We start from the raw sequence: 113398 nt of genomic DNA, 5'->3' as shown, positions 1-113398 counted from the left end.
GGTTCGCATTCCGGCTGCTGCGGCATCTGGGTGTCGGGTCCGGAAGACCTCAACTCGCCGGCCGAGTGGAAGTGGGGCTACAACCGCATGACCACCGTCAAGGGTCTGTTCACCGCCGGCGACGGCGTGGGCGCCTCGGGCCACAAGTTCTCGTCGGGTTCGCATGCCGAAGGCCGCATCTGCGGCAAGTCGATGGTCAAGTGGGTCCGCGACAATGCCGGCTTCAAGCCGTCGTTGAAGGGTGACATCAAGGCCATCACCGAAGAGATCTACAAGCCGGTCCGCACCTATATCGAGCACAAGGACAAGACCACGGCCGAGGACGTCAACCCGCACTACATCCTGCCGCGTTACCTGCAGATGCGCCTGCAGAAGCTGATGGATGAGTACGTGGCCGGCACCTCGACCTACTACACCACCAACAAGGTGATGCTGGAAACCGGTCTGCACCTTCTGACCATGCTGAAGGAAGACAGCCAGAAGATGCGTGCCAAGGACCTGCACGAACTGATGCGCGCCTGGGAAAACTACCACCGCATCGTCGCGGCGGAAGCCCACCTGCGTCACATCATGTTCCGTGAAGAGACCCGTTATCCGGGCTTCTTCTACCGGGCCGACTTCCCGAAGCTGGACGAAGCCAACTGGAAGTGCTTCGTCAATTCGAAGATCGATCCGGCTACCGGCGAGTGGAGCCTGCGCAAGGTCGCCCACACGGATATGGTGGAAAAGCACTACGCGGGCCAGGGCCACTGAGGCCTGAAGCTCACCGTTGATAAGACGGGGGGGCGCCGGGCTTCCGGCGCCCCCTTTGTCTTGACTAACCCAGGATCCCCGGATCAAATCCGGGCATGACGAGAAACAAACAATTCCGTCATTGCCGGGCGTGACCCGGCAATCCAGAACCGCCCAAATCAAAATCAAAAACCGAACAGGGAAACGCCCCCCCCCATGACCAACAATCCCCGCACTTCCGAAGACGACGAACTCGACGAGATGGACATCGAGGCCAGCCGTCTGGCCGCCAGCTCGCGCGACGAACAGGTCGAGATGTACGCTTCGTTCCCGGTCCAGCCGGTCAAACTGACCGCCGATGATTCCTTCAGCTTCAGCTGCCACAAGGGCGTGTCGTGCTGGAACCGCTGCTGCCAGGGCGCCGACATCACCCTGACCCCCAATTGTATCCTGCGCCTGTCCAAGCATCTGGGCATCCGCCCGACCGAGTTTCTGCTGACCTACACCCTGCCCGACCTCCACCCCAAGGCCGACCTGCCGGTCGCCAAGCTGAAGATGGGCGACGATGGACGCGGCGCCTGCGCCTTCTCGACGCCGGACGGCTGCTCGGTCTATGAAAGCCGCCCCGCCACCTGCCGCTATTACCCGCTGGGCATGGTGTCGATGAAGATGAAGGACATGGAGGGCAAGGAAGACTTTTTCTTCCTGGTCAAGGAAGACCATTGCCAGGGCCATTGCGAGAGCAAGACCCAGAATGTCGGCCAGTTCCGCACCGAACAAGGCGTCGAGGAGTTCGACCGCGTCAATCGCGGCTGGATCGATATCTTGATGAAGATGGCGTCGTGGAAAGTGATGGGCGGCCCCGGCGGCAAGGCTCCGACGGCCCAGCTGAAGAAGATGTTCTTCATGGCCACCACCGACGTCGATAGCTTCCGCCGCTTCGTGCTGGGAACCAAGTTCCTGGAATCCTACGACGTCGCGCCGGAAGCGGTGGAACTGATCAAGACCAGCGACGACGCGCTTTTACAGTTGGCCTTCGACTGGATGAAGAACGTTCTGTTCAACGAGCCGACCATCCTGCTGAAAGAACAGGTGCTGCAACAAGCCATCGCCAAGGCCAGGACCGATTTGGGGGCGTCTTAGGCTGATTGGACCAAATGGGGGTGGTTCCCGACGGAACCATCCCCATTTTCTTGTCATGAACCCACCCCCGCCCCTTCTTCTCGGCGCCGCCCTGGTCGCGGTCCTGGTGGTCCTGGCCATCGGCATCCTGGGCTTCGCCAAGGGTGGCCCTTGGTACCTGCGTCACGCCAACCGGCTGATGAATTTGCGGGTGGCGGCCCAGGCGCTGGCGGTGATCTTGCTGGGACTGGCGATCTGGTTCAGCCGGCCCTGACCGTTTGCAGGAACGAATCGACCTCGTGGCGCAGGCCGGCCGCCGGCCGGGCCAGATCGTCGGCCGCCCAGATCACCCGCACCGCCGAGCCGCAATAACGCACCGCCGACCGGGTCACCGTCACCACGCCGTCGGACACGATGCGCGATTCGCTCGCCACCTCCTCGACGCAGCGCTCGATCTTGCCGGTGACCATGGCCTGATGTTCGGCCGCCTGGGCGACCTCGCGGGCGATCTGGTCCATCCGCCGCACCGTGTCACCGACATCGCCGATGGCCGCCACGGTGTCGCCGGTGGCTGCCTGGATGGCGCTGAGCCGGTCGGCGATCTCGCGGGTGGCATCCGAGGTCTGCACCGCCAATTGCTTGACCTCGCCGGCCACCACCGCGAAGTTGCGCCCGGATTCGCCGGCCCGCTGGGCCTCGATGGCGGCGTTCAGGGCCAGCATGTTGGTGCGCTGGGCGATGTCGCCGATCAGCCCGACCACCCGGTCGATATCGCTGGCCAGGCCGGCCAGGCCCTCCACCTGGCGGGTGGCGCGCCCCAAATCCTCGACCGCCTCGCGGGCGACGCCCGACGACGACGCTGCGCGCTGGCGGATGGTCGCCACGCTGGCCGCCAATTCCTCGGTGGCTCGCGCCACCGATGCGACGCTGTGACGCGAACGCTCGGCCGCCTCGGCCACCGCCAGCGAGCCGCTCCCCTGCCCGTCGCCGCCGCCCTGGGCCATGCGCTGGGCGATATCCTTGATGGCCACCGCCTGGGTGCCGACGCCGTCGGCCACCGACTTGACCGCGTGCTCGAACCGGTCGGCCAACACATGCTGGCGGTCGCGGGCGGCGGCCTCGGCCTGGCGGCGCACCTCGTCTTGCTGCTCGCGCAGCGAGACCATGGCGACGGCATTGTCCTTGAACACCGCCACCGCCTTGGCCATGTCGCCGATCTCGTCCTTGCGCTCGATGCCGGGCACCGCCACCCGGTGATCGCCGCCGGCCAGGCGCTTCATCGCCCGCTCGATCTGCTTCAACGGCCGGGTGACGCTTTGCGCCAGCACCAGCACCGCCAGCACGAACAAACCCACCGCCGCCACGCCGATGATCGCCACCAGCCGGGTGGTGCCGGCGCGCTGGCCTTCCTGCTCGGTGATGGCCGCCGACATGCCGTCGCGGGCGTTCAGGAACACCGATTGCAGGATCGGCTGCAACGCCTGGAAGCGGCGCCGCAGCGCCTCGATCTCGGCGGCCTGGGCCAGGGCGATTTCGGCGAAGGCCTGCATGTCGGCGCTGTACTGGTTCATCAGCGTGCGCAATTCGCCCCGCGTCGAGGCCGGCAAGGCCGAGGCATCCAGCTCGAAATCGAATTGGGCGGCATATTTGCGATGCTGGCCCAGATAGGCCTGGCCGCCGTACAGCATGAAGTTCTTCTCGGCCAGGCGCAGATGCAGCATGGTCGGCATCAGGGGGCCGGCATTGGGCCACATCCGCAATTCATCCTCGACCGCCTTGACCGAATCGGCCAACTGCCCCTTCAGACCGCTGGAATCGGTCAGGCCCAGGGTGCGGGTCAGCGTCTCGACCTTGGCGAAGCCGGCCGACAGCGCCGCGAAGCCCTCTTTCAGCTCGCCCACCGCCAGCGTCAGGCCGTCGGTCGCGGTGCGCTGGCTCATCAGCGCCAAAGCCTGGTCGATCAGCTGGGAATCCTTGGCGAAGGCGGCGGCATGATCGGGCTTGAGCTCGCGCAGGAAGGCTTCCTGGTGGTTGTGCAAGGCGGCGGCGCGGGCGCGGACATCGCCGGCCAGGTCGTTCAACTGGCGATAGCCGTCCTGGCGCACCAGAGCGGCATCGACATGGCGCTCGCCGGCCCAATAGGTGCCGCCGACAGCAACAGCCACAACTGCCGCCAACACCGCCAGCAAGCCCAGCCGCGCCCCGATCGGCAGCCGGTCCAGGCCGCCCAGGCGGCCGGGCAGAGCGATCGGCAGACGGGGCCAGGACAGGCGGGGAATTTGGGACAGGGCGGCGACGGCTTCACGCATGGATGACCTCGGGCTTGGTCGGGGGGGATGCGCCGACCATAGCGACCGCCGATGTCCGAACCGTGACCGGGGGGTGACGGTTGGATGAAACCTGTGCGTGGCGGTTTCACCAAATCTTCAAGATGGCGGGCCTATGATGTGCCTTGAAAGCGCCATGAAGGCGTCCGCGAAAGGCCATGAAGGAGGGCCACTCTGACGCCAGTTTCACCGGCTGTTGAGGAGAGTGCGATGTCCTACCCCTTGTTCGATTCCGGCTTCACCCTGTGGGCGGCCGATTTGGACGCCCGCCTGATGGAGCGCTTCGGCGCCACCGCGCGGCTGCTGGGGGTGAAAAGCCGCCTGCTGCTGGACGCCTATTACGGCGGCGATTCGATTTCGGCGACCCTGGCCCGTATCGGCGAGACCATCGAGGGTTTGCGGCGGGGTTAACGGACAATCCCGCCCTGGCGCCAGGTCCTGGCCAAGGTGCCGTCACGTTCCAGCCTGGCCAGCAATCCATCCAGAATCTTCACATCGATGGGCCCAAGGCGGCGCACCAGCGCCCGGTGGCGATAGACCTGATCAAAGCGGTCAGACACCAGCAGCTTTTCCCGCGCCTCGGGGACCTTGGACAGATAGGCCCACAGATAGGAATCGGTGACCACCGCCAGATCGGCGCGGTCGGCCAGCACCATGTCGATGCTGGATTTGTGGTTGGCCACCAGCTTCATGCCCCAGTCGCGGGCCAGACGCTCGGGATCGGCGTTGAAATCGGCGAACCCGTAATGATAGCCCAGGATGCCGACCAGCCGCTTACCGGTCAGACTGGCGAAGAAATCCTGCCCGCGCCCGGGTCGGGCCTGGGCGACGAACACCTCGCCGCCTTGCAGGAATTCGGCGGTGAAATCGACCGCGGCCTGGCGCTGGGTCCATTCCCAATCCGGGCTTTCGAAGAACATGACGTCGAAGCGGGCATCCGCCAGATCGGCGTAACGGCGCCGGGCCGCCACCGGCACGAAGCGGAATTCATAGGCCGTTTGCGCCGCGTTCAGGGCGGCGATCACATCGTGGACCAGACCCTTGCCGTCCGCCTCGACGAATGGGGGAAATTCATAGCCCCCAACCTTTACCAGTTGCGCCGCAGGCGCGCCGTCCGCCGCCATCATTCCCAGCAGCATCGCGACAAGCGCCCAAACAGCCCTCATTTCCTGGCTTCCCTCGGTTGTACCTGTGCATATCAACACATGTTCGTCCGGCTTTCCACTCTCGGCTGTTGCCTGACCCCATACCAGTGCCGTACCTTTGGGGGAAGTATCAAACTCCGGTCAAGGAGACGAGTCAGTGCCGCATCGAGGGCGGGGTCCGTTGCCCTGGCTCGCCATCGCCCTGGTCGCCAATGTCTCGGCCATCGGCGGTGCCGCGATCTATCTCAACAGCCGCGTCGTCGGGCACGAGGACCTGACCGCCCTGGCCCTGGTTTCGGTGACCGGCGCGGTCTTGATGTTCGCGCTGGCCTGGAAGATCGTCGATTTCCAGGTGTTCCGCCTGATCCGCCGCATGGCCGCCGACGTGCGCGCCATCGCCCATGGCAGCACCCGCCAGGGCGTCGATCTCGACCGCTACGCCCTGATGCTGCCGCTGCCCGAGGCGATCAACCAGATGGCCGCAAAGCTGGTGCAGACCCGCCAGGAGCTGGATACCGGCCTGGGCACCGCCACCGCCAAGGCCGAGGAAAATTCCGCCCGCCTGGCCGCCATCTTGAACGACCTGCATGAAGGGGTGCTGGTGTGCAACCAGCGCCATCAGGTGGTTCTTTACAACTCGGTGGCGATGGAGATGCTGTCGCAGGCCGGCCAGTTGGGCCTGGGCCGCTCGCTGTTCGAGGCGATCGCCCGCGAGCCGGTGGTCCATATGCACGAAGTGCTGCTGCACCGGCCGGAGCTGGGCGGCAAGGGCACGCCGTTCCTGGCCGGCTCGGTCGATGGCCACATGCTGCTGCAGGCCCGCATGACCCTGATCCGCTCGGCCGACGGCGATGCCGGCGGCTATGTCGTCACCCTGGTCGATGCCGGCCCCCAGGTCGCCGCCCTGGCCAGCCGCGACGTGCTGCTGCGCGAGATCACCGAGGGCCTGGAATCGCCCTTGATCCGCCTGCGCGTCGCTGCCAGCAACCAGACCATCGTCGAGCGCGAGGCGGCCAACATCGAGCGCGCCATCAAGAAGGTCACCGACGGCTATCAGCGCGCCCTGTCGGGCTGGTGGCCGATGACCGACGTCCATTCCGCCGACTTCTTCGCCTTCGTCGCCAAGGGCGTCGAGAGCGAAGGCCTGAAGGTCACGGTGACCGGACTGCCGGTATGGCTGCATGCCGATTCCCACTCTCTGGCGCTGGCCGTCGACAGCCTGATCCGCCAGATGGCCGAACGCATGGGCCTGGCCGAGATCGACCTGGCCGCCGGCGCCGACGACGATTCCGCCTGGATCGAGATCGGCTGGCCGGGTGCCACCGCCGCCAAGCCGGCGCTGGACGGCTGGCTGGCCAAGGGCCTGACCCAATTGGCCGGCATGACCGTCAAGGACGTCCTGGCCCACCATGCCGGCCACAGTATCGGCCAGGAACACCGCCAGGGCCGGTCGTGGCTGCGCCTGCCGATGCGCAAGGGCGTCGAGGTCCATTTCCAGCCCAAGGCGCAATTGCCGACCCGGCCGGAATTCTATGATTTGTCGCTGTTGGATGGGGTGCGCGACATCGGCGAGATGGGCCGGTTGCCATTGAAGAGCCTGACCTTCATCGTCTTCGACACCGAGACCACCGGCCTGCAGCCCAGCCAGGGCGACCAGATCGTCCAGATCGGCGCCGTCCGCGTCGTCAACGGCCGCATCCTGTCGGGCGAAAGCTTCAACCGCATCGTCAATCCCGGCCGCCAGATCCCGCCGGAAAGCATCAAGTTCCACGGCATCACCGACGACATGGTGATCGACAAGCCACCGCTTTCGGTGGTGCTGCCGCAATTCAAGGCCTTCGCCGCCGATTCGGTGCTGGTCGCCCACAACGCCGCCTTCGACCTGAAGTTCCTGCGCATGAACGAACGCCAGTTCGGGGTGCGTTTCGACAATCCGGTGCTGGACACCATGATGCTGTCCAACTATCTGGACGGCCCCGAGAACGGCCATTCGCTGGACGCCATCTGCGACCGCTTCGGCATCGAGATCACCGACCGCCACACCGCGCTGGGCGACGCCATCGTCACCGCCGCCGTGTTGCTGAAGCAGATCGACATGCTGGAGATGCGCGGCATCACCACCCTGGATCAGGTGGTGCGCGAACTGGATCTGAAGATGGTCCTGCATCAACGCCAGCAGGCGTTATAGGCGCGCGGTTCTGCGCAAAGCTGCCCGTCCCGGGCTACTTATGGACCGCGGGGCCACGGGAGCATGCCCCCACCCCCGCGCAATCAGCTTTTGGGTGCCGGCGCCGTCCGCCAGGTGCCCTTGCCCGCCAGCTTGGCGTCGTACATGGCGTGATCAGCGCGCTGGAGCACCGCCTCGACGTCCTCGACCTGATCGGCACCGCCAAACAGGGCGATGCCCACCGAGACGCCGATCAACGCCTGCCCTTGCGCCAGCTCGAACGGCTCGTGCACCAGGCCCACCACCTTCTCGGCCACATGCTCGGCGGCGTCGGCGCTTCGGATGTCCGACAGCAACAGCGCGAACTCGTCACCGCCAAGCCGGGCCAGCACGTCGCTTTCGCGCAACACCGCCGACAGCCGCATCGCCACCTGGCGAAGCAACTGGTCTCCGGCCTCGTGGCCAAGGCCGTCATTGACCGCCTTGAACCCGTCCAAATCCAGATACATCAGGGCGCCGGCCCGGTCGTTGCGCCGCGCCGCAGCCAAATCCCGCCGCACATTGTCGAAAAAAGCGCGGCGGTTGGGCAGACCGGTCAAGGGATCGGTGGTCGCCAACTGGTTCAGCCGCTCCAACGCCTCCTGGCGACGCTGTGTCTCGATGGCGAACTTCTCAAGCACCGCGTTGTAGAACCGTGCCATCGGGGCAGCCTCGGATTCGGGCTCGACCGCCACCTTGCGCGAAAAATCGCCCGAGCGCGCCTGCCAATCCATCTGGGTGATCAGGTCCAGGACCGACGAGGTGGCGTCATGTTCGGCGACGTTCAACCCCATGCGCTCCTGCTCGGCCGTCACCCGGAATGGAATAAAGCGGTCGAGCAGTTTGAACGTCAGCCAGCAAAAGGGCATCACGAACGCACCGACGGCGACGATACCCAACACCTGGATGCCCAACTGGCTCCAGCGGTCGCCGGCCGGCAGCAGGGCCGGATCGACGAACAGAGCCAGGGCCACGGTGCCCCAGATGCCGGCGAACAGGTGCGCGGGCACCACGCCCATGACGTCGTCGATTTCCAGGATGGCCATGGCCCAAATACCCATGACGGCGATCACCCCGGCCACCAGACCGATGACCAGGGCATCGACCTCGCCGATCAGGTTGCAACTGGCGCAGATGCCCACCAGCCCGGCGACGACGCCATTGATGATTCCGTCCACAGACGGATGGCCATAGACCCGCCAGCTCAAGGCCAGTCCGGCCAGACCGCCGGCGGCACCGGCCAACGCCGTGTTGGCGACGATCAGCGGCACCTCGCGATTCAGCGCCAGGGTCGAGCCGCCGTTGAAACCAAAAAAACCGATCCACAGCAGAAACACACCCAGAACCGACATGGGCAGATTGTGGCCTTCAATGCGGCGGCCATCGGACCCAAAGCGGCCCAGGCGGGGCCCGATCACCAGCACCGCCGCCAGCGACACCCAACCGCCGACGCTGTGCACCACCGTCGAGCCGGCGAAATCCAGGAAACCCATTTTGCCCAACCAGCCGCCCGGGGCACCGGCGGCGACGCCGTTCCAGATCCAGTGGCCGACCACCGGATAGATCAGGCCGGCAGTGATGACGGTCACCATAACGTAGCCAGAGAAGCGCATGCGCTCGGACACCGCCCCGGAAATAATGGTCGCCGCCGTGCCGCAAAACATCAGCTGGAAGATGAAGAAGGTGATGTCGGCGGGCGAAAGAGCCTCGTAGCGAATGGGAACCACCGGCCCGGTCCACCCCCCCAGGCTGGGGCCGAACATCAGCTGATAACCGAACACGGTGAACAGCACCGCCGATAGGCAGAAATCCACCAGATTCTTCACCGCGACATTGATGGAATTCTTGGCGCGGACAAATCCGCTTTCCAGGCAGGTGAACCCCGCCTGCATCAGCGCGACCAGGAAACTGGCCATCAGGACCCAGGCCACATGGGGCGAAAGGGCGTCGATCGGGTCCATGCGAACTCCGCTCTGCTTAATACTAAGTCAGTATGGCTATATGATTAATTTTTAATCAACCCGCTATTTCCACCCCGGATCGATGACGGCGCGGCTTTTGCGGTCTTCGGCCAGCTTGCGGACATGGGCCAGGTTGCGGGCGGCCACCTGGGCCGGGCCCTTGGCGCCATAGGCCTGGAACACCTCCAGCGCACCCGCCAGCACCACTTCCGCCTCGGCCAGATGGGTGCCGCCGCCGCCATGGCGGTCCAGCAGGAACAAGGCCGATCCCAGGGTATTGGCGGTCGAGGCCCAGGCCAGCGGCGTGCGCTCGCGGGTGCGGACCTCCAGGACGGTGTGGCAGGTATCGACCGCCCGCTTCAACACGTCGGGATTCTTCATCTGGTCGCCATAGACCTCAAGCACCTGCGCGATGGTGTTCATGACATCGGACCAGCGCTGCGGCGCCTCGTGGCGGGTATGCACCTGCAAGGCGGCCTGCAGGACGTTCAAGGCTTCGCGCAGCAGGTCGCTGTCGCCGGTCAACAGGTCCAGGCGGTAAAGCGCCACCCCCATCCGGGTCTGCACCGCCGCCCATTCCTGCGGCATGGTGGCCCGGTTCAGGCTTTCCGAGGCGACGCGCCAATGCTTGACCGCCTCTTCCAGATGGGCGCGGGCGTCTTCCTTCGACTTCTCGGCCCAGGTGGTCAGCACGGCGGCCAGATGCTTGTTGATCAGGCCGGCTTCCCAACCGGGATCGGTGCGGGCCAGCCGCTTTTCGGCGGCACGATAGGCATCGACCGATTTCTTGAACCATTCGCCCGATTGCGAGGGCACCACCACCTGGGCGCAGGCGGCACACAGATGGCCGAATACCAACTGCACGGTGCGCTGCTGGTTCATGGCCAGGGCGACCGGCGGCTTGGCCGCCAGCGGTTCCAGCACGGTGACGGCCGGCGGCAGCAAACGGCGGATGGCGGCGCGCTGGACCTCGGTCGCCGGGTCGGCGGCAGCCAGGCAGGCGGCGTACAACAGATTCGATTGCGGCTCACCCAGGTTCATCGGCAGGTCGATGCGGGTGGTCGGACCGAATGCCCCGGCCTTTTCCTCGTCGGGCAGGTTGGCGCCCACCAGCCGCAGGCGATAGCCTTCCTTCAACACCTCGCCCCACACCAGCAGGTCGGCGGCCTCGTCGGCGACGGCATGGCGGGCGTTGGTGACCAGGCCGGCGACCTGGACCGGATCGTCCAGGCTGTCCAACTGGAACGGCCGGGGCAGCGGCTTGACCTTCAGGGCCGGGCGGGAATCCAGCATCTTGAACAAGGCCAGCGAGGCGGCGCCATCGGCGCTGTCGCCCACCATCGCCGCCACCAGCACGGTATAGACCGGCGGCTCGGCCGCCGGCTCGATGGGGTGAAGCGCCTGCGGCCCGTCGGCCGGCTTGGGTTGCAGCATCTTGGCCACCGCGCCCAGCAGGCGGGCCAAACCGCCCGGTTGGCCGTGGTCGTCCTTGGCCGGATCGGGCACCGGCACGGGAACCCTGGCAGGCAGGTTCCGGGCCGTTCTGTCCAATGGGCGCTTGAAGCGGTCGCGGGGATCGTCGGATGTGCTCATCAACTCGTCAGGGCGCGCGGGCGTGACCGTCAGTGGTCATGCGGTTTACAAGGCCCGCGCCCCCAGATCAACCCCCGCCCTGCATCAGGCGTTAAGGGCGGCGACCGGGGACCGGCGCAGGCCATGCTTGGGGAAGGCTACCAGCATGCGCGTACCTTGGTCCATCTCGGACTCGATCCAGATGCGCCCGTCATGATGGTCGACGATCTTGCGGCAGATGGCCAGGCCGATGCCGGTACCCTCGACCTGACGGCTTGCCGCCAAGCGCTGGAAGATGCGAAAGGCCCGCTCGTGGTCGCAAGCCGCGATACCGACACCATTGTCTTCTACCCACACCACCCATTCCTGGCCATCGTCGCGCCAACCGACCGCCACCTCGGGTACACGCTCGGGGTGGCGGTATTTCAAGGCGTTGCCGATCAGGTTCTGGAACAGGCGCATCAGTTCCATTCGGTTGCCGTCAACGTCCGGAAGGTCGTCCGCCACATTCAACCGGCCGCCGCAATCGGCCAGGGTGACCGACAGATTGTGGCGGACGTCCTCGATCACCTCGGCCAACGCCACGGTGTCGCGCGACTGGTCGTGGCCGACCCGCGAATAGTCCAGCAGGTCCAGGATCAGCGCGTCCATGCGCTTGGCGCCATCGACGGCATAGCCGATGAATTCCCGTTCGTCGTCGCCCAACCGGTCGTCCAGGCGCTTCCTGATCAGTGCCAGATAGGACGACACCATGCGCAAGGGCTGGCGCAGATCGTGGCTGGTGACATAGGCGAACTGTTCCAGTTCGGCATGGGACCGGCGCAGATCCTCTTCCAGGCGTTTGCGGTCGCTGATGTCGTGGAAGGCGACGACGGCGCCGATGGTGATGCCCTCGACCACCAGGGGCGAGCTGACATACTCCACCGCGATCTGCCGGCCCGAGGCCTTGCGGAAGGTTTCGTTGGAAACGCGCCTGGTCTCGCTGTCGACCAGGGTGCGACGGATGGCGCACAAATCGCCGTCGCAGGACGAACCGTCGCTCAACCGGTGCCCCAGAACGTCGCCGGCAGGCTGCCCCATCAACTCGCCCGATTGCGACCAGCCCAGGATCTGCACGGCGGCGCGGTTGGCGAACATCACCCGGACCTCGTCGTCGATGCCGATCACCCCCTCGGCGGTGGTTTCCAGCATCATCCGCAAGCGGGCGGCGTTGGCGCGCAACTCGGCTTCGACGTGAAGACGTTCGGCATCTTGTTGACGGCGGCCGCCCCGACCCTTCCTACCCCGGTGAAGGCCGACCCAGAAAGCCGACACGACAGTCCCGGCCGCGACCCACAGATCGACGGCAACGGTTTCCAAACCCATCCATGAACTCCTGCGGCCGCCCCAACAGCCTATCGCCTAACCTGGACAGGATAAGTCATTTGGAAAACTAAACTCCAGATGTTGGACGTATGGGCTTCCATATGGACAGGTATTAGGGTCGCGGCCACAGGCTGGCGGGCAAACCCAGCTTCCACAAGGCAAAGGCCGCCGCCGCCGCCCCCAGGGTCAGCAACAGGTAAAGCCCCCACGGACGGCGCCGTTCGGCGAAGGGGTCGGCCAGCGAGCGCTCGGCCCCGGCCGGCAGGTGGGCGACCTGGGTCAGCGACCCGCCGAACGGGATGTTGATGGTGGCGCGCGCGTTGACCGCCCAGCCGGTGGCATCCAGAATCGGGGCCAGGCTGCGCTGGCGCAGCTTCATATAGGCGATCACCATGCTGGGGCCGGAAACGAGCAGCACCAGACCGAACAGGGCCAGCGGCATCTGCCACCATGGCAGGCGCAGAAAGCCGGTGATCACCGAGGCGATGGCGGTGCCGATGGCACCGACCGCCAGACCGATGGCGGCGAAGATGCCGGCGAAACGGCCGACATCGAACGGCGCCTCGGCCGGCTTGGGCGGCGGCGCCTTGCCCGACGCCGCCGCGCCGATGGCCTGGGCCTGCATCTGCGCCTCCGAGGCTCGGGCGCGGGCGGCGGCCATCTTCTCGACCTGCGCGCCGACGAAGCGGCCCAATTGCTTATAGGGCGACCAGAAGGCCTGGCGCATGCTGATCGGGTGTTCGACGATGCGCACGATGGTCGCGTCCCAGTCATGGCCCTTGCGGTCGTAGAACACGCCGTTGCGCCCGACCATCAACTGGTCCGACTCGCCCGAGGTGAAGCCGGCCATCACCGTCATCTTCTCGTTGGTGCCGCGACGCTGGCACTCGCAATAGACCAGATAGATCCGGCTCAGCGTCGCCAGCGCGGCATGGCGGGTGACGTCATCGACGCGGACGCACAGTTCGGCCGAACGGCTGTCCAGGAACAAGGTGCCGGCCTGGAAGATCGCCTTGCGCTTGCGGGTATAGAAGTCGCGGAAGCTGACGAAATTGTTGACCAGCCGGTAAAGGTGCAGCCTTAAGACCACCAGCTTCTCGACGGCGTCGATGGCGGCGGCCTCGGCCTCCAGGGCCTTGTCCTGGGCGATCAGCGATTCCAGCAAGGCCTTGCCGGTGCAGCCCTTCAGGGCCAGCACCCGGGTATTGCCCAATTGCTCGACCCGGGTCGCCGGCTTGGCCGCCCGCCAGGCGGCATGGTCGGCGAAGCGTTCCTTGATGTCGGTCCATTCGGCCTCGGTCAGGTGGGTGCGCGCCCCCAGAAGCGGCGTCACCACCCGATCGGCGAAGCTGCGCACCGCGCCCACCCAGGCCGGGTTCAGACCGTCGCCCAACGGCAGCGCCGCCCCGGCCGACAAGGCGGCCAGCGGCAAGGGTGCGAGCAGGGCGACGGCATCGGCGGTGTTCAGGCCGGTCAGCGGCGCGAAGGTCTCGGCCGCCGGGTTGACCGATTGGGCCGCGCCATCGCTATAGGCGGCCAAATTGCAGCGCAGGAAGAAGCCGTCGATCTTGTCGCGCACCGCTTCCAACGCCTCGCCGGCGGCGGCGCTGTCGTCGCCCAGCCCGGCCAGGGCGGCGGCGCCGCCTTGGTCCAGCCAGGTCGCCAAGGCCTCGATCTCGCCATAGAAGGAATCGACCATCGGCTGGTCGATGCCGGTGGCCCCCGAACGGTCGGGCACGCCGCCCAGGCAGGTGACGATGTCGGCGATCAAGGCCTTGGTCTCGGCATCCTCGGCCGCCTCGGGCGGGATCACGCCGTCGCCGTTGAACTGGGTCTGGGCGAAGATGCGGCCGGTATCCTGGGTGTCGGCCAGGGCGATGGTGTCGGCACCGGCCTTGCCCAGGTTCGACAGGATGCGCCGGGCCGAGGCCAGTACCCGCGCCCCCTCGGGTGAGGTTTCGTCGATGGCGGCCAGCGCCAGCTCGTCGCCGGGACGGACCAGTTCTTCCGGGTCCTTCAGCACCGATTTCAGCCAGGCCACCGCGTCCAGGATCTCGGCGGCGCGGATGCGGCCGTCCTTGTCGCTGTCCAGGATCGCCAGCGCCTTGGCATCGAACTCGATCCCGGCGGCCGGACAGGCCAGGGCCACCCACAATTTCTGATCCAGCCGGTCCAGGGCCAAGAGGTCGGCGCCGCTATCGATGCGGACCTGATCGAAACCGCCGGCCCGGAAAAATCGCCAGGTATGGGACGATGTCGCGCTGGTCATGATTCCCCCTCCCGCAAGCGTGATGCAACCGAGGCTACACCCGGCAACGACGTCCGTCCATCCGCCGCAATTGGATAGTTACTTTCCATCGATGGAAACAATGTTTTTACCCTTCCACCGCCCCAGCCATGCACCACACGCAATGCAGCAACGTTCGGCGCGCAGGATAGAGCCAATCACCGCCCCGATTTGCTGCGCCGCACCCACCCGAACGAGTTGGCACGGCTTTTGCGGATGGTGAAGCAGGCAACCGAGAACCGGAATCATGGCCTGCTCTCCCCGGAATTCCCATTCACGGATTTCGGGGGCAGGACACGAGACGAGCCCTGGAGAGGTGGGGAAGACCGATGTACGACGACAGCGACCTGAAAACCGAAACCGATATCGAGACCCGCTTCGGCGTGTCGCGCCGCGACTTCATGAAGTTCTGCGCCGCGATGGCCGCCACCATGGGTCTGCCCAAGGGGGCCGATGCCCAGATCGCCGCCGCCATCACCAAGAAGGAACGTCCTTCGGTGATCTGGCTGCACCATCAGGAATGCACCGGCTGCACCGAATCGTTGCTGCGCTCGGAACATCCGACGCTGGACAAGCTGATCCTCGACATCATCTCGCTGGACTACCACGAGACGGTGTTCGCCGCCGCCGGCCACCAGGCCGAGGCCGCCCGCAAGGCCGCCATGGCCAAGAACAAGGGCAAGTACCTGCTGGTGGTGGAAGGCGCCATCCCGATGAAGGATGGCGGCATCTATTGCAAGATCGGCGGCCAGACCTCGTTCGAGCTGACCAAGGAATGCGCCGCCGACGCCGCCGCCGTGGTGGCCATCGGCTCGTGCGCCTCGTGGGGCGGCATGCCCTCGACGCCGCCCAATCCGACCGGCTCGACCGGCGTGGCGGAAGCGCTGGGTCGCAAGGACATCGTCACCATCCCGGGCTGCCCGCCCAATCCCTATAACTTCCTGGCCACCGTCGTCCACTTCCTGACCTTCGGCAAGCTGCCGGCGCTCGACGACAAGGGCCGCCCGACCTTCGCCTATGGCCGCCTGATCCACGACAATTGCGAACGCCGCGCCCATTTCGACGCCGGCCGCTTCGCGCTGGAATTCGGCGATCCCGGCCACAAGAAGGGCTATTGCCTGTACAAGCTGGGCTGCAAGGGCCCGGAAACCTATGCCAACTGCCCGTCGATCCTGTTCAACGACGTCGGCACCGGCTCGTGGCCGGTCGGCACCGGCCATCCCTGCATCGGCTGCACCGAGAAGCATATCGGCTTCGAAAAGCCGATCCACGCTTTGGCCGACCTCAAGACCAACCCGCCGACCGGCTATCCCCGCATCGTCGAGGAGCAGGGCACCGGCGCCACGCTGGCCTCGGCCGCCGCGGTGGCCGCAGTGGCCGGCCTGGCGGTCGGCGCCGGCATGAAGATCGCCGGCAATCTCGGCAAGTCGGAAACCAAGGACGGCGAGTAAGCCCATGTCGCTCAAGCGTCGAAGCTTTCTGAAAGGGGCTGCCGGAGGCGGCGCCGCGCTGGCGACAGCGGCGGTGGTGTCGGCTCCGGCCCAGGCCCGCCCGAACAAGGTGATGCCGCCGCAGGCGGTGGGCCTTCTCTACGACTCGACCCTGTGCGTCGGCTGCAAGGCCTGCGTCGCCGGCTGCAAGGAGGCCAACGACCTTCCCGTCGATGTCAGCACCCCCGACGCCCTGTGGGATACCCCCCTGGACATCGGGCCCAAGACCTTCAACGTCATCAAGGTCTATGCCGAAGGCACCGCCGACACCAAGGACCAGGAAAAGAACGGCTTCGCCTTCATCAAGAAGTCGTGCATGCACTGCGTCGATCCCAGCTGCGTGTCGGTCTGCCCGGTGACGGCGATGACCAAGCATCCGCAGACCGGCATCGTCGAATACAACGCCGACGCCTGCATCGGTTGCCGCTATTGCGTCGCCTCGTGCCCGTTCGGCGTGCCGCAGTCGGAATTCGACACGCCGACGCCGAAGATCATGAAGTGCGAGATGTGCAAGCATCGCCAGGCCGAGGGCAAGATCCCGATGTGCGCCGAGGTGTGCCCGACGGGCGCCACCATCTTCGGCCCCATCCCGGCGCTTACCGAGGAAATCAACCGCCGCAAGGCCATGAAGGCCGGCGAGGCCAACGTGTTCGAGCGCCGGGTGATCGGCTCGGGCGACACCCATGAGCGTCCGGCCGCCAAGTATCTCGACCATGTCTACGGCGAGAAGGAAGTGGCCGGCACCCAGTTCCGCCACATGTCGGCGGTGTCGTTCACCAAGCTGGGCTACCCCGAGCTGCGCGAACAATCCTACTCGTCCCAGTCCGAAGGCATTCAGCACAGCCTGTACCAGGGCATGATCGCTCCGGTGGTGGTGCTGGGCGGGCTGGTGTGGGCGGCCAAGCGGGCCTCCCACATCGAAGACGAACACCCGGAGGAGTAGGCCACCATGGCGAAATTCCATAATGAGCACGAGCCCCTGGGTGGCAGCCTGTTCAGCAAGACCACGGTGATCTGTGCCATCCTGGCCTTGATCGCCGCCGTCATCCTGGCCAAGCGAATGGTCCTGGGCCTGGGCTCGGTCACCAACCTCAATAACGGTTATCCCTGGGGCATCTGGATCGTCTACGACGTGGTCATCGGCACGGCGTTCGCCTGCGGCGGCTATGCCATGGCGATCCTTTGCTATGTCCTCAACAAGGGCGAGTACCACCCGATGGTCCGCCCGGCCCTGCTGGCCTCGGCCTTCGGCTACACCCTGGGCGGTATCTCGATCGTCTTCGATCTGGGCCGCTGGTGGAACGCCTGGCATATCCTGGTGCCCAGCTACTGGAATACCGGCTCGGTGATGTTCGAGGTCGCGCTGTGCGTGATGGCCTACATCGTCGTGCTGTGGATCGAGTTCTCGCCGGCCATCCTGACCAAGTTCGGCCTCAAGGACTCGAAGAAGAAGCTGGAAAAGATCCTGTTCGTCTTCGTGGCCCTGGGCGTGCTGCTGCCCAGCATGCACCAAAGCTCGCTGGGCACTTTGCTGGTGGTGATGGGCTATCAGATCCATCCCCTGTGGCAGACCCCGATCCTGCCGCTGCTGTTCCTGGCGTCGGCCATCACCATGGGCTTTTCCATCGTGGTGTTCGAGGCCCTGCTGGGGGCGAGCGCCTTCAACCGCTCGGTGCGTCACGAGATGCCGCAGCTGGCCAAGCTGGCCCGCATCATCCAGGGCATGATGGTCGCCTATCTGGTGATCCGCTTCGGCGACATCGTGGTGCGCGGCGCCATCGCCGAGCTGTTCACCTCGGGCATCCGCAGCCTGATGTTCTGGATCGAGATCGCGCTGTTCGCCACCCCGGTCGTGCTGTTCGCCAAGGCCGAAAACCGCATGTCCAAGAAGGCCTTGTGGATCGGCGCCTGCAGCTTGCTGCTGGCCGGTGCGCTCTATCGCCTGGATGCCTTCCTGGTCGCCTATCAGACCGGGGCCGGCTGGAGCTACTTCCCCAGCGTCCAGGAGCTGCTGGTGACCATCGGCATCATCGCCACCGAAATTCTTCTCTATGTCGTGTTCGTCCGGAAGTTCCCGGTCTTCTACACCCACAAGCTGACGCCGGCCGAACTGGCCGCGGCCCACGAAAAGTAAGGAGCCACTGCCTTGTCCAAGCGTATCACCATCGACCCCATCACCCGGATCGAAGGCCACCTGCGCATCGACGTCGAAGTCGATGGCGGCAAGGTCACCAAGGCGTGGTCGTCCGGCCAGATGTGGCGCGGCGTCGAGCTGATCCTGCTCGGCCGCGACCCCCGCGATGCCTGGGCCATCACCCAGCGCATCTGCGGCGTCTGCACCACGGTCCACGCCATCACGTCGGTTCGCGCCGTCGAGAACGCGCTGAACCTGGAAGTGCCGGTCAACGCCCAGTTCATCCGTAACATGATCGCCTCGGCCCACGCCCTGCACGATCACATCGTCCACTTCTACCATCTGTCGGCGCTGGATTTCGTCGACGTGGTGTCGGCGCTGAAGGCCGATCCGGTCAAGACCAGCCAGCTGGCTGAATCCTTGTCCGACTGGCCGATGAATTCCAAGCACGTCATGACCCAGACCCTGGAAAAGCTGAAGAGCTTCGTGGGGTCCGGTCAGCTGGGTCCGTTCGCCAACGGCTATTGGGGCCATCCGGCGATGAAGCTGTCGCCCGAGGTCAACCTGCTGGCGGTCGCCCACTATCTGCAGGCGCTGGAAGCCCAGCGTCACGCCAACAAGATCGTCACCATCCTGGGGTCGAAGTCGCCGCACATCCAGAACCTGGCGGTCGGCGGCGTCGCCAACCCGATCGACACCAACAGCCAGTCTAACCTGACCATCGAGCGCCTGCTGGCGGTCAAGGAGCATATCGACGCGCTGGCCGAGTTCACCCGCAAGGTCTATCTGCCCGACGTCGCCGCCATCGGCGCCTTCTACGCCGACTGGACCAAGTACGGTGCCGGCGTCACCAACTACATCTCCAGCCCCGACTTCCCGACCGATTCCAAGGGCACCCAGTTCATGGTGCCGGGTGGCCACGTCCCGAACGGCGACCTGAAGTCCTACAAGCCGTTCACCAAGTTCGGCGACGACTACCTGATGGGCGGCGTCGAGGAATCGGTCAAGCATGCCTGGTACGAATACTCGAAGCCCGGCCCGCTGCACCCCTATGTCGGCGAGACCAAGCCCAAGTACACCGACTTCCAGGACGAAGGGAAGTACAGCTGGCTGAAGGCTCCGACCTTCTATGGCAAGCGCGCCCAGGTCGGCCCGCTGGCCAACGTGCTGTGCGGCCTGGCCGCCGGCCACCAGCCGACCGTCACCTACGCGACCCAGATGCTGGACCGCGTGGGCGGCCTGCTGGGCGCCAAGGTCGGCCCGGAAATCCTGCACTCGACGGTGGGCCGCCATGCGGCGCGCGCCATCCGCTCGGGCGTCATGTGCGAGGTGCTGGCCCAGAACTGGTCGATGCTGCTGGAAAACATCGGCAAGGGCGACACCACCACCTTCAACAAGCCGACCTTCCCCAAGGGCGAGGTTCGGGGCTTCGGCATGCACGAAGCGCCGCGCGGCCTGTTGTCGCACTGGACCGTCATCAAGGACGGCAAGATCGCCAACTACCAGTGCGTGGTGCCGTCGACCTGGAACGCCGGTCCGCGCGACGAGAACGACGCCATCGGTCCGTACGAGGCCTCGCTGATGGACAACCCCATCGCCGATGCCGAACTGCCGCTGGAAGTGCTGCGCACCGTCCACTCGTTCGACCCCTGCCTGGCCTGCGCGGTTCACGTCCACGACGACGAGAAGCGCGAGATCGTTCAGGTCAAGGCTTTGTAATGTGCTAGTCTGGCCCGGTCGCCATGGGGCGGCCGGGCCTTTTATTTGGAGAATCGTCCATGCGTGTCGTGGTTCTGGGGGTTGGCAATATCCTGATGTCCGACGAAGGGGTCGGGGTCTATGCCGTCACCGAACTGGACAAGCTTTATGCCTTGCCAGACTGGGTCGAAGTGATCGACGGCGGCACCTCGGGCATGGATTGCCTGGACCGCATCGCCGATGCCGACCTGCTGCTGATCGCCGACAGCATGCGTAGCCCGGGCAAGCAGCCCGGCGACATCACCCGCATCGCCGACGAAGAAATCAATGCCTGGTTCAAGACCCGCATTTCGCCCCATCAGGTCGGCCTGTCCGACGTGCTGGCGGCCTGCGTGTTCCAGGGCATCGCGCCCAAGAAGGTGGTGCTGGTCGGCGTGCAGCCCGCCAGCTTCGACACCGCGATGGAGCTGACCCCCCAAGTGGCCGCCGTGCTGCCCCAGGTGATCGAGCGTCTGGTCGCCGAGCTGGTGGATTTCGGCGTGACCGTCCACGCCAAGGCGGCGGCGTAACCCGCCATGTGCATGGCCGTGCCCTCCCGCATCGTCGCCATCGACGGCCAGACCGCGACGGTCGAGGCGTTCGGGCGCGAGCGCCAGACCAGCCTGATGCTGCTGGACGAGGAGGCCCTGGTGGGCGACTACGTCATCCTAGGCGCCGGGGGCAATTTCGCCGCTGAAAAGGTGCCCCAGGAAACCGCGTTGGCGACCCTGGAATACCTGTCCGGCGTATTGGCCGACGGCCTGGCCTGATGGGCTTTCCCGAGGCCGGCATCACCGTGGCGCTGAAAGTCGGGCATGGGACGGTGCGCGCCGTCGAGATCGGCTCGACCCGGCTGGTCAAGGCCGCAGCCATGTTCGCCGGCAAAAGCCCGGCCGAGGTGCTGACCATCCTGCCGACCCTGTTCGCCCTGTGCGGCACCGCCCAGGCCCTGACCGGCCTGGAAGCGATGGAACAGGCCGGCGGCCTGTTCGCCTCGCCGGCCACCCGCGCGGCCCGGCGCATCCTGGTTTCCGCCGAGGCCGTCGCCGAGCACGGCATGGCGCTGGCCCGCGACTGGCCGATGCTGATGGGCGAACGCCCCGACATGGAGACCGCCCGCAAGTTCAAGCGGACCTTGGCGACGGTCAGGCAGCATCTTTATCCCGATGGCGACTGGCTGACCCTTGGCGGCGGCCGTCTGGCCCCCGACATCTCGCACCTGTTGGCCGACATCGCCGAGGCCCAGGCCGCCTTCGCCCATTGCCTGGGCGGCCAGGTCACCGGGCTGCTGAAGGACCGCAACACCTTCCGGGCCTGGATGACCCAGGCCCCCACCGCCATCGGCCGCATGCTGGCCCAGGTGGTCAGCGAGGCGCAGGCGTCGTTTGGCGCCGCCGATTTGCTGGCCATGCCCGAGAACGGCCCGCCCGATCTGGCCGAGCGGCTGGATGGCGACCCGGACGGACTTTATCTGGCGCGCCCCGATTATCGGGGCCAGGTCCTGGAAACCGGCGCGCTGGCCCGCAACCATACCCATCCGCTGGTGGCGGCGATCCTGCGGCACGAAGGTGCCGGCCTGCTGGCCCGGCTGACCGCCCGGCTGGTCGATGTCGCGGCGGCCTTGCATGAAATGGCATCGCTGGTGCAGGATTTGAAAGCCGAAGCCGCCGGGGCTGCCCGGTTGGGCTCGGGCCAGGGCCTGGCCGCCACCCAGGCGGCGCGGGGATTGCTGGCGCATCGCGTTCATCTGGCGGAGGGCCGCGTGAGCCTTTATCGCATCCTGGCTCCGACCGAATGGAACTTCCACCCCGCAGGCCCGCTGGCCCGCGGCCTGACCGGCATCCGGGCCGATGGCGACCTGGCCGCCCGGGCGGGGCTTTTGGTCGCCGCCCTGGACCCGTGCGTGACCTGCCAGGTCAGCGTGGAGGCCCCCTGATGCACGAGATGAGCCTGACCGAAGGCGTTGTCCGCATCCTCGAGGACCAGGCGGCGGCCCACAACTTCACCAAAGTCAAGACGGTGTGGCTAGAAATCGGCGAACTTTCCCAGGTCGATCCCGATTCGATGCTGTTCTGCTTCGACGCCGTCACCCGGGGGTCTTCGGTCGCGGCCGGGGCCAGGTTGGAAATCGTCCGGGTCCCCGGCGAAGGCTTTTGTCTGGATTGCGCCAAGAGTGTCAAACTGGCGTCCCGGGTCGATGGCTGCCCCGAATGCGGCGGCTTCGCGCTCAGCGTCACCCAGGGCGCCGACATGCGGATCAAGGAATTGGAGGTCGAGTGATGTGCACGGTGTGCGGCTGCGGCGAGTCGAAGCTGGAACATTCCCACGACCATCATCATGGTCACGACCACCATCACTCCCATCCCCATGATCACCATCACGATCATGACCACGATCATGACCACCATCACCACGACCATGATCACGACCACGATCATGACCACCATCACCACCATCATGGCGACGACCTGCATTTCGGCACCGGCATCGCCGGCGTGCATGTGCCGGGCTTAAGCCAAAGCCGCATCATCCAGATCGAGCAGGATATCCTGGGCCGCAACAACGACCTGGCCGGGGCCAACCGCACCTGGCTGACCAATCGCGGCATCTTCGCCTTGAACCTGGTCTCCAGCCCCGGCTCGGGCAAGACCACGCTGCTTTGCAAGACCATCGAGGCCCTGGCCGGCCGCTTCCCGGTCGCGGTGATCGAGGGCGATCAGCAGACCAGCAACGACGCCGACCGCATCCGCGCCACCGGGGCGCCGGCGGTGCAGGTCAACACCGGCAAGGGCTGTCACCTGGATGCCGACATGGTGGCCAAGGCGCTGATCCGGCTGGACCCGGCCAGCCGCTCGGTGCTGTTCATCGAAAATGTCGGCAATCTGGTCTGCCCGGCCGCCTTTGATCTGGGCGAGGCCCACAAGGTCGCCATCTTGTCGGTGACCGAGGGCGAGGATAAGCCCATCAAGTATCCCGACATGTTCGCCGCCGCCAACCTGATGATCCTGACCAAGACCGACCTGCTGCCGCATCTTGATTTCGATGTTGATGCCGCCATCGCCTATGCCCGCAGGGTCAACCCCAACATCGCCGTTTTGCAGGTGTCGGCCAAGAATGGCCAGGGCATGGATCAGTGGCTGGACTGGATTAGCCAGGGCCAGCAAGCCGCCGCCAAGGCCGGGACCAGGCCTTGACCACCGTCGCCGCCACCATCGCCCTGCCCCGCTCCGGGCCGTCGGTGCTGGCGGTGGGCGCCTTCCTGAAAAACACCGTTTGCGTCACCAAGGGGGACCGCGCCTATCTGTCGCCGGTCCATGGCGATCTGGGGACGCCCGACTCGATCGCCCTCTTCGAGCATTCGGCCGAGGCGATGGTGCGCGAACTGGGCGTCAAGCCGGTCCGCGTCGCCCACGATCTGCATCCCGACTTCCATTCCACCCGCTTCGCCCAGGCGCTGGACCTGCCGGCCCTGGCGGTGCAACACCACCACGCCCACGCCGCCGCCATCGCCGCCGAGCACGGCCACGCAGCCCCCATCCTGGGCCTGTCGCTGGACGGCTTCGGGCTGGGGCCGGAAAACCAGGCCTGGGGCGGCGAGCTGCTTTATTGCGAAGGGGCCGATTTCCGCCGCCTGGGCCATCTGGTCCACATCGCCCAACCCGGCGGCGACAAGGCCGCCCGCGAACCCTGGCGCATGGCCGCCGCCTGGCTGCACAAGCTGGGTCGCGCCGACGAAATCGCCTCGCGCTGGAAGGGCATTCCCGCCGCCAGCCGGCTGGGGATGGTGCTGGACAAGGGGCTGAACGCGCCCATCACCTCGTCGGCCGGGCGGCTGTTCGATGCCGCCTGCGGCCTGCTGGGCGTCCACCCGGTCGCCGAATTCGAGGGCCAGGCGCCGATGGCGCTGGAAGCCCTGGTCGATCACCCGGCCATCCTGGCCTCGGGGTGGATTCTGGAACGCGGCGTGCTGGATTTCGCGCCCTTGATGAGCCTGCTGGCCTCTTGCCCCGAGCCCAGGGACGGTGCCAACCTGTTCCATGGCACCTTGATCGCCGGCCTGGCCGATTGGTGCGTGTGGGGGGCCGAATCAACCGGCTGTCGCACCATTGCCCTGGGCGGCGGCTGTTTCTTCAACCGCGTCCTGACCGCCGGGCTGGTGCCCGAGTTGGAACGGCGCGGCCTTGTCCCGTTGACCGCCACCCAGGCGTCGCCGGGCGATGCCGGTTTGTCTTTGGGCCAGGCGTGGATCGCCGCCCTTCGGGAGATGTAAGCGCATGTGTCTGGCCCTTCCCTCGCTGGTGACCGAATTGCTGGACGGCGACCAGGCCAAGGTCGATCTGGGCGGCGTCACCAAGGCGGTTTCGCTGGCCCTGGTCGATGGCGTGGCGGTTGGCGACTATGTCATCGTCCATGTCGGCTATGCCCTGACCAAGGTCGATCCCGCGGAGGCCGAAAAGACCCTGGCGCTATGGGCCGAGATGCAGGAAACGGGCGCCCTTACATGAAATATATCGACGAGTTCAGGGACGGCGACGCAGCAGGACGCCTGGCGGCCGCCATCCGCGCCGAGGCCGATCCGGCTCGCACCTACCACATCATGGAATTCTGCGGCGGCCACACCCACGCCATCAGCCGCTATGGCCTGGAAGACCTGCTGCCGGCCAATGTCCGCATGATCCACGGCCCCGGCTGCCCGGTCTGCGTGCTCCCCGTCGGCCGCATCGATGCCGCCATCTGGCTGGCCCGCCAACCGGGCGTGATCTTGTGCACCTATGGCGACATGCTCCGCGTGCCGGGCTCGAAGCGCCTGTCGCTGTTGAAGGTCAAGGCCGAGGGGGCGGACATCCGCATGGTCTATTCGACCCTGGACGCCGTCAAGCTGGCCGCCGACAATCCCGATCGAAGCGTGGTGTTCTTCGCCATCGGCTTCGAGACCACCACGCCGCCGACGGCGGTCGCCGTCAAGCAGGCCGCCGCCCTGGGGCTTTCCAATTTCTTCGTGTTCTGCAACCACGTTCTGACTCCCTCGGCCATCACCCAGATCCTGGACAGCCCCGAGGTGCGCGAGCTGGGCACGGTGCAGTTGGACGCCTTCATCGGCCCGGCCCATGTTTCGACCATCATCGGATCGGCCCCTTACGAATATTTCGCCGAGGAATATCAGCGTCCGGTGGTGATCGCCGGCTTCGAGCCGTTGGACGTGCTGCAGGCGGTGCGCATGCTGGTGGCCCAGATCAACCAGGGCCGCTTCGAGGTGGAAAACGAGTTCGCCCGCGCCGTCACCCGCGACGGCAACCCCAAGGCCAAGGCCCTGGTGGCCGAGATGTTCGAGTTGCGCAAAAGTTTCGAATGGCGCGGCCTGGGGCTGGTGCCCTATTCCGGCCTTCGCATCAAGGACGCCTTCGCCGCCTTCGATGCCGAGCGCCACTGGGACGTGCCGGCCGACAGCGTCGCCGACAACAAGGCCTGCGAATGCGGCGCCATCTTGCGCGGCGTCAAGAAGCCCACCGACTGCAAGCTGTTCGGCACCGTGTGCACGCCCGAGAACCCCATGGGCAGCTGCATGGTCTCGGCCGAGGGCGCCTGCGCCGCCCATTGGACCTATGGACGTTTCCGCGATGCCTGAGATCAGCAGGTTCCTGGGCATGATCATCGCGATGTATTACGACGATCACGCGCCGCCGCATTTCCACGTCCGCTACGGCGACCACGAAGCGGTGATCGCGATAGATTCGCTGGCCTGCCTGAGCGGCCGTTTGCCGCCTCGCGCCCTGGGTCTTGTGATAGAATGGGCGGCGGCCCATCGCGCGCAACTGGCCGAGGATTGGAACCTGGCGCGCAACGACCTGCCCTTGAAGAAGATCGAACCGCTGGAGTAAGGCATGGACCGAGACGTTGTCGCCGTGACCCGGACGGGAGAGTTCACCTTGCGCCTGACCTTTGGCGACGGAACCGTGGGCGAGGTGGATTTCGCCTCTGTCCTGTCGTTCAAGGGGGTGTTCGCCCCCCTCAAGGATCCAAGCGAGTTCGCCAAGGTCGCCGTCAACCCCGAGATCGGCACCATCTGCTGGCCCGGCGGTGCCGACATCGATCCCTACGTGCTGTATTCCCGCGTCACCGGCGCCCCGCTTCCCGGACAGAACTAGCATGACCCTGCCCCGCCGCACCCATCCCCGCCCGCTGGACATTACCCACGGCCGCATCGATCTGACCCATGGCGGCGGCGGCCGCGCCATGGCCCAACTGGTCGATGAATTGTTCGTCGCCGCCTTCGACAACGAGGCCTTGAACCAGGGCAACGACCAGGCAGAATTCGTGGTGCCCCAGGGCCGCATGGTGATGAGCACCGACGGCTATGTCATCAGCCCGCTCTTCTTTCCCGGCGGCGACATCGGCAGCCTGGCGGTGCACGGCACCGTCAACGACGTCGCCATGGCCGGCGCCGTGCCGCATTCGCTGTCGGCCGGCTTCATCATCGAGGAAGGCTTCCCGCTGGCCGACTTGAAGCGCATCGTCGACAGCATGGCCGCCGCCTCGAAGGCCGCCGGCGTGCCGGTGGTCACCGGCGACACCAAGGTGGTGGAAAAGGGCAAGGGCGACGGCATCTTCATCACCACCGCCGGCATCGGCTTCGTGCCGCCGGGCGTTCGGATTTCCGGCGACCGCGCCCGCCCGGGCGACGCCATCCTGATCTCGGGCACCATGGGCGATCACGGCGTCGCGGTGATGAGCCAGCGAGAATCCCTTGGCTTCGAAAGCGCCATCTTGTCGGATTCGGCCGCACTGCACACCCTGGTCGCCGCCATGGTCGCCGACTGCCCCGGCATCCGGGTATTGCGCGACCCGACCCGCGGCGGCCTGGCCGCCACCTTGAACGAGATCGCCGCCCAATCGGCCACCGGCATGGTCATCGACGAGCGCGCCGTACCGGTCAAGGACGCGGTGCGCGGCGCCTGCGAGCTTCTGGGCCTGGACCCGCTTTACGTCGCCAACGAGGGCAAGCTGATCTGCATCTGCGATGCCGCCGACGCCGACCGGCTGCTGGCGGTGATGCGCGCCCACCCGCTGGGAACGGATGCCGCCCGCATCGGCACCTGCGAGGCCGATCCCCACCATTTCGTCCGAATGAAGACCGCGATGGGCGGAACCCGGGTGGTCGATTGGCTGGCCGGCGAACAATTGCCCCGGATCTGCTGACATGCGCATCCTGCTTCTGGCCCATTCCTTCAATTCGCTGACCCAGCGCCTGTGGGTCGAACTGACCCAACGCGGCCACGCCGTCAGCCTGGAATTCGACGTCAACGATGCCGTCACCACCCAGGCGGTCGAGCTGGCCCGGCCCGATCTGATCATCGCGCCCTTCCTGAAGCGGGCCATCCCCGAGCAGGTATGGCGAAACCATACCTGCCTGGTGGTCCATCCCGGCCCGATCGGCGATCGCGGCCCCTCGGCCCTGGACTGGGCCATCCTGGAAGGCGAGCAGAGCTGGGGCGTGACCGTGCTGCAGGCGGTGTCGGAAATGGATGCCGGCCCGGTCTGGGCGCACCGCACCTTCACCATGCGCGAAGCCACCAAATCCTCGATCTACCGAAACGAGATCACCGAGGCGGCGGTGTCGGCGGTGCTGGAAGCGGTGGACCACAGCCCCGTCCCCGAATTGCCGCGCCGGTCGTGGTGGAAGCCCCAGATGCGCCAGAAGGACCGCGCCATCGCTTGGGCCAAGGACGACAGCGCCACCATCTTGCGCAAGATCCGCGCATCCGACGGCACGCCCGGCGTTCTGGACGACGGACTTTACCTGCACGACGCCCACCCATCGGAAGGATTGGAAGGTGCGCCTGGCACCTGGATCGCCCGGCGCGGCCACCAATTGGCCCGGGCCACCACCGACGGCGCGGTGTGGATCGGCCATCTTGGTGCCAACGGCTTGAAGCTGCCGGCGGCCCAGGTGCTGCCCGAGATCGCCGCCTCGCTGCCCACCATGCCCGGCCATCACGACATCTGGTATGACGAGAAGGGCGCGGTCGGCTTCCTGCACTTTCCCTTCCACAACGGCGCCATGAGCACCGATCAATGCCGCCGGCTGGAAGCGGCCTTCCATGATGCGGCCAAGCGGCCGACCAAGGTGATCGCCCTGATGGGCGGGCCGGATTTCTGGTCGAACGGCATCCACCTGTCGACCATCGAGGCGGCGGCCAGCCCGGCCGATGAATCCTGGGCCAACATCAACGCCATGAACGATCTGTGCCGTGCCGTGATCACCTGCACCAGCCACCTGACGGTGGCGGCGATGCAAGGCAATGGCGGCGCCGGCGGCGTGTTCATGGCGCTGGCCGCCGATCTGGTGTGGGCGCGCTCCGGCGTGGTGTTGAACCCCCATTACAAGGGCATGGGCAATCTGTACGGCTCGGAATACTGGACCTATCTGCTACCCAAACGCTGCGGCGAGGAAGCCGCCCGCCAGGTGACCCAGGCGCGCCTGCCGGTGGGAACGGCCGAGGCCCAGCGCCTGGGCCTGATCGACGATAGTTTCGGCACCTGCCCATCCAGCTTCCGCGCCGAGGCCGAGGCCCGCGCCCACGCTTTGGCCGCCGACCCGGCCATCGACGCCCGCATCGCCGCCAAGGGCCTGGCCCGCCTGGCCGACGAGGCGGAAAAGCCGCTGGAAACCTATCGCGCCGAGGAGCTGGAACGCATGAAGCTGAACTTCTACGGCTTCGACCCCAGCTACCACGTGGCGCGTTACAATTTCATCCGGAAAGTGCCGAAGTCGCGAACACCGCTTTATTTAGCAAGGCATCGGGGCAAGGGTTGAAGCACTGGAGAACCAACAGCCCCCTTCACCTGACGAGCCTGGCAATCTGTTGGAATTGGCCGGTTTGAGCAATCAAGGACACAGCACCGCCATGATGCGCCGCACATTTATCATCGCATATGGGGCAATCATGATCGCCAGTGGATGCTACGCTGATGAATGCCATTGGACCGAAACGCCAAACGCACACATGCCTGAATATTCAACATGTGATGACGCCGCGCTCGAAGACATTGTCAACAATTACACCAACAACATGAAGCAACTAATTTTGAAAAATTACAAAAAACACACTGAGATCGGAACAAGTTTAATTGGAACTGGAATTTTTCATACATTCGATAACGGTGACGGTCATTTTGCAGAGTTTTACACAAAAGACAATGGACCAATAGTCGTAACAGCAATATTTCTACACGATGCCATTCATCACGACGAACGCACCGCAGAAGGTTTCTTAAGAAAAATTGGCTCGGTACACCAAACCATAAAAATGAATACCACTGTAATTGATTTAAGCTCTAGATGCACACTACTTAACGCCTTCGTACAAGACGGCATAATACAGCGCATACTAATTAACAACATAATTGTGACAAACAGCCAGAATTCATTTTTCCCTGATGACAGTGAGGGCAAGGAACCCTGCGACATAACGCGGGAATTGTCCCCGTAAGGCTGTCCATCGCCTGAGAACGTGCGGAAACTTGCAAAGGCGCCCCCCTACGCCACCGTCGCCGCCCGCCGCACCGCGACAATAAAAACAATCGCCGAGACGTTCATCACCAACGCATAGACGATGCTTGGCACCATCATCGCCTGACTGCCCAGCAGCGTCGCCGCGACGAAGATGCCCAGCGCGCCGTTCTGCAAGCCCGTCTCCAGCACCAGGGCGATGGTCTCGCGGCCGTCAAGCCCGGCGCCGCGCCCCGACAGGAAGGCCGCCGCCATCACCACCAGATTGACGGCGATGGCCGGCGGCAAAATCTCGCCGGCGTGGACCATCATCACATTCCATTGACTGGCGAAAGCGCCCACCACGATCAGCGCGAACAAGGCGGTGGCGATTTGGCGGGCCGGATTGCGCACACTTCCCGCCAGCCTGGGCGCCCAGCGATTGATGGCCATGCCCACCAGCAAGGGCAAGGTGGCGACGGCGAACAGGCCGCCGGTCATGCGGGCGATGGGCAAATCCACCGGGGCGGCCCGGCCCATGAAATGGGTCAGCGCCCAATCGACCACCAACGGCACCGTCACATTGTCGGTGATCGAGGTGATGGCGGTCAGGGTGACGGCCAGGGCGGTGGCGCCGCCGGCCAGATGGGTCAGCAGGTTGGCGGTGATGCCGCCCGGGCAGGCCGCCAGGATCATCAGGCCGACGGCGAATTCCGGGCGCGGCCGGAAAATCGCGATGGCCCCCAGCGCCACCAGCGGCAGCAGCACCATCTTGCAGGCCAGACCCAGGGCCACGGCGCGGGGCCGGCTGGCCACCAGCCGGAAATCATCCAAAGTCAGGGCCAGGCCCATGCTGAACATGATGAAGGCCAGCCCCACCGGCAGGAAGATTTCGGCGATCAAAGCAGCGCCCCCAGGGCGGCCAGCACCGCCAGCATCACCTGGAAGCGGGCGGTGGCGGCCAGGATGGCGTTGAAGGCCGGCCCGCGCGGCCGGGTGGCGAAGTCGATGATCAGCCGGATCGCCAGCGGCGCCGCGCCCAGGCACACCCAACCGCCATCGGGCGCGGTGGGCGCCATCATCAGCGGGAACGGCGTCAGCATCATCAACGCATAGGCAACCCGCGAGCCGTCAATCCCCAGCCGGATCGCCAGGGTACGCCGTCCGACCAGACGGTCGGCTTCCAGGTCGCGGTAATTGTTGGCCATCAGCACGGCGGCCGCCGGCAGGCCAAGGGCCAGCCCGACCACCAGAACCTCGGCCGTCAGCTGACCCGCCTGCAGCCAGTGGGTGCCGGCCACCGCGCCAAGGCCGAAGAAGGCGACGACGAAGATTTCGCCCTGGGCGGTATAGGCGATTGGTCGCGGCCCGCCGGAATAGGCCCAGCCGGCCGCCAGCGAGGCCGCGCCCAGGGCCAGGATCGGCCAGCCGCCGACAGCGGCCAGATACAGGCCGACCAGCCCGGCCAGGGCGAAGCACAGCATAGCGGCGCGGCGCACCCGGTCGGGCGCCGCCCAGCCCAGGGCGGTAACCCTGGGCGGGCCTTGGCGCAGCGGCTGGTCGCCGCCCCGAAGCGCATCGCCCAGATCGTTCCACAGATTGGTGCCGGCCTGGATGGCCACGGCGCCGGCCAGCGTCGCTGCCAGCACCGATGGCGACAGTCGGCCAAAGCCGCTCCAGGCCAAAGCGGTGCCGGCCAGGACCGGGGCGACGGCGATGGTGAGCGTGCGCGGGCGAATCGCCGCCAGCCACAAACGCCAGCCGGTCGGCGGCTGGTCGCCCTGACTGGCCGGAGGCGGCGCGGTCGGCGGCTGATGGCTATGGCCGCCCTCGATCCTCATGATTTGGTCCCTTGGTGCAGGCAGGCGATGCCGAAAGTGTAATCGCGCCAGCCCACCTCGACCAGCCCGGCCGTGCGCATGGAATCGGCCAATTCATCGCGCTCGGGGAAGCGGCGGATCGATTCGACCAGATATTCATAGGCCGCCGGCTCGCGCGCCACCCACGCCCCCAGGCGGGGAATGACGTGGAACGACCAGGCATCGTAGAACGGACGGATCAACGGCCAGGCCTGCGAGAATTCCAGGCACAGCAAGCGGCCGCCGGGTTTCAGGACACGCACGATCTCGGCCAGGGCCTGGTCGGGCCGGGTGGTGTTCCTGAGCCCAAAGGCGATGGTCACCAGATCGACCGAGGAATCGGGAAAGGGCATCGCCTCGGCGGTGCCTTCGGCGAACCGCACCGAATCGGGGCAACGGGCGCGGCCGACCTCCATCATCGCCTTGCTTGGGTCGCACACCACCACCAGCCGGTCGGGGGCGGCCATCAGCCGGGCGATGTCGCCGGTGCCGCCGGCCAGATCGACGATGAACTGGCCGGGCTTGGCCGAGGCGCGGCGTGCCATGTCCCGCTTCCACAGGCGGTGCACGCCCATGCTCATGACGTCGTTCATCAGGTCGTAACGGCCGGCCACCGCCTGGAACACCGCGCGGATCTTTCCTTCGCGCTGTTCGGGCGTGACCTGGCTATTGCCGAACGTCCCCGACAGCGGCTCGGTCACGGCAGGTCGCCCTTGCGAAACACCCGATAGCCGGTCCAGGCCGCCAGCGTGCCCAAGCAAACCGGCCAGGCCAGGGCGAAGGCCAGATAGCCCTTGGCCCCCAGGGAATCGAGGATCACATAGGCCGCCGGCCCCAGCACCACCATCTGCGGGTCGAACAGCAAGATGGCGGCGGTGCGGAAGGATTGCAGCGGATTGACCAGCGCCAGCGACACCACCAGTTCCAGCGGCATGCGGTCGCGCACCATCACGCCCAGCAAGATCAGGTCCAGGAACAGCAGCAGCACCAGCCACAACAGGAAGGCCCCGGTCTGCGCCACGTCAGACGAGCGCGCCAGGGCCGAAATCAGCATGCCGAAGCCCAGGAACGACCAGGCCAGCGCCACCAGCAGCGCGGTATAGACGGCGAACAGGTCCCACGGCACGCCGATTTCCTGGAAGCTGGACCAGGCGGCGGCGCCGGCCATGGCCAGGAACACCGGCAGGAAGACCACAGAGAAGCGGCCGACCATCTTGCCCCAGTACCAGGCCGACAACGGCACCGGCAGCGACAGCATGTATTCGAAGATGCCAGCCTCGCGGTCGCCGGCCACCGAGCGGACGGTGGTGATCAGGATGAAGATCGGCAAGATGGCGACGCACAGCTGGATATAGGTCACCAGCAGCCGCGACAGGCCGGTGAAGCCCAGGATGCGCGATTCGGTCAGGCCGAACACGAACAGCACCACCACGATGCCGCCGAAGACCAGCGCATAGAACCCGAACCAGCGCGCCCGCAAGGATTCGGTGATGTCCAGCCAGGCGGCCCGCAACAAGGCGCTCATGTCAGGTGCTCCCCTGCTCGGGCGTTTCGCAGCGGCTGGTCGAGCCGCGTTCCAGGATGGTCTTCCTCAATTCGGCGAAGCTGATCGCCCCTGGCCGTTGCTCGGGCAGCGCGCCGAAATTGTGGGCCATCGGCGATTTCTTGCCCGACAGATACCAGGCCAGGCGGCCATCCAGCCACACCGACTTCTCGACGTCGCCGACCCAGAACTCGGTGGCGGGATCGTCGGCGAAGGGCTGCTTGGCCAACCACAGCACCGCGTCGCCCAGATCGTCGAACTTCGACACCTTCTTGTCAGGGCCGCCGCGCACTTGGGCGGCGAAGCGCGGATCGTCGATGATCATGCCGCAATAGGCGCAATATTCCTTGCCCCAGCGCACCTCGACCGGGCCGGTGCCCTTGTCCATGCAGGCCGACAGCGGCACCGCAAGGGCTGCGCCCAGCAGAGCCAGAACCCGACGCCGGGTTACACCACTACAGGAGCACATGGCGCACCCTCCTTGCCTTCGACCAGTTCCAGCCCGCCGATCAGGCCGGTATAACGCGACAGCATGCACATGAAGCGCAGGCGGTCGGGACCGTTGACCAGCCCCGACCATTCCCGGTCAGCGCCGGTGAAATGCCACTCGCCCAATGTGCGGGCGAAGGCGTCGTCGGGCCGGACCAGGGTGATCTTGCAGCGCATGCGGCTGGCCATGTCGACACTGTCGGCGACGCGGTCGTCCAACACCAACTGGCCCATATCCATCTCGATGACGCGGTTGACCAGGGCGGCGACCTCGTCCAGGCGGTGGCTGGTGATCAGCATGACGCCGCTTTCCTTACGGGCCGCCAGCAGGCGGAAAAAGATGTGACGGGCCTCGGGGTCCAGGTTGGCCGCCGGCTCGTCCATGATCAAGATGTCGGAATCGCGGCCCAGGGCCACGCCGATCAGGGTCTTCTGCTTCATGCCGCCCGATAGCTTGACGAAGGGCAGCTTGCGGATGCGGTCGTATTCCAGCCCCAGTTCCTCGATCACCGCCACCATGCGGGCCGGGTCGCTTTTGCACACGCTGGCGGCGAAGCCGATCAGTTCGCCCACCGGCATCTTCAGGGGCGGCGGGATCTGCGGCACGAAACCGACCCGGGCCAGCACCTCGCCGCGATGGTCGCGCGGCGCCAGGCCATCGACCGCGACCACGCCGTCATGGGTGTATTCGCCCAACAGGCAGCGGATCAAAGTGGTCTTGCCGGCGCCGTTCGAGCCGACCAGGGCGATGCGGTCGCCCTGGGCGATGTCCAGCGTGACCGCGTCGAGCACACGGGCCCGTTTGAAGGTCTTTGAGACGTTGCCGAAGCGGATCATGGCGAGCGTCGTCCTTTCCTACAGCAACTTGTCGAGGCCCTTGACCTCGAACTTCAGCGACCCGGTCGGGCAGATATCGACGCACAGGCCGCAGCGGGTGCAGTCGGCGCCGAGGCCGTTATTGACCTGGGGGGCATAGCCCTTCTTGGTCATGTCCAGCACATGGGGCACCAGGCACACCTTGCGGCACGCGCCTTCGTGGTGGCAGTCGAGCGGGCGATAGACGACGCGGACCGGGCTGACGGCGCCGACCACGGCATAGGTGATGCCGATCGGGCACATGTAGCGGCACCACATCCGCCGCGAATAGGCCACTTCCAGCGCCAGCAGCAAGGCGACGATCGCCAGGGCCAGGCTGGGGCCATAGATCAGGGCGCGGCTAAGGATGCCGGTGGGCGAGATGGTCTCGAACACGGTGTAGCCGGTGGCCAGCGCCAGGCCCGCGAAGATCACATACATCACCACCCGGGTGCGGCGGTGCAGCACATGGTCCTTGACCAGCTTCCTCGCCGCCAGCTTCAGGTGCAGCGCCTCGGCCCATTCGGCCAGCAGGTGATAGGGGCAGACCCACGAACAGAAGGTCCGCCCACCCAGCAGCCACCACATGAACAAGACGGTGGTGGTGCCGATGATCAGGTTGATCAGGATGGTCTTGAAGGCCAGCGTCACCTGCAGCGCCGAGTTGAGATCGGCGAAGTGGAAGCCGATGACCCGGGACGCGGTCAGCGCGCCTTCGATCAGCTGGACGTCGAAGCGGTAGGACAACACGAACAGAACGTTGACCAGCAACAACGTGATCCAGCGGCGATTGCGCCAGGTGTGGACGTTGTGGGACGCGTGCTGCTCGGCGATGATGGCGGCGCGCTCGGCCGAATCCAGCTTGTGGGCCCGCTTGGCCTCGTGGATAGCGGCGGCCTCGGCGGAGTATTCCTGAGGGGAAGGCTTGGTCGGATCGCGGCCCAGCATGATGGCCAGGGATTGGATCAGGCTCATGATTGCCCCCATTGCTTGCGGGCATCGATGACGATCGCCGCCGGCTCGGTCGGGCAGATCATCTCGCACATGCCGCAGCCGACACATTTCTCGGTGATCTCGGGGGTGCGGCGCTTGTCGGCGGAATCGTCGCTCATCGGCACCAGGCGGATGGCACCCTCGATCGGGCATTCACGGACGCACAGGTCGCACACTTCCAGGTCATAGGGATGGTCGGCGATCTTGATGGGGTTCCATCGATCGACCTTCTCGTAGCGATGGATGCCGGGAAAGCCAGCGCCGCGCGCCTGACCCTTGAAGCCGGCACCCTGGCGGGCCAGGCAGATGTCGGGCTTGTCCAGCCGGGCCAGGCCCATGCGGACCTCTTCCTTCTTGGACAGGGTATGGGTCAGCGCGCCGGTCGGGCAGGCCAGGATGCATTGCACCGCGTCGCACGAGAAGTCGCAGGCCTGGACGCGGGCATCGATATGGGGCACGCCCAGGCCGAAGCCTTCGGTGATGTCGCCTAAGACGATGGCCTCGACCGGGCAGACCTGGACGCACTGGCCGCACTTGATACACGAGGCCAGGAACTGCTTCTCGTCCAGCGCGCCGGGCGGGCGCAGGCGCGCCTCGTGCGCGCGGGCCAGCGGCAGCCAGCCGGCCAATGAGCCGCCGACCGCCAGGCCGCCCAGCAGGACCGAGCGCAGGAAGCGGCGGCGATATTCCAGTTGCACATGGGGCGGCGGCTTGGGCTTCGCGCTCATGATTTCCTCTCCTGGGCTCGGGCCACCACCGGATGGCCGTCCTCCAGCAACAATTCGGGTTCCGAGAAGGGGGCCAGGCGGTCCAGGAAGTCGATCACTTCCAGCACCGCCGTCCCCTTGAAGAAGCGGGTATTAGGCAGTTCCATCCAGATGCGGCTGGCGTAGTTCATCACCTTGTGCGGCCGGTCGCCGATGCCGTCGCCGTCTCGGTCGAAGCCTTCATAGGAATCCCACGAATTGCCGTCCCATTCGTTGCGCTTGGCCGATCCGCCGCCGAACACCGCCACCTCGGTCATGTTGCTTTCGATGCGGTTGCCGGTGAACACGTTGCCCTTCCAATCGTTCAGAAAGGAAATGGCGATGTCGTTGAAGGCGATGCGGTTGTTGGTGATGCGGTTGGTACTGTCGGGCTGGAACGGCGACACGTCGAGAAAGATGCCGTTGGCGCAATAGACCAGCTCGTTGCCCTCGATGACGATGTCGCTGGCTTCCTTCAGCGAGATGCAGGTGCCGGTGGCGCCGACCGAATGGGCGATGACGTTGCCGCGCACCACGTCGCCCTGGTCGTACATCATCGAGATGCCGGCCGAATTGTGCAGAAAGTGGTTGTTCTCGATGATGTTGTCGGCCGAGAACATGAAATGCAGGCCGTAGCGGTTGCCCTCCGACAGCGTGCCCGACACCTTGTTGCGCTTCGAGTACCACAGCACGAAGTCGCGGCTGTCCTTCAGCGTGTTGTCTTCCAGGGTGTTGTCGTCGGAATACCACAGGCGGATGCCGTCGCCCCGAAGCCCCAGGTCGCGCGGTTTCGAGGTGATGTGATTGCGGCGCAGGACGTTGAAATAGGATTGCTGCAGGTCGATACCGAACAGCGCATCCTCGATGAAATTGTCCTTGATGACGTTGTTGTTGCCGCGCACCTGGATGCCGGCATCCTCGGTGTCGTGATTCTCGCCGGTGCCGACCAGCTTCAGGCCGCGCACGGTGGCGCCCGAGGTCTTGACCACCAGCACCGTGCCGAACCCGCCGGCATCGATGGTGGCCTGGCCCTTGCCGTCCAGCACGATCGGCTTATCCACCACCAGGCGGCCGTTCCAGCGACCGGCGGGCACCACCAGTTCGGCGCCCGCATCGGCCTGGTCGATCATGTCCTGGATCAGGCGGGCGTCCTTGGCGGGCGGCGCCTGGATGGTCGCCCCCGACACAGCGGCCCACAGGGCGCCAAGGCCGGCAGCGACGGACAACAGGACCCGGGGCGAGGGTCGCATGGTCATCACCTCGACAAGTTCAACCGTCCGATTTAAGGCTCTTGCGCCGCAGCAACGCGGCCAGGACAAGCAACAAGGCGCCGGCGACCAACAGGCCGAAGCCGTAATGGGGATACGAGAAGGTGCCGAACTGGGCGACCTTGCCCTCGCCGAACACCGTCGGCATGAAGGGCTTGACGGTGAAGGCGCCCCACGGATGCAGATTGTGGCCGAACCACCACAGCCAGGCGGCGTAGTCGGCGACGAAGGCGATGGGGATGACGATGCCCGACATCGGCAGCACCCACCAGAACGGCCCGGAATAGAACAGGAAGGCCGCCAGCATCACGCCGACCAGGGCAAACAGATAGGGCGCTGCCATGATTTCCAGACGGGCACCCTTCTCGATCGGTTCCATGCCGATGAAATGGTTGATGACGTTCATCTCGTGGACGCAGTCCAGGGCCTCTTCCTCGTAGACGTCGTCGGTCTTCGGGCGCTCCTTGCAGCCGTTGAACACGCCGTTGACGTGGAAGTGGATACGCACGCCGTCCGGGAAGGTCTGGGCCGGGTAGTTCGGCGCCTTCAAGGCCACCCACCAGACGGGAGAGAAATACGCCCCGCCGATCAGCAGCGCGGCCGCGACGGTGAGGGCACGGAAGGCGAGCGTCAGCTTGCCCTTGTCCTGGGTCTGCATGGCAACCTCTTGGCATTGGATGGAGGAGGAGGGCTGGCCCCTCCCCCACCGGTCAGGACGTAATTACTCGAAGTCGGGGTTCTTCCAGCCCTTGGGGCCGATCAGATTGGCCGGCGGCTTGATGCGCGAGACGTAGTCCAGCACCGCCTTGGTGTCGCGGTCGCTCATCCACTGGATCTGCTTGACCATTTCCGGGTTGGCGTTGCGGCGCTTGCCTTCCTTGATCCACTGGTACTGGCGCAGCAGGTAATTGTAGTGCTGGCTTTCCAGGCGCGGATAGTACTTGTCGTTGTCACCCTGGCCGTGGTCGCCGTGGCAGCGGGCGCACTGTTCCTTATAGAGCTTCTTGCCGTGCTCGAGATCCTTGCCGTCGCCATAGCCCGGCTCGGGGTTCATCTTCAGCTTGCCGATATAGGCGGCGACGTCGGCGATGGCCTGCGGGCCACCGATCTGGTCGGGCAGCGCGAACGGGTACATGGTCGGATTGTCGCGGTTCAGCGCGCGGATGTCGGCCAGCTGCTTGATGATGACCTTGTTGTGCTGGCCGGCCAACTGCGGGAAGGTGCCGTCGGTCTGGCCCCAGCCTTCCGGCAGGTGGCAGGCGGCGCAGACTTCATAGACGTCGCGGCCGTTGGCCAGGTCGGGCTTCAGGTGCAGGGCCTCGTCCTTCTCGCCGCCATTGGCGTTCCACTGATAATCCTTGTCGCCCAGGCTCTTGCCCTGGGCGGGCTTGTCCTTGGCACCCGCGGCGTAGGCGGCGGTCCCGAAGGCAGCGGTGGCGACCAGGGCCACGGCAACGGCGCGAATCAGCGTCTTCATTCCTCTCTCTCCACACAAGGGTTCTTTAGACAAAACTTATACCCCCCACCCCCGGGGTCACTTGACGTTGGCTAAGAACTCGGCGATCGCCTCGATCTCGCTGTCCTGGACCAGATGCATGACCGGCTGCATGGCGTTGGTCAGTCCGTTGACGCGCTTGCTGGTCTTGATGTCCATCATCTGGGTCAGGATGTATTTCTGGTCCTGGCCGCCGACGAAGGGATAGGTCTTCAAGACCGGCTTCAGGCCGTCCTTGCCGTGGCAGGCCACACAGGTCTTGGTCATGTAAAGCTTCCGGCCCTCGCCGGAGGTCGGCGTGGTGGCGGCCATCAGGCGTGGCAGGCTGGCCAGATAGTCGGCCAGGGCCTTCATCTCTTCCTCGGTGACCTCTTCCAGGATGGGCTTCATGGTGTCGGGCGACAGGCCGTTATTGCGCTTGCCCGACTTCATGTCCTTCAACTGGGTGAAGGCGTATTCGGCGTTCTGGCCGGACAGGCGCGGATAGCCGGGTTCCAAGGGCGTGTTGGCGTCTTCGCCGTGGCAGGCGGTGCAGCCCTTGTCTGCGAACAATTGCTTGCCGTCGGCGGCCAGGGCCGGGCCGGCGGCTACCAGCCCCAGGACCAGGACCAGGGCCGTAAGGGTCGGGGTGGATTTGACAATCATCAATCTCTCCTTGGCCTTTCAGGCAACGGGGGGCGGATTTCTCCGCCCCCCGAGCACTTCAGTTACTGTTTCGGCCTCAAGCCTTACTGGACCTTCTTGGCCCCGTTCTGCTCGAGGTGGGTCTTGGCGCGAATGCCGATGTCGGCGGCCTTGACCTGGTACTGGAACCACTGCTCGGCCCACAGCATGGCGTTCTGCCAATCGGCCTTCTTCGCGAAGTCCTCGGACTTGTCCTTGGCGCCCTTGGCGAAGTTCAGCTGATCGGTGGCGTCTTCCACCAGGGCGACCACGGACGGGAAGTCCTTGTAGTTCACGCTGGTGATGTAGCCGACGACGCTGTCGATGACCTTCTGGGTGGCGACGTTGGACGCGACGCGAGCGTCATAGTCCTTCTGGGTATAGGCCACGCCTTCCTTGCCCTTGGCGGTGTCGGCCGCCTTGTAGTTGGCGGGCTGAACCAGCAGGTAGCCTTCCATCTCCAGATGCAGCGCCGAGCAGAACTCGGTGCAGTAATAGGGATAGGTGCCGGCCTTGTTGGCCTTGAAGGTGACCGAGGCGGTCTTGCCCGGCTCGAGCGACAGGTTGACGTTGTGCTTCGAGATGGCGAAGCCGTGCGTCTCGTCCTGGGCGCGTTCCAGGTTGGTCAGGTGGATGATCACCTCGTCGCCTTCGCTCGCCTCGATGATTTCGGGCGTGATGTGCGAACGGATGACGGTGCCGAACACCTCGACCTTGCCCGGGCTACGCTCGGTCCGCTCCTGACCGGCGCGCACCGAAGCGGGATGCTTCTTCTCGGTGCGGGAATCGGTGCCGTGCGGGTAGCGGATATGCGGCTTCAGCTTGTCGGCCGAGATCGCCACGGCGTAGTGGGGCTCGCCCAGCGGCAGCGGCATATCGTACAGCAGCTGCAGCTTGTCGTTCGAGGCGTCGATCAGCTGGTGGTTTTGCGGATGCAGCGGGCCGACCGGGTTGAAGCGGTCGATGGCCAGCTTGTTCAGCGCCACCACGTACTTGCCGGCCGGCTTGGCCGAATCGCCTTCCATGGCCATCAAGTGGCCGATGTTGTAGTGGATCGAGATCTTGTCCAGCACCTTGCCTTCGCAATAATCCCACTTGGCCAGCTGCGAATCGACATACACCGAGGTGTAGGCGACGCAGGGCTTGGAATCGTACTGGGTGTGCAGCGGGCCAAGGCCGATTTCCACCTGCTTATGCAGCGACTTCTGCATGTCCAGGATCGGAATGCCGTACTCGTCCTTGCCGGCGAAGGCACCGGCCTTGATCTGCGCCTGGATCTTTTCGAACGAGAAGATCGAGGTGTGGGTGTCGAGCTTGCCCGAGACGGTGATGAACTTGCCGTCCGGGGTGACGTCGACGCCGTGCGGGCTCTTCGGCTCGGGGATCAGGAACAGCACGCCTTCCTTGGCGGCGGTGGCGATGTCGATGACCGAGTGGCCCTTGATCTTCTTGACCTTGCCGGCCTTGAACAGCTCTTCGGCCTTCTTCCAGTTCACCACATGCAGGAAGTCGGTGTCCTTGGCCGAGCAGCCCGCTTCGAACGGCGGACGGCCGCGCTCGATGCCGCCGACATAACGCTCGGCGCAGAACGAGTTGGTGAACGACCAGCCATCCGACGGGCCCTTACCGAAGTCGGACAGGTCCTGGCTGTAGGGCGGCAATTCGAGCGAGAACGAGTTCTCGGGCTCGATGCGGCCTTCGGCGCGGTTGAACTTCCAGTAGGTGACGGCGCCACGATACTTTTCGTTGAACTGCTCGAGGGGCACGAAATCGCCACCCAGCGGGGCCGGATACTGCGCCGCCTCGATGATGTAGTCGGTGTTCGGCGACACGAAGGTACCGCCATGCTCGGACTGCAGGATCGGGTTCAAGACGATCTGCTTGGTCTCGAAATCCTTGAGGTCGATGACCGCGATGCGGGGCGTGTTCTTGTCGTTGATGAACAGGAACTGGCCGTCATATTCGCCGTTGGTTTCGGAAATCGCCGGATGGTGGGTGTCGCCGAAGGTGATCTCGCGACCATCGACCACCGATCCTTCGCGCAGGACGCGCTTGGATTCGTCGTCGAAACCATAGGCCTGCCAGGGCTCGGGCGTGAAGACGCCGATATACTTCAAGATACGCATCGACGGGATGCCGTAAACGATCACCTGACCGCTTTGGCCACCCGAGGAGAACACGACGAATTCGTCGCGCTTGCCGGTGGGCGTGTAGGTCTTGGCGGCGGCCAGGACGTCCTTTTCATTCAGGCCCCGGCGCTTCATCACGTCGGCCAGGCTTTCCGCCGACAGAGCTTCGCTGGCAGCCAGAACGCCAAAGCTCACCGTGGCGAGCAGGCTCGCCAGCTTCATGGTACGTTTCATTTTCCCCACCTATGATCTGTTAAATGGGATATCAGATGACCCAACACTTCGCCGGTGAGGATGAGGGCGCGAGGTTCAGCCAGCCGTGACCTTGGTCAATTCCCGATCATCAATTCTCTGGTGAGATGGGCCCCATCACAGGTTCATCGGACGAACGCCATCATGCAGCGCCTTTTCGCCATCCTTATTGCGACCGCCCTGTTCGCCGGCACGGCCGGCGCGCAGGAGCTGACCGGCCGTTTCCTGCTGGACTCCCACGACGGGGGGCGGGTCACCGACCAAAGCTTCGCCGGCAAGGTGCGGATGATGACCTTCGGCTACACCTTCTGCCCCGATATCTGCCCGACCACGCTTTCGACCATGGCCGCCGCCATCGACGCCCTGGGCGCCAAGGCCAGCCAGGTGGTTCCGATCTTCGTTACCGTCGATCCCAAGCGCGACACCGCCTCGCACCTCAAGGAGTACGTCCAGGCCTTTGGCCCCAGCTTCGTCGGCCTGACCGGCACGACCGAGATGGTCGAGGCGGCGGCCAAGGCGTTCAAGGTCCGCTACAAGCTGCATCCGCCGATGACCGCCGATCCCGACAATTATCTGGTCGATCATTCGGCCGGCATCTACATCATGGACCGGGACGGCCGCTTCGTGGCCAAGCTGGGCCATCTGTCGGCGCCCGAGGATGTGGCCGAGCGCCTGGCCCAGGTGATCGACGGCAAGGAAAAGGCCCGATGAGGCGGCGCGATCTTCTGGTCGGCCTGGCGGCGGCCGGCCTGATCCGGCCTACGGCGGCGGCCAAGGTGGAACAGGGATTGTTCGTCCACGACCGCCCGCGCCCGGTCGCCGCCCTGGACATCCGCGACAATCAGGGCCAGATGGCCGGCTTCGACAGCCTGGCCGGGCAGCCGGCGCTGGTCAATCTGTGGGCCAGCTGGTGCCTGCCGTGCGTCGCCGAACTGCCGGCGCTGGACCGACTGAAGCCGCTGATCGAGCCGGAGGGGGCCAGGATCATGGCCCTGTGCCTGGACCGATCGGGCGCCATCGGCGCGGTCAACACCTATGCCCGGCTGGGTATCCGCAACCTGGCGGTCCATGTCGACCACCACCGCCGCGCCGGCGAGGTTCTGGGCGCGCCGGTACTGCCGACCACCTTGCTGATGGACCGGTCGGGCCACGAGGTGGCGCGCTTCGTCGGCCCGGCCCAATGGGACGGCCCCGAGGCGATGGCCCTGATGCGGGCCTTGATCAAAGGGCAGACGCTGAACCCGGCCATGGCGCCGCCGCCGCCCGCGAAGACGACGACGGCGCCTTAAGGCCCTCGGCCTTTACTCCACACCAGCCCGGCGGCGTTTGAGCCGGCCCGGCACGGGCGGCCTTCGGCCCTTAGTTCGCCTGAGCCGGCCCGGCACGGGCAGCCCTCGGCCCTTAATGCCCGGCCGGGGCGGCCATGGTGCCGATGGCCATCACCGGCATGTCCACCTGCTTCTTGCCGGCCTTCTCGAACACCAGAGTCACCGGCACCTTCTGACCCTCGGCCAGCGGCTTCGTCAGATTGATGAACATGACGTGGTCGGCGCCGGGCTTCAGCTCGGCGACACCGCCGGCCGGCACGGCGATGGATTCGACCGGACGCATGCGCAGGATTTCGCCGTCCTTGATGTGGGTGTGCAGCTCGACTGTCTTCGAGATGTCGGCCTGGGCGCCGATCAGGCGGTCGTCCTGACCGGTGGCGTTCTTGATGGTCAGGAAACCGGCGCCGGCATTGGCGACCTTGGGCGAAGCGCGCAAGAACGCGCCCGAGATTTCCATGTCGCCGGCAAAGGCGGGGGACACCGCCAGCAGCAGGGCGGCGGTCAGAGCGGTCAATTTCATGATGATGATCCTTGTGAACATGCTCGCGGTTTTCGCACGGTCGATCGACCGGCGGGGCGCGGAAAAATGGCGAATTGTACGAAAAGGATCAGGCGGCCGGAGGTGCGCGAGGCTGAAGCGGGCCTGAGGCCTGCCCGTGGGCGATGGTCTGGGCGACAACAGCCAACCGGATCTTAGCCGCGCTCTCGGTGGGGAGAGTGAAGTGTTGGGGCGGCACCGTTCCGCCGGCCAGTTGCGCCGCCTGACAGATCAGACAGCAGCCGTCGCTTGCCAGGGGAAGCGTCTCATCCGCGTCGGGGGCAGCCACGGCCCCGCTTTGCGCATGACAGACATAAAGACCGAACGCCCCGGAAAACGAGACGTTGGCGCCGGCCATGGCCACCAGGGACAGGCCGGGCGTGGTCGAGGTGAACAAGAAGCCCAGCAAGGCAAGCAGTGCGGCGACCCGGCGGCTTGCGCCCCGGTCCAACCAACACCTGACCTGCCCGAACTGGATCATGTTCCACCTCCGATCAAATCCCACCCTGGCAACCTTGCCAAGGGTGGTCTTTGACCCAGGTCAAGTGTGAGCCAAGCCGTCCGCAAGGTCAATTCCCCGCCCGCCTTGATTCCGTCGCCGTCAGCGGGCACCCTGGCCTGATGTTCGCGATCCTGATGGGACTTGCCGCCGCCCTGGCCTGGGGCACCGCCGACTTCGCCGCCCGCTTCTCGGGCCGGGTGCTGGGGCCGCCCCTGGCCCTGCTGGTGGTGACCGCCACCGGCGCGGTGATGGTATCGGCCTGGCTGGCCGTCACCGGCACCGCCCCGCCCAGCAATCCGACCACCGCCGCCCTGCTGTACGGCGCCCTGTCGGTGATCGGCACCCTGGCCCTGTACGAGGCCCTGAACCGCGCCCCCATCGCCACGGTGGCGCCGCTGGCCGGGGCGTTTCCGGCCTGGTCGATCCTGTACATGGTGATCTTCGACGGCCTTAGGCCCGAACCCATGGTGTGGGCGGCGATGGCCCTGGTGATGGCGGGAATGTGGCTGGTGGCCCGCTTTGCCTCGGACGCGCCCGACGCCACCCGGAAAGCCAAGGGCGGCACAATCCTGGCGCTGCTGGCGGGTGGCCTGTTCGGCGTGACGCTGGTGGCCGGCCTGCACGCCACCTTGGATCACGGCCAGGGGCCGGCCCTGTGGCTGGCCCGCGTGGTCGGCGTGGTGCTGGTCATCCCCTTCGTGTGGCTGCGCCACCGCCCGACCCGGCTGCCGCCGCCGGGCTGGCTGGGCCTGGCCGCCATTCAGGGCGTTCTCGACACCCTGGCCTTCGTCGCCATCCTGGCGGTCAAGACCGAGGAAAACGCCGCCATCGCCGGCACGGTGTCGTCTAGTTTCGGTATCGTTACCATCGCCCTGGCCCGGCTGGCCCTGAAGGAAGCCATCCACCGCCTGCAATGGCTGGGGATCATGGCCACCTTCGTCGGCATCGCCACGCTGTCGGCGTTGGGCTAGGAAGCGCTATTTGCCCTTGCGGGCCTGCTCGATCTTGCGCCACTGGGCGACGTTGCGATTATGCTCGTCCAGAGTACGGGCGAAGGCGTGCCCGCCGGTGCCGTCGGCGACGAAATAAAGCGCGTCGGTCTCCGCCGGATGCAGCACGGCGTCCAGGCTGGCCTTGCCAGGATTGGCGATCGGCGTCGCCGGCAGGCCGTCCATCGCATAGGTGTTCCACCGATGCGGCTTTTCCAGATCGGCCCGGCTCAAGGGCCGCTCGAGGACGCCCAGCCCGTCCGACAGCCCATAGATCACCGTCGGGTCCGATTGCAGGCGCATGCCCAAACGCAGGCGGTTCAGGAACACCGCCGCCACCTTGGGCCGCTCGGCCTTCAAGGCGGTTTCCCGCTCGACCACCGAGGCCAGGATCAGCGCCTCGTTCGGGGTCTTGATCGGCAGGTTTTGCGCCCGCGCCGCCCAGGCCTGCTCCAACGCCTGGCGCATCGACTTTTCCATCCGTCCCATCAGCTCGGCGCGGTCGTCGTCGCGCGACAGGTGCCAGGTCTCGGGCAGCAGCCAGCCCTCGGCCGGCATCTTGCCCACCTCGCCGGCCAGGAAGTCGGCGCTGTATACCAGGGCCGCCACCTGCTTGACCGTCAGACCCTCGGGGATGGTCAGCTTGTGCACCACGGTCCGGCCTTCGGCCATCTGGCGCATCGCCGCTTCCGGGCTGATCCGGGCGGGAAAGGCATATTCGCCGGCCCGCATGGTCGCGGCGCGGATCCGGGTGCCGACCTGGAAGCTGTAGATGTCGGGGATCACCCCGGCCCCGTGCAGGCGCCGCGCGATGGTTTCCAGCCCGGCCCCCTTGGGGATCACGACCGTCGCCGGCTCGGCCAGCGGCCCGGGAGCGGTGAAACGGCGGTGCCCTTCCAGCGCGCCCCAGGTGATCGCGGCGACCACCAGGACCGACACCAGCAGGAACAGGCGAAGCAGGGCTGTCCTCATGACAAAGACGCCCCGTCCCGCCGGATCAAACCGCCTTGAAGATCAGCGAGGCGTTGGTACCGCCGAAGCCGAACGAGTTCGACATGGCGATCTTGACCGAACGCTGCTTGGCCACCTTCGGAACCAGATCGATGTCGCACCCGTCGGACGGGTTGGACAGGTTCAGGGTCGGCGGCAGGGTCTGGTCGCGCATGGCCAGCAGCGAATAGATCGCCTCGACCGCGCCGGCCGCACCCAGCAGGTGACCGATGGCCGACTTGGTCGAGCTCATCGACAGCTTGTAGGCATGGTCGCCGAACAGGCGCTTGACGGCGCCCAGCTCGATCTCGTCGCCCAGCGGGGTCGAGGTGCCGTGGGCGTTGATGTAATCGACCTGATCCAGGTTGATCTGCGCCCGCTTCAAGGCGGCCTTCATGGCGCGGAAGCCGCCATTGCCGTCCTCGGCCGGAGCGGTGATGTGATAGGCGTCGCCGGACATGCCGTAGCCGATCACTTCGCCGTAGATCTTGGCGCCGCGCTTCTTGGCGTGCTCGTATTCCTCGAGCACGACGATGCCGGCGCCCTCGCCCATAACGAAGCCGTCACGGCCCTTGTCCCACGGCCGCGAGGCCTCGGTCGGGCTGTCATTATAGCTGGTCGACAGCGCCTTGGCGGCGGCGAAGCCGGCCAGGCCCAGGCGGCAGACCGCCGATTCGGTGCCGCCGGCGACCATGACGTCGGCGTCGTCGAACTGAATGATGCGGGCGGCGTCACCGATGGCGTGCGCGCCGGTGGCGCAAGCGGTCACCACCGCGTGGTTCGGGCCCTTGAAGCCGTACTTGATCGACACATGGCCCGAGACCAGGTTGATCAGCGCGGCGGGAATGAAGAACGGGCTGATGCGGCGCGGCCCCGAATCCTTCAGGATCTGGGCGCCCTCGGCGATGCCGGGCAGGCCGCCGATGCCAGAACCGATCATCACGCCGGTCCGTTCACGCGATTCCTCGTCCTCGGGCATCCAGCCGGAATCTTCGACCGCTTCCATCGCCGCACCCAGGCCATAGATGATGAAATCATCCATGCGGCGGCGATCCTTCGACGACGCCACCTTGTCGAGGTCCAACTCGCCCTCGCCGGTGCCGCGCGGAATGACGCCGGCGACCTTGGCCGCCAGATCCGAAACGTCGAAATGGTCGATGGTGCGGATACCGGATTCCGAGTTCAGCAGACGCTTCCAGTTATGGGGGGCGCCATTGCCAAGGGGGGTAACCATACCGATGCCGGTGACGACGACTCGTCTCATGGGGATATCCCGTTCAAACGCAAATTGGAATAATCAGAGAAAGGGCGCCGGCCCCATGTCGGGGAACGGCGCCCTTCGGTCCCGAATTACGCGTTGGCCTTCGAGATGAAGTCAATCGCGTCCTTGACGGTCAGAATCTTTTCGGCGGCGTCATCGGGGATTTCGCAGCCGAATTCTTCTTCGAAGGCCATGACCAGCTCGACGGTGTCAAGGCTGTCCGCGCCCAGGTCATCGATGAAGCTGGCGTTTTCGGTCACCTTGGCCTCTTCCACGCCCAGATGCTCGACGACAATCTTCTTAACCCGCTCGGCGACGTCGCTCATGTGAATTCCCTCAAAATTTCGTTTGCCAGAAAGACGGTTTCCCCGCCCCAGGAGACGGGATCGCCCCCCTTTCCGGCGGAAAGTGACCGCTACCTACCACACTTTTTCGCCCTTGACCAGCACTCCCGCCACATCTTGTGGCGTAAAGGGCGATCCCTCTAAATCATCGCCATGCCGCCATTGACGTGCAGCGTCTGGCCGGTGACATAGGCCGCCTGATCGGACGCCAGGTACAGCACGGCGGCGGCGATGTCCTCGACTGACCCCATGCGGCCCAGCGGGATGTTGGACAGCAGCTTGGTCTTCTGGTCGTCGTTCAGTTCGTCGGTCATGGCGGTGGCGATGAAGCCGGGCGCCACGGCGTTGACGGTGATGCCGCGGCTGGCCACTTCCTGGGCCAGCGACTTGGTCATGCCGATCATGCCGGCCTTCGAGGCGCAGTAATTGACCTGGCCGGGATTGCCGGTGACGCCGACGATCGAGGTGATGTTGATGATGCGCCCTGCCCGGCGCTTCATCATGCCCTTGATGGCGCCCCGGCACAGGCGGAAGGCGGCGGTCAGGTTGACGGCGATGACGGCTTCCCAGTCCTCGTCCTTCATGCGCATCACCAGGCCGTCCTTGGTGATGCCGGCATTGTTGACCAGGATATCCAGGCTGCCCATGGCGGCCTCGGCATCCTTGACCAATTGCTCGACCTCGTCGGTCTTGGACAGGTTGGCGGTCAGGACATGGACGCGGTCGCCCAGTTCGGCGGCCAGGGCATCCAGCGCCTCGCGCCGGGTGCCGTGGATGGCCACCGTGGCGCCGGCCTGGTGCAGCAGGGTGGCGATGGCGCGGCCGATACCGCCCGAGGCGCCGGTCACCAGCGCGTTCTTGCCGGTCAGATTGAACATTCCTCTTCTCCTCGTTTTTGCTCCGTCCCCAATCCGTCATGGCCGGGCTTGACCCGACCATCCCCCTGGATGCCCGGATCAAGTCCGGGCATGACAATGGGATACGGCTTATCCCTTCAGAAAAGCTTCGATGTCGGCCGGCGTGCCGACATTGGTGCCCGACAATTCCTTGTCGATGCGCTTGGCCAGGCCCGACAGCACCTTGCCGGCGCCCAGCTCGACCAGTTGGGTGACGCCGTTGTCCTTCATATAAAGGACGCCTTCGCGCCAGCGCACCGTGCCGGTGACCTGACGGACCAGCAGGTCGCGGATCTCGGCCGGGTCGGTGACCTTGGCGGCGATGACGTTGGCCACCAGGGGCGCCTTGGGGGCGTTCATGGCGACCTTGGAAAGCGCTTCGGCCATGGCATCGGCGGCAGGCTGCATAAGGGCGCAATGGAAGGGCGCGGACACCGGCAGCATCACCGCGCGCTTGATGCCCTTCTCGGCGGCCAGCTTGACGGCGCGCTCGACCGCGCCCTTGTGGCCCGACACCACCACCTGGCCGGCGCCGTTGTCGTTGGCGGCCTCGCACACCTCGCCCTCGGCGGCCAGGGCGGCGATTTCCTTCGCCTGCTCGAACTCGGCGCCCAGCAGGGCGGCCATGGCGCCGACACCCACCGGCACCGCCTTTTGCATGCTTTGGCCGCGCAGCTTCAACAGACGTGCGGTATCGCCCAGCGAGAAGGTGCCGGCGGCGGCCAGCGCCGAATATTCGCCCAGCGAATGGCCGGCGACGAACAGGGCATCCTTGGCCAGGTCCAGGCCGCCCTGGGCTTCCAGCACGCGGACCACCGCCAGGCTGACCGCCATCAGGGCCGGCTGGGCGTTCTCGGTCAGGGTCAGCTGATCCTCGGGGCCTTCGAACATCAGGGCCGACAGCTTCTGCGACAGGGCGTCGTCGACTTCCTGAAAGACATGGCGGGCCTCGGCGAAGGCCTCGGCCAGTTCGCGGCCCATGCCGACCGCCTGCGAGCCCTGACCGGGAAACACGAACGCGCGAGACATCGCTGACCTCCTTGGGGGATGAGATTGGGCGAGAGGAAACGGGCAAGCCCGCCCGCTGTCAAGTCCGCTGAAGAAGGGCAGCGGCGGCACGGTCGACCAGCACCACCGCGTCGGCATGACGCTGCAGCACCGAAGCCGGCACTTGGGACGTCACCGCCCCCTCGACGAAGCGGGCCACCATCGCCGCCTTCGCTGGTCCGGTGGCCAGCAGCAACACGCGCCGGGCCGCCATGATGGTGGCGACGCCCATGGTCACCGCTGCCGTCGGCACCGGCTGGTCGGAAGGGAAATTCGGGCGATTGACGGTGCGGGTGGCCTCGGTCAGGACCACCGGGCCAGTCCGGCCGGCAAAGTCGCAGCCCGGCTCGTTGAAGCCGATATGGCCGTTGACCCCCAGGCCCAGCAATTGCAAGTCTAACCCGCCGGCGGCGGTGATGGCCGCCTCGTGGGCCGCCGAGGCGGAGGCGATATCGGCGGTCAGCCCATCCAGCAGGTGAACCTGGGTGGGGGCAACGGCGATCCGGTCGATCAGATAACTGTGCAGGGCAGAGGCGCAACTGGACGGATGGTCGCGTCCGATCCCCAGATACTCGTCCAGCCCGAACAAGGCGACGGCGGAAAAGTCGGTCTTGCGCCGGACCAGCTCGGCATACATCAGGGCCGGCGTCGCCCCGGCGGCCAGCCCCAGGGTCGGTCGCGGGCGCGACGCCAGCGCCTGCTCCACCAGATCGGCGGCACGAAGGGCGACGGCCTGGGCATCGGACAGGATTTCCACTTTCATCGCTTCACCCGCACAAGACTGAAACTAATGTCATGATAAGGACGCGCGCCGCCTTCGGCCAGGGGCGATCGGCATTCTTGATTCGCTCTAGAACGCACAGGCACCGTCTTGCGCACACGTACCATTGGTATTAGCGTCAAGGGTGTAATCCGTTCCGTTAGGATAGGAACGCAAAGGTTGGAACCAAGGGAGGAACCACCAATGCCGCTGATCGATTGGACCGACGGAATGGCCATTGGCATCGACCCGCTGGATGCCGACCATCGCGCGCTGCTGGGTCATTTCAACGAGTTGCATCAGGCGGTCGCCGACGTCTGGCCGACCTCGGCGGCGCTGGCCGCCGGAGACACCTTGATCGACGCGCTGCACGTCCACTTCCGCCAGGAACAACAGTTGCTGCAGCGCCTGACCCTGCCCGGCGGCATCTGCCACCGCGAGGAACATCTGATCCGCCACGAGGAATTCCTTGATCGGGCCACCGCCTTGCGGGCCGAGCTGGTCGCCGGGCGCCCCAACCGCAAGGCCATCGAATCCCTGGCGGTGACCCTGACCGATTTCGAGCTGGTCCGCTTCGATTTCCAGATGGTCGGGCATCTGCTGCGCGAAGGCCTGCTGCCGGTCAAGACCGCGTCCCTGCTTCCGGCCTGATCGGCCAGGTTCGCCGCCGCCGGGAGGCTTGCATCCCCCATCGATTCGTGTATAGTCCCGCGCTTCCAAACCCTTGCCGGTCCGCGCTCAAGGCACGGACGGCTATGCCTTTGGGGCCTCGTGGTGAGGTTCCGGGGGAAGAGAAAAGCCGAAAGGGGTCTTTTCAATGTCGTTGTATGAATGCGTGATTCTCGCGCGTCAGGAAGTCTCCGCCCCGCAGGTGGAAACCCTGATCGACGAGATGGCCAACGTGATCTCCGCCGGTGGCGGCACCGTGGCCAAGAAGGAATTCTGGGGTCTGCGCAACATCGCCTATCGGGTGAAGAAGAACCGCAAGGCCCATTACGTTCTGCTCAACCTTGATGCGCCGTCGGCCGCGGTGAAGGAAATGGAACGCCAGATGTCCCTGAACGAGGACGTCCTGCGCTTCCTGACCGTCCGCGTCGAAGAGCTGGAGGAAGGCCCGTCGGCCATGATGCAGGCCCGCAACAACCGCGAGGACCGTCCGCGCCGCGAAGATCGTGGTTTCGAGCGTGGCCCGCGCGAAGATCGCGGCCCGCGTGAAGATCGTGGTTTCCGTCCCGACCGTCGTCCCGAGGGAGGTGAATAATGACCGAGACCGCTGAACGTCCGCGTCCCGCTTCCGGTGGCGCCCGCCGTCCGTTCTTCCGTCGCCGCAAGACCTGCCCGTTCTCGGGCAACGGTGCGCCGAAGATCGATTACAAGGACACCAAGTTGCTGAGCCGCTTCATCTCGGAGCGGGGCAAGATCGTGCCGAGCCGCATCACCGCGGTGTCGGCCAAGAAGCAGCGTGAACTGGCCCAGGCCATCAAGCGCGCCCGCTTCCTGGGTCTGCTCCCCTACGTGGTGAAGTAAGCGATCCGGTCGGAGATGCCGGCCAGCCGGCGCTTCGGAATTGCCATCGCGGCGGGATTAACGGCTTCATTGCTGTTTTTGTCGCTGGCGAAGGGTTTTGGATCAGGGATCGTCCTGTCCTACTTGGCCCCCCTGCCGATGATGATGATCGGCCTTTGGGCGGGGGCCGCCGCCACCTTGGTGGCGGCTGTGGTAGGCGCGGCGGCGGTGGCCGGAACGGTCGGCGGGGTGTCCGCCTTGTTGTTCCTGGTCGCAACCGCCCTTCCCGCCCTGGTGGTGGCCAACCGGTCGCTGCTGTGGCGGGAGAACCAGGACGGTTCCATCGAATGGTACCCGCCGGGAGAAGTCCTGGCCTGGCTGACCGCCATCGGACTTGCCCTGCTGCTTTGCGGCGCGGCCCTGATGGCGGACCACCCGGATGGGGTCAGGGGTTTCGTCGCCGAGATGATCGGCAAGGCCCTGGACCTGATCGCCGCCGAACTTCCGCCCGACCGGCGGGCCGACGCGGTCACCTGGTGGACGCCGCTGTTTCCGGCCATGACCGTGGTGTCGTGGCTGTTGATGGCGGTGGCCAATGCCTGCGGCGCGCAAGCGTTGCTGGTCCGGATGGGCAAGAACCACCGGCCCAAGCCGGCCTACCGGGAGCTGATGCTTCCCAACTGGCCGGCAGCCGCCTTGGCGGTGACGGGGCTGTTGGGGGTGGCGGCCGGCGGGGATGTGGGTTTCGTGGCCGCCAATCTGGCGGTGGTGTTGCTGGTTCCCTTCGTGTTCCTGGGGCTGGCCGGCATCCACCGCTTCGCGGCGACCAAGCCCCAGTCGAGGTTGATCCTGGGCCTGGTGTACGGATTGCTGATCCTGGCCTTCGGATGGGCGGCCATCATAGTCGCCCTGATAGGTCTGGTGAGGTTCTGGAGATTGAGATTCCGCCGCCCGTCAAGCGGCGGCGGTATGGAGGGATAAAATGGAAGTCATCCTGCTCGAACGGATCGAGAAGCTCGGTCAGATGGGCGACGTGGTCAAGGTCAAGCCCGGTTTCGCCCGCAACTTCCTGCTGCCGCAGAAGAAGGCCTTGCGCGCCAACAAGGGCAACCTTGAATTTTTCAACAAGCAGCGCGCCCAGCTCGAGGCCATCAACCTCAAGCGCCGCGAGGAAGCCTCGGCCGTCGCCGTCAAGATGGACGGCCTGAAGGTGCTGATGGTTCGCCAGGCCGGTGAAGGTGGGCAGCTCTATGGTTCGGTGTCGGGCCGCGATCTGGCCGACGCGGTCAAGGCCGCCGGCTACACCGTCGAGCGCAGCCAGGTCGCCCTGGATCAGCCGATCAAGACCCTGGGCTCGTACCCGATCCGCATCGCCCTGCACCCGGAAGTGTCGGTGACCGTCACCGTCACCGTCGCCCGCTCGCAGGAAGAAGCCGAGCGCGCCTCGGCCGCTGCCGCCGCCGAAGCCGCCGCCGAGGTGGAAGTCGAAGCGGAAGAGGAAGCGGAAGCCCCGGCCGCCGACGAGGCCAGCGAGGCGTAAGCCTTACGGCGTCGCGAACGCAAACCAAAGCCCCTGGCCCCTTCGGGTCAGGGGCTTTTGGCGTTGGCTATCCCGTTGTCCGTGCAAAAGTCCCTCGCTTCGCTCAGTGTACTTTTGCACGTTGATCTAAAAGGGGAAAAGTACACCGAGGCGAAGCCGAGGGACTTTTCCACGGAAGACGGATCAGCGCAGCGGGCTGGAAGCCGGCAATTGGTCGGGCGGCACCAGGCCGCGCAGCACCATGTCGGAATAGATTTCGGCCACCTGTTCGCGGGTCAGCCGGCCGTTGGGGCGAAACCAGGTGCACACCCCGGTCAGCATCGCCAGGATGCCATAGGCGGCCACCGCATTGTCGCCAACCTGGAACAGGCCTTGCTGCCGGCCCTCTTCCAGGATCGCGGTCAGGCGGCGTTCGTACTGGCGGCGCAGACCGACGATTTCTTCGTAATGGTTGGGGTCCAGGCTGCGCAGTTCGGAATAGCCGATGAACACCTCGCGCTTCCTGAGGATGTGATAGGCGACGTGGAAGGCGCAGAAGGCCTTCAGCCGCTCGACCGGCCCGTCGATGCCGGCTAGGCGGACCTCGAGCTCGGCCAACAGATCGTCCATGTGCGCCTTGATCAGGTCGAACAAAAGGTCCTGCTTGGTGCTGATGTGGTTATAAAGCGAGCCGACCTGCACACCGACCTCGGCGGCCAATTGGCGCAGGGTCATCGCCTCGTAGCCGTGCTCGTGGATCAGCTTCAGGCCGGCCTTGCGGATCGCTTCCATCGTCTTCGGGCCATGCGAGCCCACTGTGCGCACCATCTTGGCAACCCCAATCTGACCACCGGACTTCTTTATCGGAAACCATCGGGCGGTGCGCAAGTGGTTCTGGCCCCGCCCGCGCCGATGGCCTAGATTTCCATCATGAAACCGACCCTTTACCTGTGCATGAATCGCCGTCTGGGGGCGCAAGGGTCCTGCGCCGCCGGCGGCAACGACCGCCTGTTCGCCGCCCTGGAGCGCGAGATCGCTTCGCGCGGGCTGGACTGGCGGGTGATGGCCAATCCGTGCATGGGCCATTGCGCCAAGGGCCCCAATCTCAAGGCGGCGCCGGCCGGGCCGTTCCTGGAACATTGCGTCGACGGCGACGCCGTCCAGGTGATTGAGCGACTGGAAAAGGCCGGATGGCCGAATTCCGGTTGACCTCGGGAAAAGCTTGGCTATGATCGCCGCTTCCAATACCCCCGGTGCCCCAGTGGCGGAATTGGTAGACGCAGTCGACTCAAAATCGACCGCCGCAAGGCTTGCTGGTTCGAGTCCGGCCTGGGGCACCAAATTGGCTTCTCACTGATGACAATCAGTGCCGTGAGCCTCAACACTCTCAATGCCCGGTGACGCTTACCATAGCCGTGCTATATGCTCGGGCCTTGTCTACAGGCGCGCGGGAGAGGCAATTGGGAGATCGGCTGAAACAAGTGGCCGAGGCATTAGCGGCGATCGTCCTCGTTCTCGGGCACCCGGTAGCATCCCTCGGCGCTCTGGCGCTGTGCATGCTAAGCGGCCTTTACACGCAAACCTCATTCAACGAAGCCCAAGTCAATCCCATAGCATTTTTCGCCCTCGTCTGGGGAATTGGATGGGCACGATGGATGTTGTTCCGGCGTCAGACGCGAGCGGCGCAACCGCGCGATTGCCTTAGGGAGTTTGTTCGAGCGAACAGACCCGCCATTCCTGGGCTTGCCCTTACACTCGCCTTCACGCGAGCCATCGAAGGAAATGTGTTTGGGATCCTTTATATGCCCTTCATCATCCTAACCATTCTCCTCATCGTCCCAAGTATCAAGCGGAGATCGCGCGAAGGGATCAAGCGGCTAAGCAGCCATTAAGGCAACTGGCTCGCAATAAGCACAGTTTGCAGCACACATTCTCTGCATCGCCTGAAACACCCATAATTTCAAGACGTTGCCTAAGCGCGCTCTACTCAAAATCGACCGCCGCAAGGCTTGCTGGTTCGAGTCCGGCCTGGGGCACCAACTCTTCCCCTATCAATGCTTGGTCTTACGGCCCCAATCGCTGAGGTCGTAGCGTTCCAGGATGGTCGCCAGGCGGCCGCTGGCGCGGAGAGCACGGATGTTCCGGTTCAGGATCTGGGCCAGGCGCTCGCCCCGCTTGGGGTTCAGCGCGATATGCAGCGATCCGCCGGGCAGCCGGCCGGCGATGCGAACCGATCGCGGGCTGTTCAGGCGGGCGACGGCGTCGCCGACCACCGCCTCGTCGTCCAGCATCACATCGATGCGCCCGGCCATCAGTTTCTTCAGGTTGCGAAGAGCGGCGTCGCTGCCGCTGATCATCTGGACCTCGGCCGGATGATCCTTCAGCCAGGCGTCGATCTCGGCCGAATAGGAATAGGAACTGACCGCGCCGACCCGGCGCCCGGCCAGGGTTTCCCAGCCGTCAAATCGCCAGGAATCGTCACCCAGGGTGACCAGAACGTTGACCTGCATGCCCAAGGGCTCGGCGTGGGTGACCAGATCGGGGGCCTCGTCGAACAATGCCCCCACCGCCCCGTCGGCGCGCCCCAGGCGCACATCCTTCATCGCCCGCGACCAGCCCTCGGTCTTGTAGATGACCTGAATGCCGGACAGGCCGAACGCCTCGCGGGCGATCTCGATCATGTAGCCCTCGGAGCCCTCGGCCGGGTCGCAAGTGTGGGGACACCACGGGTCGGCCACCAGCACCACCGGCGCTTCGGCAGACAGAGTCGCCAGCGGCACCCACAGCGCGGCAAGCGTCAGGGCCAGCGCCGCCCAACGGCCGATCATTTCGCCGCCCAGCGAGCCAGCGTCGCCTGCAATTGAAGAAAATCGACCGGCTTGGCCAGGAAGCCGTTCATGCCGGCGGCGGCGCAGGATTCGGCATCCGAGCGGAAGGCATTGGCTGTCAAGGCGACGATCGGCACCTGGCCGGCCGGGGCCGGCAGCGACCGGATGGCCCGCGTCGCCTCCAGCCCATCCATCACCGGCATCTGCATGTCCATCAGCACCACATCGTAGGGGCGGGTCCGCAACGCCTCCAGCGCCTGGGCGCCATCCGGCACGGCATGAACGCGGTGACCACGGCGTTCCAGGAACACCTGCACCACCTTCTGGTTCACCGGATTGTCCTCGGCCATCAAGATATCCAGCGGCGGCACCGAGACGTCGCCGTCGGCGGTGACGGCATTGTCATCGGCGGCCTTCATCGGCACTTCGAACCAGAAGCGGCTGCCCTCGCCCGGGCGGCTTTCGGCACCGATGGTCCCGCCTTGGGCCTCGACCAGACGGCGCGCGATCGCCAGCCCCAGGCCGGTGCCGCCGAAGCGGCGCGCGATCTGGCTGTCGCCCTGGCTGAACGGCGAGAAGAGTTGCGCCATGGTGTCGGGGCCGATCCCCATGCCGGTATCGACCACATCGACCCGCAGGATCAATGGGTCACGCGACGTCAACGAGGCGGTCAGCGCAATGGTTCCCTGTTCGGTGAACTTGACGGCATTGCCGACCAGATTCAGCACCACTTGGCGCAGACGCAGATCGTCACCTTCCAGCCGGCTGGGCACTTCCGGCGCCACCGCCATACCGAGGTGCAGGCCCTTCTCGCGTGCCTTGAAGCCCAGAAGGTCGGACACTTCGGCGAACAGGCGGCGCGGGTCGAACACCTGCGCGTTCAGCTCCAGCCGGCCGGCTTCCAGCTTCGACAGATCCAGAATGTCGCCCAGCAAGGCCTGCAAGGCCCGGCCCGAGGCGCACAGCGTCTCGACCTGACTGCGCTGGGCCTCGTCCAGCGGGCCGTCGCGCAACAACTCGGCCATCCCCAGGATGCCGTTCATCGGCGTCCTGATTTCGTGGCTCATGGTGGCCAGGAACTCGCTCTTGGCCCGGGTCGCCGCCTCGGCCTGGTCCTTGGCCTCGGTCAGGTCCTGTTCCATGCGGTGGCGATCGCTGATGTCGGTGATCCCGCCCAGCAACACCTGTTGGCCCAGATACTCGGTCTTGACCAGCGACAGCAGCGCCCAGAATTCCGGCCCGCCGGGACGGCGCAGCCTGGTCTCGAAATTGCGCACGGCGCCCTGGGCGGCGATGTGTTCCAGCATCCGCTCGCGCTCGGCAAGATCGACCCAGACTTCCTTGACCGGCAATCCGACCGGATCGCCGCCGCCGATGAAATCGTCGCGCAACGAGCGGTTGGCGAACAGAATGCGCGAGTCGTCGCCCAGGCTGGTCATCACCAGCGGGATCGGCAAGGCCTCGACCATCAGACGCAGCCGCTGCTCGCTGTCGCGGATCACCGCCGCCTGGGCCTTCTCGGCCTCGAGCCGCTCGATCTCGCCGACATGGCGCCGAAACACCTCGGCGGCGCGGGCCATGTCGCCGATCTCGTCGTCGCGGTCGGTGCCCGGCACCACCAGATCCTTGCGGCCGCCGGCCAGCGCCCGCAGGGTGCGGCTCATCTCCGCCAAGGGCATGCTGATGCGGCGAAACGATCCGGTGATGGCCAAGGACAAGGCCAGGAACATCGCCAGCAGGCCGACGACGCTGACCATCGCATTATTACGCAGTTCGGCATCGGCGGCGGCGCTGGAAAAGCCGATGGCCAATTGTCCGACGGCGATGTCGTCGCCGCGATTGCGATAGGTGATGGGGCGCTCGGACACCAGCGAGGCGTCGCCCCGCTCACGCAAGGAAGCGACGATCTCGCCCTCGGAATTCTGAACCTCGGCCCACAGCACCTCGGGATCGCCGGCCAGGGCATGGACCAGGACGCCCACCACCTCGTCGTCGAAATCGAACAACGGGCGCGCCATCGACAGCGCCTGAACCTCGGCTGTGGACAGGGCCTTCTGCTGCAGGCGATCAAACCGCTCGCCCCGCACGCTGTGCAGCCGATAGGCCTCGGCGGCGGCGACCACCAGGAAGGTCGAGATCAACGCCGCCGCAAGCACCTTGCCAGACAGCGACCGCCCCGGGCGAGCCGGAACCGGCGCGGGCTGACAACGGGGCGACGAAGGCGACGTTTGATCTGACACAGCGAAACTCTACCGCGCGACCACCGCCCCCCGCAATGGGGTAGGGACCCGATCAGCGCGGGCCGCAGCGGTTCTTTCGACGGGTTTCGGCCTCGATCTCGTCGGCACATTCGCGGCAATGGCGCGCATGCGGATTGGCCTGCAGCCGTTCATCCTCGATCGAGCAACCGCAGGCACGACAAGTTCCCGAAGACGCCGGACCGGCCATGCGGTCGAGGACCGCCTTCAGCGCCACCGCGTTGAACGCTTCAACACGCTCCGCAGCGCAATCGATATCGTCCATCTCCCCCTCCGACCACTAGATATGGTGGGGATGGATTATCCATCGCTGGATGCGGAATGCAAAATGAAAACTTTGTCACATACCAAGATCATGCTTCGATGGAATCGCGGCATGATCTCGTCATTTATTTCAGCCCTCGCCGGGCGCCGCTTCCAGCGGCTTGGCCGCGGCCGCAATGGCCGCCGAGCGGGGCTTGATTGAACCGAATAACACCCCGCTCTAAGGGTGGGCAAAGACGCGCCATGATGGATAATGGCGCCGACACCAGCGGAGTTTCCTGCATGCGCCTGCATTTGATGACCTGGCCTCAGGTCGAGGCCTATCTGGCCCATTCCACCGCCATCATACTGCCCATCGGCTCGACCGAGCAGCATGGCCCCACCGGCCTGATCGGTACCGACGCCATGTGCGCCGAAGCGGTAGCCGACCAAGTGGCCAAGGCGTTGGGCGTTGTCGTGGCGCCCACCCTGGCCATCGGCATGGCCCAGCACCACATGGCTTTTCCCGGCACCATGACGCTGAAGCCTTCGACCTTGCTGGCTTTGGTCGAGGATTGCCTGCTGTCGCTGGTTCGCCACGGCTTCGACCGGGTGTTGATGATCAACGGCCATGGCGGCAATGTCGCCACGATCAACGCCGCATTCGCCCAGACCCAGATGGAACTGGACCGCCTGTCCCCTCGCCCGGCCTTGCGGACCCGGCTGGTCAATTGGTGGGAAACGCCCGAGGTGATGGCGGCCTCGGTCCGAATGTTCGGCGATGCGGTCGGCTCGCACGCCACGCCGCCGGAGGTGGCGCTGACCTGGGCGCTGCATCCCGACCTGGCCGACCCGCACCCGCTGGTGCCGGCGGTGGCGCCGACCGGCGCGTTCTTCGGGGCTGGGGATTTCCGGAACAGCTTCCCCGACGGCCGCATCGGCTCGAACCCGTCGCTGGCCAGCCCGGCCGCGGGCGAGGAATTGCTGAAGATCGCCGCCGACGAGATGACCCGTCTGGCCTCGGACTTCTTCGCCTAGCCCTGACGGCGCAGCTTGGGCGCCAGGCCGGGCCGGGGGAAGCGGCCGGCGACGCCGCCGCCGCGCCGCTTCAAGGCGCGCTCCATTAAGGCCTGGGCCTTGCGCAGGAACGGGCGCTTGTGGCGCAGCAGCCAGGTTTCCAGCCGCCACTGGCGGGGATCGGGGCGGATGGTCGGCGGACACATGAAGACATGGGCCATCACCACCTGGCCCGAATGGGTGCGCACCCGGATCGGGTGCAAGGCGTATTCCCAGCCCTCATAGACCTGCAGGCGGTGCACCGCCTCGGGCTCGACCCGGGTGACCAGCAATCCGTCGACCCAGCCCGAGGCATGGGACAGCAACATCGGATAATGGCGGCCGGCGACGTGGACGCGGCGAAATCCCTGGGCCACCGCCGGCTCGACGGTATCAAGCGGCCGGCCGCAGACGATCTCGCGGACTTGCGCGTCCATCAGGGTGCCGTAGAAGAACAGGTTCACCGGCCAAGCTCCAAGCCCACCCGCCGATTATGGCCCGGCGCCGTCAGCCCGGCAAGGTGACGGCGCTTTTGGCCAACTGCGCTTCCAGGGCGGCGCGCAGACGCTTCAAGCCCTCGACCGATTTGGCCTCGCAGCGGGCCACCAGCACCGCCTGGGTATTGGACGCCCGCAACAGCCACCAGCCGTCGGCGGTATCGACGCGGACCCCGTCGATGGAATTGACCTTGGCGCCCTCGCTGTCCAGGCGATCCTTGACCTCATCGATCACCGCGAACTTGCGCTCGTCGGCGCAATCGAAGCGCATCTCGGGGGTGTTGACCATGTGCGGCAGCTTGTCGCGCCGGGCGCCCAGGGTCTGGCGCTCCATGCGCGACACGATGCCCAGCAGGCGGATGGCGGCATAAAGCGCGTCGTCGAAGCCGTAATAGCGGTCGGCGAAGAAGATGTGACCGCTCATCTCGCCGGCCAGCGGGGCGCCCAGTTCGACCATCTGGGTCTTGATCAGCGAGTGGCCGGTGCGGCCCATCACCGGCTTGCCACCCATGCGGGCCACTTCCTCGAAGAACACCTGGCTGGCCTTGACGTCGGCGATGATGGTGGCACCCGGCCGGGTCTTCAGCAAATCCTCGGCCAGGATCACCAGGATCTGGTCGCCCCACAGGATGCGGCCCTCGTTGTCGATCACCCCGATGCGGTCGCCGTCGCCGTCGAAGGCGATGCCGATATCGGCCCGCTCGAACAAAACCGCATCTTGCAGCGCCCGCAAATTATGCGGCTCGGTCGGGTCGGGGTGGTGGTTGGGGAAACGGCCGTCGATCTCGCCGAACAGCACGGTATGGCGGCCGGGCAGCTTCTTGGCCAGCATCTCGGTGATCTCGCCGGCGGCGCCGTTGCCGCAATCCCACACCACCCGCAGCTCGCGCTTGCCGTCCCAATCCTGGACCAGGCGGTCGCAATATTCGAGGCGGATATCGTCCTCGACCACGCCGCCCTGGCCCTGGGCGAAATTGCCGGCCGCCGCGATCTCGCCCAGGCCGCGAATGTCGGCGCCGAAGAACGGCTTGCCCTGGAACACCATCTTGAAGCCGTTATGGGTCGGCGGGTTATGGCTGCCGGTGACCATGATGCCGCCATCGGCATCGCGCACCTTGGCGGCGTAATACAGCATCGGCGTCGGCCCGCGCCCGACCCGGCGCACCGTGCAGCCGGTGGACATCAGCCCCTCGGTCAGGGCGCCGGCCAGTTCCAGGCTGGACAGCCTGCCGTCCCAGCCGACGCACACCACCGAACCGCCGGCCTGGCGGACCCGGCTGCCGAAGGCCTGGCCGATGGCGCGGGCGTCGGCGGCGAACAAGGTCTCGCCGACGATGCCGCGGATGTCGTATTCGCGCAGGATGGTGGGGTGGAAGCTGTGGGTCATCGTGGTTCCTTGCTGGATGAACCACAGAGGCACAGAGGCACAGAGGGACCGTCCATGAGGCGACGATGTCGCCACACGCCGGGGATCTCTGTGCCTCTGTGCCTCTGTGGTTCAAATATCACGTAATCACCGTGGGTTCGGCCCGCCCGGTGCGGGCCTCGATTTGCGCCACATCGCGGGCGATCTTGATCAAATCCGCCAGGGCCTCTTGCGGGTCCAGATGGTGCTTGGTCACGTCGGGCTCGAACTGCTCGATATAGACGCGCAGGGTGGCGCCTTCGGTGCCGGTGCCGGACAGGCGGAACACCACGCGGCTGCCGTCCTCGAAGACGATGCGGATGCCCTGCTGGGTGCTGATGCTGCCATCGACCGGGTCGGTATAGGCGAAATCATCGTTGAAGGCGACTTTATAGGCGCCCAGCGCCTTGCCCTTCAAATCCAGGCCGCGCAGATGGTCCATCAACCCGTTGGCGGCGGCCGAATCGATGCCTTCGTAATCGTGGCGGGAATAGACATTGCGGCCATATTTGGCCCAATGGGCGCGCACGATGTCGGCCACCGGCTCCTTCCTGACGGCCAGCACGTTCAGCCACATCAGCACCGCCCACAGCCCGTCTTTTTCTCGCACATGGTCCGAGCCGGTGCCGAAGCTTTCCTCGCCGCACAGGGTGGCCTTACCAGCATCGAGCAAGGTGCCGAAGAACTTCCAGCCCGTCGGCGTCTCGAAGGCCGGGATGCCCAGGGCGGCGGCGACGCGGTCGGGCGCGGCCGAGGTCGGCATCGACCGCGCGATGCCCTTCAAGCCGCCGGCATAACCGGGGCACAGCGTGGCGTTGGCCGCCAGCACCGCCAGGCTGTCCGACGGCGTCACATAGAAATTCTTACCCAGGATCATGTTGCGGTCGCCGTCACCGTCCGATGCCGCGCCGAAATCGGGGGCGTCGGGGCCGAACAAGGCTTCCACCAATTCGTGGGCGTGGACCAGATTGGGGTCGGGATGGCCGTGGCCGAAATCTTCCAACGGCGTGCCGTTCATCACCGTGCCGGCCGGGGCGTCGAGCATGTCCTCCAGGATGGCCTTGGCATAGGGGCCGGTCACCGCGTGCATGGCGTCGAACTTCATGCCAAATCCCGCCTTGAAGGCGGCGCGGATGGCATCGAAGTCGAACAGGGTCTGCATCAAGGCGGCATAGTCGGCCACCGGGTCGAACACCTCGACCGCCATCGGCCCCAATTGCTGGGTCCCCAGGCGGTCCAGGTCGATGTCGGCGGCATCCTGGATGCGGTACTCGGTGATGGCCTTGGAACGGGCGAAGATCGCCTCGGTCACCGCCTCGGGGGCCGGGCCGCCGGCCGGGATGTTGTACTTGATGCCGAAATCTTCGTCCGGGCCGCCGGGATTGTGGCTGGCCGACAAGATGATGCCGCCGAAGGTCCGGTACTTGCGGATCACGCAAGACGCCGCCGGCGTCGATAAGATGCCGCCACGCCCGACCATCACCCGGGCGAAACCGTTGGCGGCGGCCATCTTCAGGATGGTCTGGCAGGCGGTGCGGTTGTGAAAGCGGCCGTCGCCGCCCAGCACCAGAACCTTGCCGCCGACCTCGCCGATCGAGTCGAAGATCGCCTGAACGAAATTTTCCAGATAATGCGGCTGGGCGAAGGTCTTGACCTTCTTGCGCAGGCCGGACGTTCCCGGCTTCTGCCCGTCGAACGGGGTGGTCTGAATGATCCGGACGGCACTCATGCGCTCATTCTCCCTCGGGCTTCCTGCGTCCTTGTGTGATGGCCCAAGGGCGAGTGGCTGTCAATCTCCGAGGGCATGCGCATATCCTACCACCGCACTTGGGTATGTGCGCATTTTTCTTTTTTTTACAAAGCGTTCAATCCTTAGCTGGAATTACGAAAAACAAAAATTTTGTGGTTGATTTCCCGGGCGATCCGACCACGCACTAGACCTACGCATGCTTCTCATTCTTAAGACGGCGAGGTTTCCATGCGTGACAACGGACCGATCACCAACCGCGAAGTCATGATGAACGACGGCGAAATGCTGGTATCGCGCACCGATGCCGGCGGCCGCATCATCTTCGTCAACAAGGCCTTCATCGACATCAGCGGCTTCACCGAGGAGGAATTGCTGGGCAGCCCGCACAATCTGGTGCGCCACCCCCACATGCCGAAGGAAGCCTTCGCCGATCTGTGGCAGACCATCAAGACGGGCAAGCCGTGGGAAGGGTTCGTCAAGAACCGCACCAAGAATGGCGACCATTACTGGGTGCGGGCCAACGTCACGCCGGTCACCGAGAACGGCCAGATCACCGGCTTCGTGTCGATCCGCTCGAAGCCCAGCCGCGAGCAGGTGGCGGCGGCCGAGAAGCTTTATGCCGACCTTCGAGAGGGCCGGGCCAGCGGCATGGTGATCAAGGAGGGCCGCGCGATCCGCACCGGCCTGGCCGGCGGCATCGCCCGCGCCAGGAACAGTGTCACCGGACTCATGGTGCTGGCGATGAGCGTGCCGGTCATTCTGACCATCGTCGCCGCCGAACTGGTCAATCTGAACATGGACGCAGCCGGCATCGGCGTCATCATCGCCGCCCTGGTGGTGGCTGTCGGCCTGGGCCGGGCCCTGATCGGCCGCATCAACGCGCCCCTGAACCGCATGGAGGGCCATTTCGACGCCCTGGCACGCGGCGATTTCGCCCACGACATCACCGACGAGCCGGTCAGCGAGTACCAGCGCCTGACCGCGCTGTTGCGGGCGACCAAGGCCAAGCTGGGCTATTCGCAACTCGAGAAGATCGAGATGGACCGTCAATCCGAGCTGCACCGCCGCGAGGCGCTGGAGCGGGTCGCCGTATCGCTGGAAGGCCGCGTCAACGGCATCGTCCAGCAGATCCAGGATTCGTCGGAAAGCCTGCTGGGCAATTCGCAGACCCTGTCGGGCAACGCCGACCAGACCATGGTCCAGGCCGGCAGTGTCACCTCGATGACCGGCCAGGTCACCGCCAACGTCCAGGCGGTGTCGGCCGCCACCCAGGAATTGTCATCCTCGGTCGATGAGATTGCGCGCCAGGTATCGCATGCGGCCACCATCTCGCGGGAAGCGGTCGAGCAGGCCAACCATACCAACCGCATGGTCTTAAGCCTGTCCGACGCCGCCAGCCGCATCGGCGAAGTGATCGGCCTGATCAACACCATCGCCAGCCAGACCAACCTGCTGGCCCTGAACGCCACCATCGAGGCGGCGCGAGCGGGCGAAGCGGGCAAGGGCTTCGCGGTGGTGGCCGGCGAAGTGAAAAGCCTGGCCAACCAGACCGCCAAGGCGACCCAGGAAATCGGCCAGCAGATCGCCGCCATCCAGGGCGAAACCCGCCAGGCGGTGGATGCCATCCAGGGGATCACCGGCACCATCCAGACCATCAACGAACTGTCGAGCGCCATCGCCGCGGCGGTCGAGGAACAAGGGGCCGCCACCAGCGAGATCGCCCGCTCGGTCGCCCAGGCGGCGGCCGGCACCTCGGCGGCGGCCGACAATGTCGCGGTGGTGGCCAACGCCGCCCAGGAAACCAAGGTGATGGCCGATCAAGTTTATGGCTCGGCCGACGGGCTGAAGAATGTGTCGCGCCAGTTGGCCGGCGAGGTCACCGCCTTCCTGTCGGAAATCCGCGCCGCCTGACCATAGGAAACGGCCCGCGCCCAACCTGGCGCGGGCCATCGATCAGATGTCGTACATCAGGATCGGTTCCGGCTTCATGGCAAAGGCCATGTCGGCCAGGCTGGTCTTGTCCAGGATGGCGGCGATGGCGTCCCTGACCTCGCCCATCACCGCGCGGATGGCGCAATTGGTCTCGTCGATGCAATCCTCGCAGCGGCGATAGGCGGTGCGGGACACGCAGGGAACCGGCGCCAGCGGCCCATCCAGCAGGCGAACGATGTCGCCGACCAGGATCTTTTCCGCCGGCCGCGCCAGCACATAACCGCCGCCCTTGCCCTTCTTCGAGGACAACAGGCCGGCCTTCTTCATCTCCAGCAAAATGGCGTCCAGGAACTTCTTGGGGATGCGCTCGGCCTCGGCGATGTCGGCGATCAGCACCGAGCCGTCACCGGCCTTACGGGCCAGATGAACCATCGCCTTCAACCCGTATTTGGCCTTGCTGGACAGCATAATCTACTCACCTACTGGAATATTGCGCTTACAGCCATAGGCGTTGCGCACGACATAAAGGGGGCGATGCTTGACCTCGGAAAACACCCGGCCCAGATATTCTCCGATCACCCCCAGGCTGATCAGCTGCACGCCGGACAGGAACATCACCGCGACGATCAGGGACGGATAACCCGGCACGTCGATGCCCAGGATCAGGGTCTTGACGATGAACAACAGGCCGTACAGCATCGCGAAGGCGGCCACCAGCATGCCGATGAAGGTCCACACCTTCAAAGGCACCGAGGTGAAGGCGGTGATGCCGTCGATGGCCAGACGGTAAAGCCGGAACAGGTTGAACTTGGTCTGGCCGGCCACCCGGTCGGCGACGTCATAGGGGATCGATATCTGACGAAACCCCACCCAGGCATACAGCCCCTTCATGAACCGGGTGTGTTCCGGCATGGAGTTCAACACATCGACCACCTTGCGATCCAGCAGGCGGAAATCGCCGGCGCCTTGCGGCAGCCTCACCTCTGACACCTTGGCGAACAGATCGTAGAACAGGTTGGCCGACAAGCGCTTGACCGCGCTTTCCTTCTCGCGGCCCGAGCGGACGGCGATGACCATCTCATAGCCCTCGCGCCACAATTCCAGCATCCGCCCCACCAGTTCCGGCGGGTGCTGCAGGTCGGCGTCGATCATCGCCACCGCCTGGCCCGAGGTGTGATGCAGCCCGGCCGACAGCGCCTTTTCCTTACCGAAATTGCGCGACAATTCCACCAGCTTGATGCGCGGTTCCTTGTGGTGATGGGCCACCACCTTGGCAACGGTGTCGTCGCGGCTGCCGTCATCGACGCACACCACTTCCCACGTCACGCCGAACCCGTCCAGGACCGGAATCAGCCGGGCGAACAGATGGTCGACATTGTCCGATTCGTTGAACATCGGCACCACCAGCGACAGAACCGGCCGGCCGGAATCAGCATTGTTTTCGGACATGGGAAGATCCCTTGTGGCGACGCTTGGAAAGTCGAGCGGAAGTGTGAACAATAGCGGCCCGCCGGTCAACGTCCGGCACCTGGAAAGAAATCCTGATGACCGCATCCAACGCCATCACCCTGTGCGCCGACGATTACGGCCTGGCCCCCGGCGTGTCGCTGGCGATCCGCCAATTGATCGAGCAAGGGCGCCTGCAGGCCACCGGCTGCATGACGCAAAGCCGCTTCTGGCCCGACGAGGCCCGCGCGCTGAAGGAACTGGACGGTCGGGCCGATATCGGCATCCACCTGACGCTGACCGATCAGTCCCCCCTGGGGCCGATGCCCAAGCTGGCCCCCGAGGGCAAATTGCCGCCCCTGGGCACGCTGTTGAAGCTGGCGCTGACCGGCCGCCTGGACCAGGCCGAGATCAAGGCCGAGTTCCATCGCCAGTACGATGCCTTCGAGGCTGGCTTCGGCCGCCCCCCCGATTTCCTGGACGGCCATCACCATGTCCAGCAATTGCCGGGAATCGGCACGGCCACGCTGGATCTGTGGCGCCATCGCATGGGCCGCAAGGGGTGGATCCGATCCTGCGTCGAGCCGCGCGCCGCCATCCTGGCCCGCGCCGTCAACCCGGTGCGCGCCCTGATCATTTCCGAACTTGGCCGCCATTTCCGCCGCTGCCTGCAGGTGGAAGGGGTGCCGCATAACGGCTCGTTCCGGGGGGTCTACGACTTCTCAGGGAGGGTGCCGTTCGCCCAATTGTTCCGCCGCTTCACCGACCGCCCCCGCCCGCGCACCTTGATGATGGTCCATCCCGGCTTCGTCGATGATGCCCTGAAGGCCGCCGACAGCCTGACCACCCAGCGGGAGGAGGAATACCGTTTCCTGGCGTCCGACGAGTGCGTGCTGTCGATGGCACACCGCGGACTGACGCTGTCGCGCCTGTTCCCATGACCCGAACCCAGGCCGGCCTGCGCCTGTCGTTCTATTACACCGCCTTGTTCATCGGGGTCGGCACCCAATTGCCGTTCTGGCCGTTATGGCTGAAGGACCAAGGCCTGAGCCCGGTCGAGATCGGCCTGATCATCGCCGTCATCTACGTCACCAAGGTGGTGGTCAACCCGCTGATCGGCCATGTGGTCGACAAGCGCGGCGACCGCCGCCGGCCGATGGTGGTGCTGGCCGCCGCCGCCGCCATCAGTTGGCTGGCCTTCGCCCTGACCGACGGGTTCTGGGCCATCCTGGCCCTGTCGGTGGTCGCCACCGGCTGTTGGTCGGCGATCATGCCGGTGGGCGAAAGCCTGGTGCTGGCGGTCGCCACCCACCACAAGCTGGATTACGGGCGGGTGCGGCTGTGGGGATCGGCCTCGTTCATCCTGGCCGCCGTGGCCACCGGCCAGATCCTGACCGGCCAACCGACCAGCTTGCTGGTGTGGCTGGTCTCGGCCGCCCTGGCGCTAACCGCCGTCAGTTGCGCCACCCTGCCCGACCAGCGGGTTCCCGTGGGTGGCGGAAAGGCGCCGGCCAGACTGGCGCCGCTGTTGGGCTCGGCGCCGTTTCTGTTGTTCCTGGCCGCCGCCAGCCTGAACCAGGCGGCACACACCGTCTATTACGGCTTCGCCACCATCCATTGGAAATCGGCCGGCATCGAGGGCGACGTCATCGGCTATCTGTGGTCGGAAGGGGTGGTGGCCGAAATCGCCCTGTTCGCCTTCTCGGGCCGGGTGGTGGCGCGGCTGGGGCCGGCCCGGCTGCTGCTGATCGCCGCCTTGGCCGGCATCGTGCGCTGGCTGGTGTTAGGGACCACCACCGCCCTGCCCGCCCTGGCCCTTGCCCAATTGCTGCACGCTGCCACCTTCGGCTGCGGCCATCTGGGCGCGATGCATTTCCTGAACCGAGCCGTGGCGCCTGGCCTGTCGGCCCGCGCCCAGGGCATTTTCGCCGGCATCGCCGCCGGAGCGGCGCCGGGATTGATGAGCCTGGCCTCGGGCCGGCTGTACGAAGCCTTTGCCGGCGGCGCCTTCCTGACCATGGCGGCCATCAGTCTGGTATCGGGCGTGGCGGCCTGGCTGCTGGCCAGGCGCTGGGACGGCGGACTAATAAAGCAGGGCGCCGATCACGGCTGAGCCGGCCAGCACCGGCACCATTCCCCACTTGAAGCGCAGCAGCCCCACCATCGCCGCCGCCCCCAGCGCAATGGCGACGGGCTGGGCGGTGGCCGGATCGGGCAGCGGCAGATTGATCGGCCCCACCCCCCAGGCGCCGACCTTGGTGAAGGCGACATGCAGGGCGAACCACAGCGACAGGTTCAAAATCACGCCGAAGACGGCGGCGGTGATCGCCGACAAGGCCGCCGCCAGCCGGGCATTGCCGCGCATCCGCTCGACATGGGGGGCGCCGGCGAAGATCCACAGGAAGGACGGCACGAAGGTCACCCACACCGTCAGGCTGGCCGCCAGCACTCCGCCGGCCCAGGGGTTCAGCGGGCCGGGATCGCGAAAGCCGGCCAGGAAGCCGACGAACTGGTTGACCAGGATCAGCGGGCCGGGGGTGGTTTCCGCCAACCCCAAGCCGTCCAGCATCTCAGGGGGCGTCAGCCAGCCATGGACCTCGACCGCCTGCTGGGCGACATAGGCCAGGACCGAATAGGCGCCGCCGAAGGTCACCACCGCCATCTTGGCGAAGAACAGGCCGACCGCCCCGAAGGCGCCTTGACCCCAGGCCAGGGCCAGCCCGACCGGGGCCAGCCACAGGGCCGACCACAAAAGGATCGTCGGCAGCGACCGCCCGACCCCAGGGCGGTCCACCAAAGCCTGTTGGCCTTCCGCCGTGGTGCTGGCAAAGCCGTAAAGCCCGGCCGCCGCGACGATCAGCGGAAAAGGCAGGCCGAACAGGAAGATGGCGACGAAGGACAGCAACGCCACCGCCCGGTGGCCGGGCCGCTTCAGGCCGCGTTTGCCGATGCGCAGGCAGGCTTCGACCACCACCGCCAGCACCGCCGGCTTCAGGCCGGCGAACAATCCCTGGACCACGGTCAGGTCGCGAAAGCCGACATAGAAGGCGGCCAGGGCCATCATCACCACGAAACCGGGGGCGACGAACAAAATGCCGGCGGCCAGCCCGCCCTTGACCCGGTGCAGCAGCCAGCCGGCATAGGTGGCCAGTTGCTGGGCCTCGGGGCCGGGCAGCAACATGCAGAAATTCAAGGCGTGCAGGAAGCGTTCCTCGTCCAGCCACTTCTTCTCGTCCACCAGGATGCGATGCATGGTGGCGATCTGTCCGGCCGGCCCGCCGAACGACAGCAGCCCGATCTTGGCGAAGGTGCGAACCGTCTCGGCGAAACCGGGCTGCATGGCGTTACACCGTCGGCATGGCGTGGCCGGGACCGGCGGCCAACAGGCCGGCCAGGATGCGAAGGCCCCGTTCCAGGGTGGCATGATCGGGCGGCGCCGTCACCGATACCCGCACGCCGTCGCGGTGCGGCCGGCCGATGGCGAAGGATTCGGTGGGCGCCAGGTTGACGCCGTGACGGGCCGCCTCGGCGACGAAGGAATTGCTGGTCCATGGTAGGACCAGCGGCAGCCACAGATTGAAGGCGGCCCCGGTGGGGCGCAACTCGTCACCCAGGATCTGGGCAGCCAGATCCAGCCGAACCATCGCCTCGGCCCGCTGGCGGTCGGCGGCGACGATCGCCTGGCCCTCGTCGATCAGGATGCAGGCGGCTTCGATCAAGGGAACCGGCAGCGCCAGACTAAGGGCGCCGATGGCGGCGTCGAAGCGGCCCTTCCAGGCGGCGGGAACGGCGGCGAAAGCGGCGCGCAGGCCCGGCGACACGCTTTTCGACAAAGTGGTCAGATAGATCACCCGCTCGGGCGCGAACACCTGCAGGGCGTCGGGGCCGTCGGGATCAAGGAAGCGGTGCACCCCGTCTTCCAGCACGAACGCATCGTGGGCGCGGGCCAATTGCGCGATGGCCCGGCGGCGTTCGGCGCTTAAGGTGGCGGTGGTCGGGTTCTGCACCGTCGCGGTGGTATAGAGCAGACGCGCCCCCTTGGCGAAGGCCTTGTCGACCTCGTCGGGGATCAGGCCCAGTTCATCCATGGCCACCGGCACCACCGGCCGGCCCAGCAGGGCGGCGGCCGACTTGAAGCCGGGATAGGTCAGTTCCTCGGCGGCGACCATGTCGCCGGCCCGGGTCAGCGTGGCCAGGGCGGCGACGATGGCCTGCTGGCTGCCGGCGGTGACCGACACCAGTTCCGGCACCACCTCGACCTTTTCGCGTTTCAGCCACTGGGCGCCGGCCTGGCGGTGGCGCATGCCGACCGGGTCCAGGTTGTAGGACAGTAATTGCGGCAGATCGGGACGGCGGCCAATCCGTTCCAGCACCGGGCCGACCGCCCAGGCCCCCTGGTCGCCGCCCGGCCGGTTGACGGCCAGGTTGACGGTGTCGGGCTGGGGCCGCCACGCCACCGCCAGATATTCCGGCAGCGCGGCTTCGGCCTGGCGGGCCGGGTCGGTGACGAAGGTGCCGCGCCCGACCTCGCCCGACAGCAGGCCGCGCCGTTCGGCCTCGACATAGGCCCGCGCCACCGTGCCGACGGTGACTTTCAGGCGCCAGGCCAGATCGCGATGGGTCGGCATGCGAAAGCCCGGGGCCAACCCGCCCGAGGCGATGTCGGCCTCGATGGCGTCGGCGATGGCGCGGTATTTGGGGCCGCCATGGGCGGCTAGGTCGGGAAGCCAATTTGACATGGTGTCAATACTGCCATTGACTCGGAAGCACCGTCAATGCGCAAATCATTTACGGTGTCAATGGAGGGCAATGCCATGACCGCCCAGAATTGGATGGGTTCATTTTTCCACCTCACCCGGTCGAGCGAAGGCTTCCGCCTGCGCCTCGACATGCTGCTGACCTGGATCGAGCGTTCGGCCCAGCGCCGTGCGTTGGCGCGTCTGGACTATCGCATGATGACCGATCTGGGCCTGAACCGCGCCCAGGTGGAAGCGGAAGCAGCCAAGCCGTTCTGGAAAGAATAGGCCGCCACCGGTGACGGTGACGGCCGAAGGTGGGAGGAGACAGTCCCGATTACAGGGACTTGATGAACTCGATCAATTCCCAACGCTGCTGGTCGGTCAGGTCGGTGCCATAGGCATGACCGGCGTTGGAATTGGCCGGTTTGGCGGTCTCGAAGGTGGTCGGGCCGGAATCGGTTGCGAAGCCGACATTCTTGGCGTCAAAGGCGGTGCTGCCGACCTTGAAGGCCTTGATCCGCTCGGCCGGCGGCTTCAGCAGTTCATACAGGCTGGGCACCGAACCGTTGTGCAGATAGGGGGCGGTCGCCCAGATGCCGTTGAGCGGGCGGGCCTTATAGACGGTGGCGACGGCAAAGGACGGGCCGGCCGGCGGCTTGGTCTGGGCCTTCGGAGCGCTCCACCCGGTGGGCAAGGGCGACAACGGATCGGTCTCGGGCCGGGCGATCTTGCCCAGGATCGAGCCGGTAACCGCATTGGCCAGCAAATTGATGCCCAGGTCGGTCGGCTGCAGCTTGTCGCCGGCCAGCATCTTGGTGCCGGCCAGCTGACGGGTCTGGACCATGCGGGTGGCGTTGTGGTTCATGGTCGGATCGGTGCCGACCTGATCCATCGGGATGGTCACCACCTCGATCGGCGCCTTGAGATTGTTGATCAGGGCGTGGCAGGACAGGCACTTCTCGGCATAGATCGTGCCGCCGGCGCTGGCCATCTTGTTGTCGATCGGGCCGATGGCATCGCGCCAGCGCGGCGCCGTCAGCTTTTCGACCAGCACCTCCATGGCGCCCAGATTGCGCACCCGCACCGTGCTGTCATAGAATTCGTGCAGCGGCCGCGGCTTCTTCAGCGCGGCGTCGCCGAACACGCCCAGCACCTCGCCGGCATTGCGGCCCAGCTTCTCGAAGCTGGTGCGGTTGGGCACGGCGGCGTTCCACTGCACCCAGTTGAACCGGCCGGTATCCCACAGATGCGGATACGACACCGGGGCGTCGGCCGCCTTCTCGTTTTCGGTATAGCCCAGATCGATTCCGGTGACGCGGTTGAAGATCATGCCGAAGGCGTCGGTGCGGGCATGCCCCCAGCTGTCGCTGGTCGAATTGTTCAAGATGGCGGCGACACGGCCGGCATTGTCGTTCAGCCGGGCCTTCAAGGCCTGCTTGGATCGATTGGACGCATTGGCGCCCAGCATGCGAAACGCCATGCGGTCGAACTTGCCGGAATCGGTGGCGGTTTCCGCCAGCGCGGCCTGCAGATCGCGCAGGAAGCCGCCCAGATCGGCCAGGGCCGGGGCGCCGTCGATCTGAATCTCGCGCCCCTGATACTGGATGCGGTTGGTGTGGCAAGCCGCGCAGGTCATGCCGAACCAGGCCTGCTTGAACTGGTTGGGTTGGTCCTTGGCGAAGCCGATCGGCAAGGAATCCGGGTTCCATTTGGCCGATATCGCCGGCAGATAGCCATAGCGAGCCAGGCCGTCGGCCAGGAACAGGTCGAAGGATTTCGGCTGTTCCAGATTGACCACCAGATCGTAATGGGCGATGCGCGAGCCTTGGCTGAGATTGTAGTACCAATCGGCCTCGTCGTCGTTCCAGCCCTGGTTAACCTTCATGACGTTGTATTCGGTCGGCGTGGTCTTGAGCACCCACGGCGGCGCCGGAAGCTGTTTCGGCACGGGCTTGGATTCTTGAACCGCCGGCTCGGGGGCACACCCCATCATCAGGCCGCCGATCGCGATCATTGAAAGATACCTCAGCATGAACACCCCCTCATGACGATTGCACAGAAGGACGATACCATTCTTACGTCGCAATACAACTGACGTTTAACCACTTTTGGTAACGGCCCAAACGTTCATTCCCGGTTCATGGACGACCGTCCCCCCTGGTGTATGATCGCGCCGCACGCCCCATCCGACCCAGAGGACCCGTTGGCATGAATCCCTTTCAAAAGCGCACCGCGATCCGCATTGCGGCCGTCAGCATCCTGCTGGCCTCGGTGGCCAGCCCGATCGCCTGGTATGTCGAGCGGGAAGGCGCCGAGGAAAGCATCGTCAAGCTGGCGATCGAGGAATCGGACCAGTTGATGCACTTCCACGACGCCATCGGCCTTTCCGGCGAGGAAGGGATCGAGAGGGCGACGCAGGCCGCCAAGACCATCTCGGGCGGTCTGTTCGACATCGCCGAGATCTATGACAAGAACGGCACGAAGCTGGCCGAGGCCATCACCGCCGAGGGCGAAACGGTGGAATCCGCCCTACCCAGCCACGGCAAGCCGAAATACACCGCCGCATCCTACCAAAGCATTCGCGTTGCCGACCGCTGGGTGCTTCGGGTGTTCGTGCCGCTGCGCACCGACAGCACCGACACCACCGGGCCGATCCTGGGCTATTTCGAGGGCGTGCGCGTCGTGCCGGAATGGCAGCGCCAACAGATCCTGGACAGCTCGCTGGCGGTGGCGTTGATGGTCAGCCTGGCCTCGCTTCTGTGCGGGGCGGCGCTTTATCCGGTGGTGGTGCACCTGTCGTCCGACAACGAGCGCAAGGCCCGCGAGGTGCTGGATTCCCACATCTCGATGATGGAGGCCCTGGGCCGCGCCATCGCCAAGCGCGATTCCGACACCGGCGCCCACAATTACCGGGTCGCCTGGATCGCCGCGCGCATCGCCGAGCGCCTGGGCATGACCGGGTCGGCGATGCAGGCCCTGATCGCCGGCAGTTTCCTGCACGATGTCGGCAAGATCGGTATTCCCGACGCCATTCTGCTCAAGCCCGGCCGGCTGGATGACGGCGAAATGACCATCATGCGCACCCACGTCGCCCTGGGCGAGGAGATCGTCACCGGCATGGGCTGGCTGGACGGCGCCCACGCGGTGGTGGCGGCGCACCACGAAAAGTGGGACGGCAGCGGTTACCCCCGTCGCATCAAGGGCGAGGAGATTCCGCTGGCGGCGCGCATCTTCGCCGTCGCCGACGTGTTCGACGCGCTGTGCTCGAAGCGGCCCTACAAGGAACCGATGAAGTTCGACGAGGTGATGGCGATCCTGGAGCGTGACACCGGCAGCCATTTCGACCACACGGTCATGGCGGAATTTCGCGTGATCGCCGCCGCCATCTTCGACCAACTGGCCGATTGCGACGAAGCCGAGGCCCAACGCCTGCTGGAAGAACGCGTGCGCCGCCACTTCGAGATGTGATCCCCAATCGGGGCGGCTTGGCCCGCCCGCCGCCCCCGCCCCGCCGGGGCGGTGTGTCGGACCAATGGCTGGGTTAGGATCAAGGACACCTTCGACCTGCCAGGGATGCCCCGATGACCATCGCCGACCTGACCCGACGCTTCGCCATCGACGGCGGCCTGTCCTTCCGCTCCGGTCCCGGCGACCTGACCATGATCGACGTTACCGCCGATGGCGGCCGCGCCACCATCAGCCTGTATGCCGGCCAGGTGCTGTCGTTCGTGCCCGACGGCAAGACCGACCTTTTGTTCCTGAGTGAGCAGGCCTATTACGCCACCGGCAAGGCCATCAAGGGCGGCATTCCGGTGTGCTGGCCGTGGTTCGGCCCCGATCCCGACGGCCTGGGCCGCCCCGGCCACGGCTTCGCCCGCACCCGGCCGTGGGATGTGATGGAAACCCGCAAGCTGGCCGATGGGCGGGTGATGGTGATTCTGGGCCTGGCCTGCGACGCCGAAACCCGGGCGATCTGGCCGCATTCCTTCGTGCTGGCCCAGGAAATCGTTGTCGGCGACGGTCTTGAGGTGGCGCTGATCACCCGCAATTCAGGCCAGACCAACTTCACCCTGTCGCAGGCCCTGCACACCTATTTCCGGGTCGGCGACATCGAGCGCACCCGAATCCGGGGCCTGGATGGCTGTGCCTATATCGACAAGATGGCGGGCGGCACCGTCAAGACCCAGTCCGGCCCGGTGGACATTTCCAGCGAAGCCGACCGCATCTATACCGGAACCCCGGCCGTCCTGTCGATCGAGGATGACGGCCAGGATCGCCGCATTCTGGTGGAAAGCAAGGGGTCGGGCAGCGCGGTGGTGTGGAACCCGTGGCAGGACACCGCCAAGGCCATGGCCGATCTGGCCTGCGACGATTACCGCCGCATGATCTGCGTCGAGACCACCAATGCCGGTCCCGACCTGATCACCTTGCCGCCCGGCGCGGTCCACCGCCTGGAATGCCGTATCCGCCTGGGCTGAGTTCCGCGTGGAAAAGTCCCTCGGCTTCGCCTCGGTGTACTTTTCCCCGATTCTGTTTGGAAACCCCGTGCTCAAGCAAGCTTTCCGCGCGGGATTGCTCCGTTTTCCCGCCATGAGGCGAGCACGGCTCGCCTCATGGCGGCGGTCAAACGCCAAAAAAATAGGCTTGGGCCGCCCCAAGCCTATTTTTCTCCTTTTGCACGGACGACTTATTCCACCGCTTCCTTGCGGGCCTTGGAATAGCCGATGCCCTGCAGGCTCTCGTCGATCTCCTCCAGGATGGCCGGATCGTCGATGGTCGCCGGCATCTTGTAATCCTTGTTGTCGGCGATCTTTTGCATGGTGCCGCGCAGGATCTTGCCCGAACGGGTCTTGGGCAGACGCTTGACCACGGTGCAGCTCTTGAAGGCGGCGACCGGGCCGATGGTCTCGCGCACCAGGGCCACCACTTCCTTGAGGATCTGATCGTCCGGCTTGGTGACGCCGGCCTTCAGGCAGATGAAGCCCAGCGGCAGCTGGCCCTTCAGCTGGTCGGCCACGCCGATGACGGCGCATTCGGCGACGTCGGGGTGGCTGGCCAGAACTTCTTCCATCTGGCCGGTCGACAGGCGGTGGCCGGCGACGTTGATGATGTCGTCGGTGCGGCTCATCACATAGGCATAGCCGTCTTCGTCGATCATGCCGGCGTCGGCGGTCTTGTAATAGCCGGGGAACTCGGCCAGGTAGCTGTCGAAGAAGCGCTGTTCGGCGTTCCACAGGGTGTAGAAGGTGCCGGGCGGCAGCGGCAGCTTGACCACCAGCGAGCCGGTCTGGCCGGGCTTGCACTGGTGATGGCCCTCGTCCAGCACCTGCAGGTCCCAACCAGGCGCCGCCTTGGTCGGCGAACCGGGCTTGACCGGGAATTCATGCAGGCCCAGGCAGTTGGCGGCGATGGCCCAGCCGGTTTCGGTCTGCCACCAATGGTCGACCACCGGAACCTTCAGGTTCGACTGCGCCCACTTGATGGTATCGGGGTCCGAGCGCTCGCCGGCCAGGAACAGGGCCTTCAGGCAACCCAGATCGTACTTCTTCAGCAATTCGCCGTTGGGGTCCTCGCGCTTGATGGCGCGGAAGGCGGTCGGCGCGGTGAACAGGGCGGTCACCTTGTGCTGGCTGATGACGCGCCAGAAGGCGCCGGCGTCGGGGGTGCCGACCGGCTTGCCCTCATAGACGATCGAGGTGGCGCCGTGCAGCAAGGGCGCGTAGCAGATGTAGGAATGGCCGACCACCCAACCCACGTCCGAGGCGGCCCAGAACACCTGGCCCGGCTCGATGTTGTAGACCGCCTTCATGGTCCACTTCAGCGCCACCATGTGGCCGCCATTGTCGCGGACTACGCCCTTGGGCTGGCCGGTGGTGCCCGAGGTGTAAAGGATGTACAGCGGATCGGTGGAGGCCACCGCCACGCACTCGGCGGGCTGGGCCTTGGCGGCGGCTTCGGTCCAATCGACGTCGCGGCCGGCGATCATGTCGGCGACCACCTGCGGACGCTGCAAGATGACGCAATGGGCCGGCTTGTGGTCGGCCAGCTCGATGGCATGGTCCAGCAGCGGCTTATAGGGAATGACGCGGTTGGTTTCGATGCCGCACGAGGCCGACACCATCACCTTGGGCAGAGCGTCGTTGATGCGGGTCGCCAGTTCGTTCGAGGCGAAGCCGCCGAACACCACCGAATGCACCGCGCCCAGACGGGCGCAAGCCAGCATGGCGACCACCGCTTCCGGCACCATCGGCATGTAGACGATGACGCGGTCGCCCTTGCCGACGCCCAGGTCGCGCAGCACGCCGGCGAAGCGCGACACCTGGTCCTTCAACTCGGCATAGGTGGTGGTCCGGACCGTATTGGTGACCGGGCTGTCATAGATCAGAGCGGCCTGGGCGCCACGGCCGGCCTCGACATGGCGATCGACGGCGTTGTAGCAGGTGTTGACCTCGCCGCCGGAGAACCAACGATAAAAGGGCTTGCGCGAATCATCGAGGACCTTGGTCCACGGCTTGATCCAATGGACATCCTTGGCCGCATCGGCCCAGAAACCCTCGGGGTCCTTGAGCGAACGTTCGTAAGCCTGCTGATATGCGTTGGTCATTCTCTGACGATTCCTCTGCTTTGCGACTTCCCTTGGGGGGTAAACCCCCCTCCTTTCGAGGGGGCTAACATCGCACAGAGGACGCAATTAATGCAAAGCCGGAATTGTGGATTTCCACAGTTTCGCCGCCCGCTCTCGTGCCGCGGCGCAACATTGCGCAACTTTGTTACACCCCTAACGGCAACGGCCGCCGGGACACCCCCGACGGCCGCACATCCTTGCCCCCTGAATTCAGACTAATGCGTCGTCGAACTGCAACGCGTCAGCTCCTCCTTGATCCGGAGTTTCTGGCGTTTCATGTCGGCAATCGCCACATTATTGGGAAGAGGACGCTGGGCTTCCTGGATGATGGCGGAGTCAAGCGCAGCGTGCTTGGCTTTCAAAGACTCGATCCGGTCCTGAAGGCTCATTACTATCCTCCCTGGGATATGGGTGAGGTGGATAGCATATGACGGCGCAACGCGTCTGTCAGCGAAAAAATTGGGCTTTATGCCTGAGTATTGGTTTCGAATCAACCCACATTCCGCATGGGAATGGCGCAAACGGAGAGAATGTCATGGATCAGACACCCAACCGGCTGGTGGTCGGCATCAGCGGCGCTTCGGGGGTGATCTATGGCATTCGCATGCTCGAGACGCTGCGGGCGCTGAAAATCGAGACCCATCTGGTCCTCAGCAAGGCCGCCGAGGTCACCTTGGCCCACGAAAGCGATTTGAAGCTGGCCCAGGTGCGCGCCCTGGCCGATCATTGCCACCGCCCCGAGGATATCGGCGCCGCGCCGGCGTCGGGGTCGTTTCGCACGCTGGGCATGGTGATCGCGCCCTGTTCGGTCCGCACCATGAGCGAGATCGCCACCGGGGTGACCTCGTCGCTGCTGACCCGGGCGGCCGACGTCGCCTTGAAGGAGCGCCGTCGCCTGGTGCTGATGGTGCGCGAGACGCCGCTGCATTCCGGCCACCTGCGCACCATGCTGGCGCTGTCGGAAATGGGGGCGATCATCGCGCCGCCGGTGCCGGCCTTCTATGCGGCACCCGCCAACCTGGACGACATGGTCGATCACACAATCGGCCGGGTCCTGGACCTGTTCGGCCTGGATTCCGGGCGGCTGCGGCGCTGGGGCGAATAGAGCGTCGCGCCTTTCATCTAAGGCGCGAGGGTCTAAATCAGGACGCCGCCGGAACGTTGATGGTCAGCCAGTAAAGGCCCAGCTTGTCGACGACGCGATTGAAATCGGCGGAATCCATCGGCTTGTGGATGTAGGAATTGGCCCCGAGGTCATAGCCTTCCATCACATCGGTCTCGTCGTCCGAAGTGGTCAGGATCACCACCGGCATCCGCCTGGTGGCATCGATCTCGCGCATCTTCTTCAAGACGTCCAGGCCGCCGATACCCGGCAGTTTGAGGTCCAGCAGCATCAGGGCCGGCAGCGCCATCGAACCGCTGGCGACCCCAGTGGGTCCGTGCATCAGCCTGACCGCTTCTTCGCCGCTGCGGGCGACAACCAGGTCGCTGTAGAGATTGGCCTTGGACAAAGCATGCTGGGTCAATTCGATATCGTCGTCATTGTCCTCGACCAGAACGATGGTCCGCGACCGCAACGGCTTATTCATTTCGCATTCCTTCCCAACACGTAAAATAGAAGGTGGCGCCCTGTCCCGGGCTCCCCTCGGCCCACACCTTGCCGCCGTGGCGCACGATCACGCGATGAACGGTCGCCAACCCGATGCCTACTCCCTCCATCCCCTCGGCATTGGGCAGACGGTTGAAGGGGGCGAACAGCCGATCGACGAAAGCCATGTCGAAACCGGACCCGTTGTCGGTGACGAAGAAGACCTCACGGCCGTCTTTTTCGCAAGTCCCGAACGTGACTTTCGGATCGGGCCGCCCCCGGGTGAATTTCCAGGAATTTTCCAGAAGGTTGGCGATGGCGGCCGACATCAGGCGGCGGTCGCCCTTGACCTCCAGGCCGCGCTGGATCTCGACCGACACCGGATGATCGGGATGGTGCTCGGCCAACTCGGCAACGATTTCGCCGGCGACCGACGACAGGTCGATGGGCTCGACCTGCAATTCGCCGGTGGTGGCGCGCGACAATTTCAGGAAAGAGTCGATCATCCCGGCCATGTCGCGGGTGCCGCTGCGGATGCGCTCGAGGCAATGCTTGCCGCGCGCGTCGAGAACCACCCCGTATTCCTCGAACAGGATGCTGACGAACCCCTCGATGCGACGCAACGGCGCGCGCAGATCGTGCGACACCGAATAGCTGAAGGTCGAAAGCTCCTTGTTGGCGCCTTCCAGCTCGGCGGTCCGCTGACGCACCCGGGTTTCCAGCTCGCGGTTCAGGCGAACCACCTGGGCCTCGGCCGCCTTGCGATCCTCGATATCGCGCTCGAGGGCGAGATTGGTTCGAGTCAGGTCCTGATAGGCCGCCTCGAGGCCGACGCACAGGCTGTTGAACGCGGCCACCATGTCGTCAAGTTCGTCGGGCTCACGCGGGGCGCGGCGGATCAGGCGCAAGGTGGGCGCCGGCGCGTGAACGTCGTAATGGCGCAGATAGGTGGCGATGGTGACCAGATGCCGGGTGACCAGGCGCCACACCACATACAAGATGAACAGCGACATCAGGAGGATCGAGCCGACCTGGCTGACCAAGGTGACCAGCGCGGTTTCCTTGAGCCGGCCATAGACGCCGTCCAGCGTCGCCTCGACATAGAGGTGGCCGACCACACGCGGCTGCCCGCGATCGCCGTAGATGATGGGGTAGACCCTGGCCAGTTCGTCCCTGCCTGCCCGGGTGCCGACGGCGATGACCACCGGCTTGGAACTGGCGTTGAACACCTCGCGCACTTCCAGGGCCTGCATATCCGGCAGTTTCAGGATGCCTTCCAATTCCAACCGGATCTGCGCGGTGTCCATGTGCCACAGGCTGCCGGCCAGGGAATTGAGACGGCTGGACTCGATCTCCTGCAAGCGATCTTCGATGTCGCCCAATTCGTGCTGGTAATCGCGGTAGACCAGGGCGCTGGTCGATACCAGCGACAGCGAAAGGCTGAACAGCAGGACCAGGCCCAGCAAGCGCATCGCCAGACCGCGACGGCGGATCGGACGCGGCTCGGGACCGGCCAAGGGAAGATGGTCCGTGTGGTGGGCGGCGGATTCGGGGGCGGTGGTCTCGCGGGGGGGCCCGTCCATGGACGCCATCACCGATAGCCGTTGCGGGCAAGGATCTTGCGCAACGTCCCATCGTCCTTCATCGCCCGGATGACGGCCCCCAATTCGGCCATGTGGGGCAATCGCGCCGAGGTCTTCGAACATTGCAGGGCCAGCGGAATGCGCGACAATTCCAGGATGTCGCCGATCTGGTCATCCAATCCGGCCTTTTGGACCTGATGCAAGATGGTCGGAACGGCCCCCGACACCGCATCGACCCGACCATGGGCCAGCTTCTGCAGGGACTGGCCATAATCCTTGTCGATGTCGCGCTTGATGCGGTCATCCGCCTCGAACCGCTTGTCGAAGGCGACGCCCCGGACCATCGACACCGTCAGCGGCAGCAGATCGTCATACTTGGTCAAGGCCACGCCCTTGCGGGCGATGATCCCGAACGGCATCGGATAGACGGTCTCGCCCAGTTCGACCAGGCGAGCCCGGCTTTCCATCCACAAGATGATGGTGCAATCCTGCACCCCCAGTTCCAGATCGCGCTCGATGCGGGCGAAGGTCTGCAGGGTGAATGGCAGCTTGTGCCCGCTGCGCTTTTCCAGTTCGGCGATGATCTCGGGGAAGGCGCCGGCCGGGCGGTCCGGGGCTTCGTAGAACGCCCACGGCGCCGCGTCGATCGAGACGAAGCGGATTTCCGCCGCCGACGCCGGCACGGCCGCCATCGCCAACACGCCGAAAATCCAGCTCTTCCACGCCATACGCGCTATCCCAAACCCGGACGAAGAACAAGGATATGTCGGATCATATCGCGACTCAATGGCCGGAATGGCCGCCCTTGCCCGCCGCCGGCGCGCTCTGGTCGATCCCGTTGGCGGCCTGCATGGCGCGGACATAGGCCAGGGCCGGCTTGTCCTCGCCCGGCTTCAGGCCTTCGGGCTTGGGCATATCGCCCAACTTCCACATATGGCCCTTGGTGCCCTCGCGCAGGACCTTCAGGACCTGCGAATCATCGTGGCCGCCACCGGGGGCGTACCAGGCATGGATCAAGGGCGGCCCCTGGTCGGTCCCGCGCAGTGCGGTCCCGTGGCAGGTGGCGCACACCCGCTCGAACACCGCCTTGCCGGCCAGGGCGGCGCCGGTCAGGCTGGGCTGGACCAACTCGGCCTGGGCGAAGCGGGCCGATAGCGGCCGCCCTTGCGCGGTCAAGCTTAAGATCGCCGTCACCTTGTCGGCGGCCTTGACCGGCAGTTCCGCCTTCAGGCCGGCGCCGTCTTCCGCGAAGGACACTTCGTGCTTGGTCGCCCCCACCAGCACGGTCGCCTTGCCGGCGGCGGCGACCGGCTTGTCGGCATGGTCGCGCACCCACGCCCGGATCATGCCGTCGCGGACCACGAATTCCACATGCAAATCGCCCGACAGGCCGATCTGGCCGCCATAGAACGGCAGCATCGCACCATGCGACTGCGCCCAGGCCGGACCTGCGGCCAAACCAGCAAGCAGCACCAGAACCTTCTTCATGATTGCAACTCCTTCACGGCGCGGTGGCCGACCAGCAGATAGATGACGGGGGTAACCAGGGTGTCGAGCAGGGTTGACGACATCAGCCCGCCGAAGATCACCACCGCCACCGGGTGCAAGATCTCCTTTCCGGGCTGGCCGCCGGCGATGGCCAGCGGCAACAGGGCGAAGGCCGCCACCAAGGCGGTCATCAGGACCGGTGTCAGCCGTTCGGCCGAACCGCGCGCGATCATCGCCGGCCCAAAGCTTTCGCCTTCGTGGGCCATCAGGTGGCGGTAGTGCGACACCTTCATGATGCCGTTGCGGGCCGCGATACCGATCAGGGTGACGAAGCCGACCAGCGACGCCACCGACAGCGGCAAGCCGGTCAGCCACAGGGCGGCGACGGCGCCGACCAGGGCCATGGGCACGTTGGCCATGATCACCAGGGCCAGCACGCCCGAGCGGAAATGGCTGGCCAGCACGGCGAAGATGCCGGCCAGCGACACCAGGGCCAGCAGGGCGATGCGGCGGCTGGCGTCCTGCTGGCTTTTGAACTGGCCTTCCAGGCGAATCTCGAAGCCGGCCGGCAGGGTCATGAGGTCCAAGGTCGCACTCAGATCGGCCACCACCGAGCCGATGTCGCGGCCCTGGGAATTGCCCAGCACCACGATGCGCCTTCGCAGATCGTCGCGATTGATCAGGTTGGGGCCTTGCGTCTCGACCACGTCGGCCAGCAGGCCCAAGGGCACCTTGCCGGCCGGGGTGTCCACCAGGATCTGGCCGAACTCGGCGCTTTCGGCGCGCCAGTCCTCGGCCAGGCGCAGAACCACATCAACGGTCTTCTGGCCGTCCCTGATCTGCGACACCACCCGCCCGCCCAGGGCGGCTTCCAGGGTTTCGGTCAGATGATCGGCGGTCAGCCCGTACTTGCGGGCCTCGGCCCGGTCCAGCCGGATCTGGATCTGGCCGATCAGCACCTGCTTTTCCACCTGCAGATCGACCACGCCCGGCACCTGGGCCATGCGCTCGCGCGCCTGGGCCGCCACCTGGCGCAGCGTGTCGAGATCGTCGCCGAAAATCTTGACGGCGATTTCCGCCCGCACGCCCGACAGCAGATGGTCCAGACGATGCGAGATCGGCTGGCCGATATTGACCGAAATCCCCGGAATCTGCGCCAGCTTGGCCCGCATGTCGCCCAGGATCGCCTCACGCGCGCGGCCGGTTTCTTTCAAGTCCACGTCGATCTCGGAATAATGGACGCCCTCGGCATGTTCGTCCAACTCGGCCCGCCCGGTGCGCCGGCCGGTGGACAGGGTCTCGGGCACCGTGGCCAGCAGGGTCTCGGCGATGGTGCCGATGCGGTTGGATTCCGACAGCGAGGTCCCCGGCGGCAACACCACATTGACCGTCACCGTGCCTTCGTTGAAGGGCGGCAGGAAGGTGGTGCCGAGAAACGGCACCGAGACAGCCGCGACCACCACCGCCAGACCGGCCGGAGCCAGCACCCGGGCCGGATGGGCGAAGGCCCAGGACAGAAGCCGGCCGTTGGCGGCCTTGAGGCCACGCACCAGCGCCGTCTCGCGGTGCGCCACCACCCCGGCCTTGGGCAACAGCAGCAACGACAAGACCGGCGTCACCGTCAACGACACCGCCAGCGAGGCCAGGATCGACACCACATAGGCCACGCCCAAGGGCGCGAACAGCCGCCCCTCGATACCCGACAGGGCGAACAGCGGCAGGAAGGCCAGAACCACGATGATGGTGGCGTAGACGATGGAATTGCGCACCTCGGCCGAGGCGGCCCGCACCACGTCGAAGGCCGGGAGGGGATGGGCCGCCGCCCGGTTCTCGCGCAGGCGGCGCAAGATATTCTCGACATCGACCACCGAATCGTCGACCAGTTCGCCGATGGCCACCGCCAGCCCGCCCAGGGTCATGGTGTTGATGGACAGCCCCATGGCCTGGAACACCATCGCCGTCACCACGATGGACAGCGGAATGGCGGTCAGGCTGATGGCGGTGGTGCGGAAATTGGCCAGGAACACGAACAGCACGACAGCCACCAACACGGCGCCGTCGCGCAGGGCCTCCTCGACATTGGCGATGGCCCGCTCGATGAAGGCCGCCTGGCGAAACAGCACCCGTTGGGCATCGACGTCGGGCGGCAAGGTGCGGGCCATGTCGGCCAAGGCCGCCTCGACCGCGGCGGTGACGGCGACGGTGTCGGCGCCCGGCTGCTTTTGCACCGCCAGGATCACCGCCGGGCGGGCATCCACCGAGGCGTCGCCCCGCTTGATGCCGGCGCCGATGCGGACATCTGCGACCTGTCCGACGGTCACCGCCGCGCCGCCCTTCCACGCCACCACGGTATCTTCCAGGTCGCGGATGTCGGTGGTCTGGCCGAGATTGCGGATCAGATATTCCGATTGGCGCTGTTCCAGGAAGCCGCCGGTGGTATTGCGGGCGAAGCCGGCCAGGGCAGCTTCCAACTCGGCGAAGGTCAGCCCCAGACCGGACAGCCGCGACGGCGAGACCAGCACCTGAACCTGACGCACCTCGCCGCCGATGGGGATGACCTGGGCGATGCCCGGCACCGACAACAGCCGTTGACGGACCACCCAGTCGGCCAGCGTGCGGATGTCCATCGGACTGGTGTGTCCGTCCTTCGAGCGCATGCCGATCAGCATGATCTCGCCCATCAGCGAGGTGATCGGCCCCATCACCGGACTGATGCCGGCCGGCAGCCGTTCGCGCGCCGTATCCAGGCGTTCCGACACCAGTTGGCGGTTGCGCAAGGTGTCGGTGCCCCAGTCGAATTCGGCGAACACGATGGACAGTCCGACGCCCGAGGTCGAGCGCACCCGCACCAGACCGGGTGTGCCGTTGACGGCGGTTTCGACCGGGCGGGTGACCAGGGCCTCGACCTCTTCCGGAGCCAGGCCGGCCGCTTCGGTCATGATGGTGACGGTCGGGCGGTTGAGGTCGGGGAACACGTCCACCGGCAACCGGGCCAGGGTCAGCGCGCCATAGACCAGCAGCAGGAAAGCCACGGCCAGGACCAGCAGGCGGCGGCGCAGGCTGAAGGCGATGATATGGTCGAACATCGCCTACCTCGCCGACTTCAGCTGGGCCGCGCCCTGCACCACCACCCGTTCGCCCGGCTTGACGCCGTCGATCTCGGCCAGCGGACCGATCAGGCGCTCGACCTTGACCGGCCGGGCCTCGAAGGTCTCGGGCGCGGTCAGCACGAACACCACACTGCGCCCGGCCATCTCGGCCAGGGCGTCGCGTGGCACCGCCATGCGCAAGCGGGTGGCGCCGACCGATAGGTGGACATCCACCGGCATGCCGACCTTCAGCCCGTCACCATGGCCGGGGCGGACGGCGAACAAGGCGTGGATGCCCTGATCGACGGCATCCACCTTGGGGCTGACGCCCAACAGGTCCAGAGGAAAGGCGTGGTTGGGGACCAGGCGGGTGGTGGCCTCGGCCGCGCCGATGCGGGCCGCCACCGCCGGATCGTGGGTCACCGCCTCGACTCGCAAGCGGGCCGGATCGACGATTTCCACCATCACCTTATCGACCGCCACCACCTCGCCCGGGACCACATGGACGTCGGCGATCACCCCATCGACCGGGGCGGTCACCAATTCGCGCCCCAACTGGGTGACGGCAATCTGGGCGCGCTCGCGCCGCAATTGCTCGAGCCGGATGCGGCTGGTCTCCACCGCCTTGGCGGTGACAATGGTGCCCAGTGCCTCTTGCCGGGCCAGTTCGCGTTCGGCCAGGGTGATCTCGCCCTCGACGCGATAGAGCGAGGCCCGCTTCTCTCCCCGTTCCAGGGTCGACAGCGTCGGCTCCAGCACCGCCACCACTTGGCCGCGCTTGACGTGTTGACCGGGAACCGGCAGCGGAAAGGCCGGATCGGCCACCACCCGGGCCGGCTGCGACGGCTGCACCCGGGCGAAGCCGGACGGATCGGGCATGACCCGGCCCGGCACCCGCACGGTCTGGGCCGCCTCGCGCGCGGCGACGCGCTCGGTGCGGATGCCCAGCAGGAACTGGGTCGATTTCGCCATGGCGACCGACGCCCCCACCACCGGCGCCGGAGCCGGCGCCGCCTGTTCGCCATGGTCCTCGCCGGAATGGGCAAAGGCCGGGCCGGACGCCACCAGCAAGGCCAGCACCGCCAGGCGTTTTCGCCGCAGCACCAGCACCAGGATCAGACTGGCCAGGCCGCCCAACAGCGCGCCGCCCCACCAATGGCGCCAATGGGGTTCCGCCACGGCCGGGGCCTCGATTACGGCCGGGCGGGCCAGACCGGCCAGCAGCAGCAGATCGTCACGGCCGTCTGCCGACACCATCAGGGTCATATCGACCGGGGCGGTCGGCAGGGACCACGACAGGCGATAGATGCCGGTGCCGGCGGTGGGCTGGGCCTGACCGCTCCACCCCGGCGCCTCGGCGTCGATGCGCGCCCCGCCGATCGGAGCGTTGCTGTCGGCATCGGCCAGATAGACCAGGACGTGACCGTCATCCTCGGGCACCAGCACCAGCTGGAAGGCGGTACCGTCGGCGGCAAAGCCGGGCTGGACGGTCTGGATCGCCACCACCGGCGGGGCGGAATGATCCTCGCCGCCATGGGCCAGCGCAGAAAGGGGCGAAAGGACAAAGCCGGCCAGCACCAGGCCGGCCATCGGGCGAAACCACATAGGGAAACCCCACTATAAGACGAAGCGACACGACGACGAATCACCCGCGCGGTGCTGGCCCGTTCGGCCGCACCGCGCGTGTCCCGTCCCCAAAAGGGGCGGGCGCTGCGTCAGGTTCGGGGAGGCTTCGCCGGTGGATCGGCCAGGCGTTGGGCCGGCGGCAAGGCCACCGGAATCGCTTCGGGCTGGTAAAGGGCGACCGAGACGGTCAGCTCGATCGCGCCGACCGGCAGGGCGGCGGTGCAGGCGGCCGAGATACAATGGCACGAGCCGCCATGGTGCGGGCCGCTATCTTTGGCCGCCGGCATGTCGTCGCCCTTGGTCTGGGCGTGATCGGCATGGTCGGCATGATGCGCGTGATCGGCTTGGCCGGCCTGGGCCGGGCCGGACGCCAGCAGAGCGACCACGCCCACCACCAGGGCCAGTGCCCCGATGCGGATCATGCGGCCCAGACGTGTCCTCGCTTCCGTACCCATGTCCCCACTATGAGAAGAACACCGCCCGGGATCAAGAGGCTTCCAGCTTCATGGCCATGCGCAAGGCGCCCCAATGGCGGTCGCGCACCTTGATGGGGGCGTCGATTTCCTTCAGCAGCACGAAATTGCCGCCGCCCATATTGCGGGCATAGGTCTGGGCCAGATAGGGCTTGGTGTTGCGCGCCGCCAGGATGCCGGTCCGGTCGTCGAAGATGCGCCGGTTGCGGCAATTGGCGGCGTTCCACACCGGGTCGTTCGGCCGCTGCGGCTGGGAATATTTGGCATTGTGGGCGGCGATATAGCCCGAGCGGTCGGTGACGCAGCACAACACGATCCGGCTGTCCTTGGCCAGCACCGGCTCGGTGAAGGGCGGGAACAATTGGTCGGCCAGCAGGGTATGCTTGGCCATCACCTGCAGCGGATCGGAACCGGGGATCGCCTCGTATTCGATGTCGAACAGCTCGATCTCGCTGATCTTGCCGCTTTGCAACGCCGATTCCAGGGCATTGGCCACCTGCCCCGAGACCGACTGAATCAGTTCGATGAAGGGGGTGTCGTGGGCCTGCACCGCCTCGATGCGCGATTGCAGCGCGTCCCTGGCGGCGCGGCTCAGATTGTCGAAACGGACATGCAGCCCGACGGTGCTTTCCGACAACAGCCGGGCGTCCAGCTTGCCGACGCCCTGCAGCTCGACGGTGCCCGAGGTCACCGAGGGAATCTCGGACGCGGCCACCACCAGCAGCGCCCCATGCAGCGACAAGTCTCCGGTGAAGCCCTCGAACACCTTGCCCTGGAAGTCGGCATGGTATTTCAGCGCCACCGGCACACGGCCCTCGTGTCGGCGGTCGCCGCCGTAGGACGAGCGCAAGATCACGTGCAGGCGCCGCTGCAACGCCTCGATGTCGTGATTGACCATCGCCGACAGGTTGGTGACGCGGGCGGCGGTCACCCCGGTCGCCTCGACGCCGGCCATCATCGACTGGACCTTTTCCGCCACCATGCGGGTGTGGTCGGCGGCCTGCACCGCACTCGACATGATTTCGGCGGTGGCGGCGCGCTGCTCGTCGGCGGCGCGGGCCACCTCGGCGGCGATGCTGTCGATCTCGCGGATGGTGGCGGCGACGGCACCGACGGTCTCGACGGTGTCGCTGGTGGTGCGGCCGATATCCTCGGCCTGGGTGCTGACGGTGGCGATGCCGTCCTCGGTCTGGCGGGCCAGGCCCTTGACCTCTTCGGCCACCACCGCGAAGCCCTTGCCGGCTTCGCCCGCGCGCGCCGCTTCGATGGTGGCATTCAGGGCCAGCATGCGGGTCTGGCCGGCGATGTTCTGGATCATGCCGACGACATTGCCGATACGCGCCGACGCCTCGGTCAGGCCGCCGACCCGCTCGCTGGCCAGGTCGACCCGCTCGCGTGCGGTTTCCGCCAGTTTCGAGCTGGTCGCCACCTGGGCCGAAATCTCGCGACTGGAGGCTTCCAGCTCTTCGGTGGCGCTGGCCACCGTCTGGACGTTGCCGGCGGTGGTTTCCACCGATTCGGTGACGGCGCGGGCGGTGCGCATCAACTCGTCCGACACCTGGGTCAGCCGGCTGGCGCCCTCGGACAGGCGGGTCGCCTGGGTCGAGATGTCGGTGACCGTCTCTTGGACCTCGCCTTCCAGCACCTCGGTCAGGGTCAGCATCTCGCTTTTCAGATGCTCCTCGGCCCGGACCATCATTTCCTGGCGCTCTTCGCCACTGTAGGCCAGATGCGCCCGCATGGTGCGCAACATGGCGTTGGTGCGCTGGAAATCGGGGATCGGCTCGGCCTTGATCTCTTGCTTGAGGTCACCCCGGGCGATCGCCGCGAAATAGCCGTCCATCCGGGTCAGCGGATCGTGAATGGCCTTGAACAGCCAGCGCGACAGCAGGGCCAAGGCGAGGATGATCACAACCAGAACCACCAGCGCGCCGATGATGTGCTTGGCCAGGTCGCCCTTGGATTCGGCGACATAGTCGGCGCCGACCTTGATCTGCAGGTCGATCAGTTGGCTGGTCTGCACCAAGGTCTGTTCGACCCCCGGAGCGATGGCATCGGTCCACAGCTGAGGCAGGCGCTCGTCGGCGGCGACGGCGGCGAAGCCCATCTCGTTCAGGCCCTTGCGCATGGTGCCCAGGCGGTCGGCCAGCTGACGCTCCTCGGGCGTCAGGGTGGTGGCCATGTATTCGGCCCACACCTTGTCGGACTGGGCGATATTGGCCTTGATGCGGGCGATGGCCGGAGCCGCAGCCGCCCCCAGGCGCATATCCATTACCTGGCGAGCACTGTCGTGAACCAGCGACTGAATTTCGGCCAGTTGCCGGGCCGGAACCAGGCGGTCGGCATAGACCGCCTCCAGCGCCTCGTTGGAATCGGCCATGCCGACCAGGCCGATGCCGTCGGCGACCACGCCCAGCATCAGCATAATGATGGCCAGGGCGGTGATCCGCCCCTTCAGGCTGCGACTGAAGCGGGCAAGCCGTCCGCCGACCGAATCGGTCAGCACCTCGCCGCCCGACAGGCGGATGTTGCCGGCGCGCCCTTCGCGAAGGGCTGCGTAAAGCTGGGCGGCGGCCGCCACCTGATCCTTGGCGGGCTTGGTGCGGACCGAGATGTAGCCGGCGATCTTGCCATCCTCGATGATCGGCGTGGCGTTGGCGCGGACCCAATAATGGTCGCCGCTCTTGGCGCGGTTCTTGACGATGCCTTCCCACGGCCGGCCGGCCTGGATGGTGGCCCACAAATCGGCGAAAGCGGCCGGCGGCATGTCGGGGTGACGGACCAGATTGTGGGGCTGGCCGATCAACTCGGACTCGGAAAAGCCACTGACCTCGACGAACGCGCGGTTTACGAATGTGATACGACCAGCGACATCGGTTTTCGACACCAGCAACACATCATCCGGCAACTCGATTTCTTTATTGGTGACCGGTTCGTTGATCCGCATTCCCGCCCTCGCCCATTCGCGAGCACCGTTCTCGGCACCCGTTTCTATTGTTTATGCTAGGCAAAATGACACACTCGGCAAGGCAAAAATACAGGCTTCGCCCCCTTTTCGAGTTTCACTCGGTATTCTATTTTCAATCGGTTTAAGACCGGATCAGGCTTTTATGATTTCCTGGTTCGCTCCCATCAGGAACCAAGTTTCTCCGCGCACGGAAAGACACCTCATGAAGATCCGTTTCCAGGTCAGCATCGTCTCGGCAATCTTTCTGATCATCGTGGCGATGACCGGTGCGACCTTGACCAGCGTCTATTTCGCCAGTTCGCGCGCAGCCGAAGACACCGCGGCCAACCTGTTCGGCGAGATGGCCAGGCGCACGTCGGAACAGGTCGATCGCCAGATCGGCGAGACGCTCAGCCTGGCGGCGCTGGGGGGGGCTCGCCCGGTCGGCGACAGCGTCACCGGCGACGGCACCGCCTTTCCGGCCCTGCCCTTCCTGGTCCAGGCCCTGGAAGACAACAGCGCGCTTTATTCCCTGTATTTCGGCTTCCAGGACGGCAGCTTCCTGCAGGTGATCAAGACCCGCAGCGATCCCCGCGTCATCGAGGCGCTGAAGGCGCCGGCCGAGACCGCCTGGGTGGTGCGCGCCATCACCGGGACCGAGGCCGCTCGCCAGCAATCCTGGACCTTCCTGGATGCCGGCGCGGTCAAGCTTGGCGCCACTCTCGAGCCGCAGCCCAGCTACGACCCCCGCGCGCGGCCATGGTACGGCCAGGCGATGGCCAGCGAAGGGGCGTCGCTGTCGGCGCCCTATATCTTCAGCTCGCTGAAGGAACCGGGGATCACCGCCTCGCGCAAGCTGCCGGGCGGCGTCGGCGTGTTCGGCGTCGATATCACCCTGACCGGCCTGGGCCGTTTCGTCGAATCGCTGGCGGTGTCGCCCAGGGGCGGCGTGGTGATGGCCGATGGCGGCAAGCTGCTGGCCGCGGCCCACACCGTCCGGGTGGGCGACACCGCCTCCTCATTGCTGCAACCTTTGGCCGAAAGCGGATCGCCGCTGCTGGCCGCGATCGCCGGCCGGCCGATGACGGAAGGGCTGGAACGCCTGGACATCGCCGGCGAGGAATGGCTGGTCCGCCAGGATGTCTGGAATGGCCCCGGCGGACGCACCATCCAGATCAGCGTCGCCGCCCCGGCCACCGACTTCGCCGGCCATATCCAGGAAATGCAGCGTCACGTGCTGATGCTGGCTTTGGGTGCCCTGGCGGTGATCGTCCCGCTGGCGCTGTGGTTCTCGTCCAGCATGGCCAAGGTGGTGCGCGAACTTGCCGCCGATGCCGAGCGGATCCAGAACATGGATTTCTCGGATGACGAGGCGCACGACTCGCATATTCAGGAATTCCATCAACTGGGCGAGGCGTTCAGGCAGATGAAGGCGACGCTGTCGGCCAAGACCGACGCCCTGGCCTTCGCCCAGGACAAGTTGGCCCGCATCATCGATCTGGGCATCGCCATGTCGGCGGAACGCGACACCTCGAAGCTGATGGACATGATCCTGCTGGGGGCCAAGGACCTGACCAACGCCGATGGCGGCACCCTTTACATCCGCAGCGATGACGACAAGCTGAATTTCCAGATTCTGCGCAACGATACGCTGGGCGTGGCATTGGGCGGCGAAGGCCGCCCGGCGCCCACCATCCCGCCGGTGCCGATGTTCGACGAAAGCGGCCAGCCCAACCACCGCAACGTGGTCAGCCACGCGGTGCACCAGCAAGAGACCATCAACATCCCCGACGCCTACGACGCCGGCCAGTTCGACTTCTCGGGCACCCGCATCTTCGACGAACGCAACCATTACCGCTCGAAGTCGTTCATGACCGTGCCGTTGAAGCCGCGGGGCGGCGACGTCATCGGCGCGCTGCAGCTGATCAACGCCCGCCCGCCGGGATCGAGCGAGATCATCCCGTTCGCCGCCGACATCCAGCGCTTCATCGAGGCCCTGGCCGCCCAGGCCGCCACCGCGCTCTATAATCGCGAACTGCTGCTGGCCCAGGAACGGCTGATGGATTCGATGATCCAGCTGATCGCCGGCGCCATCGACGCCAAAAGCCCCTATACCGGCGGCCATTGCGAGCGCGTCCCCGAATTGTCGGTGATGCTGGCCGAAAAGGCCTGCGAGGTGAAGGATGGCCCGCTGGCCGACTTCGCCTTCACCACCGACGAGGAATGGCGCGAATTCCGCATCGGCGCCTGGCTGCACGATTGCGGCAAGGTCACCACCCCGGAATACGTGGTCGACAAGGCCACCAAGCTGGAAACCATCTATAACCGCATCCACGAGGTGCGCACCCGTTTCGAGGTGCTGCTGCGCGACGCCGAGATCCAGCGTCTGCGATCCATCGCGAGCGGCATGAACCCGGCCGAGGCCGGTTCGCGCATGGCCGGACGCAAGGCGCAGTTGCTGGACGATTTCGCCTTCGTCGCCGAGTGCAATGTCGGCGGCGAGTTCATGGCCCCCGAAAAGGTGGAACGCCTGAAGCGCATCGCCGGATACACCTGGTGGCGCCATTTCGACGACCGCCTGGGCCTGTCGCACGAGGAACTGAAGCGCTACCCGGCCGAGGCATCGCCCCTGCCGATGGAAGAAAAGCTGCTGTCGGACAAGGAGCACCACATCATCCCGCGCGCCGCCGCCGTCAAGGATTTGTACCAAGGCTGCGGCTTCCAGGCCCAGGTGCCCGAGAACCTTTACAATCTGGGCGAGGTCTACAACCTGTCGGTCGGACGCGGCACGCTGACCGAGGAAGAGCGCTTCAAGATCAACGAACACATCATGCAGACCATCGTGATGCTGGAGCGCCTGCCCTTCCCCAAGCATCTGAAGCGCGTGCCGGAATATGCCGGCACCCACCACGAAACCATGATCGGCAGCGGCTATCCGCGCAAGCTGACCCAGGATCACCTGTCGATCCCGGCCCGCATCACCGCCATCGCCGACATCTTCGAGGCGTTGACGGCGTCGGACCGGCCGTACAAGAAGGCCAAGACCCTGTCGGAATCGGTGAAGATCTTGTCGTTCTTCAAGAAGGACGGGCACATCGACGCCGACCTGTTCGACCTGTTCCTGACGTCCGGCGTCTATCGCGATTACGCCGAGCGCTTCTTGCTGCCCGAACAGATCGACGAGGTCGAGATCGAGAAGTTCATCACGCAGACCGCCGCGTGACCCCCAGGCAGACCAGGGCGGCGTTGTGGAACACCGGGTCGCCATGGCTGTCGGCTGAAATCTCGCCCAGGGACAGGGCGCCGAACTGATTGGGAGTGCCGACCTGCACGGCCAGTTGCCCCAGCTCGCGCGATACCTGGGCGACGCCCAGGTGCATGCGACGGCCGGCGCAATAAAAGGTCAGCAATCCGGCCAGGCCCGGACCAAGCCGGTCGGCGATGCGGGCGACGCAATCGCTTTCCTCGACCGAGGGCGCCTTCATGACGACGGCGACCGCGCCTTCCTGGACCTCGCCGACGCAAGTTATCGCCTGGTCCGCCCCCAGTGCCACCGGTATGCGGATCTGGGGCAGGGAATTTCCCGACAGAATCGCCAGCGGGAAATGCACCGCCTCGCTGTAGAAGGTGTCCGCAGTCATGGCGACCCCATAGCCGCTGGCGATCATCTCTTGATAGACCTCGAACGCCGGACGACCGTTCAGGCCTGCGATGATGTTCTGATGGGATTGGCTGACCCGCATGATGGTGATCGGAATATTGAAGCCGTGTTCGACCGCGACCGCGTCGTGCGGCGGCAACAACAATGCCAGCCCCCCGCGCTCGAATGTCGAAAAGCCGTCGAACAGACAGGGGATCGGGGCGAAGCTCTCGCTGCCGGCATTGGCGCCGACATAGCGGAAGCGATCTTCCAGGCGGTCGGCGAATCCGCGCAGGATGGTGTCCAGATTGGGCAGGGTCGAATCGAAGATGGTGAACAATATCGGCGGCGCCGAGCCCCAATCCGCCGCCTCGCGCAAGGCACCGCACCGCTCGACAAATTCCGCCTGAACGGATGGCGCGTCCAGACCGCCCATCACCACCATCGGCGCCATCAGCTCCAGGCAGATCAGCCGAACCCCGCTTCGCACCTCGGACGCCCCATCGATCAGGGCCGGAAACACCGCCCCGGCCAGCGCCACACCGTGCTGGCGGCAGGCCGCCTGGAGAACGGGAATCTTCCCCGCCTCGGCTTCAGGCACCAGGGCCAGCACGCCAGCCCCGGATAAGGAATTCTTCCAGCCTTGCAGCGCGGCGGATAGCGGACCGGCCTCGATGGGCAGATGGGCGGTATCAGAAAACATGGATTTCCAGGCACTCTGATGGGAAGCGCGAGGACGGCCAGCCGCCGCCCTCGCCACAATATAGGCCTAGGCCCCCGGCCTGAAAAGGGGGCACGCCATACTTTGGCCTAGTGTGGTGATTCCGAAGTTCCCATCGACATGCGCATATCGGAATCACCACACAATTCAACATGGTAGTGGCCTGCTTATCCCCGCAATTCGCAATGCGAATTACGGGGGCAGGACACTAGTAGCCGCCCTTGCGCTTGGTCTCGGGCAGGCCGGCGATCTTTCCGGCCTGTTTCGACGGCTGCATGGGGAACAGGTCGTAGAGGTCCTTGGTCGCCACCGAGCCGCCCCAGCGCTCGCTCATCGCCTTGCACATGTGGCGCTCGTTGGGCTGGTTCTCGTTGTTGTCGAAGAACTCTTCGCGCAGGTAATTGATCAGATCCCAATGCTTCTCGGTCAGCGCCAAGCCTTCGGCTGCCGCGATCTCGTCGGCGATGGCCGGCGACCAATCGGCGGTGTCGACCAGATAACCGTTGCCGGTCTTTTCCAAATCCGCGTAACCCATCGTTCTCCTCCCTGATGGCGTGTTTGCGAAATTTGTAATATTAATTTTTACGAATGTAAACGGCGCAGAATCCTGGCGCGGATCGGCTGGTCGAACTCGTATCCGCCGCCCTCGGCCGGGCGGGCGTTCTTGGCGAACAGCGCCCGCATTTCCCCGTCCAGGCGGTCGAAAATGGCCTCGCGCTCGGCATTGGCCGAGACGATGCGCTCGCGGAAGGCGGCGTAATCAGCCATCGACACGGTATGCAGGAAGACGATGTCGTCGACCGGCTCCATGCCCGGCACGTCCGCCAGGGCGGCCTGGGCCAGGGCGCGCACCTGGGTTTCATCATCGACCGGCTTGCAGGTTTCGAAGAACAGGCCCTCGGCGATCGGTTCCGACACATACAGCAGGCCGCCAGCCTTCAGCACGCGGGCGGCTTCCCGCAGGGCCTGGCCCATGAATTCGGCCGGAACGTGGTGCAGCGAGTGGAAGAACACCACGGCGTCGAAGCTGGCGTCGCTGACCGGCAGGGCTTGGCCGACGCCCTCGACGATCTCCTCGTCGCCAACCTTCGGGATGGCGCGGGCCTTGGCCAACTGGCGGGGCGAGCATTCGACGCCCACGACCTGGGCGCCCTTCTTGGTCAACAGCCGCACCACATTGCCGTCGCCACAGCCGACATCCAGGATACGCTTGCCTTCGGGCTTCAGCGCCTCCACCATCACATCCACATTGCGCCGCCGCTGCATCGCATCCTCCATCGATTTATCGCATCATGCTTATATGAACGCGCCCATCGCTGTCGAGTTCGACGTCGCCATCGTGCTGGGCGCCAAGGTGTTGCCCGACGGCCGCCCGTCGCCGGCCCTGGCGCGGCGCGTCGCCCATGCCGTCGCCCTGGCGCGCGCCGATCTGGTCGGGCATTTGCTGATGAGCGGCGGCCCGGTCAGCCATCCGGTCCCCGAGGCCCATGTCATGCGCGACCTGGCGCTGGCCGCCGGTATCGCCCCCACCCGCGTCCATGTCGAGGATCGCTCGCACAATACCATCGACAATGCCCGGCTGTCGGCTCCGATCATCGCGGCGCAAGGCTGGGGTCGGGTGCTGGTGGTGACCGATTCCTTCCACCTGCCGCGCGCCCGTTACATCTTTCGCCGCAGCGGCCTGACGGTGGCCGGCTTCCCGGCCCGGCCCGACCGTCTCGGCGCCGAATGGTGGCTGGCCCATGGACGCGAAGTGTTCGCCTTCCTGAAAACCATCTATCGGCTGGAGATCGCCGGCACATGAAAAAGGCCCGGCCTCCATCGGGAAGCCGGGCCTTGTTTCATCATCGGGTGATCAGTGCCCCGACATCTCGGCGCCCATATAGGCCGGCATCCAGGCTTCGTGGATGGCCTTCAAATCCTCGACAGTGGCCGACTGGCCGGCCACGTCAATGGAATGGCCGCCGGTGGTGCCGATGATTCGGGCGCCGACATCCCGTCCTTGCGCCGCTTCCAGCACCGAGGCCAAATCGTCCGCGCCCACTTCCAGCACATAGCGGCCCTGATCCTCGCCGAAGCACCAGCCGTGCAGGGCGATGGCCGACGGAGCCTCCAGGCTGGCGCCGATGCCCGACGCCAGCGCCATCTCGGTCACCGCCACCAGCAGGCCGCCGTCCGAGACGTCGTGGCAGGCCTTGACCAGACCCTGGTCGATCAGGTCGCGCACCAGTTCGCCCTTGCGCCGTTCGCGGTGCAGGGCCACCGGCGGCGGAGCGCCTTCTTCCCTGCCGCACACCTCGCGCAGGTACAGCGAAGCGCCCATCCAGCCCTTGGTCTCGCCGAACAGAACGATGGAATTGCCGGCACCCTTGAAGGCGATGGTGGTGTGCTTGGACACATCCTTCAACAGACCGACGGCGCCGATGGCCGGGGTCGGCTGGATGGCGGCGCCCTGGGTCTCGTTGTAAAGCGAGACGTTGCCCGACACCACGGGGAAGTCCAGATCGCGGCAGGCCTCGCCCATGCCTTTGATGGCCTCGACGATCTGGCCCATGATCTCGGGCTTTTCCGGATTGCCGAAATTCAGATTGTCGGTCACCGCCATCGGCAAAGCACCGGTGGCCGAGATGTTGCGATAGGCTTCCGCCACCGCCTGGCGGCCGCCCTCGTGCGGGTCGGCCAGGCAATAACGCGGGGTGCAATCGGTGGTGATGGCCACCGCCTTGTCGGACCCGTGGATGCGAACCACGGCAGCGTCGCCGCCCGGGCGCTGGACGGTGTCGCCCATCACCATGTGGTCGTATTGCTGATAGATCCAGCGCTTCGAGGCCAGATCGGGGCAGCCCAGCAGGGTCTTCAACGCCTCGATCGGCGCCACCGCCGGCACGTCTTCCAGCTTGACCACCGGCAACTTGGCGGGCTGAACCCACGGGCGGTCATATTCCGGGCTGGCCTGGGCCAGCGGGTCGATGGGCAGGTCGGCCACCACCTCGCCATGGCGCTTCAGCACCATGCGGCCGGTGCCGGTCAACACGCCGATCACCGCGAAATCCAGCTCCCACTTGTCCATGATCGCGCGGGCCACGTCTTCCTTGCCCGGCTTCAGGATCATCAGCATGCGTTCTTGCGATTCCGACAGCATGATCTCGTAGGCGCTCATGCCCTCTTCGCGCATCGGCACCGAATCCAGGTCCATCTCGATGCCCAGACCGCCTTTCGACGCCATCTCGAACGACGACGAGGTCAGGCCGGCCGCACCCATGTCCTGGATGGCGACGATGGAATCGGTGGCCATCAGTTCCAGGCAGGCCTCGATCAGCAGCTTCTCGGTGAAGGGGTCGCCGACCTGGACGGTGGGGCGCTTCTCTTCCGAGTTCTCGTCGAATTCCGCGCTGGCCATGGTGGCGCCATGGATGCCGTCGCGGCCGGTCTTCGAGCCGAAATAGACCACCGGATTGCCGATGCCGGCGGCGGCCGAATAGAAGATGTTGTCGGCGCGCGCCAGACCGACGGTCATGGCGTTGACCAGGATGTTGCCGTTGTACGACTTGTGGAAATTGGTCTCGCCGCCGACGGTGGGCACGCCGACGCAATTGCCGTAGCCGCCGATGCCGGCCACCACACCGGCCACCAGGTGCCGGGTCTTGGGATGGCTGGGATCGCCGAAGCGCAGCGCGTTCATGTTGGCGATGGGGCGAGCGCCCATGGTGAAGACGTCGCGCAAGATGCCGCCCACGCCGGTCGCCGCACCCTGATAGGGCTCGATGAAGCTGGGGTGGTTGTGGCTTTCCATCTTGAAGACGATGGCGTCGCCGTCGCCGATATCGATGATGCCGGCATTCTCGCCCGGGCCGCAGATCACCCAGTCGGCCTTGGTCGGCAGGGTCTTCAGCCACTTCTTCGAGGACTTATAGGAACAATGTTCCGACCACATCACCGAGAAGATGCCCAGCTCGGTCAGGTTGGGTTCGCGCCCCATGATCTCGAGGATGCGGGTGTATTCGTCGGGCTTGATGCCGTGGCTGGCAAGGATATCCGGAGTAATCTGGCTCACGACAAGGCCTCCACCAGCGAATCGAACATCAAGCGGCCGTCGGAACCGCCCAGCAGGTCCTCGGCCAGGCGCTCGGGGTGCGGCATCAGGCCCAGCACGTTGAACTTCTCGTTATAGATGCCGGCGACATTGCCCAACGATCCGTTGGGATTGGATTCGGGATCGACCTTGCCTTCGAGGGTGGCGTAACGGAAGGCGATCTGGCCGTTATCCTCCATCTCGCGATAGGCCTTGGGCTCGACGAACCAATTGCCCTCGGCGTGGGCGATCGGGAAGCGCACCACGTCGCCCGAGCGGTAATAGCGGCAGAAGTCGGTGCGGTCGTTCTCGACCCGCAGATGGACATCCTTGCAGATGAACTTCAGGTCCTTGTTGCGCATCAAGACGCCGGGCAGCAAACCCGATTCGGTCAGGATCTGGAAGCCGTTGCAGATGCCCAGCACCCGCATCCCGGCATCGGCCCGGGCCTTGACTTCCCGCATGATCGGCGAGTGTGCCGCCATGGCGCCGCAGCGCAGGTAATCGCCATAGGAAAATCCGCCGGGAACGACCACCAGGTCGACCTTGGGCAGTTCGGTGTCGCGATGCCAGACCATGAGCGGCTTGGCGCGCATGCTGGCCTCCAGCGCCACGGCGACGTCGCGGTCGCAGTTGGAACCGGGGAAGACGATGACGGCGGCTTTCACGAAGGGCGTCCCTGGGTTGGTTCGAAAGGGAGAGCGTCTTCTTAATACGGAAACCCATTGGTTTCCAGCACGAACGGGAGAGCGCGAAAAAAGCCCGCCCCGCGACCGCACGGCAATTCGGTACCGGATTACCAAAAAAAGGTTGGCAGAAGTCGTTGCCCTGGGGCACAATAGCGTTAATCTTGTCACGCGGCGGATATAAGCCGCGGACATAAGTATGAGGGAGGAAATCCAATGCGTAGCCTCGTCAAGTGGGGTGTGGCGGCGTGTGCCGTCTTTGCGGCCGGCACCTTCGCCGGCACTGCCCAGGCGGCCGACACCATCAAGATCGGCGCGTTCCTTTCGGTGACCGGCCCGGCCTCGTTCCTGGGTGAACCGGAAAAGAAGACCCTGGAAATGTACGTCGACCGCCTGAACAAGGATGGCGGCGTCCGGGGCAAGAAGGTGGAGTTGATCCACTATGACGATGCCGGCGCCCCCGACAAGGCGGTGACCTTCGCCAAGCGCCTGATCCAGAACGACAATGTCGATATCATCATCGGCGGCACCACCACCGGCACCTCGATGGCGGCCATCAAGGTGGTCGAACCGGCCGGTGTGCCGTTCATCTCGCTGGCCGGCGGCATCGACATTATCGACCCGGTCAAGAAGTGGGTGTTCAAGACCCCGCACACCGACCGCATGGCGGCCGAGAAGGTGTTCCTGGACATGAAGAAGAAGGGCATTTCCAAGGTCGCGATGATCTCGGAAGATGCCGGCTTCGGCAAGTCGGGCCATGACCAGTCGCTGAAGGTCGCGCCGATCTACGGCATCCAGATCGTCGCCGACGAGGTCTATTCGCCCAAGGATCCCGACGTCACCGCCCAGCTGACCAAGATCAAGAACACCGCCGGCGTTCAGGCCGTGTTCAATTTCGGCTTCGGCCAGGGTCCCGCGATCGTCACCAAGAACTTCAAGCAGCTGGGCATGAGCGTTCCGCTGTACCAGTCGCACGGTGTCGCCTCGAAGGACTTCATCAAGCTGGCGGGCGAGGCCGCCGAGGGTATCCGCCTGCCGGCCGCCGGTCTGGTGGTGGCCGAACAGCTGGGCGCCACCGACCCGCAGAAGCCGGTCGTGACCGCCTTCAAGAAGGAATACGAGGCGGCCTTCAAGTCCGACGTCTCGACCTTCGCCGGCCATGCCTATGACGGCCTGCAGATCGCCCTGGCCGCGATCCTGCGCGCCGGCTCGACCGACAAGGAAAAGGTCCGCGCCGAGATCGAGAAGACCTCGGGCTATGTCGGCACCGGCGGCCTGGTGTCGATGTCGCCGGAAGACCATATGGGCCTGTCGCTGTCGGCCTTCCGCATGGTCGAAGTCAAGAAGGGCGATTGGGTCCTGGCCGACTGACCAGACCTGGTTAAGAGCGGGGGGCCGATCGCGGCTCCCCGCCACCGCCAACCCCTGGGGGCTCCATGTTTGCCGAATTGCTGCAATACCTGTTCGCGGGTCTGACGTCGGGCGCCATCTACGCCCTGGCCGGACTGGGCTTCGCCATCATCTACAACGCCAGCCACGTGATCAATTTCGCCCAGGGCGAGTTCATCATGATCGGCGGCATGGCGACCTCGATGATGGTCGCGGCCGGTCTGCCGCTGCCGCTGGCCATCGCGCTGGCTGTGGTGGTGACCATGATGGTCGGCGTGGCCCTGGAAAAATTCGCCATCGAGCCGGCGCGCAATTCCGACGTGGTGACCATCATCATCATCACCATCGGCGCCTCGATCTTCCTGCGCGGCCTGGCCCAGGTGGTGTGGGACAAGGAATTCCACTCGCTGCCGGCCTTCTCGGGCGAGACCCCGATCAACGTCGCCGGCGCGACCTTGATGCCGCAAAGCATCTGGGTGGTCGGCATCTCGGTCCTGGTGATCGTGGCGCTGTGGTGGTTCTTCAACCGCACCCTGTTCGGCAAGGCGATGCTGGCCACCTCGTTCAACCGCCTGGCCGCCCAACTGATGGGCATCGGCGTCAAGAAGGTGCTGATGGTCAGCTTCGCGCTGTCGGCCCTGCTGGGCGCGGTCGGCGGCATCGTGGTGACGCCGATCACCTTCACCAATTACGAAGCCGGCATCATGCTGGGCCTGAAGGGCTTCTCGGCCGCCGTGCTGGGCGGGCTGGGCAACGGCCTGGGCGCCATCGTCGGCGGCCTGGTCGTCGGCATCGCCGAGGCCTTGGCCTCGGGTTACCTGTCGTCCGCCTACAAGGACGCGGTAGCCTTCGTCATCATTCTGTTCGTCCTGTTCTTCCTGCCGAACGGCCTGTTCGGCAAGAAGGGCACTGACCGGGTGTGATCATCATGTGGAAAACCGCGCGCATCGGCGGCCTGGCGGCGCTGGCGACCATCCTCGCCCTCGCCCCGCTGGGTTTCCCCAACGCCTATTTCTACGACGTCGCCGTCAAGGCCTTGTTCAACGCGGTGGTCTGCGTCGGGCTGAACCTGCTGATCGGCTATGCCGGTCAGATCAGCCTGGGCCATGCCGGCTTCTTCGCGCTGGGCGCCTATGGCTCGGCGATCCTGACCTCGACCTACAAGGTCGCTCCCCTGCCGGCCATGCTGATCTCGGCCGCTGCGGTCGGGCTGCTGGCCTATCTGGTCGGCCGGCCGATCCTGAAGCTGAAGGGCCATTACCTGGCCATGGCCACGCTGGGCATCGGCATCATCATCCACATCGTGCTGAAGACCGAGGCGCGGATCACCGGCGGCCCCGACGGCATGAGCGTCGATCCCTTCAGCCTGATGGGCTTCACCATGATGGGCGACCGCATGTGGTACTGGGCGGCGGCCGGCCTGCTGGTGCTGACGGTGTGGCTGTCCTTGAACCTGATCGACAGCCCGGTCGGCCGCGCGCTGCGCGCCGTGCACGGCTCCGAGGTCGGCGCCGAGGTGGTCGGCGTCGATACCTCGTCCTACAAGGTGATGGTGTTCGTGGTCTCGGCGGTGTTCGCCAGCCTGGTGGGCTCGTTGTTCGCCCACAAGGACGGCTTCATCACCCCCGATATCGGCAGCTTCTTCCGCTCGGTCGAGTTCGTGGTGATGGTGGTGCTGGGCGGCATGGCCTCGACCTTCGGGTCGGTCATCGGCGCGGTGATCCTGACCCTGCTGCCGCAGGTCCTGACCTTCGTCGAGGATTACGAGGCCATGGTCCTGGGCGGCATCATGATGGGCATGATGATCTTCCTGCCCAAGGGTCTGCTGCCGGCCGTGGTCAGCCAATTCCGCAAGCGGGGGGCCGCACGATGAGCTTGCTGAAAGTCGAAGGTCTGTCCAAGGAGTTCGGCGGAATCCACGCCATCGAGGACCTGTCCTTCACCATCAACCCCGGTACCATCCATTCGATCATCGGGCCGAACGGCGCCGGCAAGACCACTTTGTTCAACCTGATCACCGCCGTCTACACGCCGTCTTGCGGCAAGATCTTGTTCGACGATAAGGACATCGCCGGCAAGAAGCCTTACGAGCTGGCGGCCATGGGCATGAGCCGGACCTTCCAGAACCTGCAGATCTTCTTCAACATGCCGGCCATCGAGAACGTCATGGTCGGCCACCATCTGCATCTGAACCGCCGCTTCCTGCCGTCCTTCCTGCGGCTGCCGTCGGTCATCCGCAAGGACCGCGAGTGCCGCGACTATTGCGCATCGCTGATGGAGTTCGTCGGCCTGGCCAAGTACGTGACCGCCGACGCCGCCCAGATGCCCTATGGCGCCTTGAAGCGGCTGGAAATCGCCCGGGCCCTGGCGGCCAAGCCCCGCCTTTTGCTGCTGGACGAGCCGGCCGCCGGCCTGAACGCCACCGAAAGCCGCGAGATCGACGAGGTCATCAAGAAGGTCGCCCAGACCGGCGTGACCGTGGTGCTGGTCGAACACGACATGAAGATGGTCATGGGCATTTCCGACGCCATCCTGGCCATCGATTACGGCCGCAAGCTGGCCGAGGGCACGCCGGCCGAGGTTCGGGCCAATCCGGATGTCGTCGCCGCCTATTTGGGAGCCCATGCGTGATGCTGCTCGAAATTTCCGGGATCACCAGTCATTACGGCCGCATCCAGGCGCTGCGCGGCATCGATGTCGAGGTCCGCGAAGGCGAACTGGTCGCCTTGGTCGGCGCCAACGGGGCCGGCAAGACCACCTTGCTGCGCGGCATCTCGGGGGTGCAGCCCCTGACCGCCGGAACCATCAAGTTCGACGGCAAGGACATCACCCGCATGCCGGCCGACGCCCGCGTGGCGTTGGGCATCGCCCAGGTGCCGGAAGGCCGCCAGGTGTTCGGCCCGATGTCGGTCGAAGACAATCTGCGCCTGGGTGCCTATCGCCGCAAAGGCGACGACGTCGAAGCAGACATGAAGCGCATGTACGACATGTTCCCGATCCTGTTCAAGAAGCGGGAACTGCCGGCCGGCACGCTGTCGGGCGGCCAGCAACAGATGCTGGCCATCGCCCGCGCCCTGATGAGCCACCCGCGCCTGTTGCTGCTGGACGAGCCCAGCATGGGCCTGGCCCCATTGCTGGTGCAGGAAATTTTCGACGCCGTGGTCGCCTTGAAGGAAGCGGGCACCACCATCTTCCTGGTCGAGCAGAACGCCTATGCCGCCCTGGCCATCGCCGATCGCGGCTATGTGCTGGAGACCGGATCGGTGGTGATGAGCGATTCCGGCAAGACCCTGCTGGCTGACGAACGGATCAAGGAAGCCTATCTGGGACTTTAGGGCTTCCTTGGGCTGGTCCCGGCTCCTACACTGCCGGCTCGGTTGTTCGGCAGATCCGTGATCATGGACCAGACCCGCCTTGGCATCATGGCCGTCTTGCTGGCATTCGTCAGCTGGGGCGTGTTCGGCGTCTATTTCCATGCGCTGGGCAGCCTGCCGGCCGCCGAGATCATGGCGCACCGGGCCATCGGCACCACCTTGTTCTCGGTCCTGGTGCTGGTCTTGTGGCGACGCCTGGCCGACATAAGGGCCATCCTTGGCAATCCGCGCCACGCGCTGGGACTGGCCGCCTCGGCCCTGGCCATCGGTGCCAATTGGGGCGGCTTCATCTGGGCCTCGGCCAACGGCCGGGCCTTGGAAGCCAGCCTGGGCTATTTCATCTATCCGCTGGTGTCGATCCTGCTGGCCCGCCTGGCCCTGGGCGAACGCCTGTCGGCGCGCCAGTCGGTGGCGGTCGGGCTGGCCGCGTTGGGCGTCGGCTGGCTGGTGGCGCACGGGACCGGCATTCCCTGGGTGGCGTTGGTCCTGGCCTTCAGCATGGCGTTCTATGGGCTGCTGCGCAAAACCATCAATGTGCCGGCCCTGGCCGGCCTAGCGGTCGAGACCGGATGGATGGTGCTGCCCGCGCTAGCCTATCTGGCCTGGATCGGCGGCGGCGAGGCGCCCCAGGCCGATGCCCGGACCATCGGCCTTCTGGCCCTGGCCGGTCCGATCACCGCCATCCCGCTGGTGCTGTTCGCCGTCGGGGCCAGGCGCCTGCGCCTGTCGACCCTGGGGATGCTGTTCTACATCAATCCCACGGTGCAGATGTTGATGGCGGTGCTGGTGCTGGGAGAAGCTTTCACCATGGCCCACGCCGTCGCCTTCCCGGTGATCTGGGCCGCCCTGGCCCTATATTCCTGGCCAAAGCGCTAAAGCAGGGGTTGCGCCGACGCGCCAAGCCCCCATACTTGCAGCAATCGCGAAATCAAGGAGCAAAGCCCATGCCCATGGAAGCCGGTGTGATCGAAAAGATGATCAAGGAAGCCTTTCCCGACGCCAAGGTGATCATCGAGGACCTGCGCGGCGACGGCGACCATTATTCGGCCCTGGTGGTCAGTTCGGCCTTCGCCGGCAAAAGCCGTGTGCAGCAGCACCAGATGGTCTATGCCTCGTTGAAGGGCATGATGGGCGGCGATCTGCACGCCCTGGCCCTGCAGACCGCCACCCCCGAAACCGCGCCGGACTGGGCCAAGGAATGAACCGTTTTCCGCCCGAGCGGAAACCGGTCTAGAGTCTTATGTTTGGCCCGTGCCGGGCCGCTCAGGCGCCGCTCTGGCTAGTCGCGTGTTCACGCTTGGCGTGAAAACGCTCTATGCCGCCCCCACCAACAGCGCGTTCAGCTCCTTGAGGCTGGCGAAAGACGGCGTCTGGTCCACCCGGCGCTTGGCGTTGGCCACCTGCTCGGCGCTCCAGCCGGTCAGGCCGGCCAGGATGGCATCATCCATGGCGTGGAAGTCCAGCATGGTCCGCACCCCCAGCGGCCCCAGCGCCGCCGCCTTGTCGGGAAAGGACAGCTGCAGCTGCGCCTGGCCGACCCAATCCAGGCAGGTCTGGATCGAGGCCGGCGTCATCATATAAAGCTCGACCGGATTGGTCTGGGCCAGGTTCTGCACGCCGTCCAGGCCCATTTCCTTCAAGCGGAACGCGGTGAAGCTGGAAATGCCCTGGATGGTGGTCAGTGGCATGCTGGGCGCCTCGCCTTCGGAGCGGAAGAACTTCAGGCCGCGGCGCAGCTTGTCCAGCATGATGTCCGGCGCCATGCCGGTCAGGAAGGCCATCACGATCAGCAAGGACGGCTTGTCCGACGCGCTGGGCAGCCCCATCACCTCGTCCAGGCCGCCGTGATAGATGTGGTGCAGCACCGCCGCCAGGGTGGTGGCCAGCAAGATGTTGACGCTCATGGCGTAGAAGGTGGCCGGGTTGATGTTGCGCGACACGATGCGGGTCACCAGGTTCTGGATCATCCAGATGAAGGCGCCCAGAAAGGCGAACGACACCGTGCACAAGGTCAGCATCGCGTAATTCTGGTAATCGCCCTTGACGATATCGGCGCCGCCCAGGATGAAATCCTTGGCCAGCGGGTCGATTCGCGCGCCGTAGAAGGTCAGGAACGACAGGATCGAAACCTGGAAGGTGGTGAAGGCCACCGGAATGATGAAATGCGTCACCGAGAAGCGGTCGGCCATCTGCTGCGCCGACTGAAAGCCCCGCGCCCGCTCGATGCCGGCATAACTGGTGGCAAGGCGCTCCAGCTCGCTTTGCTTGACCCGCGACAGATAGGTCGGCAGCAACATGCCGCACGCCAGCACGAACAATGGCATCATCGCCGTCAAGGCCGGCGACACCCACGACATCAACTGCGTCATCATCCCCCCCGGAACCTCTTCCCGATCCCGGCACTACGCCCCATTTACGGGCTTGATTCATTTATTTTTACAACCTGTGCGACCGGGAAAAAGCCCAGCTTGGCGGTTGCATATCACCCAGGCCCATCCTACATTCACCGCAATCCGCCTTAATCCCCAGCAAGCAGGGTTATGTCCATGAGCAATCCGGTTTTCGAGCGTATCCAGCAGGACTTGGCCGAGAACGACATCGTTCTCTACATGAAGGGCACCCCGATGTTCCCGCAATGCGGCTTTTCCGCCGCCGTGGTCCAGGTCCTGTCGGAACTGGGCGTCAAGTTCAAGGGCATCGACATCCTGGTCGATTCCTCCTTGCGCGAGGGCATCAAGCAGTACACCAACTGGCCGACCCTGCCGCAGCTTTACGTCAAGGGCGAGTTCGTCGGCGGCTGCGACATCGTGCGCGAGATGGCGGCCAACGGCGAGCTGAAGGCGCTGCTGACCGACAAGGGCCTGATGTAGGGTTTTCGGACCTTCCTACCCGCCTTGAAATGCGAAAAGCCACCCTGCGGGGTGGCTTTTTTGCGTTGATTCCAAAGGAATAGAGGGATGGGTTGGTTCTTCTGGGCGGGCGGTTGGCCCACCCTTGGGGTGTTCCGCGCACAGCTTGCACGCCCTACGATGACAGCATGTCAATTCGTATCGGGGGTCTGACCATGTCGAGCTGTCATGAATGCAAGGATTTCGTCCCGGTCCACAAGGCGGTCGAAAAGGGCATGATTTCCGCCGCCGACGCCAACAAGGCGCGCAACGACATTCACGGTTTCAACGCCTTCTGCCAGTGCGAGGGCTTCGTCAACACCTGCCGCAAGGATGACGATGGCTGCCTGTGCTTCCTGTCCAAGGCCAACGCCAAGGTGCACTAACGCCTGACATCTTCAAGAAAAAGACGGCCGGCCTACGAAATGTGGCCGGCCTTTTTTTCGTCCTCGGTCGCCGGGCGGATCGCCTTGACCTCGCAGGAAAACAGCAGGTCCATGCCGGCCAGCGGATGGTTGCCGTCCAGCACCGCCTTGCCCTCGGCGATCTCGGTGACGGTGTAAAGAACCGATTCGCCGCCGTCGGTGGGCGTCGCCTCGATCTGCATGCCCGGCTCGGCGTCGGCCGGCAATTCGGCCAGATCGACCAGGGTCACCAAGCCAGCATCGTAATCGCCGAACGCGTCCTCGGGCGACAAGCGGATGGTCAGGGTGTCGCCCACCACCTTGCCCTCCAGCGCCTCCTCGATGCGGGGGAAGATGGCGTCGTGGCCGCCATGCACATAGACCAGCGGGTCGCGTCCCTCGTCCACCATGTGGCCGTCGCTGCCGCGCACCGAATAGGCCAGGGTGACCACCTGGCCGGGCTGGATGCGGGCGCTCACAGGTCGAGGTCCTGCACGAAGCGGGCGTGCTTCTGGATGTAGTGGAAGCGCAGTTCAGGCTTGCGGCCCATCAGGGTCTCGACCAGATGGGCAACATCCTTGGCCTCTTCGCGATCTTCCTCGGTGCGGCCCGACGGCAAGGTGACGCGGATCAAGGTCCGGCGCTTGGGATCCATGGTGGTTTCCTTCAATTGCGCCGGCGGCATTTCGCCCAGGCCCTTGAATCGGCTGATCTCGATGTTCTTCTTGCCGGCGAAGGTGGTCTTCAGCAGCTCTTCCTTGTGGGCGTCGTCGCGGGCATAGACCACCAACTGGCCGTGGGCCAGGCGGTACAGCGGCGGCATCGCCAGGAACAGATGGCCGTTCCTGATCAGGTCGGGCATTTCCTGGTAGAAGAAGGTCATCAGCAGGCTGGCGATATGGGCGCCATCGACGTCGGCGTCGGTCATGATGATGACCCGCTCGTAGCGCAGCTTTTCATCGTCATAGGAGTCGCGGGCGCCGCAGCCCAGCGCCTCGATCAGATCCTTGAGTTCCTGGTTCTGCCGCATTTTGTCGGTGGTCGCCGAAGCAACGTTCAAGATCTTGCCCCGAAGCGGCAGGATCGCCTGAATCTCGCGGTTGCGGCCCGACTTGGCCGAGCCGCCGGCCGAATCGCCCTCGACCAGGAACAGTTCGGTGCCGACCGCCACCTGGCGCGAGCAATCGGCCAGCTTGCCGGGCAGCCTAAGCCGCTTGGTCGGGGTCTTGCGGGTGGTCTCCTTGGCCAGTTTCTTGCGCTGGCGTTCTTCCGCCCGCTCGATGATCCGGGCCAGCAAGGCCTTGCCGGATTCCGGGTCGCCCGACAGCCAGTGGTCGAAATGGTCCTTGATGGCATTCTCGACCAGACGGGTGGCCTCGGTGCTGACCAGCTTGTCCTTGGTCTGGCCCTGGAATTGCGGATCCTTGAGGAACAGGCTGACCAGCACGCAGGCGCCGCCCATCACGTCCTCGCTGGTGACGGCGGCCCCCTTCTTGTTGGCCAGCAACTCGCCATAGGAACGCAGGCCCCGGGTCAGGGCGTTGCGCAGGCCCGCCTCGTGGGTGCCGCCGTCGGGGGTCGGCACGGTGTTGCAATAGGTGTTGGTGAAGCCGTCCTCGTCATCGTCGGGCCAGGCCACCGCCCATTCCACCTGCCCCATATCGTCGGCCAAAGGCGCGATGCCGGCGAAGAAGCCGCGCGTCAGCAGCGGGCGCTTGTTCAGCACGCTGTCCAGGAAGTCGGACAGGCCGTTGGGGAAATGCAGGGTATCTTCCGCCGGAATCTCGTCGGTATCGTCCAGCAGGGTCGGATCGCACTTCCAGCGTATCTGCACGCCGCGGAACAGATAGGCCTTGGAACGGGCCATGCGGTAAAGGATGCGCGCCTTCAAGAAGGCGCGGTCGCCGAAGATTTCGGGATCGGGATGGAAGGTGACGGTGGTGCCGCGCCGGTTCTGCACCGCGCCGACCTCGACCAGCCCGCCCTGGGCGACGCCCCGGCTGAATTCCTGGCGGTAAAGCTTGCGCTCGCGCGCCACTTCGACCACCAGCCGGTCGGACAGGGCGTTGACCACCGACACGCCAACGCCGTGCAGGCCGCCCGACACCTTATAGGCGTCGCCGCCGAACTTGCCGCCCGAATGCAGCGTGGTCAGGATCACTTCCAGCGCGCTCTTGTCGGGATATTTGGGGTGCGGATCGACCGGGATGCCGCGGCCATTGTCGCGGATGGTGGCGTTGCCGGCGGTATCGAGCTCCAGCTCGATCCAGCTGGCATGGCCGGCCACCGCCTCGTCCATGGAATTGTCCAGCACCTCGGCGACCAGATGGTGCAGCGCTCGCTCGTCGGTGCCGCCGATATACATGCCGGGGCGACGGCGCACGGGTTCAAGGCCTTCAAGGACCTCGATATCCTTGGCGGAATAGTCGACCCCCTTGGGGGCCAATGGCTGGAACAGATCGGACATGGCGGGCATTATAGGAAAGCATGAGGGCGGCGCAAGCGGATGCTGTAGGATGCCGGAAGTGCGCCACAAGATATAGTGACGCCCTCAGGCAATTGCATTTTATTCCACATTTTTGCTGGAATTCCGCCCATTCAGTCCATAAATTGCAGATCGCAGGCATTTGCGGCAGGAAGAATCATGCTGATTCGCTTTGGAATCACCAATCATCTGTCCATCAATGAGCCGCAGGAACTTTCTCTGGCCGCGTCTTCCCTGAAGGACGAGTCGGCGGGACTGATCCCACCCCTCCGGACCAACGCGCCCCCCTTGCTTCCGGCGGCCGTCCTTTATGGTGCCAATGCCTCGGGCAAGAGCAACATCGTCAGGGCGTTACGCTTCTTCCGGGACGCCGTACTTAATTCCCACCGCGAGTCCGAGCCGGGGAAAGTCATTGGGCGGGCGGCCTTCCGCCTGACCGCCGAGGCCGAGCAGCGTCCGACCCGGATGGATGCCGACCTGATCGTCGATGGCGTTCGCCATCATTACGGCTTCGAGGCCAGCAACGACGCCTTCGTGGCGGAATGGCTCTACGCCTTCCCTGCCGGGCGCCGACAGATGCTGTTCGAACGCAACGATCAGGTCTTCACCTTCGGCCGGGCCTTGAAGGGGCGCAACCGGGTGATCGCCGACTTGACCCGCAAGAACAGCCTGTTCCTGTCGGCGGCAGCGCAGAACGATCACGCGGACCTGACCCCATTGTGGAGCGCCGTGCAATCCTGGTCATTCGACACGAACGTCCGAGTCAATGCCCGGGAGTTCAACAGCCACTACGCCCTGCAGGCACCTGATCGGCGCATCGTCGCCTTCCTGAGCGACATCGGCACGGGAATTATCGATATTGAAACCAAAAAGGAGGCACTGAGTGACGACGACCAAGCCAAACTGAAGGCCGTTGTCACAGCCATTGCCGATCTTGCAGGGGCGCAGCCGGAACCTGCCCTAAGTGTAATTCCGAATGTCAACCTGGTGTCCTTCATCCACCAAGCCACCGACGGCACACCGGTTCGCTTCTCGCCGATGGACGAAAGCGACGGAACCCGCAGGCTCGTCGTGCTGATGGACGCGATCTTCCGGGCGCTGGACAGCGGCTCTTTGCTGGTGGTCGATGAGATCAACGCCAACCTTCACACCAAAGCCGCCGAGGCGATTTTGGCGCTTTTTTCCGACCGCGCAACCAATCCCAAGGGGGCACAGATCGTGGCGACGACCCACGACACCAACCTTTTGCGGGCGCCGTTCCTGCGCCGAGACCAGGTCTGGTTCACGGAAAAGGACGAGGGGGGCGCCACCCATCTCTATCCCCTTTCCGATTTCCGCACCCGAACCGGCGACAATTTCGAGAAGGGCTACCTGAAAGGCCGCTTCGGCGCCATTCCTTACGCCGGCGATGCGCGCAGCCTGCTGGCCCGGATCGTCTAGGCATGGTCCGACGGCTGCCCGACCTGCGGCGCAAGCCACCAAGTCGAGACCCCAAACGGGTGTTCATCCTGTTCTGCGAGGGCAAGAACACCGAGCCCGCCTACTTCAAAGCGCTGGAACGGCATTGCGATTGCGTGGTCCTCGACATTCAGGTGATCCGAGCGGCAGGGACGCCGCTGACCATCGCCGAGCGCGCCAGTGCCGAGGTGCGAGCCCGCCACACCGACAAAGGCTCATTCCAGCCCGGCGACCAGATCTGGGCCGTCTTCGACCGCGACGACCACCCTTATTTCGACCAAGCCCTGAAGCTTTGCGAAAAGGCCAAGGTCGGCATCGCCCGCTCTACTCCATGCTTCGAGGTTTGGCTGATCCTGCATTATCAGGACTTTCACCGCCCCGACGGGCGCCACGCTGTACAGCGCCATTTGGCCGCCTTGTCCCCAGAATACGATGCCAAAAGTGGGAAGCTCCCCGACTGCGCGAGTCTGATGAAGTCTCTCGACGTGGCCGAGCGAAGAGCGGAAACTCAATTGCAGGCTCGCGAGACGGAACGCACCCCCTTCGGTCCGCCTTCCACCACGGTTCATCTCCTGACCCGCGCCATTCGGCGCTCGGCGTCACTCGACAAGAAGAAGAAATGACCATGACCCCCATTCCGCAAAGCATCGAGAACGCCAATGCGCCCCGCGGGCGCCTGTCGATTCGCACCGTCGCCATGCCGGCCGACACCAATCCGCAAGGGGTGATCTTCGGCGGCTGGCTGCTGGCCCAGATGGACCTGGCCGGCGGCACCCACGCCTTCCACCGCGCCAAGGGGCTGGTGGTCACCGTCGCCGTCGAGGCCATGACCTTCCACGAGGCGGTGTTCGTCGGCGACGAGGTGTCGTGCTATACCGAGGTCGTCAAGGTCGGCAAATCCTCGATCGCCGTGCGGGTCGAGGCCTGGGTGCGGCGACGCTGGGGCGAGGCCGAGCAGATCAAGGTGACCAGCGCCAGCTTCACCTTCGTCGCCATCAACGAGGACCGCTCGAAGCGCCTGGTGCCGCCCGAGGAATGATTGTTCTTTCAAGCCCTCGCCGGGCGCCGCCTCCGGCGGCTTGGCCGCGCCCGCAATGATGGGGTGGACGGCCCCTGCTCACCGGCGTCGCAATGCGCCAAAGTGGTCGTTGTTGAAACAGACCATAGA

The 113398-nt window shown here is 65.5% G+C and carries 112 protein-coding genes and 1 tRNA gene (1 of these 113 cut by a window edge); 55 read left to right on the top strand and 58 right to left on the bottom strand.

What is annotated here, in order from left to right; translation table 11 throughout:
• From aprA to A6A05_RS15465, 3 genes are all read left to right on the top strand, one after another.
• Positions 1-753: the final stretch of an adenylyl-sulfate reductase subunit alpha gene (gene aprA, locus A6A05_RS15475; RefSeq protein ID WP_068503218.1), read on the top strand. Its footprint begins 1170 nt before the window's first position; the window shows 753 of its 1923 coding nt (coding positions 1171-1923); its start codon lies off the left edge, out of view; it ends in the stop codon at positions 751-753.
• 195 nt (positions 754-948) lie between these two features.
• On the top strand, positions 949-1875 hold the full coding sequence (locus tag A6A05_RS15470) for a YkgJ family cysteine cluster protein (protein ID WP_082911006.1): 927 nt from the start codon (positions 949-951) through the stop codon (positions 1873-1875).
• A 55-nt stretch (positions 1876-1930) separates the two neighbouring features.
• Positions 1931-2128, top strand: coding sequence for a twin transmembrane helix small protein (locus tag A6A05_RS15465; protein ID WP_068503215.1), 198 nt, complete (start codon positions 1931-1933; stop codon positions 2126-2128).
• Here A6A05_RS15465 and A6A05_RS15460 read toward each other — a convergent pair.
• Entirely contained in the window at positions 2115-4163 is a 2049-nt protein-coding gene (locus A6A05_RS15460) for a methyl-accepting chemotaxis protein (protein WP_068503212.1), read from the bottom strand. The two genes, A6A05_RS15465 and A6A05_RS15460, sit on opposite strands and share 14 nt — an antisense overlap.
• Before the next feature lie 228 nt (positions 4164-4391).
• Between A6A05_RS15460 and A6A05_RS15455 the strand changes: the two genes are divergently transcribed.
• Positions 4392-4592 (top strand): hypothetical protein, encoded by a 201-nt coding sequence (locus A6A05_RS15455; protein WP_068503209.1) that lies wholly within the window; start codon positions 4392-4394, stop codon positions 4590-4592.
• Here A6A05_RS15455 and A6A05_RS15450 read toward each other — a convergent pair.
• Complete coding sequence (locus A6A05_RS15450) at positions 4589-5347, bottom strand: substrate-binding periplasmic protein (RefSeq protein WP_068503204.1); 759 nt, start codon at positions 5345-5347, stop codon at positions 4589-4591. The two genes, A6A05_RS15455 and A6A05_RS15450, sit on opposite strands and share 4 nt — an antisense overlap.
• Positions 5348-5507: 160 nt before the next feature.
• Here A6A05_RS15450 and A6A05_RS15445 point away from each other — a divergent pair, with 160 nt between their 5' ends.
• Complete coding sequence (locus A6A05_RS15445) at positions 5508-7514, top strand: 3'-5' exonuclease (RefSeq protein ID WP_245644315.1); 2007 nt, start codon at positions 5508-5510, stop codon at positions 7512-7514.
• Between the two features lie 83 nt (positions 7515-7597).
• On the opposite strand, the gene amt is transcribed toward A6A05_RS15445, so the two are convergent.
• The 5 genes from amt to A6A05_RS20980 all read right to left on the bottom strand — a co-directional run bounded on the left by amt (position 7598) and on the right by A6A05_RS20980 (position 14966).
• Positions 7598-9493: an ammonium transporter gene (gene amt / locus A6A05_RS15440; protein ID WP_068503201.1), complete on the bottom strand. Its 1896-nt coding sequence runs from the start codon at positions 9491-9493 to the stop codon at positions 7598-7600.
• A 63-nt stretch (positions 9494-9556) separates the two neighbouring features.
• A complete protein-coding gene (locus A6A05_RS15435; RefSeq protein WP_068503198.1) occupies positions 9557-11086 on the bottom strand; it encodes a hypothetical protein in 1530 nt (509 codons plus the stop codon).
• A gap of 84 nt (positions 11087-11170) precedes the next feature.
• On the bottom strand, positions 11171-12430 hold the full coding sequence (locus tag A6A05_RS15430; RefSeq protein WP_068503194.1) for a sensor histidine kinase: 1260 nt from the start codon (positions 12428-12430) through the stop codon (positions 11171-11173).
• Positions 12431-12542: 112 nt separating this feature from the next.
• Positions 12543-14699: a hypothetical protein gene (locus A6A05_RS15425; protein WP_068503193.1), complete on the bottom strand. Its 2157-nt coding sequence runs from the start codon at positions 14697-14699 to the stop codon at positions 12543-12545.
• Between the two features lie 78 nt (positions 14700-14777).
• Positions 14778-14966 (bottom strand): hypothetical protein, encoded by a 189-nt coding sequence (locus A6A05_RS20980; RefSeq protein WP_156521091.1) that lies wholly within the window; start codon positions 14964-14966, stop codon positions 14778-14780.
• 80 nt (positions 14967-15046) lie between these two features.
• On the opposite strand from A6A05_RS20980, the gene A6A05_RS15420 reads away from it, so the two are divergent.
• Genes A6A05_RS15420 through A6A05_RS20975 form a run of 17 tightly spaced genes read left to right on the top strand, consistent with a single transcriptional unit; the run spans position 15047 to position 29569 of the window.
• Positions 15047-16168, top strand: coding sequence for a hydrogenase small subunit (locus A6A05_RS15420; protein WP_068503190.1), 1122 nt, complete (start codon positions 15047-15049; stop codon positions 16166-16168).
• Positions 16169-16172: 4 nt separating this feature from the next.
• Positions 16173-17150: a hydrogenase 2 operon protein HybA gene (gene hybA, locus A6A05_RS15415; protein WP_068503188.1), complete on the top strand. Its 978-nt coding sequence runs from the start codon at positions 16173-16175 to the stop codon at positions 17148-17150.
• A gap of 6 nt (positions 17151-17156) precedes the next feature.
• Positions 17157-18341 carry a Ni/Fe-hydrogenase cytochrome b subunit gene (hybB, locus tag A6A05_RS15410; protein WP_068503185.1) on the top strand — a complete coding sequence of 395 codons (1185 nt, stop codon included), beginning with the start codon at positions 17157-17159 and terminating at the stop codon, positions 18339-18341.
• 12 nt (positions 18342-18353) lie between these two features.
• Positions 18354-20060 (top strand): nickel-dependent hydrogenase large subunit, encoded by a 1707-nt coding sequence (locus tag A6A05_RS15405; protein ID WP_068503182.1) that lies wholly within the window; start codon positions 18354-18356, stop codon positions 20058-20060.
• Positions 20061-20119: 59 nt separating this feature from the next.
• Positions 20120-20608 carry a HyaD/HybD family hydrogenase maturation endopeptidase gene (locus tag A6A05_RS15400; protein WP_068503179.1) on the top strand — a complete coding sequence of 163 codons (489 nt, stop codon included), beginning with the start codon at positions 20120-20122 and terminating at the stop codon, positions 20606-20608.
• Positions 20609-20620: 12 nt separating this feature from the next.
• Entirely contained in the window at positions 20621-20848 is a 228-nt protein-coding gene (locus A6A05_RS15395; protein ID WP_245644314.1) for a HypC/HybG/HupF family hydrogenase formation chaperone, read from the top strand.
• Positions 20848-22014 (top strand): nickel-dependent hydrogenase large subunit, encoded by a 1167-nt coding sequence (locus A6A05_RS15390; protein ID WP_068503173.1) that lies wholly within the window; start codon positions 20848-20850, stop codon positions 22012-22014. The genes A6A05_RS15395 and A6A05_RS15390 overlap by 1 nt, the downstream gene beginning before the upstream one ends.
• Entirely contained in the window at positions 22014-22358 is a 345-nt protein-coding gene (hypA, locus tag A6A05_RS15385) for a hydrogenase maturation nickel metallochaperone HypA (protein ID WP_082911004.1), read from the top strand. The genes A6A05_RS15390 and hypA overlap by 1 nt, the downstream gene beginning before the upstream one ends.
• Complete coding sequence (gene hypB / locus A6A05_RS15380) at positions 22358-23272, top strand: hydrogenase nickel incorporation protein HypB (protein WP_068503166.1); 915 nt, start codon at positions 22358-22360, stop codon at positions 23270-23272. Before hypA ends, hypB begins: the two co-directional genes overlap by 1 nt.
• Positions 23269-24348: a Kae1-like domain-containing protein gene (locus A6A05_RS15375; RefSeq protein WP_068503163.1), complete on the top strand. Its 1080-nt coding sequence runs from the start codon at positions 23269-23271 to the stop codon at positions 24346-24348. The genes hypB and A6A05_RS15375 overlap by 4 nt, the downstream gene beginning before the upstream one ends.
• Positions 24349-24352: 4 nt before the next feature.
• Positions 24353-24583 carry a HypC/HybG/HupF family hydrogenase formation chaperone gene (locus A6A05_RS15370; RefSeq protein ID WP_068503162.1) on the top strand — a complete coding sequence of 77 codons (231 nt, stop codon included), beginning with the start codon at positions 24353-24355 and terminating at the stop codon, positions 24581-24583.
• A complete protein-coding gene (hypD, locus tag A6A05_RS15365; protein WP_068503159.1) occupies positions 24580-25704 on the top strand; it encodes a hydrogenase formation protein HypD in 1125 nt (374 codons plus the stop codon). The genes A6A05_RS15370 and hypD overlap by 4 nt, the downstream gene beginning before the upstream one ends.
• Entirely contained in the window at positions 25697-25957 is a 261-nt protein-coding gene (locus A6A05_RS15360) for a DUF4160 domain-containing protein (RefSeq protein ID WP_068503280.1), read from the top strand. The genes hypD and A6A05_RS15360 overlap by 8 nt, the downstream gene beginning before the upstream one ends.
• 3 nt (positions 25958-25960) lie before the next feature.
• A complete protein-coding gene (locus A6A05_RS15355; RefSeq protein WP_068503156.1) occupies positions 25961-26224 on the top strand; it encodes a DUF2442 domain-containing protein in 264 nt (87 codons plus the stop codon).
• Position 26225: 1 nt separating this feature from the next.
• Positions 26226-27275, top strand: a complete 1050-nt coding sequence (gene hypE, locus A6A05_RS15350) for a hydrogenase expression/formation protein HypE (RefSeq protein WP_068503154.1) — start codon at positions 26226-26228, stop codon at positions 27273-27275.
• Position 27276: 1 nt separating this feature from the next.
• Positions 27277-28893: an enoyl-CoA hydratase-related protein gene (locus tag A6A05_RS15345; RefSeq protein ID WP_068503151.1), complete on the top strand. Its 1617-nt coding sequence runs from the start codon at positions 27277-27279 to the stop codon at positions 28891-28893.
• Between the two features lie 49 nt (positions 28894-28942).
• Positions 28943-29569, top strand: coding sequence for a hypothetical protein (locus A6A05_RS20975; RefSeq protein ID WP_156521090.1), 627 nt, complete (start codon positions 28943-28945; stop codon positions 29567-29569).
• A 47-nt stretch (positions 29570-29616) separates the two neighbouring features.
• On the opposite strand, the gene A6A05_RS15340 is transcribed toward A6A05_RS20975, so the two are convergent.
• The 13 genes from A6A05_RS15340 to nosZ all read right to left on the bottom strand — a co-directional run bounded on the left by A6A05_RS15340 (position 29617) and on the right by nosZ (position 41842).
• Complete coding sequence (locus A6A05_RS15340) at positions 29617-30471, bottom strand: bile acid:sodium symporter family protein (protein WP_068503149.1); 855 nt, start codon at positions 30469-30471, stop codon at positions 29617-29619.
• Complete coding sequence (menA, locus tag A6A05_RS15335) at positions 30468-31409, bottom strand: 1,4-dihydroxy-2-naphthoate octaprenyltransferase (protein WP_082911003.1); 942 nt, start codon at positions 31407-31409, stop codon at positions 30468-30470. Before menA ends, A6A05_RS15340 begins: the two co-directional genes overlap by 4 nt.
• Complete coding sequence (locus tag A6A05_RS15330; RefSeq protein ID WP_068503147.1) at positions 31406-32128, bottom strand: class I SAM-dependent methyltransferase; 723 nt, start codon at positions 32126-32128, stop codon at positions 31406-31408. The genes menA and A6A05_RS15330 overlap by 4 nt, the downstream gene beginning before the upstream one ends.
• Positions 32125-32952, bottom strand: coding sequence for an ABC transporter permease (locus A6A05_RS15325; RefSeq protein ID WP_068503144.1), 828 nt, complete (start codon positions 32950-32952; stop codon positions 32125-32127). The genes A6A05_RS15330 and A6A05_RS15325 overlap by 4 nt, the downstream gene beginning before the upstream one ends.
• Before the next feature lies 1 nt (position 32953).
• Positions 32954-33439, bottom strand: coding sequence for a hypothetical protein (locus tag A6A05_RS15320; protein WP_068503142.1), 486 nt, complete (start codon positions 33437-33439; stop codon positions 32954-32956).
• Positions 33418-34296: an ABC transporter ATP-binding protein gene (locus A6A05_RS15315; protein ID WP_068503139.1), complete on the bottom strand. Its 879-nt coding sequence runs from the start codon at positions 34294-34296 to the stop codon at positions 33418-33420. Before A6A05_RS15315 ends, A6A05_RS15320 begins: the two co-directional genes overlap by 22 nt.
• An 18-nt stretch (positions 34297-34314) precedes the next feature.
• Positions 34315-35289, bottom strand: coding sequence for a NapH/MauN family ferredoxin-type protein (locus tag A6A05_RS15310; protein WP_068503137.1), 975 nt, complete (start codon positions 35287-35289; stop codon positions 34315-34317).
• The gene (locus tag A6A05_RS15305) at positions 35286-36035 is read right to left on the bottom strand and encodes a 4Fe-4S dicluster domain-containing protein (RefSeq protein ID WP_068503133.1); all 750 of its coding nucleotides are present in this window, start codon (positions 36033-36035) and stop codon (positions 35286-35288) included. Before A6A05_RS15305 ends, A6A05_RS15310 begins: the two co-directional genes overlap by 4 nt.
• The gene (gene nosD, locus A6A05_RS15300; protein ID WP_216635816.1) at positions 36032-37303 is read right to left on the bottom strand and encodes a nitrous oxide reductase family maturation protein NosD; all 1272 of its coding nucleotides are present in this window, start codon (positions 37301-37303) and stop codon (positions 36032-36034) included. The genes A6A05_RS15305 and nosD overlap by 4 nt, the downstream gene beginning before the upstream one ends.
• 19 nt (positions 37304-37322) lie before the next feature.
• A complete protein-coding gene (locus A6A05_RS15295; protein WP_068503129.1) occupies positions 37323-37979 on the bottom strand; it encodes a hypothetical protein in 657 nt (218 codons plus the stop codon).
• A 63-nt stretch (positions 37980-38042) separates the two neighbouring features.
• Complete coding sequence (locus A6A05_RS15290) at positions 38043-38798, bottom strand: c-type cytochrome (protein ID WP_068503126.1); 756 nt, start codon at positions 38796-38798, stop codon at positions 38043-38045.
• A gap of 57 nt (positions 38799-38855) precedes the next feature.
• A complete protein-coding gene (locus A6A05_RS15285) occupies positions 38856-39461 on the bottom strand; it encodes a c-type cytochrome (protein WP_068503122.1) in 606 nt (201 codons plus the stop codon).
• An 83-nt stretch (positions 39462-39544) separates the two neighbouring features.
• Positions 39545-41842, bottom strand: a complete 2298-nt coding sequence (nosZ, locus tag A6A05_RS15280) for a Sec-dependent nitrous-oxide reductase (RefSeq protein WP_068503119.1) — start codon at positions 41840-41842, stop codon at positions 39545-39547.
• Between the two features lie 162 nt (positions 41843-42004).
• Between nosZ and A6A05_RS15275 the strand changes: the two genes are divergently transcribed.
• Positions 42005-42571, top strand: a complete 567-nt coding sequence (locus A6A05_RS15275; protein WP_068503116.1) for an SCO family protein — start codon at positions 42005-42007, stop codon at positions 42569-42571.
• Positions 42568-43149 (top strand): TlpA family protein disulfide reductase, encoded by a 582-nt coding sequence (locus A6A05_RS15270; RefSeq protein WP_068503114.1) that lies wholly within the window; start codon positions 42568-42570, stop codon positions 43147-43149. Before A6A05_RS15275 ends, A6A05_RS15270 begins: the two co-directional genes overlap by 4 nt.
• A gap of 112 nt (positions 43150-43261) precedes the next feature.
• Here the strand turns inward: A6A05_RS15270 and A6A05_RS15265 are convergent, their stop codons facing one another.
• Both A6A05_RS15265 and A6A05_RS15260 read right to left on the bottom strand, forming a co-directional pair.
• Positions 43262-43708: a copper chaperone PCu(A)C gene (locus tag A6A05_RS15265; protein WP_068503271.1), complete on the bottom strand. Its 447-nt coding sequence runs from the start codon at positions 43706-43708 to the stop codon at positions 43262-43264.
• 88 nt (positions 43709-43796) lie between these two features.
• Entirely contained in the window at positions 43797-44207 is a 411-nt protein-coding gene (locus A6A05_RS15260; RefSeq protein ID WP_068503111.1) for a hypothetical protein, read from the bottom strand.
• 140 nt (positions 44208-44347) lie between these two features.
• Here A6A05_RS15260 and A6A05_RS15255 point away from each other — a divergent pair, with 140 nt between their 5' ends.
• Entirely contained in the window at positions 44348-45199 is an 852-nt protein-coding gene (locus A6A05_RS15255; RefSeq protein WP_068503109.1) for a DMT family transporter, read from the top strand.
• A 6-nt stretch (positions 45200-45205) separates the two neighbouring features.
• On the opposite strand, the gene mltG is transcribed toward A6A05_RS15255, so the two are convergent.
• From mltG to A6A05_RS15225, 6 genes are all read right to left on the bottom strand, one after another.
• Positions 45206-46189 carry an endolytic transglycosylase MltG gene (gene mltG / locus A6A05_RS15250; RefSeq protein ID WP_068503106.1) on the bottom strand — a complete coding sequence of 328 codons (984 nt, stop codon included), beginning with the start codon at positions 46187-46189 and terminating at the stop codon, positions 45206-45208.
• 25 nt (positions 46190-46214) lie between these two features.
• Positions 46215-47471, bottom strand: a complete 1257-nt coding sequence (gene fabF / locus A6A05_RS15245; protein ID WP_068503103.1) for a beta-ketoacyl-ACP synthase II — start codon at positions 47469-47471, stop codon at positions 46215-46217.
• 86 nt (positions 47472-47557) lie between these two features.
• Positions 47558-47794, bottom strand: a complete 237-nt coding sequence (locus A6A05_RS15240; protein WP_068503100.1) for an acyl carrier protein — start codon at positions 47792-47794, stop codon at positions 47558-47560.
• A gap of 158 nt (positions 47795-47952) precedes the next feature.
• Positions 47953-48690, bottom strand: coding sequence for a 3-oxoacyl-[acyl-carrier-protein] reductase (fabG, locus tag A6A05_RS15235; protein WP_068503097.1), 738 nt, complete (start codon positions 48688-48690; stop codon positions 47953-47955).
• 108 nt (positions 48691-48798) lie between these two features.
• Positions 48799-49737: an ACP S-malonyltransferase gene (gene fabD, locus A6A05_RS15230; RefSeq protein WP_068503096.1), complete on the bottom strand. Its 939-nt coding sequence runs from the start codon at positions 49735-49737 to the stop codon at positions 48799-48801.
• A gap of 58 nt (positions 49738-49795) precedes the next feature.
• Positions 49796-50518 carry a glucosamine-6-phosphate deaminase gene (locus tag A6A05_RS15225; RefSeq protein WP_068503093.1) on the bottom strand — a complete coding sequence of 241 codons (723 nt, stop codon included), beginning with the start codon at positions 50516-50518 and terminating at the stop codon, positions 49796-49798.
• Positions 50519-50719: 201 nt separating this feature from the next.
• Between A6A05_RS15225 and A6A05_RS15220 the strand changes: the two genes are divergently transcribed.
• From A6A05_RS15220 to rplI, 5 genes are all read left to right on the top strand, one after another.
• A complete protein-coding gene (locus A6A05_RS15220) occupies positions 50720-51166 on the top strand; it encodes a bacteriohemerythrin (protein WP_068503090.1) in 447 nt (148 codons plus the stop codon).
• Between the two features lie 166 nt (positions 51167-51332).
• Positions 51333-51776, top strand: coding sequence for a 30S ribosomal protein S6 (gene rpsF, locus A6A05_RS15215; RefSeq protein WP_068503088.1), 444 nt, complete (start codon positions 51333-51335; stop codon positions 51774-51776).
• On the top strand, positions 51776-52042 hold the full coding sequence (rpsR, locus tag A6A05_RS15210) for a 30S ribosomal protein S18 (RefSeq protein ID WP_068503085.1): 267 nt from the start codon (positions 51776-51778) through the stop codon (positions 52040-52042). Before rpsF ends, rpsR begins: the two co-directional genes overlap by 1 nt.
• Positions 52043-52111: 69 nt before the next feature.
• Complete coding sequence (locus tag A6A05_RS15205) at positions 52112-53002, top strand: DUF2232 domain-containing protein (protein WP_245644313.1); 891 nt, start codon at positions 52112-52114, stop codon at positions 53000-53002.
• A gap of 1 nt (position 53003) precedes the next feature.
• Positions 53004-53561 carry a 50S ribosomal protein L9 gene (gene rplI / locus A6A05_RS15200; protein WP_068503082.1) on the top strand — a complete coding sequence of 186 codons (558 nt, stop codon included), beginning with the start codon at positions 53004-53006 and terminating at the stop codon, positions 53559-53561.
• 183 nt (positions 53562-53744) lie between these two features.
• On the opposite strand, the gene A6A05_RS15195 is transcribed toward rplI, so the two are convergent.
• Positions 53745-54368, bottom strand: coding sequence for a TetR/AcrR family transcriptional regulator (locus A6A05_RS15195; RefSeq protein ID WP_068503079.1), 624 nt, complete (start codon positions 54366-54368; stop codon positions 53745-53747).
• Between the two features lie 102 nt (positions 54369-54470).
• On the opposite strand from A6A05_RS15195, the gene A6A05_RS15190 reads away from it, so the two are divergent.
• Positions 54471-54749, top strand: coding sequence for a (2Fe-2S) ferredoxin domain-containing protein (locus tag A6A05_RS15190; protein ID WP_068503077.1), 279 nt, complete (start codon positions 54471-54473; stop codon positions 54747-54749).
• A gap of 46 nt (positions 54750-54795) precedes the next feature.
• Positions 54796-54880: transfer RNA gene (locus A6A05_RS15185), tRNA-Leu, on the top strand.
• Positions 54881-55591: 711 nt separating this feature from the next.
• On the opposite strand, the gene A6A05_RS15175 is transcribed toward A6A05_RS15185, so the two are convergent.
• The 3 genes from A6A05_RS15175 to A6A05_RS15165 form a co-directional block, all read right to left on the bottom strand.
• On the bottom strand, positions 55592-56368 hold the full coding sequence (locus A6A05_RS15175; protein WP_068503071.1) for a substrate-binding periplasmic protein: 777 nt from the start codon (positions 56366-56368) through the stop codon (positions 55592-55594).
• The gene (locus A6A05_RS15170) at positions 56365-58509 is read right to left on the bottom strand and encodes an ATP-binding protein (protein WP_068503068.1); all 2145 of its coding nucleotides are present in this window, start codon (positions 58507-58509) and stop codon (positions 56365-56367) included. Before A6A05_RS15170 ends, A6A05_RS15175 begins: the two co-directional genes overlap by 4 nt.
• A 151-nt stretch (positions 58510-58660) precedes the next feature.
• Positions 58661-58891, bottom strand: a complete 231-nt coding sequence (locus A6A05_RS15165) for a TraR/DksA C4-type zinc finger protein (protein ID WP_068503066.1) — start codon at positions 58889-58891, stop codon at positions 58661-58663.
• Positions 58892-58921: 30 nt separating this feature from the next.
• On the opposite strand from A6A05_RS15165, the gene A6A05_RS20970 reads away from it, so the two are divergent.
• Positions 58922-59092 (top strand): hypothetical protein, encoded by a 171-nt coding sequence (locus A6A05_RS20970; RefSeq protein WP_156521088.1) that lies wholly within the window; start codon positions 58922-58924, stop codon positions 59090-59092.
• 41 nt (positions 59093-59133) lie between these two features.
• Positions 59134-59907 (top strand): creatininase family protein, encoded by a 774-nt coding sequence (locus A6A05_RS15160; protein WP_245644312.1) that lies wholly within the window; start codon positions 59134-59136, stop codon positions 59905-59907.
• Here the strand turns inward: A6A05_RS15160 and A6A05_RS15155 are convergent.
• From A6A05_RS15155 to A6A05_RS15145, 3 genes are all read right to left on the bottom strand, one after another.
• On the bottom strand, positions 59904-60389 hold the full coding sequence (locus A6A05_RS15155) for a gamma-glutamylcyclotransferase family protein (RefSeq protein WP_068503060.1): 486 nt from the start codon (positions 60387-60389) through the stop codon (positions 59904-59906). The genes A6A05_RS15160 and A6A05_RS15155 overlap by 4 nt on opposite strands.
• A 43-nt stretch (positions 60390-60432) precedes the next feature.
• Positions 60433-61809: a phosphoglucomutase/phosphomannomutase PgmG gene (pgmG, locus tag A6A05_RS15150; RefSeq protein WP_068503057.1), complete on the bottom strand. Its 1377-nt coding sequence runs from the start codon at positions 61807-61809 to the stop codon at positions 60433-60435.
• A 118-nt stretch (positions 61810-61927) separates the two neighbouring features.
• A complete protein-coding gene (locus tag A6A05_RS15145) occupies positions 61928-63556 on the bottom strand; it encodes an alpha-D-glucose phosphate-specific phosphoglucomutase (RefSeq protein WP_068503054.1) in 1629 nt (542 codons plus the stop codon).
• A 249-nt stretch (positions 63557-63805) separates the two neighbouring features.
• Here A6A05_RS15145 and A6A05_RS15140 point away from each other — a divergent pair, with 249 nt between their 5' ends.
• Positions 63806-65488: a methyl-accepting chemotaxis protein gene (locus tag A6A05_RS15140; RefSeq protein WP_068503050.1), complete on the top strand. Its 1683-nt coding sequence runs from the start codon at positions 63806-63808 to the stop codon at positions 65486-65488.
• Between the two features lie 42 nt (positions 65489-65530).
• Here A6A05_RS15140 and A6A05_RS15135 read toward each other — a convergent pair whose 3' ends face one another.
• Positions 65531-65977: an RrF2 family transcriptional regulator gene (locus A6A05_RS15135; RefSeq protein ID WP_068503047.1), complete on the bottom strand. Its 447-nt coding sequence runs from the start codon at positions 65975-65977 to the stop codon at positions 65531-65533.
• A gap of 3 nt (positions 65978-65980) precedes the next feature.
• Positions 65981-66958: a glycosyltransferase family 2 protein gene (locus tag A6A05_RS15130; protein ID WP_068503044.1), complete on the bottom strand. Its 978-nt coding sequence runs from the start codon at positions 66956-66958 to the stop codon at positions 65981-65983.
• Between the two features lie 95 nt (positions 66959-67053).
• Here A6A05_RS15130 and A6A05_RS15125 point away from each other — a divergent pair, with 95 nt between their 5' ends.
• Together A6A05_RS15125 and A6A05_RS15120 are read left to right on the top strand one after the other, a co-directional pair.
• On the top strand, positions 67054-67896 hold the full coding sequence (locus A6A05_RS15125) for a ChbG/HpnK family deacetylase (RefSeq protein WP_068503041.1): 843 nt from the start codon (positions 67054-67056) through the stop codon (positions 67894-67896).
• Positions 67893-69068: a 3-phenylpropionate MFS transporter gene (locus A6A05_RS15120; RefSeq protein ID WP_068503039.1), complete on the top strand. Its 1176-nt coding sequence runs from the start codon at positions 67893-67895 to the stop codon at positions 69066-69068. The genes A6A05_RS15125 and A6A05_RS15120 overlap by 4 nt, the downstream gene beginning before the upstream one ends.
• Here A6A05_RS15120 and chrA read toward each other — a convergent pair.
• Positions 69039-70295, bottom strand: a complete 1257-nt coding sequence (chrA, locus tag A6A05_RS15115; protein ID WP_068503035.1) for a chromate efflux transporter — start codon at positions 70293-70295, stop codon at positions 69039-69041. The two genes, A6A05_RS15120 and chrA, sit on opposite strands and share 30 nt — an antisense overlap.
• A gap of 4 nt (positions 70296-70299) precedes the next feature.
• On the bottom strand, positions 70300-71694 hold the full coding sequence (locus A6A05_RS15110; protein ID WP_068503032.1) for an aminotransferase-like domain-containing protein: 1395 nt from the start codon (positions 71692-71694) through the stop codon (positions 70300-70302).
• Between the two features lie 75 nt (positions 71695-71769).
• Here A6A05_RS15110 and A6A05_RS15105 point away from each other — a divergent pair, with 75 nt between their 5' ends.
• Positions 71770-71979, top strand: a complete 210-nt coding sequence (locus A6A05_RS15105; protein WP_172822291.1) for a DUF1127 domain-containing protein — start codon at positions 71770-71772, stop codon at positions 71977-71979.
• Between the two features lie 49 nt (positions 71980-72028).
• Here A6A05_RS15105 and A6A05_RS15100 read toward each other — a convergent pair whose 3' ends face one another.
• The gene (locus A6A05_RS15100) at positions 72029-73708 is read right to left on the bottom strand and encodes a di-heme-cytochrome C peroxidase (protein WP_068503026.1); all 1680 of its coding nucleotides are present in this window, start codon (positions 73706-73708) and stop codon (positions 72029-72031) included.
• 194 nt (positions 73709-73902) lie between these two features.
• Here A6A05_RS15100 and A6A05_RS15095 point away from each other — a divergent pair, with 194 nt between their 5' ends.
• Both A6A05_RS15095 and A6A05_RS15090 read left to right on the top strand, forming a co-directional pair.
• Positions 73903-75162 carry an HD-GYP domain-containing protein gene (locus tag A6A05_RS15095; protein WP_068503023.1) on the top strand — a complete coding sequence of 420 codons (1260 nt, stop codon included), beginning with the start codon at positions 73903-73905 and terminating at the stop codon, positions 75160-75162.
• 113 nt (positions 75163-75275) lie between these two features.
• On the top strand, positions 75276-76172 hold the full coding sequence (locus A6A05_RS15090; RefSeq protein WP_068503020.1) for a D-hexose-6-phosphate mutarotase: 897 nt from the start codon (positions 75276-75278) through the stop codon (positions 76170-76172).
• A 209-nt stretch (positions 76173-76381) separates the two neighbouring features.
• Here A6A05_RS15090 and A6A05_RS15085 read toward each other — a convergent pair whose 3' ends face one another.
• Together A6A05_RS15085 and A6A05_RS20255 are read right to left on the bottom strand one after the other, a co-directional pair.
• A complete protein-coding gene (locus A6A05_RS15085; protein WP_068503018.1) occupies positions 76382-78298 on the bottom strand; it encodes a propionyl-CoA synthetase in 1917 nt (638 codons plus the stop codon).
• A gap of 236 nt (positions 78299-78534) precedes the next feature.
• Positions 78535-78708: a YdcH family protein gene (locus A6A05_RS20255; protein ID WP_082911000.1), complete on the bottom strand. Its 174-nt coding sequence runs from the start codon at positions 78706-78708 to the stop codon at positions 78535-78537.
• 146 nt (positions 78709-78854) lie between these two features.
• Here A6A05_RS20255 and A6A05_RS15080 point away from each other — a divergent pair, with 146 nt between their 5' ends.
• A complete protein-coding gene (locus A6A05_RS15080; protein WP_068503015.1) occupies positions 78855-79424 on the top strand; it encodes a UbiX family flavin prenyltransferase in 570 nt (189 codons plus the stop codon).
• A 37-nt stretch (positions 79425-79461) separates the two neighbouring features.
• On the opposite strand, the gene A6A05_RS15075 is transcribed toward A6A05_RS15080, so the two are convergent.
• The 8 genes from A6A05_RS15075 to A6A05_RS15040 all read right to left on the bottom strand — a co-directional run bounded on the left by A6A05_RS15075 (position 79462) and on the right by A6A05_RS15040 (position 91113).
• Positions 79462-79908 (bottom strand): response regulator, encoded by a 447-nt coding sequence (locus A6A05_RS15075; protein WP_068503012.1) that lies wholly within the window; start codon positions 79906-79908, stop codon positions 79462-79464.
• A complete protein-coding gene (locus A6A05_RS15070) occupies positions 79901-81490 on the bottom strand; it encodes a sensor histidine kinase (RefSeq protein WP_172822290.1) in 1590 nt (529 codons plus the stop codon). The genes A6A05_RS15075 and A6A05_RS15070 overlap by 8 nt, the downstream gene beginning before the upstream one ends.
• An 8-nt stretch (positions 81491-81498) precedes the next feature.
• Positions 81499-82218 (bottom strand): substrate-binding periplasmic protein, encoded by a 720-nt coding sequence (locus tag A6A05_RS15065; RefSeq protein ID WP_068503010.1) that lies wholly within the window; start codon positions 82216-82218, stop codon positions 81499-81501.
• A 55-nt stretch (positions 82219-82273) separates the two neighbouring features.
• The gene (locus tag A6A05_RS15060; protein WP_068503007.1) at positions 82274-82978 is read right to left on the bottom strand and encodes a cytochrome c; all 705 of its coding nucleotides are present in this window, start codon (positions 82976-82978) and stop codon (positions 82274-82276) included.
• Positions 82975-86064: an efflux RND transporter permease subunit gene (locus A6A05_RS15055; protein WP_068503004.1), complete on the bottom strand. Its 3090-nt coding sequence runs from the start codon at positions 86062-86064 to the stop codon at positions 82975-82977. Before A6A05_RS15055 ends, A6A05_RS15060 begins: the two co-directional genes overlap by 4 nt.
• 3 nt (positions 86065-86067) lie before the next feature.
• Entirely contained in the window at positions 86068-87672 is a 1605-nt protein-coding gene (locus tag A6A05_RS15050) for an efflux RND transporter periplasmic adaptor subunit (RefSeq protein ID WP_245644311.1), read from the bottom strand.
• A 110-nt stretch (positions 87673-87782) separates the two neighbouring features.
• Positions 87783-88148 carry a hypothetical protein gene (locus A6A05_RS15045; protein WP_156521087.1) on the bottom strand — a complete coding sequence of 122 codons (366 nt, stop codon included), beginning with the start codon at positions 88146-88148 and terminating at the stop codon, positions 87783-87785.
• 31 nt (positions 88149-88179) lie between these two features.
• Positions 88180-91113, bottom strand: a complete 2934-nt coding sequence (locus tag A6A05_RS15040) for a methyl-accepting chemotaxis protein (protein ID WP_068502997.1) — start codon at positions 91111-91113, stop codon at positions 88180-88182.
• Between the two features lie 223 nt (positions 91114-91336).
• Between A6A05_RS15040 and A6A05_RS15035 the strand changes: the two genes are divergently transcribed.
• Positions 91337-94336, top strand: coding sequence for an HD domain-containing phosphohydrolase (locus tag A6A05_RS15035; protein WP_068502993.1), 3000 nt, complete (start codon positions 91337-91339; stop codon positions 94334-94336).
• On the opposite strand, the gene A6A05_RS15030 is transcribed toward A6A05_RS15035, so the two are convergent.
• From A6A05_RS15030 to A6A05_RS15020, 3 genes are all read right to left on the bottom strand, one after another.
• Positions 94317-95456 carry an FIST signal transduction protein gene (locus tag A6A05_RS15030; RefSeq protein ID WP_068502990.1) on the bottom strand — a complete coding sequence of 380 codons (1140 nt, stop codon included), beginning with the start codon at positions 95454-95456 and terminating at the stop codon, positions 94317-94319. The two genes, A6A05_RS15035 and A6A05_RS15030, sit on opposite strands and share 20 nt — an antisense overlap.
• A 226-nt stretch (positions 95457-95682) precedes the next feature.
• Positions 95683-96009 carry a TusE/DsrC/DsvC family sulfur relay protein gene (locus A6A05_RS15025; RefSeq protein ID WP_068502987.1) on the bottom strand — a complete coding sequence of 109 codons (327 nt, stop codon included), beginning with the start codon at positions 96007-96009 and terminating at the stop codon, positions 95683-95685.
• Between the two features lie 47 nt (positions 96010-96056).
• Positions 96057-96740 (bottom strand): class I SAM-dependent methyltransferase, encoded by a 684-nt coding sequence (locus tag A6A05_RS15020; protein ID WP_068503259.1) that lies wholly within the window; start codon positions 96738-96740, stop codon positions 96057-96059.
• A 34-nt stretch (positions 96741-96774) separates the two neighbouring features.
• Here A6A05_RS15020 and A6A05_RS15015 point away from each other — a divergent pair, with 34 nt between their 5' ends.
• Positions 96775-97278 carry a YdcF family protein gene (locus A6A05_RS15015; protein ID WP_068502984.1) on the top strand — a complete coding sequence of 168 codons (504 nt, stop codon included), beginning with the start codon at positions 96775-96777 and terminating at the stop codon, positions 97276-97278.
• 51 nt (positions 97279-97329) lie between these two features.
• Here the strand turns inward: A6A05_RS15015 and purL are convergent, their stop codons facing one another.
• Both purL and purQ read right to left on the bottom strand, forming a co-directional pair.
• Complete coding sequence (gene purL / locus A6A05_RS15010; protein ID WP_068502982.1) at positions 97330-99528, bottom strand: phosphoribosylformylglycinamidine synthase subunit PurL; 2199 nt, start codon at positions 99526-99528, stop codon at positions 97330-97332.
• Positions 99525-100214, bottom strand: a complete 690-nt coding sequence (gene purQ, locus A6A05_RS15005) for a phosphoribosylformylglycinamidine synthase subunit PurQ (RefSeq protein WP_068502979.1) — start codon at positions 100212-100214, stop codon at positions 99525-99527. Before purQ ends, purL begins: the two co-directional genes overlap by 4 nt.
• Before the next feature lie 234 nt (positions 100215-100448).
• On the opposite strand from purQ, the gene A6A05_RS15000 reads away from it, so the two are divergent.
• The 7 genes from A6A05_RS15000 to A6A05_RS14970 all read left to right on the top strand — a co-directional run bounded on the left by A6A05_RS15000 (position 100449) and on the right by A6A05_RS14970 (position 106197).
• Complete coding sequence (locus A6A05_RS15000; protein WP_068502977.1) at positions 100449-101603, top strand: ABC transporter substrate-binding protein; 1155 nt, start codon at positions 100449-100451, stop codon at positions 101601-101603.
• A 65-nt stretch (positions 101604-101668) separates the two neighbouring features.
• Entirely contained in the window at positions 101669-102544 is an 876-nt protein-coding gene (locus A6A05_RS14995; protein ID WP_068502974.1) for a branched-chain amino acid ABC transporter permease, read from the top strand.
• A gap of 5 nt (positions 102545-102549) precedes the next feature.
• Entirely contained in the window at positions 102550-103494 is a 945-nt protein-coding gene (locus tag A6A05_RS14990) for a branched-chain amino acid ABC transporter permease (RefSeq protein WP_068503256.1), read from the top strand.
• Positions 103491-104252 carry an ABC transporter ATP-binding protein gene (locus A6A05_RS14985; protein ID WP_068502973.1) on the top strand — a complete coding sequence of 254 codons (762 nt, stop codon included), beginning with the start codon at positions 103491-103493 and terminating at the stop codon, positions 104250-104252. The genes A6A05_RS14990 and A6A05_RS14985 overlap by 4 nt, the downstream gene beginning before the upstream one ends.
• A complete protein-coding gene (locus A6A05_RS14980) occupies positions 104252-104956 on the top strand; it encodes an ABC transporter ATP-binding protein (RefSeq protein WP_068502970.1) in 705 nt (234 codons plus the stop codon). Before A6A05_RS14985 ends, A6A05_RS14980 begins: the two co-directional genes overlap by 1 nt.
• Before the next feature lie 63 nt (positions 104957-105019).
• Positions 105020-105871: an EamA family transporter RarD gene (rarD, locus tag A6A05_RS14975; RefSeq protein WP_068503253.1), complete on the top strand. Its 852-nt coding sequence runs from the start codon at positions 105020-105022 to the stop codon at positions 105869-105871.
• A gap of 68 nt (positions 105872-105939) precedes the next feature.
• Entirely contained in the window at positions 105940-106197 is a 258-nt protein-coding gene (locus A6A05_RS14970; RefSeq protein ID WP_068502968.1) for a BolA family protein, read from the top strand.
• 111 nt (positions 106198-106308) lie between these two features.
• On the opposite strand, the gene A6A05_RS14965 is transcribed toward A6A05_RS14970, so the two are convergent.
• Positions 106309-107367, bottom strand: coding sequence for a hypothetical protein (locus A6A05_RS14965; RefSeq protein ID WP_068502965.1), 1059 nt, complete (start codon positions 107365-107367; stop codon positions 106309-106311).
• 174 nt (positions 107368-107541) lie between these two features.
• Here A6A05_RS14965 and grxD point away from each other — a divergent pair, with 174 nt between their 5' ends.
• Both grxD and A6A05_RS14955 read left to right on the top strand, forming a co-directional pair.
• On the top strand, positions 107542-107865 hold the full coding sequence (grxD, locus tag A6A05_RS14960; RefSeq protein WP_068503252.1) for a Grx4 family monothiol glutaredoxin: 324 nt from the start codon (positions 107542-107544) through the stop codon (positions 107863-107865).
• Between the two features lie 194 nt (positions 107866-108059).
• A complete protein-coding gene (locus A6A05_RS14955) occupies positions 108060-108269 on the top strand; it encodes a hypothetical protein (RefSeq protein ID WP_068502962.1) in 210 nt (69 codons plus the stop codon).
• Positions 108270-108301: 32 nt separating this feature from the next.
• Here A6A05_RS14955 and A6A05_RS14950 read toward each other — a convergent pair whose 3' ends face one another.
• Both A6A05_RS14950 and parE read right to left on the bottom strand, forming a co-directional pair.
• On the bottom strand, positions 108302-108766 hold the full coding sequence (locus A6A05_RS14950) for an FKBP-type peptidyl-prolyl cis-trans isomerase (RefSeq protein WP_082910995.1): 465 nt from the start codon (positions 108764-108766) through the stop codon (positions 108302-108304).
• On the bottom strand, positions 108763-110754 hold the full coding sequence (parE, locus tag A6A05_RS14945; protein WP_216635815.1) for a DNA topoisomerase IV subunit B: 1992 nt from the start codon (positions 110752-110754) through the stop codon (positions 108763-108765). Before parE ends, A6A05_RS14950 begins: the two co-directional genes overlap by 4 nt.
• Before the next feature lie 177 nt (positions 110755-110931).
• Here parE and A6A05_RS14940 point away from each other — a divergent pair, with 177 nt between their 5' ends.
• Genes A6A05_RS14940 through A6A05_RS14930 form a run of 3 tightly spaced genes read left to right on the top strand, consistent with a single transcriptional unit; the run spans position 110932 to position 113269 of the window.
• Entirely contained in the window at positions 110932-112212 is a 1281-nt protein-coding gene (locus A6A05_RS14940) for an AAA family ATPase (RefSeq protein ID WP_068502956.1), read from the top strand.
• 59 nt (positions 112213-112271) lie between these two features.
• Positions 112272-112853 (top strand): RloB family protein, encoded by a 582-nt coding sequence (locus A6A05_RS14935; protein ID WP_172822289.1) that lies wholly within the window; start codon positions 112272-112274, stop codon positions 112851-112853.
• On the top strand, positions 112850-113269 hold the full coding sequence (locus A6A05_RS14930) for an acyl-CoA thioesterase (protein ID WP_068502950.1): 420 nt from the start codon (positions 112850-112852) through the stop codon (positions 113267-113269). Before A6A05_RS14935 ends, A6A05_RS14930 begins: the two co-directional genes overlap by 4 nt.
• The last annotated feature ends 129 nt before the right edge of the window (positions 113270-113398 follow it).

The organism is Magnetospirillum moscoviense, assembly GCF_001650635.1.
GTDB classification, from domain to species: Bacteria; Pseudomonadota; Alphaproteobacteria; order Rhodospirillales; family Magnetospirillaceae; genus Magnetospirillum; species Magnetospirillum moscoviense.
This window is presented reverse-complemented; position numbering and strand designations above follow the sequence as displayed.

Bases quoted from the DNA above. Each gene is read 5' to 3' on its own strand.
- A6A05_RS15470 (WP_082911006.1), top strand. From the start codon at position 949: ATGACCAACAATCCCCGCACTTCCGAAGACGACGAACTCGACGAGATG.
- A6A05_RS15465 (WP_068503215.1), top strand. From the start codon at position 1,931: ATGAACCCACCCCCGCCCCTTCTTCTCGGCGCCGCCCTGGTCGCGGTC.
- A6A05_RS15460 (WP_068503212.1), bottom strand. From the start codon at position 4,163: ATGCGTGAAGCCGTCGCCGCCCTGTCCCAAATTCCCCGCCTGTCCTGG.
- A6A05_RS15455 (WP_068503209.1), top strand. From the start codon at position 4,392: ATGTCCTACCCCTTGTTCGATTCCGGCTTCACCCTGTGGGCGGCCGAT.
- A6A05_RS15450 (WP_068503204.1), bottom strand. From the start codon at position 5,347: ATGAGGGCTGTTTGGGCGCTTGTCGCGATGCTGCTGGGAATGATGGCG.
- amt (WP_068503201.1), bottom strand. From the start codon at position 9,493: ATGGACCCGATCGACGCCCTTTCGCCCCATGTGGCCTGGGTCCTGATG.
- A6A05_RS15435 (WP_068503198.1), bottom strand. From the start codon at position 11,086: ATGAGCACATCCGACGATCCCCGCGACCGCTTCAAGCGCCCATTGGAC.
- A6A05_RS15430 (WP_068503194.1), bottom strand. From the start codon at position 12,430: ATGGGTTTGGAAACCGTTGCCGTCGATCTGTGGGTCGCGGCCGGGACT.
- A6A05_RS15425 (WP_068503193.1), bottom strand. From the start codon at position 14,699: ATGACCAGCGCGACATCGTCCCATACCTGGCGATTTTTCCGGGCCGGC.
- A6A05_RS20980 (WP_156521091.1), bottom strand. From the start codon at position 14,966: ATGATTCCGGTTCTCGGTTGCCTGCTTCACCATCCGCAAAAGCCGTGC.
- A6A05_RS15420 (WP_068503190.1), top strand. From the start codon at position 15,047: ATGTACGACGACAGCGACCTGAAAACCGAAACCGATATCGAGACCCGC.
- hybA (WP_068503188.1), top strand. From the start codon at position 16,173: ATGTCGCTCAAGCGTCGAAGCTTTCTGAAAGGGGCTGCCGGAGGCGGC.
- hybB (WP_068503185.1), top strand. From the start codon at position 17,157: ATGGCGAAATTCCATAATGAGCACGAGCCCCTGGGTGGCAGCCTGTTC.
- A6A05_RS15400 (WP_068503179.1), top strand. From the start codon at position 20,120: ATGCGTGTCGTGGTTCTGGGGGTTGGCAATATCCTGATGTCCGACGAA.
- A6A05_RS15395 (WP_245644314.1), top strand. From the start codon at position 20,621: ATGGCCGTGCCCTCCCGCATCGTCGCCATCGACGGCCAGACCGCGACG.
- A6A05_RS15390 (WP_068503173.1), top strand. From the start codon at position 20,848: ATGGGCTTTCCCGAGGCCGGCATCACCGTGGCGCTGAAAGTCGGGCAT.
- hypA (WP_082911004.1), top strand. From the start codon at position 22,014: ATGCACGAGATGAGCCTGACCGAAGGCGTTGTCCGCATCCTCGAGGAC.
- hypB (WP_068503166.1), top strand. From the start codon at position 22,358: ATGTGCACGGTGTGCGGCTGCGGCGAGTCGAAGCTGGAACATTCCCAC.
- A6A05_RS15370 (WP_068503162.1), top strand. From the start codon at position 24,353: ATGTGTCTGGCCCTTCCCTCGCTGGTGACCGAATTGCTGGACGGCGAC.
- hypD (WP_068503159.1), top strand. From the start codon at position 24,580: ATGAAATATATCGACGAGTTCAGGGACGGCGACGCAGCAGGACGCCTG.
- A6A05_RS15360 (WP_068503280.1), top strand. From the start codon at position 25,697: ATGCCTGAGATCAGCAGGTTCCTGGGCATGATCATCGCGATGTATTAC.
- A6A05_RS15355 (WP_068503156.1), top strand. From the start codon at position 25,961: ATGGACCGAGACGTTGTCGCCGTGACCCGGACGGGAGAGTTCACCTTG.
- hypE (WP_068503154.1), top strand. From the start codon at position 26,226: ATGACCCTGCCCCGCCGCACCCATCCCCGCCCGCTGGACATTACCCAC.
- A6A05_RS15345 (WP_068503151.1), top strand. From the start codon at position 27,277: ATGCGCATCCTGCTTCTGGCCCATTCCTTCAATTCGCTGACCCAGCGC.
- menA (WP_082911003.1), bottom strand. From the start codon at position 31,409: ATGAGGATCGAGGGCGGCCATAGCCATCAGCCGCCGACCGCGCCGCCT.
- A6A05_RS15325 (WP_068503144.1), bottom strand. From the start codon at position 32,952: ATGAGCGCCTTGTTGCGGGCCGCCTGGCTGGACATCACCGAATCCTTG.
- A6A05_RS15320 (WP_068503142.1), bottom strand. From the start codon at position 33,439: ATGTGCTCCTGTAGTGGTGTAACCCGGCGTCGGGTTCTGGCTCTGCTG.
- A6A05_RS15315 (WP_068503139.1), bottom strand. From the start codon at position 34,296: ATGATCCGCTTCGGCAACGTCTCAAAGACCTTCAAACGGGCCCGTGTG.
- A6A05_RS15310 (WP_068503137.1), bottom strand. From the start codon at position 35,289: ATGAGCCTGATCCAATCCCTGGCCATCATGCTGGGCCGCGATCCGACC.
- A6A05_RS15305 (WP_068503133.1), bottom strand. From the start codon at position 36,035: ATGAGCGCGAAGCCCAAGCCGCCGCCCCATGTGCAACTGGAATATCGC.
- nosD (WP_216635816.1), bottom strand. From the start codon at position 37,303: ATGCGACCCTCGCCCCGGGTCCTGTTGTCCGTCGCTGCCGGCCTTGGC.
- A6A05_RS15295 (WP_068503129.1), bottom strand. From the start codon at position 37,979: ATGCAGACCCAGGACAAGGGCAAGCTGACGCTCGCCTTCCGTGCCCTC.
- A6A05_RS15290 (WP_068503126.1), bottom strand. From the start codon at position 38,798: ATGAAGACGCTGATTCGCGCCGTTGCCGTGGCCCTGGTCGCCACCGCT.
- A6A05_RS15285 (WP_068503122.1), bottom strand. From the start codon at position 39,461: ATGATTGTCAAATCCACCCCGACCCTTACGGCCCTGGTCCTGGTCCTG.
- nosZ (WP_068503119.1), bottom strand. From the start codon at position 41,842: ATGAAACGTACCATGAAGCTGGCGAGCCTGCTCGCCACGGTGAGCTTT.
- A6A05_RS15275 (WP_068503116.1), top strand. From the start codon at position 42,005: ATGCAGCGCCTTTTCGCCATCCTTATTGCGACCGCCCTGTTCGCCGGC.
- A6A05_RS15270 (WP_068503114.1), top strand. From the start codon at position 42,568: ATGAGGCGGCGCGATCTTCTGGTCGGCCTGGCGGCGGCCGGCCTGATC.
- A6A05_RS15265 (WP_068503271.1), bottom strand. From the start codon at position 43,708: ATGAAATTGACCGCTCTGACCGCCGCCCTGCTGCTGGCGGTGTCCCCC.
- A6A05_RS15260 (WP_068503111.1), bottom strand. From the start codon at position 44,207: ATGATCCAGTTCGGGCAGGTCAGGTGTTGGTTGGACCGGGGCGCAAGC.
- A6A05_RS15255 (WP_068503109.1), top strand. From the start codon at position 44,348: ATGTTCGCGATCCTGATGGGACTTGCCGCCGCCCTGGCCTGGGGCACC.
- mltG (WP_068503106.1), bottom strand. From the start codon at position 46,189: ATGAGGACAGCCCTGCTTCGCCTGTTCCTGCTGGTGTCGGTCCTGGTG.
- fabF (WP_068503103.1), bottom strand. From the start codon at position 47,471: ATGAGACGAGTCGTCGTCACCGGCATCGGTATGGTTACCCCCCTTGGC.
- A6A05_RS15240 (WP_068503100.1), bottom strand. From the start codon at position 47,794: ATGAGCGACGTCGCCGAGCGGGTTAAGAAGATTGTCGTCGAGCATCTG.
- fabG (WP_068503097.1), bottom strand. From the start codon at position 48,690: ATGTTCAATCTGACCGGCAAGAACGCGCTGGTGACCGGCGCCTCGGGC.
- fabD (WP_068503096.1), bottom strand. From the start codon at position 49,737: ATGTCTCGCGCGTTCGTGTTTCCCGGTCAGGGCTCGCAGGCGGTCGGC.
- A6A05_RS15225 (WP_068503093.1), bottom strand. From the start codon at position 50,518: ATGAAAGTGGAAATCCTGTCCGATGCCCAGGCCGTCGCCCTTCGTGCC.
- A6A05_RS15220 (WP_068503090.1), top strand. From the start codon at position 50,720: ATGCCGCTGATCGATTGGACCGACGGAATGGCCATTGGCATCGACCCG.
- rpsF (WP_068503088.1), top strand. From the start codon at position 51,333: ATGTCGTTGTATGAATGCGTGATTCTCGCGCGTCAGGAAGTCTCCGCC.
- rpsR (WP_068503085.1), top strand. From the start codon at position 51,776: ATGACCGAGACCGCTGAACGTCCGCGTCCCGCTTCCGGTGGCGCCCGC.
- rplI (WP_068503082.1), top strand. From the start codon at position 53,004: ATGGAAGTCATCCTGCTCGAACGGATCGAGAAGCTCGGTCAGATGGGC.
- A6A05_RS15195 (WP_068503079.1), bottom strand. From the start codon at position 54,368: ATGGTGCGCACAGTGGGCTCGCATGGCCCGAAGACGATGGAAGCGATC.
- A6A05_RS15190 (WP_068503077.1), top strand. From the start codon at position 54,471: ATGAAACCGACCCTTTACCTGTGCATGAATCGCCGTCTGGGGGCGCAA.
- A6A05_RS15175 (WP_068503071.1), bottom strand. From the start codon at position 56,368: ATGATCGGCCGTTGGGCGGCGCTGGCCCTGACGCTTGCCGCGCTGTGG.
- A6A05_RS15165 (WP_068503066.1), bottom strand. From the start codon at position 58,891: ATGGACGATATCGATTGCGCTGCGGAGCGTGTTGAAGCGTTCAACGCG.
- A6A05_RS20970 (WP_156521088.1), top strand. From the start codon at position 58,922: ATGGATTATCCATCGCTGGATGCGGAATGCAAAATGAAAACTTTGTCA.
- A6A05_RS15160 (WP_245644312.1), top strand. From the start codon at position 59,134: ATGATGGATAATGGCGCCGACACCAGCGGAGTTTCCTGCATGCGCCTG.
- pgmG (WP_068503057.1), bottom strand. From the start codon at position 61,809: ATGACCCACAGCTTCCACCCCACCATCCTGCGCGAATACGACATCCGC.
- A6A05_RS15145 (WP_068503054.1), bottom strand. From the start codon at position 63,556: ATGAGTGCCGTCCGGATCATTCAGACCACCCCGTTCGACGGGCAGAAG.
- A6A05_RS15140 (WP_068503050.1), top strand. From the start codon at position 63,806: ATGCGTGACAACGGACCGATCACCAACCGCGAAGTCATGATGAACGAC.
- A6A05_RS15135 (WP_068503047.1), bottom strand. From the start codon at position 65,977: ATGCTGTCCAGCAAGGCCAAATACGGGTTGAAGGCGATGGTTCATCTG.
- A6A05_RS15130 (WP_068503044.1), bottom strand. From the start codon at position 66,958: ATGTCCGAAAACAATGCTGATTCCGGCCGGCCGGTTCTGTCGCTGGTG.
- A6A05_RS15125 (WP_068503041.1), top strand. From the start codon at position 67,054: ATGACCGCATCCAACGCCATCACCCTGTGCGCCGACGATTACGGCCTG.
- A6A05_RS15120 (WP_068503039.1), top strand. From the start codon at position 67,893: ATGACCCGAACCCAGGCCGGCCTGCGCCTGTCGTTCTATTACACCGCC.
- chrA (WP_068503035.1), bottom strand. From the start codon at position 70,295: ATGCAGCCCGGTTTCGCCGAGACGGTTCGCACCTTCGCCAAGATCGGG.
- A6A05_RS15110 (WP_068503032.1), bottom strand. From the start codon at position 71,694: ATGTCAAATTGGCTTCCCGACCTAGCCGCCCATGGCGGCCCCAAATAC.
- A6A05_RS15105 (WP_172822291.1), top strand. From the start codon at position 71,770: ATGACCGCCCAGAATTGGATGGGTTCATTTTTCCACCTCACCCGGTCG.
- A6A05_RS15100 (WP_068503026.1), bottom strand. From the start codon at position 73,708: ATGATCGCGATCGGCGGCCTGATGATGGGGTGTGCCCCCGAGCCGGCG.
- A6A05_RS15095 (WP_068503023.1), top strand. From the start codon at position 73,903: ATGAATCCCTTTCAAAAGCGCACCGCGATCCGCATTGCGGCCGTCAGC.
- A6A05_RS15090 (WP_068503020.1), top strand. From the start codon at position 75,276: ATGACCATCGCCGACCTGACCCGACGCTTCGCCATCGACGGCGGCCTG.
- A6A05_RS15085 (WP_068503018.1), bottom strand. From the start codon at position 78,298: ATGACCAACGCATATCAGCAGGCTTACGAACGTTCGCTCAAGGACCCC.
- A6A05_RS20255 (WP_082911000.1), bottom strand. From the start codon at position 78,708: ATGAGCCTTCAGGACCGGATCGAGTCTTTGAAAGCCAAGCACGCTGCG.
- A6A05_RS15080 (WP_068503015.1), top strand. From the start codon at position 78,855: ATGGATCAGACACCCAACCGGCTGGTGGTCGGCATCAGCGGCGCTTCG.
- A6A05_RS15075 (WP_068503012.1), bottom strand. From the start codon at position 79,908: ATGAATAAGCCGTTGCGGTCGCGGACCATCGTTCTGGTCGAGGACAAT.
- A6A05_RS15070 (WP_172822290.1), bottom strand. From the start codon at position 81,490: ATGGACGGGCCCCCCCGCGAGACCACCGCCCCCGAATCCGCCGCCCAC.
- A6A05_RS15065 (WP_068503010.1), bottom strand. From the start codon at position 82,218: ATGGCGTGGAAGAGCTGGATTTTCGGCGTGTTGGCGATGGCGGCCGTG.
- A6A05_RS15060 (WP_068503007.1), bottom strand. From the start codon at position 82,978: ATGAAGAAGGTTCTGGTGCTGCTTGCTGGTTTGGCCGCAGGTCCGGCC.
- A6A05_RS15055 (WP_068503004.1), bottom strand. From the start codon at position 86,064: ATGTTCGACCATATCATCGCCTTCAGCCTGCGCCGCCGCCTGCTGGTC.
- A6A05_RS15050 (WP_245644311.1), bottom strand. From the start codon at position 87,672: ATGTGGTTTCGCCCGATGGCCGGCCTGGTGCTGGCCGGCTTTGTCCTT.
- A6A05_RS15045 (WP_156521087.1), bottom strand. From the start codon at position 88,148: ATGGGTACGGAAGCGAGGACACGTCTGGGCCGCATGATCCGCATCGGG.
- A6A05_RS15040 (WP_068502997.1), bottom strand. From the start codon at position 91,113: ATGCGGATCAACGAACCGGTCACCAATAAAGAAATCGAGTTGCCGGAT.
- A6A05_RS15035 (WP_068502993.1), top strand. From the start codon at position 91,337: ATGAAGATCCGTTTCCAGGTCAGCATCGTCTCGGCAATCTTTCTGATC.
- A6A05_RS15030 (WP_068502990.1), bottom strand. From the start codon at position 95,456: ATGTTTTCTGATACCGCCCATCTGCCCATCGAGGCCGGTCCGCTATCC.
- A6A05_RS15025 (WP_068502987.1), bottom strand. From the start codon at position 96,009: ATGGGTTACGCGGATTTGGAAAAGACCGGCAACGGTTATCTGGTCGAC.
- A6A05_RS15020 (WP_068503259.1), bottom strand. From the start codon at position 96,740: ATGCAGCGGCGGCGCAATGTGGATGTGATGGTGGAGGCGCTGAAGCCC.
- A6A05_RS15015 (WP_068502984.1), top strand. From the start codon at position 96,775: ATGAACGCGCCCATCGCTGTCGAGTTCGACGTCGCCATCGTGCTGGGC.
- A6A05_RS15000 (WP_068502977.1), top strand. From the start codon at position 100,449: ATGCGTAGCCTCGTCAAGTGGGGTGTGGCGGCGTGTGCCGTCTTTGCG.
- A6A05_RS14995 (WP_068502974.1), top strand. From the start codon at position 101,669: ATGTTTGCCGAATTGCTGCAATACCTGTTCGCGGGTCTGACGTCGGGC.
- A6A05_RS14990 (WP_068503256.1), top strand. From the start codon at position 102,550: ATGTGGAAAACCGCGCGCATCGGCGGCCTGGCGGCGCTGGCGACCATC.
- A6A05_RS14985 (WP_068502973.1), top strand. From the start codon at position 103,491: ATGAGCTTGCTGAAAGTCGAAGGTCTGTCCAAGGAGTTCGGCGGAATC.
- A6A05_RS14980 (WP_068502970.1), top strand. From the start codon at position 104,252: ATGCTGCTCGAAATTTCCGGGATCACCAGTCATTACGGCCGCATCCAG.
- rarD (WP_068503253.1), top strand. From the start codon at position 105,020: ATGGACCAGACCCGCCTTGGCATCATGGCCGTCTTGCTGGCATTCGTC.
- A6A05_RS14970 (WP_068502968.1), top strand. From the start codon at position 105,940: ATGCCCATGGAAGCCGGTGTGATCGAAAAGATGATCAAGGAAGCCTTT.
- A6A05_RS14965 (WP_068502965.1), bottom strand. From the start codon at position 107,367: ATGATGACGCAGTTGATGTCGTGGGTGTCGCCGGCCTTGACGGCGATG.
- grxD (WP_068503252.1), top strand. From the start codon at position 107,542: ATGAGCAATCCGGTTTTCGAGCGTATCCAGCAGGACTTGGCCGAGAAC.
- A6A05_RS14955 (WP_068502962.1), top strand. From the start codon at position 108,060: ATGTCGAGCTGTCATGAATGCAAGGATTTCGTCCCGGTCCACAAGGCG.
- parE (WP_216635815.1), bottom strand. From the start codon at position 110,754: ATGTCCGATCTGTTCCAGCCATTGGCCCCCAAGGGGGTCGACTATTCC.
- A6A05_RS14940 (WP_068502956.1), top strand. From the start codon at position 110,932: ATGCTGATTCGCTTTGGAATCACCAATCATCTGTCCATCAATGAGCCG.
- A6A05_RS14930 (WP_068502950.1), top strand. From the start codon at position 112,850: ATGACCATGACCCCCATTCCGCAAAGCATCGAGAACGCCAATGCGCCC.